The following is a 113,250-nucleotide window of genomic DNA, read 5'->3' on the forward strand; positions in this document are numbered from 1 at the left end:
CCCCCCTTGGAGGATCCACCCATCCCCCCGATACACCTTGTGCCAGACCTGATCGCGGCCATGGGCCGCTCCTACGGGATTCGATGCTCTTTCATCCAACGGTGCCTATTCCCGGGTGGAAAACGCTGCGCGGTTTTCCACGCTACGGTGTCCACCGGGGACGCCGTCCGTACCAACCGTTACCATGGCCAACCTCTCCACCATCCCTGGCGATCCATGGCCAAGAAGTCCAGCAAAACCCCCACTGCGATGGCAAACCCCACCGCCCCCACGCTCATCGACGTGGCCCGGGTCGCCGGGGTGTCGCCGATCACCGTGTCCCGGGCGCTGAACCGGCCGGAGATCGTCAGCGAGGCGGCGCGCGACAAGGTGCTGGCGGCGGTGCAGGCCACCGGCTACGTGCCCAACCTGCTGGCCGGAGGCCTGGCCTCCAATCGCAGTCGCCTGGTGGCGCTGTTCGTGCCGACCATCGTCCACTCCATCTTCGCCGAGACCGTCCAGGCATTGATGGCGCGCCTGTCCCAGGCCGGCTACCAGACCCTGCTCGGCCTGACCGGTTACAGCGCCGAACAGGAAGAGCAACTGCTGGCCGCGGTGCTGGGGCGCAAGCCCGATGGCATCGTGCTGACCGGTACCTTGCACACCGCCGCCAGTCGTCAGCGCCTGGCCCAGGCCGGCATCCCGGTGGTGGAATCCTGGGACCTGGGCGAAGACCCGCTGGACATGCAGGTGGGCTTCTCCCACGAAGCCGTGGGTCGGGCCCAGGCCGAGCATCTGTACGCCCGCGGCTATCGGCGCTTCGCCGTGGTCTCGGTGGACGATCCGCGCGCCCTGCGCCGCTGTCGCAGCCTGGTGGCGCGCCTGGCCGAGCTGGGCCTGCCGGCGCCATCGATGGAAATCCTGCCGGCGCCCGCCTTGGTCGAGTCCGGCCGGGCCGGGTTGCGCCAGCTGCTGGCTCGCAGCGAGGCCTTCGACGTGGTGGTCTGCAGCTCGGATACCGTCGCCCAGGGCGTGATGGCGGAAGCCGCCAGTCGCGGTCTGCGCCTGCCCGAGGACCTGGCGGTGCTGGGCTTCGGCAATCTTTCCAGCGCTGCCCAGATGCATCCGGCGCTGTCGTCGGTCAGTGTCGAGGGCGATCGCATGGGCACCTTGGCGGCTGAGGCGCTGCTACAGCGTTTCACCGAGCGCGGCGCTTCCCGTGAAGCCGTGCGCATCGATACAGGCTTCCACATCATCGACCGCGCCACGACCTGACCGTCGGTATTGATGTCGTTAGACGTCGTACTTGTATGGTTGCGCAATCATGGCTTAGTCTTGGGCAAACGCAAGGACTGAGGCCGATTGTCGCATCGAGATATGATTGCGCAATCATCCAGTGGTCCGCGCCTTCAATAAAAATAATCACGCAAGAGGGCTTCCCATGGATGCCACCAGACCCACCCGGGTGCGCTACCTGATCCTGTTGATGCTGTTCGTCGTGACCACCATCAACTACGCCGACCGCGCCACCATCGCCATCGCCGGCTCCAGCCTGCAGAAAGACCTGGGCATCAGCGCCGTCACCCTTGGCTATATCTTCTCCGCCTTCGGCTGGGCCTACGTGGCCGGGCAGATTCCCGGTGGCTGGCTGCTGGATCGCTTCGGTTCGAAGAAGGTCTATGCCGGCAGCATCTTCTTCTGGTCGTTCTTCACCCTGCTGCAGGGGCTGGTCGGCGGCCTGCCGGTGGCCTGGGCGGTCACCACCCTGTTCATGCTGAGATTCCTGGTCGGGCTGGCCGAGGCGCCGTCCTTCCCGGGCAATGCGCGCATCGTCGCCGCCTGGTTCCCAACCGCCGAACGCGGTACCGCCTCGGCGATCTTCAACTCGGCGCAGTATTTCGCCACCGCGCTGTTCGCGCCGATCATGGGCGGCATCGTCTTCCACTTCGGCTGGGAGCACGTCTTCGTCATCATGGGCGCCCTGGGCATCCTGTTCTCCGTGGTCTGGATGAAATACATCCACAACCCCAAGGAGCATCCGCGCATCAACGCCGCGGAGCTGGCGCACATCCGTGACAATGGTGGCCTGGTGGACATGGACAACGGCACTCGTCAGCAGGATGGCGGGCCCAAGTGGCACTACATCGCCCAGCTGCTGACCAATCGCATGATGCTCGGCGTCTACCTCGGCCAGTACTGCATCAACGCCATCACCTATTTCTTCCTGACCTGGTTCCCGGTGTACCTGGTGCAGGAGCGCGGCATGACCATCCTCAAGGCCGGTTTCATCGCCTCGCTGCCGGCGATCTGCGGCTTCATCGGCGGGGTGCTGGGCGGGGTGATCTCCGACTACCTGCTGCGTCGCGGCCATTCCCTGACCTTCGCCCGCAAGCTGCCCATCGTCTGCGGCCTGCTGCTCTCCACCAGCATGATCTTCTGCAACTACGTCGACGCCGACTGGATGGTAGTGGGCTTCATGACCCTGGCCTTCTTCGGCAAGGGCATCGGTGCCCTGGGCTGGGCGGTGGTGGCGGATACCTCGCCCAAGCAGATCGCCGGCCTCTCCGGCGGCCTGTTCAACACCTTCGGCAACCTGGCTTCCATCACCACCCCCATCGTCATCGGCTACCTCATCGCCGCTACCGGTTCCTTCAAGTGGGCGCTGGTCTATGTCGGGGCCAATGCCCTGGTGGCCGTGTGCAGCTACCTGTTCATCGTCGGTCGCATCCAGCGCGTCGAGCTGCGTACCGCCGACGGCGAGATCCTGGGCGCGACCCAGCCTGACCCGGCCCGGGCCTGAGCCCGGCAGAGGATAAGAACATGAACCTGATCGATCACCGTGATTCGCCGCGCTACATCAAGCTCCACCCCCAGGACAATGTCGGGGTGGTGGTCAACGAACCCGGCGTGGCCGCCGGCACCGCCTTTGCCGATGGCCTGACCACCGTCGAGGCCATTCCCCAGAGCCACAAGGTCTCCCTGGTGGATCTCGAGGAGGGCGCAGAGGTGGTGCGCTATGGCGAGGTCATCGGCTACGCCCTGCAGGACGTTCCCGCCGGCAGCTGGATCACCGAGGCCCTGCTGCGCATGCCGGAGCCACCGGCGCTGGACAACCTGCCCAAGGCCACCGCGCCCGGCCAGGTTGGCGAACCCCTGGAAGGCTATACCTTCGAGGGCTTTCGCAATCCGGACGGCAGCGTCGGCACCCGCAACATCCTGGCGGTGACCACCACCGTGCAGTGCGTGGTGGGGGTGCTGGACCACTGCGTCGAGCGGGTACGCAAGGAGATCCTGCCGCGCTACCCCAACGTCGACGACGTGGTGCCGCTGTCCCACAGCTACGGCTGCGGGGTGGCCATCAACGCGCCGGATGCGGTGATCCCGATCCGTACCCTGCACAACATCAGCCGCAACCCCAATTTCGGCGGCCAGGCCCTGGTCATCGGTCTGGGCTGCGAGAAGCTGCAAGCCAGCCAGCTGATGCCGGGCGATGAGCTCACCGCCGGGCAGAACGAAGAGGACTGGCTGTTCCGCCTGCAGGATTCGGCCAACGGCTTCGCCGGCATGGTCGAGCAGATCCTGGGGCTGATCGAGGCGCGTCTGGAAGTGCTCGATCAGCGCCGCCGCGAGACGGTGCCGGCTTCAGAGTTGGTGGTGGGCATGCAGTGCGGCGGCAGCGATGCCTTCTCCGGCATCACCGCCAACCCGGCCCTGGGCGTGGCCGCCGATCTGCTGGTGCGGGCCGGCGCCACCGTGATGTTCTCCGAGAACACCGAGGTGCGTGATGGCATCCACCTGCTGACCCCGCGCGCCGCCACCCCCGAGGTGGCCGATGCCCTGATCCGCGAGATGGACTGGTACGACCGCTACCTGGAGCGGGGCATGGCCGATCGCAGTGCCAATACCACCCCTGGCAACAAGAAGGGTGGGCTGAACAACATCGTCGAAAAAGCCATGGGGTCGATCGCCAAGTCGGGTACCAGCCCCATCGCCGGGGTCATCGCGCCCGGCGAGAAGATCCGCGGCAAGGGCCTCTATTTCGCCGCCACCCCGGCCAGCGATTTCATCTGCGGCACCCTGCAACTGGCCGCGGGCATGAACCTGCACATCTTCACCACCGGTCGCGGCACGCCCTATGGGCTGTCCATGGTGCCGGTGATCAAGGTCTCGACCCGTACCCAGCTGGCCGAGCGCTGGCCCGACCTGATCGACATCGATGCCGGCCGGGTGGTGAGTGGGCGGCTGTCGCTGGAAGAGATGGGCTGGGAGATCTTCCAGTGCTACCTGGACGTGGCCAGCGGCCGGCGGCAGACCTGGGCCGAGCGCCATCGGCTGCACAATGACCTGGCACTGTTCAATCCGGCCCCGGTGACCTGATCCACGCGGTAATGAAAAAGGGCCGATCCCTTGCGGGGTCGGCCCTTTTCCTTTTCCTTTTCCTTGCTGCGAGGTTCAATCGGTCAGGGCGCTGCCGCTGATCGGTCGCAGGCGCTGTTGTTCGTCGTCTTCCGGATCACGCATCAGCACATAGCCGAGGATGATACCGACGAAGAGGTTGCCGACGCCGATATCGAAGAGGTCGGTGGTCCAGCCAATCAGGCAGAGGCAGAAGGCGATGGCCAACAGGGTGTGGCTCAGGCGGTCGGGCGCACTGTGCAGGCGGATGAACACCGGCAGTTGCAAGGCATAGCCGAGGATGCCGACCACGCCGAACACGCACCAGAGGTAGACCAGGCTGCTGTCGCTGGTGACGAACAACTCGATGCCGGGCACGGGAAAGGCGGCCATGGCGCTGCCGAACAGACCGAAGCCGGCGCCTTCCAGCGTCCAGCCATGGCGGCTCATCTCCGCGACCACATTGGGCCAGGTGTTCACCAGGCGGTCGTAGAAGGAAGCCAGGCCGCTGTCGCTCATCACCACCAGGGGATCGAAGTCGCGGATCAGGCTCAGCGCCGGCAGCAGCATGCCGCCCACCACGGCGAGCAGGATCAGGGCATAGGTCGGCCACTGGAAGCGGCGGGTCATCATCAGCAGCAGGGTGAAGGCGAAGGCCGCGGCAGGCGCCTTGCTAGTGGTGAGCAGGATGCCAAAGAAGCCGACCAGGGCGACCACCAGCCAGAGTGCCTTGGAGCGGGCGAATTGCGCGAGGAACAGGCAGTAGACCGCGATCAGCGCCGCCAGCACGTTGGAGACCCGGGCGAAGCCGGCGATACGGTCCGCTTCGCCGGCGACCCACTGGGTGTTGCCAGCGATGTCGTTGCCGCCCAGGTTGTAGCTGTAGCCCTTCCAGGGCACCGAGGTGTACTTGTCCAGGGCGATACCGATCAGGCAGGCGATCAGCAGCGGGAACATGGCCCGCGCCAGCAGGCGACTCTGCTTGAGCAGCTCGCGGCCGCAGAGCAGGCCGAACAGCAGCGGGCTGTAGACGAACAGCGAGAACAATACGTTGTTGAAGGTACCGCCGTGGAGCAGGGCGAGGGCGGCGTAGGCCAGGCCGGCCAGCAGTCCGACCCAGATCACCTTGGGTACCCTGACCGTGGCCAGCTGCAGGGCGAACAGCGCCAAGCAGGCGATCTTGGGCAGGTAGATCAGGGCCGAGGCACCGACCATGTCCAGGGCGTAGCGCAGGAAGCCGGAGAAGGTTTCGACGAACAGCAGACCGATGGCCGTCCATACCATCAGGGTGGAATAGCGCCATTCGAGCGCGCGTGGGAAGGCGGAGGAGCTGGCGGTTGCAGCCGACATGATGATCATCCCTGTCTTGATGCCGGTGGCGGAGGCCACCAGTCCTGAAGTAAGCAACGGAGGACAGCCGACGGCGCGCCACCTTGGCGTGACCGTGGGACTGCAGGCGCGGGAGCGCGAAGGCGGGCACGCTACCGCCCACGGCCGTCGAGAACGGGCGCGGGCGCAGGTGCGAGAAGTAAGCCGAAGGGATGATAGCGGAGGCCTTCCGGCGCCTGTCAAACGGTGCCGGCGCCAGTGGACATCCTCAGCGCGGATATCGGAAGCAGGCCACAGAAAGCCCTATTTGACCATCCGCCAGCTCAGGGGATAGCGGTAGTCGTGGCCCTGGTTGGCCTTGATGCCGGCGATCACCGTCAGCACGAAGGCCACGCAGGCCACCAGCAGCATCAGCGGGAAGCCGATCAGCACCCACACCAGCAGCCAGCAGACCATGTGCACCAGGGTGACGGTGAGCTGGAAGTTCAGCGCCTCCTTGCCCTGGCGGTCGATGAAGGGGTCGTCCTCGCGCTTGAGCTGCCAGACCACCAGCGGCCCGATGACGTTACCGATGAAGGGCACCAGGAAGCCGAAGAAGGCCGCGTAGTGGCAGAGCATGGCCCAACGCCGGGCATCGGTGCTGGGAGCGGGAACGAGGTCGTACATGGCGTGGGCCTCTCGTCATTCGCCGCGCAAGGCGGCTTGCTGGAGCTCGAACAGGTCGCGCAGACCGCCCTGGGCCAGTTCGAGCATGGCGTTGAGTTCGGCCGGTTGGAAGGGCGTACCTTCGGCAGTGCCCTGAACTTCGATGAAACCACCGGCATCGGTCATGATCACGTTGAGATCGGTCTCGGCGGCGGAGTCTTCCAGGTAGTCCAGGTCCAGTACCGGGGTGCCCTGGTAGATGCCCACGGAGATGGCGGCCACCATCTGCTTGAGCGGATTGCCCTTGAGGTTGCCACGACGCTTGAGTGCACCCAGGGCGTCGACCAGGGCCACGCAGGCGCCGGTCACCGAGGCGGTACGGGTACCGCCGTCGGCCTGGATCACGTCGCAGTCGATGTAGATGGTGTTCTCGCCCAGCTTGGACAGGTCGACCGCGGCGCGCAGCGAACGACCGATCAGGCGCTGGATCTCCAGCGTCCGGCCGCCCTGCTTGCCCTTCGCGGCTTCACGCTGGTTCCGCTCGCCGGTGGCACGCGGCAGCATGCCGTATTCGGCGGTGAGCCAGCCCTGACCCTTGCCCTTGAGAAAGCGCGGTACGCCGGCTTCGACGCTGGCGGTGCAGATCACCTTGGTGTCACCGAACTCCACCAGGACCGAACCCTCGGCGTGCTTGGTGTACTGGCGGGTGATGCGGATGGGGCGCAGCTGATCGGCGGCGCGGCCACTGGGACGCTTCATTGCGGGCTTCCTGTAAGGCGTAGATATCGGGTCCATAGTATAGGAGCGCCCGCTTCGTGCACACGGATGCGTTGGGTGCCCCGATCAGGTGCGCTAGAATCGTGCGTTTTACGTGCGGGGAAGGCTGGCGCTTTTCGGCCTCCACGCACCGCCAGACGAGGATCCTGCCATGGTGCACAGCATGACGGCGTTCGCCCGGGTCGAGCGGCCGGGGCCCCAGGGCACCCTGAGTTGGGAGCTGCGCTCGGTCAACCATCGCTATCTGGAGCCGCACCTGCGCCTGCCCGAAACCCTTGGCGACGTCGAGGCCAGCGTGCGCGAGGCGCTGCGTCGGCGGCTGTCGCGCGGCAAGGTGGAGTGCGTGCTGCGCGAGGTCCGTGACGAAGGCGCCGGGCTGCGGGTCGATGCGCGCCGGGCGGCGCAACTGGTCGCCGCGGCCGAGGACGTGGCGGCGCTGATCGCTCGCCCGGCCAAGCTCGATCCGCTGGCCGTGCTGGCGTGGCCTGGGGTGCTGGTGGGTGACGAGATGGATGGCGCCGAACGCAAGGCCCAGACCCTGGCCCTGTTCGAGACGGCGCTGGACCAGTTGCTGGAAAGTCGCCAACGCGAGGGCCAGGAACTGGGGCGCCTGATCGAAGAGCGCCTGGCACTGGTGCTGGCGGAAGTGGCGACGCTCCGGGCGCTGCTGCCGGAGCTGCTGGCGCTGCAGCGGCGGCGTATCCTCGAGCGCTGCGCCGAGGCGGGCGTCGAATTCGAGTCGGCGCGGCTGGAGCAGGAACTGGTGCTGCTGGCGCAGAAGAGCGACGTGGCCGAGGAACTGGATCGCCTGGAAACCCACGTGGCCGAAGTGCGCCGGGTACTGGCGGCCCAGGGCGCCGCGGGTCGGCGCCTGGACTTCCTCATGCAGGAACTCAATCGCGAAGCCAACACCCTGGGTTCCAAGGCCATCGATGCGCGGGCCTCCCAGGCGGCCATCAATCTCAAGGTGCTCATCGAACAGATGCGCGAGCAAGTGCAGAACATCGAATAGGCGGATTTCCATGACAGCCCTTCCCGGCACCCTCTACATCGTTTCCGCGCCCTCCGGCGCCGGCAAGACCAGCCTGGTCAAGGCCCTGCTGGACGCCCTGCCCGAGGTGCGCGTATCGGTCTCCCACACCACCCGTGCCATGCGCCCGGGCGAGGTGGACGGGGTGAACTATCACTTCGTCGACTGCGCGACCTTCACCAGCCTGCTCGAACATGGTGACTTCCTCGAGCACGCCGAGGTCTTCGGCAACTACTACGGCACCTCCCAGGCAGCCCTGGAGCGGACGCTCGCCGAAGGCCACGACCTGATCCTGGAGATCGACTGGCAGGGTGCCCAGCAGGTGCGCCGCAAGCTGCCCCAGGCCCAGTCGATCTTCATCCTGCCGCCGAGCCAGGCCGCCCTGCGCCAGCGCCTGGACAACCGTGGCCAGGACAGCGCCGAGATCATCGAGCGGCGCATGCGCGAGGCGGTGAGCGAGATGAGCCACTACGTCGAGTACGACTACCTGATCATCAACGACGACTTCGCCAAGGCCCTGGAAGACCTCAAGTCGATCTTCCGCACCCGCCAGCTGCGCCTGGACCGGCAGCTGCGCCGGCACGACGACCTGCTGGTGGATCTACTCGGCTGAACGTCCTCGCCCGGTCCGGCTCGCGGACGAGTCCGGCCGGGCATCTGGGGACGCCAGGCTGTCGCGTCCGCGGAGGCATCCCTCGAGAAGTTCTTTGACATATTTTGTTACATTGTTTTTGGGATCTTGCCTCATCTTGAGCGTCGGTTTTCCGTCATGAATTGGGCAAAAGTCTAGCCGTTTCATTGACGGCTTTTTGACATGGCTCCATGGCGCCGATAGTTATCGGCAACTTTGGTCGGTAAGTTACGCCACTCTAATTTTTCTTTGATAATATCTTATTATTATTTGGGCGTTGCGCCCTGCCTAAGACTTTCCTTTAGTTTTTAACAAGAAATTATTAGCCTTGGGTTTGGTTTCTAAGTTGCAGTCCGTCAGGCACTTCGCTGGCGCCTTGCTGCTGTAGATGCCCACGCCAAGCGCCTTCCAGCACGGCCTTATCGAGACAAACTCCAAGAGTTGCGCAATTCTTGCCCGTTGCGCACGGCTTTGCGTTTGTTTCGATAAGGCCTCTTGCTCCGGCATTGGCCGCGATTCCGCTTGGCGTCGACTTCACTCGTAGAAACTCTACTTCTTATTGTTTTCGAGAACTTAGGGAGACCAACGACATGCCGTCGAAACTCATCGCCGTACTCTTGTTGTCGTCCTGGCTGGCCGCCACGGCCCAGGCCGCGGAAACGACCGATCAGGGCCCTTATCTGCGTCTCAAGGTCCTGGGCAACACCGGCTTCGTGCTCAATCGGCTGAAGGGCGCGGACACCAAGGTCGTGACCTCGGGCAACTACGACTATCTGGTCATAGGTCCCAACGTCATCGTCGACGACCAGGTGCGCAGCGCCGTCAACACGACCCTGAGCCAAGGCGGGAAGGTGCTCTTCGACAACCAGATCGGTCTGGGACTGGCCAGCGAGAACGCCCAGCACGCCCTTGGCATGAGCCTCGACGCCGATGCCCTGGTGGTCAGCAAGCCCAAGAATGGCTACGGCCTGCTGATGACCCCCGTTGATCGCCCTCGCGTGTTCGACACTCTCTCCGAGAGCAAGCTGCGCATCCCCGGCTCTAGCGCTGGCTCCGGGGCGAAACCGGGCACATTGGAAAACACCATCGAAAACGTCTTCGGTCTTTGAGGAGGGAAGCCATGACCGCTATTGCGAAATTCACTCTGGGCGGGGCGCTTGGCCTCATGCTGGCGACCGGCCTGGCCCAGGCGGGCGAGTGTTTCCAGAACCACACCGAGGAGACCCTGCTCGACGATGGTTCCAAGGCCTTCGCCCAGCAACAGGCCCGCGATACCTGGCAGGATTGGATCTGGCGGGGCACCATCTTCCGTTGCCCGAGCGGCGGCACCATCGACTGTACCTACCGCTGGGGCGAGTCCAAGACCACCAGCTACGGCTGGTCGGTAGGGGTCAACCTCAATCCGGAGAAGATTCCTTTCATCGGTAGGTACCTGAGCATCCTGGGCGTCGATGGCAACTACAGTCAGGACAAATCCATGACCACGTCCTACAACTGGGATATCCGCATCAAGCCGGGCTGGAATGCCCAGCCCATCCAGGTCGTCGAGCGGCGCTGGAAGAGCGGCCAGTTCCGGGGGGCCTGGGTGCGTCGCGGCAACTGTTCGGTCGGGATCGGCGATCCGGTCGGGCCGCACTGGTACGAGTGGGACGCCAACCGGGTGACCAGTAGCTGGACTGGCAACCTCGAGGTCAGCAGGTTCGCCAGCTACCACGTCTACCAGTGAGGGTTACCGGCCGGGTCGTAGCGGGCCCGGCCGGTCCTGGACGCGCTTCGATCGGATCGCCGCGCGCAAGATCCGGAGCACGGCCCTTGTTGCCGCCCGGCCCCGGGTACGCTGTTCACACGCCGTCCCGACAAGGTGGGTGGCGCTTTTTCAAGCGTAGCGGCGGGCCGTCTGGACTGCACTGTCACCCCTTGCCATTGCCTCGCTTTGATTCGTCGCGGCGCCTAACCGGCCAAGAGGTCGCTCGCCACTTCGCGCGTGAACGGCTGAAAACACGGGGTCGCGGCAGCCGGTAGGCTCCGCTCACAGGCTGCGCAGCAGGACGAACAGCCCCAGGCCGGCCAGGCCCAGCGCGGCCAGTAGGTCGATGTTGCGCCGCCAGCGGGGTTTCAGCGTTTGCCTCAGGCCGCCGCAGAACCCGGCCAGCGCCAGCCACCAGAGCAGGGAACCGAGGAACAGGCCAGCCGCCAGGGTCAGTTGACCGCTCAGCGAGGATGCGCTCGGTGGCAGACCCACGAACAGGGTGGCGAAGCTGACGATGGTCAGGGGATTGGCCAGGGTCAGCGAGAAACCCGTGGCGATCTCCCGGTAACCCCCAGGTGTCGCTGCCTGGGCCGGCGCCGTCGTTTGCGCGGCATGCCAGGTCCGCCAGGCCAGATAGCCCAGATAGACCGCGGCCAGGCGTTGCAGCCAGGGCTGCAGGGTGCCGAACAGCGTTGCCAGGGCGGTGGCGCCCAGGGCGCCGGCGATGGCGAAGAGGCCGTCGGCCAGGGCGATGCCCAGACCGAACCTCGCGCCGGCGCTGAAGCCTCCGGCGAGGCCGCGCTGCATGCACAGCAGGCTGATCGGACCCACCGGCGCGGCGATGGCGACACCCAACAACATTCCTTGCCAGACGATCATGGTGTTTCCTCCGGATGACTTGGGGAAAGTCTGGCGGCTCGGAGGTCGGCTGCTCCATGGCCTTTCGCAGGTATGCTGCTGGGCAAACCGAAGGAATGGAGGTTCGTCGATGACCAAGCCGCTGGATCGTCTCGATCGGCGCCTGCTCAGGGAATTGCAGACGGATGCCAGGCTCAGTCTCGCCGAGTTGAGTCGGCGGGTGGGGCTGTCCAGTCCGGCCCTGGCGGAGCGTCTCCGGCGGCTCGAGGAGCGCGGCGTGGTCCTCGGCTATCGGACGGAAATCGACAGCCATGCCGTGGGCTATCCGGTCACCGCCCTGATCCGCCTGTTCGTGCCGGCCGAGCGCTACCCGCGGATCGAAGCCCTCTTGGCCGACATGCCCGAAGTGCGCGAAGCCTTCCACGTCACCGGTGAGGCGGCCTTCGTGCTCAAGGTGGTAGCGCCCTCGTTGGCCGATCTGGAGCGTACCCTCGCGGTGTTCGACCCCTATGGACGGACCGAGACGGCGGTGGTGCTGTCGACCCGGCTGGCGCCGCGTCCGCTCCCCATCGACGAGCATGCCCCTTGAGCCTGGCTGGGCTGCCGATGCATTCGTAGGAAGAGCCAGGGTCGCCACCGGCAGTGGCGAGTAGCGGGACGAGCCGGCGCCGGCTCATCCCGTCGGAGGTTTACAGCTTGATCCAGGTCGCCTTGAGCTCGGTGTACTTGTCGAAGGCGTGCAGGGACTTGTCGCGGCCGTTGCCGGACTGCTTGAAGCCGCCGAAGGGTGCGGTCATGTCGCCACCGTCGTACTGGTTGACCCAGACGCTGCCGGCGCGCAGGGCGCGGGCGGTCTGGTGGGCCTTGGAGATGTCGCGGGTCCAGACCGCGGCGGCCAGGCCGTAGGGAGTGTCGTTGGCGATCCGGATGGCTTCCTCGGCGGTGTCGAAGGTGATCACCGAGAGCACCGGACCGAAGATCTCTTCCTGGGCGATCTTCATGGCGTTGTTCACGCCGTCGAAGATGGTCGGCTCGACGTAGACGCCGCCGGTCTCTTCCAGGGTGCGCTTGCCGCCGGCGACCAGGGTCGCGCCTTCGGCATGGCCGGCCTCGATGTAGCGCAGCACGGTCTCCAGCTGGGTGGTGTCCACCAGGGCGCCGACGTTGGTTTCCGGGTCCAGGGCGTGGCCGGGCTTCCAGCCCTTGAGGGCTTCGATCACCAGCGGCAGAAACTGGTCCTTGATGGAGCGCTCCACCAGCAGGCGCGAGCCGGCGGTGCAGACCTCGCCCTGGTTGAAGGCGATGCCGCTGGCGGCGGCCGCGGCGGCGTCCTCGAGGTCGGGGGCGTCGGCGAAGACGATGTTGGGGCTCTTGCCGCCGGCCTCCAGCCACACCCGCTTCATGTTGGATTCGCCGGAGTAGGCCAGCAATTGCTTGGCGACCCGGGTGGAGCCGGTGAAGACGATGGTGTCGACGTCCGGGTGCAGGCCCAGGGCCTTGCCGACCTGGTGGCCGTAGCCCGGCAGCACGTTGAACACCCCGGCCGGGATGCCGGCCTGCTGGGCCAGCTGGGCGACGCGGATGGCGGTCAGCGGCGATTTCTCCGAGGGCTTGAGGACCACGGAGTTGCCGGTGGCCAGGGCCGGGCCGAGTTTCCAGCAGGCCATCATCAGCGGGAAGTTCCAGGGCACCACGGCGGCGACCACGCCGACCGGTTCGCGGGTGACCAGGCCAAGTTGGTCGTGCGGGGTGGGCGCGACCTCGTCGTAGAGCTTGTCGATGGCCTCGGCGCTCCAGCGGATGGCGTTGGCCGAGCCGGGCACGTCGATGGTGAAGGAGTCGGCGATGGGCTTGCCCATGTCGAGGGTTTCCAGCAGCGCCAGCTCTTCGGCATTGGCCAGCAGCAGGTCGGCGAAGCGGATCAGCACGCGCTTGCGCTGGGCCGGTGCCAGGTGCGCCCAGGTACCCTGCTGGAAGGCCGCGCGGGCGGCGGCGACGGCACGGTCGGCGTCGGCAGCGTCACAGCTGGCGACCTTGGCAAGGAAGCGCCCATCCACCGGGCTCAGGCAATCGAAGGTGGCGCCGGAGGCGGCGTCGACATAGGCGCCGTCGATGAAGGCGCGACCTTCCAGGGTGAGACCTTGGAAGCGCTGCTCCCACTCGGTGCGGCTGGGCATGCTCATGGGTGACTCCTCGCTAGTGGCGGTGAGCAGCCACCCTAAACCGGCCCGGAAGGGTTATCAATATATTTGACACTCGGCGGCCAAAGGCGCCGAAACGTGCGTTTTATCGAACGCTACGTTGCCGCTGGCGGCTGCGGGTCAGAGCTGCGTGCGGAGCGGCCAGCGGGGTGCGGCTCAGGCGTGGCTGGCAGCACTGGCGCGTCAGCCGGGGTTCGACGCTGGCATCCAGATCGTCGAGCCAGCCATCCACGGCGTCTTCCAGGGCGGCGACGGTCAACTGACCGAGCAGTTGATGGGCAATGAGATTGCCCAGACTGGGCGCGGCCGGGGCGCAGGTGGCGCCCCACCAGGCAGCGAATCTGTCCTGCAGGCCTTCGAGCAGGCGATGGACCCGATAGGCGGCGGCCAGCAGCGCCAGGCTGGCGGAGGGCGCCTGGGCCAGGGCGGCCGGGGCGAAACCCGCCAGGGCACGTTCGAGCACCTGCGCCAGGGGCGCTTCGAAGGCCACCGCCCGCGCCTGCAGCAGCAGCGCTTCGAGGGCGTCGGGCACCTTGTCGACATAGGCGCTGGCGAAGCGCTCCAGGGCTGGGCCGCGGCTGGCGCCGTCCTGGGTATTGCGCGCCGCCTGGTCGGCGAAGGTGCGGCTGGCCTCGCCACTGTCCCGGGCCCGCACCTGGGTAGTCTGGATCACGAGGCGCAAGGCGGCGGTATTCATGGCAGGGTCCTGCAGGGGTGAGCTGTGTTGGACGCCCCCGCGGGTATCGGGTCACACCGTTCGTCCGGTGCCGCCGGCCGTCAGTGCCGGAGCATGAAGGTGTCGTACTCCAGGTCGTCCAGCACCTGGTCCAGCCGGTGCAGGCCGAGCAGCACGCAACAGGCCAGGGAGACGGTGAAGCCGTAGCCGAAGAAGCTCGGGCCCAGCTCGATGCTGAGCAGGGTGAGCGCCAGGTTGAGGCCGAGGAACAGGGTGCAGAGCATCAGCACGGTGTCGCGTCGGTCGAGATAGAAGAAGACGTTGAGCAGCGCCATGAACACCACCTGGATGCTCACCCCCACCACATCGATGTAGAACAGCGGCAGGTAGTAGTGGGACATGCCCAGCCATTCCAGCAACTGCGGCGCCAACAGGAACACCAGCACCAGGGTCAGGCCCTGGACCTTGCAGATCTCCAGCAGGCCCTGGCGGATGGCCAGGATCATCTGCTCCTTGAGCTGGCCGATGTGCTGCAGCGTCTCGCCACCGCGCACGGCGTTGAACACCCGCTCGTACCATTCGGCGAAGTCGGTCTCGATACGCACCAGGAACACCGCCATGCCGGGGATGATGGCCAGGTAGGCGAGGAAGATCGGCAGGTCGTAGAGGATGGAGGCGCGCAGGGGGCCGATGACGGCGTCGGAGGTCGGTGGATTGAACCAGAAGATGAATTTGTCGACCCAGATACCCAGGTTGTAGAACAGCCCGGTGACCAGCAGGCTGACGAAGATCTGCTTGCGGTCGAGGAAGTCGAATGCCACCAGGCGGTCGGCCGGGTACTCGCGAATGATGTCGTAGAGGAACATGAACAGCAGGGCGGCATGCCCCAGCAGCAGGGCCATCAGCAGGCCGTTCATGCCGAGGAAGCGCAGCACGAAGGCGGCGGCGATCATGATGGCGTAGCCCAGCGTCATTACCACCAGGATGCGGTTGTAGGCCTTCATCCCGGACAGGAAGATGATCACCAGCCAGAGGTCGCAGAGGGTGACGAAGTTGGCCAGCACCAGCAGCCGGTAGGCGAAGGTTTGGTCGAACAGGGTGGCCAGCAGCACGAAGCCCAGGCCGCCGGCCACCAGGGTCACCAGCAGCAGGATACCCACCAGGTTGGGCAGGATGCTGGTCTGCTTCTCCTCGAACAGCCGGTCCGAGACGAAGCGGGTGAAATACAGCTGCAGGCCGCCGGTGAGGATCAGCGAGCTGGCCATGAGATAGGTCACCGTGACCAGGAACTGGCGGATCAGCACGCTGGGGGTGACGATGCCGGTGGCCAGCACGCCGATCAGCATCACGCTGATGATCGACAGCACCCAGGGGCCCGAGCTGATCAGGCCGGCGTAGACGTAGGCGCGCAGGGTGGCGGTGTAGGAGTCGCGCGCGAGGATCTTGCGCAGTTCGAAGCCGATGCCGGCCATGTCAGACGACCCTCCCGATGGCGTCCTGGTAGAGCTCGCGATAGCGTTCCAGCATCAGCGGCTCGGTGTAGTAGCGATTGACCCGGGCCAGCCCGGTGCGCTGGGCGGACTGCCAGCGGCCGGGGTTGCGCAGCAGGGCGAGGATGGCGCGGGCGGTGGCCTGGGGATCGGCGATGGCGACCACGCTGCCGCCGGTGCCCAGGGCGCGGTCCTCCGGCGTCGAGCCTTCGATGAGTTCGCGGCAGGAGCCGACGTCGCTGCTCACCACCGGCACGCCGGCGGCCCAGCCTTCGAGGATCACCAGCGGCTGGGCCTCGCTGATGGAGGTCAGCACCATGAGGCCGAGTTTGGGCAGGATGTCGCCGATCTTCTGGAAGCCGAGGAATTTCACCTTGCCGTCCAGGCCCAGGCTGGTGACCAGGCTGTGGCATTCGGCGGCGTATTCCTCGTCTTCGTCCTCCGGGCCGACCACCCAGGCCTCGGCCTCGGGCATGGCGCTGATCACCCCGCGCATGGCGCGGATGAAGGTCTTGACGTCCTTGATCGGCACTACCCGGCCCAGCAGCCCGACCACCGGCGGCACGCCCTCGGGGCGGCGCTCCAGGGCGTCCTGCCACTGGGTGAGGCTGATGCCGTTGGGAATCACCCGACAGCGTGCCGGATCGGCGCCGTCCTGGATCTGCCGGCGGCGGTTGCCGTCGTAGAGCGAGATGATCGGATCGGCGGCCTTGTAGGTGAGCAGGCCGATGCGCTCGAAGAAGCGGATCCACAGCCGGCGGATGTAGCTGACGTCCACGTCCAGCCCGGTACGCAGGGCCTCGTCCGGGCCTTCGGCGATCCACTTGGCCTGGGCCAGGTCGATCTTGCGCTCCTTGGTGTAGATGCCGTGCTCGCTGAGCAGGAAATTGCAGCCCCAGCGGCGCTGGAGGATGGCACCGAGCATGCCGGCGTAGCCGGTGGAGATGGAATGGATCATCCGCGGCCGCGGTAGGCGGCGGGCCGCTTCGGCCAGCATCAGCAGCGGTGCCTGCATGGCGCGCAGGGTCCAGAGATAGTCGACGAAGGAGGGATCGGTGCAGTAGCGCTCGTAGCCGTCGGTGATGGCCTCCCAGCTGGCGCGGCTGTACATGAAGTCTTCGAGGGTCACGCTGCCCTGGGCGAAGGCGTCCACCAGGGCGTCGCCCTGGGCGGCGCTGGGCTCGTCGGGGTGGTGCAGGAAGGCGTGCAGGTCACGCAGCAACTGCACCGGCGCCTGCCGCCGCGGACTCAGGGGGGCCGCCTTGGGCACCCAGGAGCCGGCGAGGAAGTGTTCCTCGATGTGCACTACGTTGGGCGGAATGGCGTAGTGGCGCTTCTCGTAGTTCTCGCGCTGGCCGCCGATGAAGAATACCGAGAAAGTCAGCTCCGGCAGGCCGAGGATCAGCTGGTTGACCCAGCTCGACACCCCGCCGCGCACATAGGGCCAGGTGCCCTCCAGCAGCAGGCAGACATCGGGGGTGACGGCGGCGGCGGGGACGTCTTTCATAACCAGTACTTCACCAGGGCGGCGAACGGTGGCCGCTTCTTCAGATCCGCCGGCAGGCTGTCGAGCAGCGCCGGGATGAGCGCGTAATCGCAGCGCAGAAAGGCGATCTCGGCGCGGAAGGGCGCCAGCTGGGCCGGCGGCACCCCGGCCGCCTCGGCGGCCTGGAAGAACTCCAGGGCCCGTTCCGGCTCGCCCTGTTCCAGGGCGATACGACCGGCCAGGATGCGCAGTTCTTCGTTCTCTTCGCCGGCCAGGGCCAGTTCGACGTGCTCGCGGGCCTGGCCGAGCACGTGGCGCAGCACGCTGCCCTGGGCCAGGCCTAGGTAGGCCAGCTCCCAGTAGCCGCGGGCCAGGGTGCCGTGCAGCGCGGGCTGGCGTTCCGCCGGGGTACTCGCCAATTCGCCGAGCTGGGTCTCGATGCGCTGGTTGATCTGGCTTTCCTGCTGGTCGAGCATCGAATAAGCGAGCAGCCGCACGTCGTCGGCCGGATCGCGCAGGGCCAGCTTGAGAATGGGGATGGCATCACGCCCCGGCATGCGGCGGGTGGCGAAGAGGGCGGTGAGGCGCTTGTCCGGGCTCGGTGCGTGGCGCAGCACGTCCTGTAGCCCGCCGTCGCTGAACAGCATCTCCTCCCGCCGCTCCAGGGGGCGGAACGGCAGGTTGGGCACGCTACGCGCCTCCCAGGCGATCTCGCGCTTCTTGCGCGGCACGTAGAGCGCCGGAAAGACCGCGGCGATCACGCCGGCCGCACCCACCAGCGGGATGAAGAACGCCAGGGCGAAGAGGAACAGCGGACTCCAGGGCAGCGGCCGCTGGTAGCGCCGGGGCAGCAGCAGCCAGGCACCGCCGGCCAGCAGGGCACTGCCCGCGGCGTGGGCCGTGGCGAAGGCCAGGGCTGCCGCTGCCACCGGCAGATTGGCGAACAGCAGCGCCCAGCTGCTGGCCTCGAAGGCGAAGGCGCCGCTAAACAGCCACTTGCTGTTCATGCAGGCCACACTCGTTGAACAGGAAGACGCGCAGCTCCTGGGCGCGGGTCTTGGGCAGCAGCTCGTGTTCGTGGCTGCGTACGCCGAGGCTTTCCAGGGTGCTGTCCTGGCCGTAGCGCTCCGCCAGCAGCTGGCGCAGGCGCCGGCGATAGCCTTCCAGACCATCGGAGGAGGTCAGCGGCAGCAGGACCAGCAGGCAGGCGTGGCCGGCCTGGTTGGTCAGGCGCAGCTGCAGGTCGAGACCGCGGCGACTGCCCTCCAGCAGGGCCAGGGCGCGCTCGCCACCGTCGGCCTCGGTCATCTCGAAGCAGAACAGGCAGGCGGGCAGGGCGTGCTGCTGGGCATCGCGCAGCGAACGCTTGAGATGCTGGGAGAATTGCTGGGCGTCGTCGTCGGCCAGGGCCAGCGCCTGGTGATCGCTCCCCAGCAGGTCGGCGATGTGGCCGGCCAGGATGGTCAGCAGGTTGAGGGTCCGCTCGTTGAAGGAGAAGAAGGGCATCTGCTCGATGGCGAGGATCGCCAGTAGCCGCTCTTCGGTATCCAGCAGGGGCACGCAGGCTTGCAGCGCCGAGTGCTGGGTTTCACCGCGTTCGAGCAGCGCCTGGCGGATGCTGAGGGTCTCGCCACGCTCCAGGGTCAGGCGCACCAGCAGGTCGTCGGGGTCGAGGCCGGGCATCTCGCCCTGGCTGGCCAAGGCGCGGCGATCCACCTGGCCAGCGCCCCCGACCCGGTACAATCCCGCCACCCGCAGCGAGCCGTACTGGGTCAGCAGGCCGACGATGGGCTCGGCCAGAGCCTGCAGGGCATCCTGCTCGCGGGGCACCTCGCGCAGCTGGCGGCGCAGGTCCAGCAGGGAGCTGCGCAGGCTGAGGTCGTTGCCGGCGACGCGCTGTTCCAGGCGATCGTGGGAGATGCGCAGCAGGTGGTGGGCGCGGGTGAATTCGTCCAGGCGCAGCTGGCGATAGTCGTTGGCCAGGTCCAGGCGTTCCAGGCGCCGATCCCAGATGTCACGGAACTCACCCACCAGCATGGCCGACAGCAGCACGCCGACGATGAAGGATGGCGGGATCTCCGCATAGGCCGGATAACCCTGCCGATGCAGGTAGAGCAGCGCCGCCACCAGCAGCGCGGCGCTCACCAGGCCGCGCATGAAGCCATAGCGCACGCCCATGAGGATGGGCGCGAACACCACCCAGGGAAAGGCCAGCTCCACCATCAAGGGATCATTGGGCACCAGCCAGAAGCCCAGGCCCAGGGCGGCCGCCGTGACCAGCAGGGTCTCCAGCCAGGACAGGCGGCCACTGGCGCGGGGCGCCAGGGTGAAGTCCTTGTGGACGGATTGCAGGGCCATCAGCGCAGCTGCAGCTCTTGGGCGGTGCCACGCAAGACCTTCTGCGCGGTAGCGGCCAGGCTCTCCCGCGACCAGCCGGAGCGGGCGCCGCTGTTGCTCCAGAGCACCTTGCCGCTGCCGGGATCCAGTACCTGCAGGGTCACGCCCACCGCGGGTTCGCCGTCCAGACCGTTCTTGTACTGCCATTCGTCGACGCTACCGGTGAGCACGTATTGCAGATTCTGCTGGCGAGCCCAGTCCAGGGCCGCACGCTGGCGGGCCTTCTCGTCGTCGGTGGGGTTGCCGGCCTGGCTGTCGTCGTAGACCTGGGGGTGCAGGCCACGCTCGCCGAGCACGCTGACCAGGATCTGTGCCGCGCGATCACCGGCCATGGGCGCCTGGGCATAGTTGGCCAAGGGCACCAGGCCCCAGCGGGCATCCCTGGGCAGCGCCTCGCTGCTGGGGCGGGTGAAGCTCGAGCAACCGGCCAGGAGCACGGTGGCGACACTGGCGACGAGCAGACGCGTGATGTTCATGAAATCTCTCCCTTGAAGCGGCCTAGCGACCGATTCTGTTGCTGTATTGAATGCCCAGGGTGCTGCCGGCCTGACCGCCGCTGCCCTGGGGGGCGGACTGGTAGCCGGCGGTGAACGCCAGTTCGTCGTCGCCGAGCACTGCCATGCCCAGGCCGACATTCAAACCGTAGTTGAATTCGCGTTCGGTCCACTGCCAGCCGACCAGGGTATCCACCAGCCAGGTGTACTGGGGCCGGGTACGGTTGAGCGAGCCGGGAATGCCGCGGCGCCAGCTGCTGCCGACGTAGAGCTGGCCGTAGCGGTCCTGCAGCAGCTGGGTACCACCCAGGGCTTGCAGGTCCGCGGCGGTGATCTCGCCGTTCTCGCCACTGCCGACCAGTGGCTGCAGGTAGCGGGTGACGCTGTCGGGCAGGGTGCTGCGTGCCTGGTTCTGCTGGTAGGTCACGCCGCTGCGCACCTGCCAGGTCGGGCCTTCGAAGAAGATCAGGTGGCTCAGTTCCAGGTTGAAGGCGAAACCGCTGCCCAGGTCGTCGCCGTCGCGGCTGGAATAGCGGTTGTGGGCGACCCGCCAGCTCAGTTGGTCACGCGGTGTGAGGTTGTGGCGCCCGGCCAGGCTCGCACTGTCACGCCGCCCCAGGGCGCGCAGGTAGCCGCTCTCGTCCGGTTGCCGGTGCCAGTCCAGGGCCGCCTCGATCTCGGTGTTGCCATCGATCCGCCAGGTGCGGGCGACGCCCAGGCCCAGGCGATTGCTGTCGCTGCGCTGGCTGGCGTCCACGGTGGTTTCCAGACCGCCGTCGGCCAGGTTCTTCAGCACCTTGAGCAGCATCTGGTGCTCGTTGCCCAGGGCATCGGACTTGAGGCCGTTGCTCTCCACACGATTCTGCTTGAGCTGGACATCGGCGTAGACATCGTCGCTCAGGCGGCGCGCCGCGCGCACTTCCGTGCCCTGCTCGACCAGGCCGCCATAGTCGCGCCGCTCCCAACCGGCCTGGACGCCATTGGGGGTGCGCTCGGCCTGCTCGGTGGCCTGGCGCAGCAACTGCCGCTGGATGACCTCCGGTGGCTCGTCACCGGCCGCCGCCAGCGCCGCCGCCTGGGCATCGCCGGCATGGCCGAGACGTTGCAGCACCTCGACCCGCTGCGCCGGGTCCAGGTCACCCGCGGCCAGCAGTTTTTCCAGTTCGCCGCGATTCTGCCGGCGCAGGATCTCCTGCAACTGCTCGTACTGGCGAATCTTCAGGCCACGACTCTTGGCCCAGGCCAGCCATTCGCCCTTGAGGCCATCGTCGTTGTTCTGGCTGAGGGCATCGAGCCACTGATCGAACCACAGCTGCAGCATGCTCGGGGTACCGTCCTGCCAGGCACGGGCCTGGGCCAGTGCCGCCTGTGGGCCGCGCAGACTGCTCAGCAGGCGCAGGTAGGTGGCATAGCGCTCGGGCGTGGCGGGCATCTCATCGCTCGCGAGATGCGGAGTGACCACCTTGCGCAGGCGCAGCGCGGCGTCCTGGTGACCGGCGGCGTCCAGGGCATCGGCGTAGGCGGCCTGCACCAGCCAGTCCTGGGGATGGGCCTCCAGGTAGCGGCGATACCAGGCGAGTGCCTCCTCGGCTTGGCCCAGCAGCACCAGACCACTGCCGACGGGTAGCCAGAGCACGTCGCTGTCGCGGGCGCGACCCTTCCAGTCACGCAGCAGGGTGGCCAGCTCGACCTGGCGATTCTGATCGATGAGCAGCCACAGCAATCGCTCGCGGAATCTGTCGTCGTCCGGGAAGCGCTCCAGGGCCTGGCGATAGCCGGCTTCCGCCTGACTGACGCGGCCGCGTTGGAAGTCGAGCCCGGCGCGGGCCAGCCAGACCGCGGGATTGTCGGCCGAGGCCGGTTCGCGAGCGGCGCTGGCCAGCAGGCGCTCCAGGGCGGCACCGTCCTTGAGTTGCTCGGCCCACTGCAGGGCCTGGGTCAGGCGCTCTTGGTCCTTGCGTTTTTCCCAGCTCTTTTCCAGCAGTACCAGGGCCTTGCGGGGCGCCGTGCGCTGGTAGATTTCCAGCAGCCGGTCCTCGTCCGCATCATTGAGCCCCTTGCTGCCGCTCGCCAGGCGCTCGAAGGCCAGCTGGGCATCGCTGTCGCGCTCCAGCTCCCAGGCCAGTTCCGCGCGTAGGCGCCAGAAGTCGTCGCTCTGGCGCTGCTTGGCCGGTACCCGTTCGAGCACCGCCCAGGCTTCTTCCGGCTTGAACAGCGTCCACAGGGCGTTGGCCCAGGCCAGGTACTCTTCGAGGGTCAGCGGGAAGCGCTTGCCGAAGGCGGCCCAGCCCTCGGCAGTGGCCTCGCCCTGCTCGGTGCGGGCCAGCAATTGCTGCAGCCGCTCCCAGGCCAGGCGCTGCTTTGGCTGACGCTTGAGGTAGCCGCGCAGCCAGCGCTCCTCGGCGGCGGGATCACCCAGGGATTCGTAGGCGAAGATGAGCGAATCCAGTTCGATCTTGTCCAGCTGGCGCTGCTGGGAGGCACCGCCCAGCAGCTCCACCACGGCATCGAAACGGAACGCCCGGGCGGCCAGCTTCCAGGCATGGTCGCGGTGGGCGGGATCGTCGTGGCGGGCGAGCAGACGCAGCCAGAGGTCGAGGGCTTCGTCGACGTGCTCGGTCCATTCGCCGAGCTGCGCCACTTGGGCCAGCAACTCGTCGTCGTCCGGGCGCAGGGCCAGCAGTTGCTGGCCTTCGGTCCAGGCGGTCTGGGTATCACCCCGGGCCAGGGCCAGGCGATAGGCGGCTTCCAGGGCGGCCGGATCGTCTGGTTGCCAGGCCCGCCATTGCTCGATGAGCCGTTGCGCCAGGTCCAGGCGGCCACTGCCCTGGGCCGCGGCGACCCCGGCCTGTAGCCAGGCCAGGCCACCGGCGTCGGGTTGCAGGCGAGGCAGTTCCTGCTCCAGCAGGGCCGCGGCCTCGTCACCCTTGCCGGCGGCCAGCCAGGCGTCGAAGGCCTGGTGCCGGTAGCCCTGGTGCTGCTCGGCCGAACCGCTGAGGTCGGCCAGGCGCAGATAGAGACGCGCCGCCTCCTGTTGCCGACCCCCGGCCAGGCTCCAGCGCGCCGCCTCTTCCAGCCATTGCCGGCGGCGCGGCGGATCGCGCCGGGCCAGCTCGACGTAACGCTGTGCGGCGGTGGCCGGGTCGCCCAGCTGCAGGGCGCGCTCGGCCACCCGCTGCAACTGGGGTGTGCTCAGGCTCGCCACGTCCAGGGCACTCAGGCGCTGCGCCAGGCGTTCGCGATCGGCATCGGCCAGGCCCGCTGGGCGGGCCTCCGCCTGCAGGATGTCCAGTTCCAGGGCATAGAAGGGCGTCGACGCCAGGGCGCGCGGCAGCAGCTCCAGCTGGTGCCGTGCCTCCTCGACCCGGCCCAGGGCGATCAATTGGTCGATCAGCTTCATGCGCAGCGCCGTGTCCTCGGGCGTCGCCTTGAGCAGCACCTGGGCATAGCTGATGGAAACCTGATCCGCCGGCTCTTCGCCGGGCATGAAGACGTCCTTGCCGTGGAAGGTCAGCACCAGCACCAGGGCGGTGATGAGCGTGATCCACAGCAGGGTCCAGCCACTCAGCAGACGGGTTTTTTTAGCTGCAGACGATCTCACCGTCACTCACCCGTGTCAGCGGAAGTTTGAACGTCCAGAGTCCTGCCGCTCCCGGCTGGCCCCTGTAGCGTTCACGGCCGACCCGCACTTCGCAGGCCGAGGCTGCCCGGACGGTCATCTCCAGGGGAAACTGACCGGCGAAGGCGAAGCGGATGCGCGTCGGCGAGAGGTACTCCCACTGCAGCAGCGGGATATTGGCTTCTTCGAGGGCGGGCGTGGTGTCGCGGCTGTCGCGCAACACCAGCAGGGCCTGATCCCCGGCCAGGTGGACGTAGCGCCCCTGGGGCAGGTCGCGCACGCCAGCGATACCCTTCGAACGCTGCAGGTCCGGCCAGCCCAGGCGTGGGTCCAGGCGCAGGGTGCGCAGGCCGTCGAGGGCCTTGATCGTCCAGCTGCCGTCCGCCCGCTGCGCCAGGCTGGCGGTATAGAAACCGTGCAGGCGCGCCAGGTAGTCGCTCATCCACAGCGACAGCGGCCGTTCGGCGGCCATGCTCTGGTAGATCTCGTCCATGGTCTTGAGCGAGGCCTGCTTGGTGGCCGAATAGAAGTGATAGTAGAGGTGCAGGCCGCGCAGCCGGCGCGGGTGCTCGGTGCGCTCGAAGGTGTAGAGCAGGTCGCGGAAGCCGTAGTAGGGCCCACGCCAGAGATTGGTGTAGACGTTCTCGTTGATGATGGGTGCGTAGTACTGCAGGCCGCCCGGGGTCGGCCGGATGTACGGGTAGAGTCCGCTCACCGAGGGCTGCGAGCGGGTGATGTGGGAATTGCCGCCGTTCACGTTGAGCAGGCCGTTGTCGTAGGCGAGCTTGAGGGTAGCGGCATCGGGCTGGGCGTCACCGGACCAGAAGATCAGCTTCACCGGCTTCTGCGGGGTGGTCAGCCGCTCGTTGATGTAGCGTGTCGAGCCGACCACCTCCCGGGTGTAGTCCACCTTGTCGTAGCCGGGAATCTGCATCATGTAGCCGTACTGGGCTTCGAAGTTCTCGCTCTGCGCGGACACCGCCGGCTGCCAGAAGAACGGATGGCTGAAGGTGTGGGTGGCCACCTCCACCTTGGGATCGGCGAACAGGCGGCGGGCGATGGGTTCGAGCTGGGCGGTGAGTTCGGGATAGCGGCCCTTGGGACCGATCTCGCCTTCGATGATCGAGGCCGAGGTCAGGAAGGGATGCGGCTGGATGAAATGCTCCAGCACCATCTGGCCGGCATAGGGTGCGCCAGGCACCTCGGCCTTGGAGACGAAGGCGTCGCCATCGATGTGCACCGTGGCGATGCGCCGACCGTTCTCGGTGGTCGGATCGGGCACCGGCAGCGGCGGCAGGTGCAGCGCCCGGGCGGTGAAGGCGAAAGGATCGATGATCCAGCGACTGGCCTCGGGGCCGTCTTCCATCAGGTGCGGACTGAAGGCGAAGCCGCCCCAGTTGGCCATGCCTACGGGCACGTAGCGGGCACCCTGACCCTCCAGGGAAATCACCGGCGCCGGACCGTCCGGCAGGACCTGTACGCTGGGCATGCCACGGGTGCGCAGCTTGGCCGGTGCCTCGAAGCTGCCGGCAAGCGCCTGGTCGTGCACCTTGAGCGCCAGGCCTTCTGGCAGCGGCTGGCGGCTGACGCTCAACCCCAGGCGTTTGAGCAGGGCTTCGTTGTCCAGCGGCAGGCCGCCGAGCAACAGCAGGGGGGTCCGTTCGTCCAGGCGCTGGCCGATCCAGTCGTCGAAGGCGCGTGAATTGGGTGGTGCACCACTGGTCATCCACATCACCACGCCGGCGTAGAGCGCGCTGGGCCAGGCGTCGGGCAGGGGTTTGGACGCATCGAAGTAGTCCAGGCGATAGCCCTGGTACTCCAGTACGCTGCCCAGGAAACGATGCACCGCCGACTGGCGCAGGGCACCTTCGCGACCGTCGTAGAGCAGGGCCAGCCGTCGCGGCTGCAGGTGCACCGAACTGATGCCCAGGGTGTTGAGGTCCGGGGTGGTGATATAGGGCACATAGCCCTCGTCACGCAATCGCTTGGCCAGTCGCTCGGCCTCTTCCCGCCGCTCCGGCGGCAGGTATTCGATGGCGATCACCGGGATGCCGGCGCTACGGGCGGCGTCGATCCGCGGCTTCAGCCATTCGCGATCCTGCTCGCTGACCGGTCGGTAGCTCTTCTTGCCGGCGTCCCAGCCGGCATAGATGGATTCCACTGCCATGGCCGCGGCCACGCCCGGCAGCTCCGGCTGTACCTCGAAGCCGCGGTTGAAGAACAGCTTGAGCGACGGCTGACGGCGATGCAGCTCGGCGAGCAGGCTCTTGAGCGCCAGGCGCTGGCTTTCGCGCTGGTCCTGTGCCACCAGTTGGAAGCTGTCGAGGGTATCGAGGAAGAGGCCGGTGTAGCCGGCCTTGGCCAGCTCTGCGGCACGCTCGAGCAGATGCCGGCGCCACACCGGCGACGCCAGGTCCATCACCTGGCTGCCCCAGGCCTTGTTGGCCACCGGGCTGGCGCCGTCGCTCAGACCGGCCTTTGCCAAGGCGGTCGCATCACCGGCGAATTCGCCGATGGACAGGTAGGCGAAGGGTTCGGCGCCGGCCTGGCGCAGGCTGCGCACGGCGGCGGCATCGGCATGTCCGGGTTCGAGGACCACCCAGTCGAACTGGGCCAGTTCGGCGATGGGCGGCTTTTCGGCGTACCAGAAGGCGACGCTGGCCGGAGCGGCCAAGGCTGTCCCCATGAAGGACAGATAGCCAAATAGCCAGACCGTCAGCTTGTGCCACCAGCCGGGGCGGACGTTCGTTCTTGTTGCCTTGCCTGACGCCACACCCTGTCCTTACCCGTAAACCTAGTCTCGGTATCAGGTTAGCTACATTACGCAAAAACGTGACGAAAAACTGTCGGCACCAGGCCGAGCGGCAACAATGGGAGGATCAATAGGTATCGAAATAAGTATTGGGCGACCGGCGAAGTCGTCTGGCTGGGGAGTTTCAGGGCCTGGACGACAGGACGGAGACGCAAGAGCGGAGAGAGGGAGGTAAAGCGGTAAGTCGGAGGAATGGCCGTCATGCACGGTCGTGACCGGCATGACGGCGAGCGAGCGCTGTTACTTGAAGCTGCTGTTCAGGTTGGCGCTGGTGGAGAGGATGTTGGTGGAGCCCAGCAGTTGGCTGACGAAGCGGTTCCAGCGGGTGATACCGGCCGGGCCGACGAACACCACATCCTGCGGCTGCAGGTGGAAGTTCTGCGCCAGCACGTAGGCGGTGGGGTTCTTCGCCGCCAGGTGGAAGACCTGGGCGGTGGCACCCGGTGCCTTCAGGTCTTCCGGACCGCGGATGACGTAGACGGCATCGGCGTTGGCGGTTTCCTGCTGGATGCCACCGGCCTGGCTCAGGGCCTCCATCAGGTTCAGGTTGGTGATCTTGTAGCTGACCGCGGCGGGCGAGCGGACTTCACCGACCACATAGACCTTGCGCGCATCGTTGTAGGGCAGGTGGATGCTGTCGCCGTCCTTCAGGTAGATGCCGTACAGCTTGGAATCCTTGCGGTTCAGGCTGTCGGTGTCCAGACGGTATTCCTTGCCGTCGCGCACCAGGGTCACGCCGGTCAGGTCGGCGCCGCCGGTGTTGGCCACGCCGACCTGGCCCAGGGCTTCCACCAGGGTGATGGGCTTGGTGGTCAGCGGGATGGCGTCGCCCTTGTTCACGGCGCCGGAGATGGTGACCTTCTGGCTACCGAACTTCAGCACGCTGACGTCGACCTGGGGATTGTCGATGAAGGTGGCCAGGCGGCGGGAGATGTCGGTACGGATCTCTTCCAGGGTCTTGCCGGCGGCGCGCACGGTGCCGACGTAGGGATAGAACAGGGTGCCATCCGGACGCACCAGGCGGCCGTTGGCTTCCAGCTGCTGCTGGGCCCCGGACGGAGCGGTCAGTTCCGGGTGATCCCAGACGGTGATGTAGAGCAGGTCGCTGGCACCGACGCGGTAGGCCTGGGGCTTGTAGTCCAGCAGGGGCTTGAGGTCGGTAGCCTTGGACAGGGTCGCGGAATCCTGGCTCATCAGCAGCGAGCTGGTGATCGGGATCAACTGGACCTTGGTGCCCTGGATGCTGGGATCGCTCTTCAGATCATCCTGATCCAGGTATTGGCCCGGGGAATAGGCGCAACCCTGAAGGACGATGCCGGACAGCAAGGCCAGAGCGGTAAATTTGGTTTTCATGTCATTCGTCCTTGATTGCTGATTGAGTGTGAGCAAGAGGAATAAAACGGTAGGCAGATGCAACGAGCCGGTTGTTCATGGGGTTCCTTCGCAAGACGGGGCGGCCCTGATGACGGGCCGGGTTCCATGCGGCGAGCATGTCTTGGACGCGAAATGACTCGAGGCTTCTGGCGTAGTTGTACGAGCTCTTGAGTCTGCTGGTCTGAGACTGGCCCTTAGCCATCGAGTTCAGCGCGCCGCGCACCGAAAAAGGTGATGCCGTTCGAAAACTGTCATATCTCCTTAACGCGGGCCTATGGCGGTGCATTCGTGCTGCTGCAGGTGTTTTTCCAGCAGGGCCACCTGCGGCTTCTCCGCGCCGTTCTTCGGCTCGATGGCCAGCGGGTAGTCACCCCAGCCGGGGCCTGCAGCCCAATAGCTGCTGGGAATGCACTGCTCGCCCAGATAGGTCAGCAGATTGTCCATGGCTTCCAGCCACTGCGGGTGGGCAGGTATCCCATATTCGCCAAGGTAGCCGCGCAAATTGTGCGCTTTCAGCCATTCGACGAAGGGCCGCACGCGTTCCACGCCGATCATGGGGTGCGCGCCCCGCATGCCGGTGGCGTAGTTGCCGCTGGAGTCCTCGTCGAAGTAGATGTGGGCTTCGTAGATCAGGTTGTCCGCCGGATCCTTGATCAGCAGGTTGCCGTTCACCTGGGGCCAGCGATGGGCTGCGGCCCAGCCGTCACCCTCGACGAAGATCGGCGTCTGCCTGTCCACGGTGCGGATGCTGTCCACTGCCGTCTGCGCGGCTTGGGGCCAGAGACCCTGGGTATCGTGGGGCTCGTTCATGATGTCGTAGCCGTACAGCGCCGGATGCTTCTGGAAGGTAGTCGCCAGACGCTTCCAGACATCGGCGTAGCTGGCGTAGGGCACCTGCGGCGAGCCGATCAGCTGGCCGCGATAGCGGGCGTAGTTGTGCAGGTCCAGGATCACCTGCATCTTGTACTTCTGGGCGAAGTCCAGGGTGCGGGTGAGCAGGGCGATCTGCTCCTGGTCCAGCTCGCCACCGAGCTGCGGCTGTACCCGCTCCCAGAGGAAGGGGAAGCGGATGAAGCGGATGCCCTTGGCCGCGTAGCGCCGGAAGTAGTCCTCGGTGGGATAGAAGTAGTTGGTCCCTTCCACCCCTGGCAGCACCTGGCCGGCGAAGCCGGCCGCCGACATGTTGATACCGACGAGATCCACCCGGGTGGGCTTCTGCTCTGCCTGAGCCTTTCCATAAAGCGCCGCGGAAAGTAATGCGGTGGCCAGCAGGCCACAACCGATACGACGTTTCACTCGTGACACGGACAGCACCTCTACCATTCAAGGGCTCTGTTGATAAACCGGGGTCTGCGCCAGCGGCGCGGTACGGCGGGCGAAGTACTCCAGCGCCAGGTAGTCCACCGTGACGCGGATCGTCCAGGCGATGGCCGCGCCCATGATGGAGAAATGCTGGATGCAGATCACCAGCAGGCCGAGGTAGGGCAGCAGCTCGGCCAGGTGGATCATCGCCGTGGTCCGCGAATGCCCGCGGGCCTGGATCTTGGCGAAGGGAATCTGCGCCAGGGCGTTGAAGATGAAGCCCACCACCAGGATGCGCAGGATCTGCGCGGCATCGCCGCCGTATTCCGGACCCATCCACACCGTCATGATCCAGGGGGCCAGGATCAGGATCGGCAGCACCATCGCCAGGCTGATCAGCAACAGGCCCCAGAAGGCCTTGTTGGCCTGGCGCGCAGCGTCCGCCCCACTCTTGCTCAGCAGCGGGAACACCACCCGGGCGACGGCATTGGGGATGATCAACATCCGCGAGACCGCCTCGGCCGGCGCGGTATAGAAGGACACGCGCTGGGCACCGACCATGTGCGACAGCACGAAACGGTCGAAATAGACCATCAGCGGGCTGATGATGTTGCTCACCGTCATCCAGCTGCCGAAGCGGAGCAGCTCCTTGAACACCGCGACCTTGAAGGTACGAATGCCCTCGGGGAAGTCCTTGTACAGCGGCCAGTAGGCTAGCGCCATGGACAGGACCCGCGCCAGCACCAGGCCGATCACGGTGGCGGAAAAGCTCGGCTCGATCAGCACGGCGATCAGCGGCGCGATGGCCAGCAGGCTGTTGGAGACGGTACGCAGGATGTTGAATTCGCCGAAGCGCTCGTTGCCTTCCAGGTAGGCGAACCAGACCGTCGCCAGCAGGAAGGGCGGCACGCACAGGCTCAGCCAGCGGAAGCCGGCCACGGCGTTGTCGAAATGCTCGGGCGAGACGTGCAGCAGGCTCACCACCTTGCCCGCGCCGAACCAGAGCAGCAGGGTGGCCAGCAGGCTCAGGCCGATCACCGCACCGGTGGCGGTGCCCATCACCAGGCGATTGAGCGCCTTGTCGCCATGGTGCATGGCCACGGCGCGGATCACCGCGCGCGACAGGCCGGCATCGAAGAGCGTCGCATAGCCGACGACGGCGAAGGCCAGGGTGAAGAGGCCGAACTGCTCGACACCGAGCAGCCGCGACAGCACGCCCATGGTGGGCAGCGCGATGGCACTGGGAATGACGACACCCAGGATGTTCCAGGTGCTGTTTTTGATCATCGACATCGTTGCGGTGAAGACTCCAGAGGGCAACCCGGCGCGTGTCGGCTGACGCGAGCGCGGGTCGCGCGAGGGATCAGGCCGGGCGAGCCAAGGGGCTGCTCGGACGCGGGTAGGGGCTGCTGACGTACGTCTCCTGGACCGGGGCAGAGCTGTAGTGGTGCAGCGAGCGCATGGCCTGGATCACCAGCAGGTAGCAGATGGTGGCCTGGAGGTACTCGAAGAAACCGGCCAGTGGCCAGATCACCAGTTGCGCCAGGGTGGCGGTCACCACGAAACCGGTATCGCGGTGCAGCATCTTCGCCCAGCGATAGTAGAGGAACAGCGACACCGGGATGATGATGAAGGCCAGGAAGCCGAAGCGGAACAGGGTACCGAACACGCCGACGTCGGAGAGGAAGAAGTACTCGCCGAAGTAGGGGATGAAACCGTTGTTCCACATCAGCGACAGCGAGCCGCTGGGCAGCCAGTGGTTCTGGCTCAGGTGCGAGAAAATGTAGCCGATGGTCTGCTCGCGCACGCCGTCGGTAGGACCGTCCTGCACCGACTGGGCATAGAAGTCCAGGTTCAGCCCCAACACCTTCATCAGGTCCGGGAAGATGAAGAAGGGCGACAGCAGCAGCGCGGAGACGCAGATCCAGACGATCGACTTGCTCTTCAGGCAGAACACGGTGAACACCAGCGCCAGCACGATCAGCTGTCGGGTCTGGGTGGCGAATACCAGGGTCAGCAGGAACACCATGGCCAACACGATGTGGATGGTCTTGCTGCGCGCCGAGCCGTCGATGGGCGAGATGCCCTTGTTCCAGGTCTGGATGCAATAGAAATAGGCCAGGCACAGCGCCGGCGCACCGATGGAAGAACGGTCCGGGCGGTCGAAGGAGGACTGCTTGTCGCGCAGATCCGGCAGGACGCCGAACTTGAACATCCAGGCCAGGGTCGCCGCCACCAGGGCGGTGATCAGCAGGGCCTTCTCGAACTGGGACGCGCTCATGTTGCGCCCGAGGAACATCAGGGTGGCGAAGCCAAAGGCGAACAGGATGCGGCGCTCTTCGATCAGGCCGTAGAAGATCGGCTGCCCGTAGAACAGGAAGGAGAAGATCGCCGGCAGCCCGATGAACACCGCCGACGAATAGACGGCGTAGGTCATCAGGATCTTGAACTCGCGCTGCTGGGTACCGATGCTGGTCAGCAGGTAGAAGAAGGTGAAGGCCATGCAGATGGCCAGGTACAGCTCGTTCAGATAGAGGATGCCGACCGGGTTGTGCGGACTTTCGCCGAACACGTCCAGGTGCAGGATCAGCAACGGGATCAAGAGAACGAAGGAAACGGTACTTTTACTAAGAATGCTCATGGCTCTACCCATCCAGACGGGACCACCGGACAGGGCGTCCGGTGGTCATCTTCCTTGCTTGGAGTGCTGCGCGGCAGCACCTCAGGTACGTCGACTGCTGCGTTCCTTGAGATAGATAGGCAGGATGCTCAGGGCGTCGTGGACATAGCGCTTGGCCAGTCGCTTGGGCTCCGAGCACATCCGGTGCAGCCACTCCAGCTTCGCCTTCTGCATCCATTGGGGTGCCCGCTTCACGGTGCCCACGGCGAACAGGATGGACGCCCCGATGCACAGGCCCACGCCGGTGCGCTGGCTGCTGTCGATCTGCCGCGCCAGCTTCTCCTGCCGCGGTGCACCCACGGCGTAGAGGATGAACTCGGAAGGGTTCTGCATCACGAAGTCGACGCATTTCTGCGTCTCCACTGGATCGTTGATGAAACCCATCGGCGGGTTGTAGTGCGCCAGCTGCATGTGCGGGTACATCCGCCGCAGCTTGCCTACGTCGGTTTCGCTGGCGCCGATCAGCACCACCGACAGCCGTTGGTCGTTGGCCTTGCGCAGGATACTCAGGGTCAGGTCGCTACCGGTGATGACCTCGGGTACCGCGACGCCCAGCGACCTGAGGATGGGCAGCAGGATGCGGCTGTCGCAGATGCGCTTGCCGGCACGCCGGTAGGACTCGCGCATGTCCGCGTTGCTCTGCAGCTGTACGACGTGGTCGATGTTCGGCGTGACGATGTAGCTGTACGGCCGGTGGATGTCCTGGTCGATGGCGCTGAGCAGTTCTTCCTTGGTACCGGTGAAGAAATCGATACCGAAGGCTTGGGTGCGTAGGTCAGACATGCATCGTCGCTCCCTTGAAGGCGCCCTTGACACCGGACCAGGCCAGTTTCGGATTCTTGAATTCCTTGAGCACGGTGATGCCCGACAGCAGTACCGCGGATACCAGCGCGTAGGAGGTACCGTGGAACTTGCGGTTGAAGCGCGTCGCCGCACGATTGCGGAAGTAGTGATAGAAGGCGCTGCGCCCGCCGGAACTCATGGAACCGTAGTGGTAGAGGTGGCTCTCGCTGCAGACCTTGAGCACCACGCCCTTGCGCTTGGCCTGGTGCTGCCAGTCCACTTCCTCGGAGTACATGAAGTACGCCTCGTCCATGAAGCCGATCTCGGTGAGCAGACTCGCGCAGAACGCCATGCTGCAGCCCATGATGTAGTCGGGCTCGCGTTCCAGCTTGGCGATGTCGGTCACGGCGATGTCCTTGCCGAGCAGCTTGGACTTGCCCAGCAGCGGATAGAGGATGCCGCCGCCATAGCATTCCAGCCGCCCGGTCTGGGAGCTCAGGATCACCGAGCCGACGATGCTCCTGGGCGCACGCTGCAGTTCGTCCAGCAGCGGGGCGAAGGCATCGTCCTTGACGTAGGCGTCGTTGTTCACCACCCAGAAATACTTGACCGGGAGGTTGTCCAGCGCCCAGCGCATTCCGTAGTTGTTGCCACCGGCATAGCCATCGTTGCGCGGGCTGGCGAGAACGGTGACCTGGCTCAGGCCATTGTCGGCTTGCCAGCGCTGCAGGACATCGATGGAGCCATCCTGGGAGTCGTTGTCCACCACGACCGTGTGGTCGATGGAAGGACACTGCTTGAGGATGCTCTCCACGCAACTGATGGTTTCGTTGGGTGCCTTGTAGTTGAGCACCATGACTACGTTCATTGGCGTGTTCCTATTCTTCAGAATCATCAATCCGGTACAGCGTCGAGATGCAAGGCTGCCAAGCGTGGCCGGGTCCCAGGTAGAACCCTTCGAAGTCGCTGTGTGAGGTAGTTTCTTGTCGTTCGATGCGCGTGCACGAATACAGCCGCGATCCCTGAAGGGATGGGCTGGACGGCGCAGGCGCCATCCAGCCGGGGTGTTTCCTCAGCTCTTACCCTGCTCGTAGGAGTAGTGATAGTTGCCGTAGGAGCCATAGTTGCTGGCCTTGCGTTCCACGGCGTTGAAGATCACCCCCTTGAGCGGAATGCCGTTGAGGTCGAAGCGGCGCTTGGTCGCTTCCAGTTCCTTGACGCTGTTCACGCCGAAGCGGGCGACGATCAGGCTGGTACCGGCGTGGCTGCCGATGATGCCGGCCTCGGTCACCGCCAGGATTGGCGGGGTATCGATGATCACGATGTCGTACAGCTCGCTGAACTTCTTCAGCACCGTGGTGAATCTCAGGCTCATCAGCAGTTCCGACGGGTTCGGCGGGAACTGGCCGCAGGAGACGAAATCCAGGCTGCCGACTTCGGTCTTCTTGATGGCGTCGTTCAGCGCGATGCGACCGCTGAGCAGATCGGACAGGCCGTCCTGCTGCTTGGTGTTCATCAGCTTGTGCAGATAGCCCTTGCGCATGTCACCGTCGATCAGCAGCACGCGCTGGCCGGACTCGGCGATCACCGCGGCGAGGTTCGAGGACACGAAGGACTTGCCGACGCCCGGGCTCGGACCGGAGATCATCAGGATGTTGTTCTTCGCCTCGATCATCGCGAAGTGCAGGCTGGTACGCAGGCTGCGCAGCGCCTCGGTGCTCAGGTCGGTGGGGTGGGTGATGGCAGTCAGCGAGGATTCGCCCGGCTTCTTGGTACCCAGCACCTTGGTGGTGTCCGCCTGGTTCTTGCTGTAGGGGATCGAGGCGTAGACCGGCAGGCCGATCTGCTCGATGGCTTCCGGGGTCTCGACACCGCGACGCAGGGTATGGCGTGTGTAGACGATGGCCAGGCCGACGATGCCGCCCAGGATGATGGCGACGGCGATGATCAGCGGCTTGTTCGGGGCGGACGGATCGTCGACGTTGGCGTTGGCGTTGTCGATGATGCGGACGCTACCCACGGTACCGGCGCGAATGACTTCCAGTTCCTGGGCCTTGTTCAGCATCAGCGCATAGGTCTGGCCGGTCACTTCGATGTCGCGGTTCAGGCGCAGCAGTTCCTGTTGGGTTTCCGGCAGCACTTCGACGCGCTTCTGCAGCTTGGCGCGCTCGGCCTGCAGCTGGCCCAGCTGGCTCATCAGCGCCTGGTAGGCCGGATGCTGACGGGTGAACTTGCGGTCCATCTCGGTACGCTTGAGGTTCAGCTCGGAGATCTGGTTGTCCAGGGCCACGGTCTGTTCCAGGACGCCCTTGGTCTCGCTGTCGATGTCCACCGACTTCTTGTTGGTCTGGTAGTAGTTCAGCGCGGACTGGGCCTTCTCCAGGTCACTCTTGACCACAGGGATCTGGGCGCGCAGGAATTCCAGGCTCTGGGTGGACTCGGCGGCGTTGCGGTCGATGTTCTGCTGAACGTAGATGTCCGCCACTTCCTGCACGATGGCCTGGGCCTTCAGCGGATCGGGGTCCTGCAGACCGACACCGATGATGCCCGACATCTTGCCGCGCTCACCGGCGACGATGCGGCCCTGGTATTCCTGGATGGTCTTGGAGAAGCGCTTCTTCATGATGGTGAATTCGGTGCCCGGGCGAGCCTGCAGCGTGGTCACCTTGATCTGGTAACCGGCATTGCTCACCGGCTGGCCGAGGCCACCGTGCAGCACCACTTCGTCATCGGCATTGAAGACGGTGAAGTTCTGGTTGTCCTCGACCTTCAGCTTCATCGGCTTGTCGAGGTTGCTGTCAGGCACTTCCAACTGGTCGATGACCAGTTTCTCGCCACCCCAGGCGAAGCTGTTCAGGCCCAGCAAGGGGGAGGCGACGTCGGTGTCGTTCTGCGGATCGAAGCGACGAGCGACGAAGTTGCCGATGATGGGGAAATAGCGCGGCTTGACCTCGATATCCAGCTTGAGGTTCTCGATGGCCTTGCCGATCACCGAGCGCGACTTCAGCAGCTCGATCTCGGTCACGGCTTCGGGCATGGGCGGTGGCATGCCGGAGGTCTGGTCAGTCAGGCGGGTAACGCCCTTCTTTTCCATTTCGATCTGGATCATGGCATTCGACGAGTACATCGGCGTGGCCAGCACGGCATAGCCGATACCCAGGGCCGCGAAAATACCGATTACCGACAGTAGTTGCCATTTGTAATCGATGAGCATGCCGAAGAGTGCGGAGAAGTTGATGTCCGACTCGTTCTTAAGTTCGGGAGTAAAGCGAGGCATCGTGGTCATGAAATTCCTTCTTCCCTATTTGATGTATGGAAGCCAACTGTTTACACAGCGCGTCAAAAGTATGTGTACATTCTGGAACATCTCTTTAGAAAGGCGATAAGGGTCTGGTACTTCTTGATTGCTCAACCATTTCCCGATCAGAAAAACCTTACCCCTGACTTCAGGAGCAATACTTTCGACGGAGCGTGAGTGAAACTCTTCCATGGTCAAAATCAAATCCGCCTTGCGCAGCATCTCTGCGTCCGCCTGGCGGGCTTGGTGGGTCGTGAATTCGATACCGTTCTCTCGCAGTACCTCCTGTGCAGTCTTCTCGATGCCGTGGCCGACCAACGCTCTGATGCCGGCGGAGCCGACTTCCACGTCACGGCCTTCCAGGGCCTTGGCCAGTAGCGCTTCTGCGACCGGGCTGCGGCATATGTTCCCTTCGCATACAACCAATATCGACTTGATCATTCTTCGAAACCTTTCCTGTCGTCCGGACGACAGGTCGTGGCGGCAGATATTCAAGCAATGCCTGGTCCTCAGGATCGCTTCCTGCCGATGTCATTAAAGTCAGGAGTCCAGGCTCCAGATCGTCGTCCTGAGGGGCGGGTTGATTAAACCCGACCGATCTCAGTATGCGTTCTTATTGATGAAGCCTTTGAACAGCGTAAGGAAGATGATCTTGACGTCCCACCAGAAGGACCAGTGGTGGATATAGTCCAGATCGAACTCGACCCGCTTCTGCATCTTGTCCAGGGTGTCGGTTTCGCCGCGCCAGCCATTGACCTGAGCCCAACCGGTAATGCCGGGCTTCATCTTGTGGCGGAGCATGTAGCCCTGCACCAGCTTGCGGTACTGCTCGTTGTGAGCGACGGCGTGGGGACGGGGACCGACGATGGACATTTCACCGCGGAGTACATTAATGAATTGAGGCAATTCATCCAGAGAAGTACGTCGTAAAAATGCACCGAAGGGGGTGATGCGCGAGTCGTTCTTGGTCGCCTGCGTGACCTTGGCCCCGTTTTCCATCACCTTCATGCTGCGGAATTTCCATACCTCGATCGGCTTGCCGTCCATGCCGTAGCGCTTTTGCTTGAAGAACACCGGGCCGGGCGAGGTGATCTTGATGCCGATGGCGATGGCCAGCATGGGTAGGGAGATCATCGCCAGGATGATGGAGGACAGCACGATGTCCTCGATGCGCTTGACGATGTGGCTGGCGCCATCCATCGGGGTATCGAAGATGCTGATGCTGGGCAGGCCGTCGAGGCTTTCGCTGCGGGCGTGCAGCAGGTGGAACATGAAGATGTCCGGAATGATGTAGACCGACGCGGTGGTGTCGCTCAGCTCCTGCACCAGCCAGTTGATCTTGCTCTGGTCGGCCATGCCCAGGGTGATGTAGACCTTGTCCACCTGGCCGGAGCGCACGTCCTGCATCAGGCGCTCGAGGTCGCCGTTCAGGGTGGGACTGGGCACGCCTTCTTCGCCGGTATCCTGGCTATCGCTGTAGAAACCGGCGATGCGCAGGCCCATCCAGGGCGCCGTGCTGATGGTATGCGCCAGGCGCTGGGCGACCATGCCGTTGCCGGCGATGGCGACGTTGCGGGTATTGATGCCGGCCTTGCGCAGCGAATGCATGACCGAGCGCAGCAGGATGCGGTAGCCGCACAGCGTACCCAGGGTCAGACCGAGCCAGATCTGCATCACGCCGGGCGAGAGATAGGACTGGTCGAAGAAGAAGTAGTCGACCATGAACACGGTGGCAAACGTCAGTACCCAGTAGGTGGCGATCTTGAGCAGTTCGTCAGTGATCCGCTCGCCGCGCCAGGAACCGTAGACGTGGTTCAGCTCGGTGACGAAGTGGAAGATCAGCAAGGACAGGAAGATGACGACCCAATGCTCGGGACGCATGCCGGTCGCCGACGCCCAGGTGCCGGCCACGTAGGCACTGAAGGTGATCACAGCGAGGTCGAGCAGGCGGTGCGCGAGCGAGATTGCCGAGGAGTTCGTATGCAAAATGCCGCGTTCTTTCAAATTCATGGTTCCATCCTTGTGCGTGTACCGATGCACGAACTTTCAACTGGGCGAGCAGCTACCAGCGTCTGAATGTTCACTATGGCGCCCTGGGATCGGCGGCGGACTGCCGATCGCTAAGTGCCATGATGGCTGTAGCGACGTTAGGACTCGGCACTGATTAAGAGGTTCACACGGTAGAAAGACGCGCAGACGCTGTCGAGTTGACCCAAATCGGGGCAATTAGCACGCCATGCGGACGGCGGAGGGGAGGCTAGAGCTGAGAAGAGCGGAGTGCGTCACAGTCCGGATGTGCGGACGACACACTTCCATGGCATCCGCACCGGATGAGTGGCAGCGCCGGACGACTTGGGGCGCGCAAACGTTCCGTCGGCGCCGCAGACAGGATGCAGGATTTGTGGAGTGCGTCACCAAACAATGAGACAGCCCAGCGCGTCGAGGCGGGATGTAGGCCAGTCCCTGGCCTGGGCATCGACTCAGTGACGATGGTGGGACTGGAAGTTGAAACGGGGATCGACGTGGAGGGTAGACAGCTTGGAGTGCCAGGCCGAATTTCTCGAATTGTCCGGTGAGAACAGCAAGAAAGACCAGCTGACGAGGAGGGAAGCGACCGCAAGCCAGGGCAGCTGGGCTTGGGCGAAGGCGAGGCAACCGGCGACGCCGGTCCAAACGGGCAGGTAGTAGCGCATTTTTGTTATTCCTGCTGTTTTGCGAGATTGCAATCTAACTATTGTGCAGACTTTGTGAGAAGTCCATCACCAAAAGGTATTTTTTTCCTTTCGTCGTCCAAATTCCGACAAACGTGCAGGGTAGAGCGGCTGTGGCACTAATAAGGGGCACGCTTTTCCGCCGTCAGCAGCAGATTTCGCGGCGTCAGGCTGGACGGGCAGAAGGTGCCCAGTTGCACCCGGTAACCCCGCTCCTGCAGGAACAGCGCCTGGTCCAGTACCAGCCAGAGTTCCAGCGGACGGCGGAACAGGCCCCTTACCAGCTCGAGATTACGAACTTCCGCGAGGCGTTGGAAGCCCCGGTCCTCCCACTGCGGCCAGTCGATCCCCGCCGGGAGCGTCACGCCCTTGCGGCGGGCCAGTTCCGCACCGAAGGTGGCGAAGGGCTGGCGCAGCCAGTGGCTGGGTAACGGAGGGGTATTGAGGTAGGCATCGCGTCCGCTGAGTTCGCGCTGCAGCAGGTCGAAGCCCAACCGCCGGGCCATCGACAGATCGCGGTCGCGGCGCACGCGCAGGCCGCCGGTCACGGTCTCGCACAGGGCCAGGCGCAGGTCTTCCCGCGCCAGGCGCAGCGCGGTAGTCGCGGCGGCGTGCGACAGCGGACGGTAGACCGGCTCGGCGATGCGGTCGTAGCAGCAGGGCGCCAGGGCCAGTTGCTGGCAGCCGCTGGCCACCGTCACCTGCAGCAGGCGGGTGTGCAGGTCGCCACAGGCATGCAGAGCGACCGGGGTGTCCTGGGCGTCGAGGGTCGCGGCGGCCAGTGGCTGGAGCACGTCGACCTGGCGATGCTGCACCGGCAGCCCGGCGCGACGACTGAGCTGCTCGCCCACCTGCACCAGCGCCGCATCCCATTCCAGGCACAGGGCCGGCCGCTCCGGGCCGGCCAACTGCCGGGCCAGGTGGCCCTTGCCCGCGCACCAGTCGACCCAGCGCTGCACGGGGCGGGTGAAGGCCAGCTTGCGCCCGAAGGCGTCGATCTGCTGCCACTTGCGCCCTGGTACATCGACGTCCTGGCGCCGGGGCGGGTGGTCCTGGGCGACGTCCAGGCATTCGTCGACCTGGCTCAGCTCGCCGGAACGGCGCGCCAGGGTAGCGAAGGGCTCCGGTCCCTCGAGGGTATGGGGGGCGTTGTGGACGGCCTCGGCCTCCGCCAGGCTGCGGGCACGTAGCCAGGCGGCCAGCGCCGGGTGATCCGCTTCCCAGGGCAGTTGCAGCGCCACGAAGGGGCGCGGGCGCCAGAGGTGCTGGTGCTCGGTGAGAAAGGCATCCAGGGCGTGGAAGCGGCTGGCGAAGGCGGTGGTGTGCATGATGGGTCAGGCGGTGACGGCTAAGGCGGCGGTCCGCTATTGTCTCTGCCCTGGCGTACCACGGATATCGAATTTTCCGTCGGCGGCGGCGAGCTCCCGGTGCCGATCTTTTGCGTGACCGAGGGTCTGAAGGATGAATCGATTTATCTGAAAGCCGGACGGGTGATCGTGTGGCGACTACCTGTCGCGCTAACATTGCCTGTCCGGTCATCCCTGAAGGAAATTGTCATGAAGCCAACCTCACCGCATAAGCTGCGCTTAGCGTTCAGAGCCTTGCTTAAATCGGAAAGCTGCTACCACACGGCTTCGGTGTTCGACCCCATGTCGGCGCGGATCGCCAATGATCTCGGTTTCGAGATGGGCATCCTGGGCGGCTCGGTGGCTTCCCTGCAGGTGCTGGCGGCGCCGGATTTCGCGCTGATCACCCTGAGCGAGTTCGTCGAGCAGGCCACTCGCATCGGGCGGGTCGCGCGACTGCCGATCATCGCCGATGCCGACCATGGCTACGGCAACGCCCTCAATGTGATGCGTACCATCACCGAGCTGGAACGCTCCGGGGTCGCGGCCCTGACCATCGAGGACACCGTGCTGCCGGCCGGTTACGGGCGCAAGTCCACCGATCTGGTGAGCGTCGAGGAAGGCATCGGCAAGATCAAGGGTGCCCTGGAAGCCCGTATCGACGAGGCCATGAGCATCTTCGCCCGGACCAACGCCACCGAACTGAGCACCGAGGAGGTGATTGCCCGGACCAAGGCCTACGAAGCGGCCGGTGCGGACGGCATCTGCATGGTCGGCATCCGCGATTTCGACCATCTGGAAGAGATTACCCAGCACCTGAGCGTGCCGGTGATGCTGGTGACCTACGGCAATCCCCAGCTGCGTGACAACGCGCGCCTGGCCAAGGCCGGGGTGCGGGTGGTGGTGAATGGGCATGCCGCCTACTTCGCGGCGATCAAGGCGACCTACGACTGCCTGCGCGAGCAACGGCACATCACGGCGTCGGACCTGTCCGCCTCCGAGCTGTCCACCAAGTACTCGACCCTGCGGGAATATCGCGTCTGGGCGCAGGAATTCATGGACGTGAAGGAATAACGCTCAGGCGGTATTCAACGAACTCGGCTGCAGGCCCTTGCTCGGAAAGGGCGTGACGACAGTATCGAGATCGATATCAGTGGGCAGGTGCAGGGCCGCCACGCGGGCCTCGACGAAGGAGCGCATCTCCTGGCGGAAGCGCTTGACGGCGAAGCGTTCGGCGTTGTGTCGGCAAGCCTGCTGACTGATGGGCGTTTCCAATGCTTCGAACTGGTGCACTGCCGCGCAAAGCGAGTGCAGGGTCTGTTCGGCATAGAACACTCCGGTGGGGTGTTGCGCATCCAGTCCCCGTACGGTTTCCAGCACGCCGCCGCGGCCGAAGGCGATGACCGGCGTGCCGCAGGCCTGGGCTTCGATGGGGGTGATGCCGAAGTCTTCCTCGGCGGCGAAGACGAAGGCCCGCGCCCGGCGCATGTGGTCGAGCAGGACATCGAAATCCTGGTAGCCGAGCAGCGTGACGTTGGGGCCGGCGACTTCCCGGGCCTTCTCGAATTCCGGTCCGGCGCCGATCACCACCAGCTTCTTGTCGGGCATGGCGCTGAAGGCCTCGACGATCATCGGCATGCGCTTGTAGGGCACCATGCGCGAGGCGGTGAGATAGAAGTCTTCCTTGCTGCCGCTGGGGGTGAAGCGACCGATGTCGACCGGGGGATAGATGACCTTGGCGTCGCGGCGATAGGCCTTGCTGATACGCCGGGCGATGAAGTGGGAGTTGGCGACGAAGGCATCCACGCCGGCGGCGGTGCGCTGATCCCAGATGCGTACGTAGTGCAGGATGATGCGCGCCAGCTTGCCCTTGAGGCCGCGATCGAGATTGGCTTCCTTGAGGTACTGGTGCTGCAGGTCCCAGGCGTAGCGGATCGGCGAGTGGACATAGCTGATGTGCAGCTGGTCGGGGCCGGTGAGCACGCCCTTGGCCACGGCGTGGCTGCTGGAGATGATCAGGTCGTAACCCGACAGGTCGAGTTGCTCGATCGCGTGGGGCATGAGCGGCAGGTAGGTCTGGTAGCGCTTCTTGGCCTGGGGTAGCCGCTGGATGAAGGTGGTGGTCGCCTGCTTGCCCTTGAGCTGGGCGCGATCTTCATCCGAGAGGAAGTCGATGACGCTGAACAGGTCGGCCTCCGGCCAGATGTCCAGGAGTTCAGCGAGCACGCGCTCGGCGCCAGCGAAGGTTACCAACCAGTCGTGAACGATGGCGATTTTCATGTCGTCTTCCTTAAGCGAGAAATGAAATCAAATGCTGGAGCTGATTCAGGACGTGCGGGGTGTTCGGGTCACGGCATACCCCCAGGGCAACCGGGTGATCTCGATACCCTCCACGGGGCCGTCGAGTTCGGGCAACTTGATGGAAGTGCTGTGCGGGGGCACGGCTTGGGTGGCGGGTGCCACTGCGCGGGTGGCGGCCGGGGTGTCGCTGGGCACGCCAGGGACGGTCCGGCTGTCCTTGGCGAGGGTGGTCTCTTCCATGAGGGGCTGCTCCCTGGGTTCTGCTGATGCCGTTGATGCGCTCGAAGGGTTGCCGTCAGGCGGCCCTGGCCGCCGCATTAGGGGTCGCGGCCAAGGCCGCATCGAGGAGTTCAGAGACCTTGCCGGCGGAGGTCTTCCAGCTGAAGCGCTGGATGTTGGCCAGCCCCTTGGCCCTCAGGGCCGTCCGTAGCGCAGGGTCGAGCAGCACGGCCCACATCGCCGCGGTGATGCTGGAGACGTCGTGGGGGTCGAAGTAGTGGGCGCTGTCCCGCAGCACTTCCGGCATGGAGGCGGTGTCGGCCGAGATCACCGGGCAGCCGCAGGCCTGGGCTTCCAGGGGCGGGATGCCGAAACCTTCGTAGAGCGACGGGAAGACGAAGGCCGTGGCCTGCCGGTACTGGCGCGCCAGTTCGTCGTCGTCGATCCGGCCGAGCAGCTTCACCCGCGGGTCCTGGGTGGCCAGGGTGGCGAGGTCGGTCTGACCGAACACGGCGTGGCCGTCGCCGACGATGCGCAGTTCGACGGCCAGGTCCCGCGGCAGCGCCGCGAAGGCTTCCAGCAGTCGGGAGAAGTTCTTGTGATAGCTGGGCGAGGACACCGCCAGCAGATAGGGCGTGCCCGTGACCGGCGCCTGGTCGCCCAGGGTGAAGGCCGCGGCGACGGCGTTGGGCACGACGCTGATCGAGTCTTCCGGGTAGCGGTAGAAGCGGGAGATCTCCTGCTTGGAGAAGGCGCTGACGGTGATCAGCGAACTCGCCCGCTTGAGCAGCAGGGGAATCAGGCAGCGGTAGGAGGTGCGGAATTTCCAGGAATAGCTTTCCGGAAAGCGCACGTAGTTGATGTCGTGATGGGTGACGATCTGGTTGGCGTAGCGCAGGGGCGCGGTGCTGCACAGCGAGAGCAGCAGAGGGTTGCCCTGGGTGCGCAGCCAGTTGGGCAGGTCCCATTGCTCCCAGCGCTGGCCCTGGCGGGTGCCGATGATCTCGATGTTCAGCCGCCTGGCCACTTCGGGACGCACCACGCCGGGTGGCGAAACGAAGCGCAGGTCGGTCCTGAGCGCCGCCAGTTCCAGCGAGATGCATTCGGCGAAGCGCTGGACGCCGCGCAGGTCCTGGGTGATGAAGCGGGAGTTGACGATGATCATGATGCGGCCCGTGCCCTAAGCTGGGTGACTCAGTTGGAAAGCTGGGTGTGCGTGACGAGGGACTGCCTGGGCAGGTCCCGCGGCGCTTGGTCCAGTACCCGTTCGAACAGGTGCTGGTAGTCGTCGAGCATGGGTTCCAGGCTCAGCAGCGGCGCCACCGCGCTACGGCTGAGCAGGCTCAGGCGCTGGCGCAGCTCGGCGTCGTCGTGCAGGCGCTGCAGGGCGCGGCCCAACGAGTCGCGATCCGCGGGACTGCACAGCAGGCCGTTCACGCCATCGCGGACGATTTCCGGCAGACCGCCCATGCGCGTCGCGATGACCGGTTTCTGGAAGGCGCAGGCCTCGACGGCGACCATGCCGAAGGGCTCGGCCCACAGCGAGGGCGCGACGAAGACGTCGATGTCGCGGTAGAAGTCCGCAGGCTGCTGGTAGCCGACGAAGCGCACCTTCGCCGGGTCGGCCAGGGCCTTGAGCTGCGCCTCGTAGTCCAGCTGGCCCTTGCCGGCGATGGTCAGGGTGGCGTTGAGCGACAGGCGCTGGAACTGCTCGATCAGCCAGCCGACGCCCTTGTTTTCCGCCAGGGTGCCCATGTAGCCGAAGCGGACGGCCTCGCCCTGGCGGGGGGGCGGCAGGGCGGCGGTACTGCCGGCGATGAGGCTGCCGTTGTGGATGACCTCACGCGGTACGCCCTGGAAGTAGCCCTTGCCGACCAACGTGTCCAGCAGGTAGCGGCTGACCCCGACCACGGCGTCCACCTGGGCGGACAGCTCGGCATGGGGGCGGCGCAGGGCGGAGCAGCTGCTGCACAGCTGCTGGCAGCTCTTGCCCTGCTTGAACAGGGTGTTCTTCGGGCAGAGCAGGTACATGTCGTGCAGCACCTGGACGATGGGCGTGCCGCTGGCGCGGATCTCGTCCCAGGCGGACACCGACCAGCCGGACAGGTTATGGCTCACCACCAGGTCCGGTTTTTCCTGCGCCAGCACCTGGCGCAGGGGCGCGCGCATGGCCGCGTTGTAGCGGTCACGGAAGTGCCAGCCGAAGCGTGCCAGCGACCCAGGGCGCTGCTGGGTCAGGGGCCAGTAGAAGTTCTGCAGGCCGGCGCGATGGACCCGCACGCCATTGACCTGCTCCTGCCTGAGCCCTGGCTCCGGGCCGGTGACCAGCACCGCCACCTCGTGGCCGCGCTGCTGGAAGCCTTCCACGCTGCGCTGCAGGATGAGCTCCGCACCGCCCCCGACATGGGGCGGATAGAAGCTGTTGAGGAAGAGCAGTTTCATAGCGGGTAGCTGCGGTTGATACCCAGCGCGCCGGTCTCGCCGTCCGCGACCGCGCGACGGATCAGGGCCAGGCGCTGGCGGCTCTGCTCGTCGCGGGCGAACAGCTTGAGCAGGGTGTGGAAGACGTAGCGGTTGAGGCGGTACATCGGCCGCGAGCTGGCCCAGACGTTCTTGTCGAACCAGGCCTGGTTACGGGCAGCGTAGTAGGCACGGAAGTCCGACCCGGCCTTGAGGTAGTTCTGGTAGACGTTGCTGGTGTTTTCCTTGATGTTCCACGAGTGCTCGAGTTCTTCGAGCTCCGCCTCGGTGACCATGAACAGCTTCCCGCCGCCCTGGGTGATGCGGTAGGTGTACTCGGTGTCGTCGGAATAGAGCACCAGCTCGCGTAGCGGCAGGCCGATGCGCTCGTAGAGGCTGCGATGGGCGAGCATGCCGCCGTAGGGCGCGAAGGGCAGTTCCACCAGGGCCGCCGGTGCGCCGCCGCGAGGACGACCCCAAGGCGTGCGGCGCCAGATCTTGTAGGGAATACGCGCCACGTGGAAGCCGAAGTAGCTCGAGCGCGGCTGGGTGATCATCCGGGTGGGAATGCACTGGGCGATATCGGCCTGCTGGGTCGGCCGGTAGCCGAGCACGGCGACCTTGTCGTCGCCGTATTGCCGACCGAGCTGGTCGAGTTGCCGATGCAGTATCTCCAGGGCATCGCCCAGGGGCGCGTTGTCGTCGTCCATCATCCAGATGTGACTGGTGTCGCTGGCCAGGGCCGCGTCCAGGGCCTCGGCGTAGCCGTTGGCCGAGCCGGTGTTCTCGCTCAGGGCGATGACCTTGACCTGCCCGGGCCAACGGCTCTCCAGGCTGTCCAGTGGCACGGTTGCCGCGTTGCTGACGACGATGACCTGATGGACGAAGTGCTCGGCCAGGGTCCGGGTGACGAGCTGTTCCAGGTAGCGGAGACGATCACCGTAGGTGACGGTGACGACCGTGGTCTTGGGGTGCATGGGGGATTCCTCCAAAAGGCCTAAATGAACCTGGTCAGGCGTGCAGCCGCTGGTTGGCTGGGGCTGGCGGCGACAGTTGCTCGAGGGCCACGCTGACCCGTTGTTCGCGCTGCAGGATGCGCAGCAGGATGATCGCGCGCTCGTCGCCATCGGGACTGAGGAAGACCGCGTCCATTTCCAGCGCCGGGCTGTAGTGCAACCGCACCGTGGCACCTGGCTGGTGCGCCGGTGTGGGTTCTGCCGGGGCGGCGAGGCGCTGCTGGATGGCGTCGATGATGGCCTGGCTCACCGCGGTCGGCTGGCTGCCGAAGCTGACGATCCGGTTGACCCCGCGGGTCGAGCGGATCGGATACCAGTTGTCGTTGACTTCATCGAGCTGGATGAACAGGTAGCCCGGGAACAACGACTCGCTGGCGGCCGCCCGGCTCCTGGCCGGCACTGCGCGTTGCCGTTGTGGCCGGAAGCAGACGAAGCCCTGGCGTAGCAGATTCTCTTCGGCGCGGCTTTCCTGGTTGGGCTTGGTTTGCACCAGGTACCAGTGGCTGGCGGTCATGGCTGAGTTCCTTCTCTGGGAGTCGGGCGATCGCGGTGGGGCGAGCGATCAGGTACGGGGGCCGTATTCGTAGTAGCCGTAGGCGCCGTCGTCCTCGATGCCCATGGAGGCCTTGCGTTGCACGCCGTTGAGAATGGCGCCCTTGATGCTGATGCCGTTCTGGGCGAAGCGGCGACGGGAGTTCTCCACCGCCTTGAGGGTGCTCTGGCCGAAGCGGGTGACCAGCAGGGTGGTGCCCGCCAGACGACCCACCAGGGCGGCGTCGGTCACCGCCAGGATCGGCGGGGTATCGACGATGACCAGGTCGTAGAGGCCGCCCACCTCGTCCAGCAGGCGGGAGAAGTTGGCGTGCATCAGCAGCTCCGAGGGATTCGGCGCGGCCTGGCCGCAGCCGATGACGTCCAGCTGGGCGACGCCGCTCGGCACGATGGCCTCACGCAGCTTGCTGCGCCCGGTCAGCAGCTCGGACAGGCCCGCCTGGGGGTTCAGGCCGAAGATCCGGTGCAGATAGCCCTTGCGCATGTCGGCATCGATCAGCAGCACGCGCTGGCCCGACTGGGCGACCACCACGGCCAGGTTGCTGGAGACGAAGGACTTGCCCACGCCCGGGGTCGGGCTGGAGATCATGATCACCCGGTTCTTGGCCTCCAGCATGGCGAAGTGCAGGCTGGATCTGAGGCTGCGCAGGGACTCCACCGCCAGGTTGGCCGGCTGCACCACGCTCAGCAGGGTGGGCTCGCCGGTGCGGCCTTTCTTCTTCAGGCGCCGGTTCAGGCGCTCCTGGTCCTTGGTGAAGGGCAGGGTGGAGTAGACCGGCAGGCCGATCTGCTCGACGGCGTCGGGACTCTCGATGCCCTTCTGGAAGGCCTGGCGGACGAAGACCACGATCACCGAGGTGACCAGGCCGAGCAACAGCGCCAGGGCCAGCGCGATCTTGCGGTTGGTCGCCGGCTCGTCGAGGTTGACGTCGGCATTGTCGACCAGCCGCACGTTGCCGATGGTGCCGGCGCGGATGATGTCCTGTTCCTGGGCCTGGTTGAGCAGCAGCTGGTAGGTCTGGTTGGTGACCTTCATGTCCCGGTTCAGCCGCAGCAGTTCCTGCTGGGTGCTGGGCAGGGCTTCCACCTTGCGCTGCAGGCTGCGTTTCTCCACTTCCAGCTGGTCGAGCTGGTTCAGCAGCGTCTTGTAGGTCGGGTGATCGCGGGTGTAGAGGCGATCGTATTCGGCCTGCTTGAGCCTGAGCTGGGAGATGGAGGTGTCCAGGGCGACGATCTTGTCCAGGACGGCCTTGGTCTCCAGGCTGATGTCCACGGAACGGCTGTTGGTCTGGTAGTTGTTGAGGGCCGCCTCGGCGCTCTCCAGGTCCTTGCGTACCCCCGGCAGCTGGCTGCGCAGGAAATCCAGGCGCTGCGCCGCTTCCGCCGAGCTGCGCTCGACGTTCTGCAGCACGTACAGGCGGCTGATCTCGGACAGCACGCCCTTGGCCAGGTCCGGATTCTCGTCGGCCAGGGACAGGTAGATGATCCCCGACTCCTTGCCGGCCTCGCTGGTCTTGATGCGATTCTGGTAGAGCTGCGCGGTGGTGATGACGCGATTGCGGGTCACCTTGAATTCGGTACCGGGGCGGGCGGTCAGGGTCTTGACCTGCATGCGGTAGCCGTTGCCGGCCGCCATCTGGCCGACCTGGCCTTCCAGTACCGGCTGCTTGTCCTTGTCCAGCAGGCGATAGCGGCCATTGCTGCCGGCCACCAGGGTCAGGGGCTCGCCGTACATCTCGTCCGGGACGTCGAACTGGAAGACGTCGATCTTCTCGCCGCCCCAGGCGAAGCGGCGCAGTTGCGGCCAGCTATCGGCCAACTGGCCCGGATGGTCGGCGTCGTAGGTGCGCCACAGGTAGTGACCGATCAGCGGGAAGAAGCGCGGCTTGGCCTCGATGTCCAGGCGCAGGTTCTCCACGGTCTTGGCCAGCACCGCGCGCGACTTCAGCAGCTCGATCTCGGCTACCGCCGGCGAGGCCGAATTCGGCCGTACCACGGTTTCCGCCACCGCCGTGAGGGCATTCTTCTTCGGCTCGATCTGGATCATCGCCCCGGCGACGTACTGCGGGGTGGAGAGCACGGCATAGGCGATGCCCAGGGCCAGGAAGCCCCCGGTGATGCCCGCGATCAGCTTCTTGTGATCGAGAAGCGTGAGCGCCATCGTCTTGAGGTCCAGGTGTTGCTCGTCTTGTTGCTCGAACGAGGATCGCTGCATGGCGGTCATTGGGGGTCCTTCCTCTTGGCTGGATACATCGCAGCAGGAAAATTGCTGGGGTAGGTTCAGTAGGTGATGCGTTTGGGGACGAAGCGCCGGCCGACGTTGAGCAAGAGATTGCTCATCGCTTGCACCAGCGCCTTGAGCTTCTGCTTGGGCGGAATCGACGACAGCGACAGGCCGAGCACCTGGCGCAGGAAGAAGACGTGCAGGTCGCGCTCACCCAACCGGTAGTAGTAGTTGGCCAGGCAATACTGGGTGTGCAGGTCCATCTGCAGGCGCTTCTGGCTGGCGCGCATGGAGAAGATCCCGCCCTCGTGCACCCGGTAGGCGGCGGGACGGATCTCGGCCATGAACTTGCCCTTGCCGTGGGCGCCGAGCAGCGACCACCAGACGATATCCATGAGCGCGGCGGTCTCCAGCTCCGGCGGCAGGCCACGCAGCACGTTGCGGAAGCAGGCGGTCAGGGTGGACAACGGCAGCGCCTGTTTCAGCTCGGTCTGGCTACGGTCGTAGTGATCGCGACCAGCGAAGCGCAGCGGATTGACGATGCCCTGGCTGTTGAAGGCGTAGGAGGCATGGAAGGCCAGCACGTAGTCCCGGTTGTTCTCCAGGAAATCCACCTGCAGCTGCAGCTTGCGCGGATCGGTCCAGTAGTCGTCGCCTTCGCAATAGGCGATGTAGTCGCCCCGCGCCTGCTGGAACACCGGCATGCCATAGGGCTTGCCCTGGGCGTACTGGTTTTCCTGCTGCAGGATCAGGCGGATCAGCCGGGGATAGCGCTGCGCGTACGCCTGGAGAATGTCCCGGGTGCCATCGGTGGAGGCATCGTCGTTGATGACGATCTCGAAGGGGAAGTCGGTCTCCTGGCGGAGGAAGCCATCGATGGCCTCGCCGATGAAGTCGCGGTGATTGAAGGTCAGGCAGACGATGCTGACCAGCGGGCGGCTGTACTCCGCCGGCCAGAGGCTCATGATCGCTGCTTCGGTGCGAACGTCCATGTCAGATTCCTGCTTTGGAGAGGTGGGAGAACAGTCGCGTACGCGTCTGCTTCGGCGAACAGAGCACATAGGCCAGCGCCATCAGCATCAGGGTCAGGCCGCCGCCCAGGGCGAGGGTGGCCAGGATGGCGAAGCGCTCGTGCGGTTGAATTTCTTGGTACAGCAGCTTGCTCAGGCCCACGCCGATGGCGGTCACCACCACGGCCACCAGCAGGTCCTGGTTCCAGTAGCGCTGCAGCGTCGGCGCGAAGCGGCCATGGATGATCGCCGGCCAGATCACGAAGGGGATCAGGCGCATGCAGAACCAGGCCAGGGCGGCGCCGTGGGCGCCGTAGTGCAGCACCACCAGGATCACGATGGGTACCGAGATGGCCGCCGAGACCAGGCTGTACCAGACGTGCAGGCGCAACTTGCCGTAGGCGTACTGCAGGTAGAACTGGAATTGGCTCAGCGCCAGCAGCGCCGCACCCAGGGCGTACCAGAACAGGATCGGCTCGCTCCAGTGGGCGGAGGCCTGGTCGCCGGTCCAGGCGAAGACCAGTGCCTCGCCATGGAAGGCCACCAGGGCCGCCAGTGGCAGCAGGATGGCGAAGGCGAAGCGCGCGGCGTTGCGGTAGAGCCTTTCCAGCTCCAGCGCCTGGCCCTGGGAGACCAGTACCGTCATCCGCGGCAGCAGCGCCTGCACCAGCGGATTGGTGAGGGTAACGATGCCGGTGGAGATCAGCGCCACCAGGCTGAAATAGCCGTACTCGGCCAGCGGCAGCGCCTTGGACAGCACCAGCTTGTCGAGCTGGGTGAGGGCGATCCAGAGGATCGAGGTGAAGGACATGCTCAAGGCGAAGGGCACGATGGGCTTCACCCGTTGCCAGTCGAAGCCGCTCCACCAGGACGGGTTGGGCAGCAGCCGATAGGCCTTCAGCGCATAGACCAGCATCTCGAACACGGCGACGAAGGCCTGGAAGACGAAGAAGTCCAGCGGCTCCTGGGAGATCCACATCACCAGGATCAGCCCGCCGAAGTAGCGCACCGTGGCGATCAGCACGTTGACCAGGTTCAGCCAGCCATGCAGCTCGACGCCCTGCACGCCGCTCTTGTAGAGCGTCGACAGCAGGCGGAAGGCGATCATCAGCCCCATCAGGCCGATGCAGTGCGCCACCGTCTCTTCGGACAGGCCCTGGACGTTCAGCCAATGCCCGGCCATCCAGTTCGAATTCAGCTCGATGGCGACGAAGGCCAGGGTCGCCAGCGGGATGAAAATGAACTCCAGCGAGCGCAGCAACTGACCGCGGGTACGCCCGGCGCCGGTCTGGCCGCGGCCATGGGCGACGTCCCGCACCAGGGAGGCGGAGATGCCGACGTCGAGTAGTTGCAGCCAGGTCTGCAGCACGGCGAAGAAGCCGATCAGGCCATAGGTTTCCGCGCCCAGATGCCCGAGATACAGCGGCTGGATCAGGATGCCGATCAGCAGCGCATAGGCTTGGCCGGCATAGTTGATCAGGGTGTTGCGCAACACCGACGTTTTCGCGGGACTGGTCATGGGAGAGAGCGGACCGGGATCAAGTGAGAGCGGGAGCGGAATCGCCGGGAAAATCCCAGCTCGGCAGCAACTGTGCCGGGGTGATGAGCGCCCGCAGGGATTCCAGGCTGGTCTTGTTCTGCTGCACGGACAGCAGCGTCTCGAGCATCAGGTCCTGGGTGCTCTTGGGCAGGTCCGGATAGATGGGCACGCAGAGGATGCGCTGGCTCAACTTGCGCGAGATCGGCTTGATCACCTGCGGCTGCAGGTAGTCCAGGGTCTCCAGCGACGGATAGAAGTAGCGACGCGGATTGATGCCGACGGCGTTCAGCGCCTGCCGGGTATCCAGCAGCGCCGTTTCGTCGCGCAGGGCCACCGGGAAGTAGCTGTAGTTCAGCTGGCTGCTGTAGGTCGGCCGTTGCAGGTCGAAGGCGCCTTGCAGGCGCGTCTCGTAGTGGCGCCCGATGATGGCGCGGCGGGCCAGGATGTCCTCCAGCTCGTCGAGGATGCACAGCCCCATGGCCGCGGACACCTCGTTGAGCTTGGCATTGATGCCGACGCCCTCAATGCGTTCGGCGTCGACGATGCCGAAGTTGATCATCCGCCGCACGCGCTCGGCGAGCTCGTCGTCCTCGGTGATGATCGCGCCGCCTTCGATGGTGTGGAACAGCTTGGTGGCGTGGAAGCTGACCGTGGTGATGTCGCCCCATTGCAGCACGGAACGGCCTTCGTAGAGGGTGCCGAAGGCGTGGGCGCCGTCGTAGATCACCTTCAGGCCATGGCGCTGGGCGACCTGTTGCAGCCCCTGGACGTCGCAGGGATTGCCGAACACATGGGTGGCGACGATGGCCGAGGTATCGGGCTCGATGACCGCCTCGACATTGGCCGGGTCCAGGTTCCAGGTTTCCGGATGGATGTCGGCGAAGATCGGCCGGATGCGTTCCCAGTGCAGGGTGCTGGTGGTGGCGACGAAGCTGAACGGCGTGGTGATGGCGCTGCCGGTCAGGCCCAGGGCGCGATAGGCGACCTGCAGGGCCAGGGTACCGTTGTTGACCAGGATGATGTTTCTGACGCCCAGATAATCGCACAGGCGCTCTTCGAGCTGGGCGTGCAGAGGGCCTTGATTGGTTATCCAGTTGTTGGCGTAGATCTTGTCGATATACGCCTTGAAGCGTTCCTTGTCGCCCAGGTAGGGCTTGGTCACATTGATCATGATCCGGTACCTGCTTATCGAGTCCTTGATACGTGGCGGTTCGGTCAGGCGTGCTCGACGAGGGCATCGCCCGCCTGCCGGAAGGCACCCCGCGGCTTGTCCAAGCGGTCGAGCACCGATTCAAGGGCCTCGCGACTGGCATCGTTGTGGAATTGCCAGACCCCGTAGATACGGCCGGAAAAGGAGGCTTCGCTGCCCAGGCGCGGGTCCACCGCCAGGCCCGAGCCGAGCCCGAACAGATGCAGTCCCCTGAGGCGCTGGCCGTGCTGGTCCAGCGGGCTGCCGGCCGCGTCGGAATCCAGGCCACCGCGCAGGGTACGCAGGGTCAGGGGACGGCCGTCCTGGTCGCGCAGCTCGGGCACGATGGGCAGGTAGCCCAGGCCCTGGACCAACAGGGCGGCGTCGTCGAACAGCGCCTGGGCCCGGGCGCGCTGCACTTCGCTGCCATCCAGGCGCAGGGTGTTGACCCTGACCGGCGTCCCGCCGATGCACTGCCCGGCGAGGACCTGGCGACCGATCTCGTGGGCGCGGTAGCGCAGGCCGCCCGAGCGGTTGATCCGCTTGGAAATGGGGCAGATGTCCTGCAGCGGATCGAAGTCGTAGCCAGCGGCCAGGGCCTCGGCGGCGGTCTCGTAGAACAGCCGGATCGGCGAGCGATGGACCAGGGTCAGCTCGCGCAGGCCATCGTGGTGCAGCGCGGTGGCCAGGTTGTCCAGCGCGGAGAAGGCGCTGTGGGAACCGCCCACTACACAGATGGGACCACCCTCCTTGAGCCGGGCACGGTAGCGCTGGCGCAGCGCCTCGGGTTGCAGGCGCAGCAGGTTGTCGGAGCTGTCGATCGGCGCGCGCTCGGGCAGTTCGAGTCCCAGCGCCTCGGCGCTCTGGGCGAAGCTGCTGCGCGTTTGCTTGCCACCCAGGTTCAGCACCAGGCTGGAGGTGCGCACCCGGCGGATGGCGCCCGCCTGCTCCAGCCAGACGACGTAGCCCGAGCCTTCGCAGGTGACCTCGGTGATGCGGGTCTGGCGCCAGGTGGGAATGCCGTACTGGCGTTCGAGCCAGGGTAGTACCAGGCCAGCGGCCTGCTGGAAGAGCTGGCCGACGATGGGCAGCGCGGGGGCTTCCTGGGCGTTCAGCTTGAGATGGCGATAGGTGGGGGAGGCGTGCAGCGGGGCCAGGATGGGCGCCAGCAGCGGGTCGCGCAGACAGTCGAGAAAGACGTCGCTCACCGAATTGGCGATGATCTGGTAGTCACCCAGCTTGCCGGCGCCGAGTTCGCTACCGGCATCGACGATGATGGTGCCGGCGCGGGCGAGTTGCTCCACCGCGCCGCGCTTGATGGCATTGAACAGGAAGCCCAGGCCAGCCGGTCCTGCACCACCAATTAGACATCCTAATGTCGCTTCCGACAGATCATTCCTTGCCATCGGGCCATCCTCTGTATGCGCCGGAGAAGGCGCGGGTTGAAGTGTGTTGAAGCAGGTTGTTCAGGTGCCCGGCAGTGATCGAAAGGTGTACTACGAAGATTCGATTTATGAGTGGAGTGGCGCACCGACGGCCGCCGGTCAAAGCAACTTGTGCCGACCAGGCTTAATTCTTCCGCAGCAACTAATTAATTATTCTTGGTCATTGTTCCAGGAGGCGAGCAGCCGCCACTCGATTATTTCGCGGATGATCTTGTGCGGCCGCTTCCATCCTTTCCAAGGGGTACGGGGCAGAACTTCGCGGGCTGAACAGGGCGCGGTGAACGCAGCGGGCGACGGCGTGGCGAGCCCGGGAAAGAACCAGGCTGGCAGCGGTCACGACGGGCCCTTGGGCAGTGTGGGCTGGTGAATCCAGGTCAGGCGACATCCGTGTTCTCCCGCTGTTCGCTGGGGTGGGCAAGCTGGCCCCTTCCCTGTTCATCGTGCACGCATGGCTACCGCACAGGTCGCCGTGGTCAAGTTGGTAGCCCTTGTTTTTCTGGACATGGCTACCGCACGGGTTTGCACCTAGACTTTATGAATCGGGGGGGCTCTAGTTACCGACATCAAGACCTGAAAACCCAAGTTGTCAGGAACTTGAAACGCAATCGGCGAGACGCAAAGGAGGGAGTTTGAAAGCTGTCTTCCCTGACCTGTACGGCAGCAGACTCAGCGCGCAATCCCAGCGCTACCTCGAGTCAGGAGCAATGATTGTCAAAAGGTTTTGGACTGTCAACGCGAGGGCTTGCGGTGGAATTAGTCAGACTAGACGAGGGCGGTTGATTTGTTTCGACAGAATGACCGGGCAAGTGAGGCGTGCTTGGCAAATCCCTACCTGGCTCGGTGTCTTTTAGTGAAGGCCATCGCAAAGGCGCAGCTGTTGGTCGGAATAAGTGTGACGAATATTTTGGCGGTTGGTTAACGGAATTGACCGGGCTCGCGGACGACTGGAAAACCCTCGCCCGCGCGCAGAACGGCAGGACTCAAGCCGTCGTCGTCGCCGACCAGGTGGCGAGCAGGCCTGGCAACTCGCTCAGCGCACGGACTTCCGCATCGGGGTGACCCGCGCCGCGCCAGGGGTGTCCTAGGGGATTGAACCAGACCGCGCGGATACCCGCCGCCTGGGCGCCCTGGACGTCGTCCACCGGGTTGTCGCCCACGTGCACGGTGGCGGCAGCCGGGATACCGGTGAGGCGCAGGGCCTCGCGGAAGGGCGTGGGGTCGGGCTTGCCGACGCCCAGTTGTTCGGCGTTCAGGGCGAAGCGGAAGTAGTCGGCCAGGCCGATGGTGTGCACGTCCGCATTGCCATTGGTGAGCACGCCCAGGGTGTAGCGATCGGCGAGCTGCTCCAGGGTGGGGTGGACGTCTTCGAACAGGGTGACCTGCTGGCGGGCGGCGAGGTAGACCGCGAAGCCGGCCTCGGCCAGCTGTGCCGCCTCGGGCTCGGCGTAGCCGGCATCCAGCAGCGCCTGGTGGATGACCCTTCGGCGCAACTCGCTGACGCGGTGCTTGAGGCCGGCGTCTTGCTGGAGCAGCCGATCGCGGATCGCCCAGAGATGCTCCACGGGAACTCCGCCCAGCTGCGGGGCGTGCTCGGTGAACCAGTCGCGCAGCAAGGCTTCCGCGGAATGGATGACCGGGGCGATTTCCCAGAGGGTATCGTCGAGATCGAAGGTCACGAGGCGAATCGTCATCGGCTGGCCTTGCGCTTGGCGCGGGGATGGGCTTTGTCGTAGACCTCGGCGAGCTGGCCGAAGTCCAGATGGGTGTAGATCTGGGTGGTGGCGATGTCGGCGTGGCCGAGCAGTTCCTGCACGGCGCGCAGGTCGCCTGAGGCGCTGAGCATGTGGCTGGCGAAGCTGTGCCGGAGCATGTGCGGGTGCAGGTGCTGGCCCAGCTCGCGGACACCGGCCTCGCGCACCCTGAGCTGGACTGCGCGGGGTGTCAGCCGCAGGCCGCGCTGGCCGATGAACAGTGCATCGTCACGCGGAGCCGCCTGGTGCCGTACCTTCAGCCAGGTGGCGAGGGCCTCGCGGGCCTTGCTGCCCATGGGCAGTACCCGTTCCTTGTTGCCCTTGCCGCGCACCTGGACCAGCCCTTGGGCCAGGTCCAGGTCGCCCAGGTCCAGGCCGACCAGCTCCGACAGGCGCAGGCCGGAGCTGTAGAAGAGTTCCAGCAGGGCCTGGTCGCGCAGGGCGAGGAAGTCGTCTTCCACGGCGCCGTCGAGCAGCTGCATGGAGCGGTCGACGTCGAGCACCTTGGGCAGGGCCTTCTGCGCCTTGGGCGGCGATAGGCCATGGGCCGGGTCCTGGCTGCAGCAGCCCTCGCGGATCAGGTAGAGATAGAAGCCGCGGCAAGCGGAGAGCAATCGCGCCAGGCTACGACTGGAGGCGCCGGCGCGATGCAGCTGGGCGATCAGGGCGCGCAGCCGACGGCTGTCGAGCGTGCCCCAATCCGCCAGGCCTTCGGCTTCGGCGAAGGCCAGCAGCTTGCGCAGGTCGCGGCGATAGCCGTCGAGGGTATGGGGCGACACCTGCCGCTCCAGGCGCAGGTGATCGAGATAGGCGTCGAGCTGGACCTGCAGCATGCCTCGCTCCTCGGTTCAGCGCACCGTTCGCAGGGGGACGGGAAAGCGTGGCAGCACGCGGGCCAGGACTTCCGCCACGTGGCTCAGGAACAGCGTGCCCAGACTGCTGCGGTAGTGCTGGGGATCGGGGCTGCCGATCGCCAGGACGCCATGCAGGCCCTGGTGGGAGAGGGCGGCCACCGCTGCCGAACCGACCTCTTCCTTGGCCGAATCGCCGAACAGGAAGGCCAGCTCGTGGGCGCGCAGCACGCCGCTGGTGGTCTTCTCGCCGCCCAGCAGGCCACCGATGACCTTCTGTGCCTCGGCTGGCGTAACGCTGCGGCCGACCGGCAGGGGGTGCTCGTGGAACAGGATGAGGCCGACGTAGGGCACCTTGAATTCGTGGCGCAGGCTGTCCTCGACGGTCCCTATCACCTCTTCGAGACTGTTGGCGTCGAGCAGGCCGATGATCAGTCGGCGGGTCTTGTCGAACAGCCGGTCGTTGTCTCGCGCCACGTCCATGAGTTGGGTCAGGCGGTGACGCATCTCGCCGTTGCGCTCGCGCAGCAGGCCAAGCTGACGCTCGACCAGGGAGACCGCGGTGCCGCGCTGATGCGGCACGCGCATTTCCGCCAGCAGCTCTTCGCGGTCGGCGAAGAAGTGCGGGTGATCCAGCAGCCAGTTAGCGACGAGATCGGGAGTGAGTTGGGGCGTATCGCTCATACTCTCACCTGGCCTTCGTAGACGCGGGTGGCCGGACCGGTCATCAGCACCGGCTGGCCCACTCCTTCCCATTCGATGGTCAGCAGACCGCCCGGCAACTCGATGCTGACCGGCGACTTCAGCCAACCCTGGCGGATGCCGGCGACCGCGGCGGCGCAGGCGCCGGTACCGCAGGCACGCGTCTCGCCCACGCCGCGCTCCCACACCCGCAGGCGGGCGCGCTGGGCATCGATGATCTGCAGGAAGCCGATGTTGGCCTTCTGCGGAAAGCGCGGATGGCATTCCAGCTGGGGGCCGAGGGTCTGCACCGGCGCCTGGTCGACGTCGGCGACGCGCAGCACCCCATGGGGGTTGCCCATGGAGACCACCGCCAGTTCGACCGTCTCGCCTGCCACCTGCACGGCATGGCTCAGGGCCTCCGCCTCGGCGACGAAGGGGATCTCGGCGGCCTGCAGGCGCGGGGCGCCCATGTCGACGCGGACCTGGCCGTCACCCTTGAGGTGCAGTTCGATGATGCCGCTCTTGGTCTCGACGCGGATCTGCTTCTTGACCGTCAGGCGCTTGTCGAAGACGAAGCGGGCGAAGCAGCGGGCGCCGTTGCCGCACTGTTCTACCTCGGAGCCATCGGCATTGAAGATGCGATAGCGAAAGTCCACGTCCGGCGTGCTCGGGGTCTCGACGATCAGCAACTGGTCGAAACCGATGCCGGTGTTTCTATCCCCCCACTGGCGGACGTGCTTGGGCTGGATGTGCGCGTGCTGGCTGATCAGGTCGAGGACCATGAAATCGTTGCCCAGCCCGTGCATCTTGGTGAAGCGCAGTTGCATGGAGCGCTCCCCTCAGGCCGGCAGCCGGCTTTCGCCTGCGAAGAGTTCTTCCAGCGTCTCGCGCCGACGGACCAGGTGCGCCTGGTCGCCATCCACCATCACCTCGGCCGCGCGGCCACGGGTGTTGTAGTTGGAACTCATGGTGAAGCCATAGGCCCCGGCAGAGCGAACGGCCAGCAGATCCCCTTCGGCCAGTACCAGCTCGCGATCCTTGGCGAGGAAGTCGCCGGTCTCGCAGATGGGGCCGACCAGGTCGTAGTGGCGGGCTTCGCCCTGGCGCGCTACCACCGGCTCCACCGCCATCCAGGCCTGATACAGGGCCGGGCGGATGAGGTCGTTCATCGCCGCGTCGACGATGGCGAAATCCTTGTGCGTGGTGTGCTTGAGATACTCCACGCGGGTCAAGAGCACGCCGGCGTTGGCCACGATGAAACGGCCGGGTTCGAACACCAGGGTCAGGCTGCGCCCGGCGATCCGCTCGCGGATGGCCTGGATGTAATCGCTGGCCAGCGGCGGCTGCTCGTCGCGATAGCGCACGCCCAGGCCGCCGCCGAGGTCCAGGTGGCGGATGACGATGCCACGTTCGGCGAGGCGATCGATCAGCGCCAGCAGGCGGTCGAGGGCGTCGAGGAAGGGCGGCAGCTGGGTGAGCTGGGAGCCGATGTGGCAGTCCACCCCGAGGATTTCCAGGTTCGGTAGCGTGGCGGCGCGGGCGTAGATCGCCTCGGCGTCGGCGATGTCGATGCCGAACTTGTTCTCCTTGAGTCCGGTGGAGATGTAGGGATGGGTGCCGGCGTCCACGTCGGGGTTGACCCGCAGGGAGATCGGCGCGACCACGCCGCGCTCGGCGGCCACCTGTTGCAGCCGCTCCAGCTCGTCGGTGGATTCGACGTTGAAGCAATGCACGCCCACTTCCAGGGCCCGGTGCATGTCGTCGCGGGTCTTGCCGACGCCGGAGAACACCACCTTGCGCGGATCGCCACCGGCGGCCAGCACGCGTTCCAGCTCGCCACGGGAGACGATGTCGAAGCCGGCGCCGAGGCGGGCCAGGACGTTGAGCACGCCAAGGTTGGAGTTGGCCTTGACGGCGAAGCAGACCAGGTGCGGCAGACCCGCCAGGGCGTCGGTATAGGCGCGGTACTGGCTTTCGACGTGCGCCCGGGAATAGACGTAGGTAGGCGTGCCGAACTGGCGCGCGACGGCGCTCAGGGCTACCCCTTCCGCATGCAGTTCACCTGCACGGACAGCGAAGACTTCCATGGTGGCTCCTTAGAACACGTCGTGGCGGTGTTCTTTGGCGGCTTTCTGGTCGTCCGGCAGGTACAGCGGGCCTTTCTGACCGCAACCGGCCAGCAGGCAGGCGCAGGCGATGAAGAGGAGGGACAGGCGCTTCATGACGCTAAACCTATACGAAAAGATAATATTGCACCGAGTATAACGGGGTTGAGCGACTCTTTGACACGCCCGGATGGGCTGCGCCGCACGCCTTGGCAAAAGCTCCGACTGGACGTCATCTGGGTGGCCCGCTACCGTGCGGCGATTCTTTCCCTTCTTTCGAGGATCGTCATGAGCCGGCTCAGCGAAGCGCAATTCCACCACCTCGTCGACCAGACCCAGCGCCAGGTCGAGGACGCCTACGACGACAGCGGCCTGGACCTCGACCTGGAGAACGCCGGTGGCGTGCTGACGGTGAAATTCGACAACGGCAGCCAGGTCATCCTCAGTCGTCAACCGCCGCTGGTGCAGCTCTGGGTGGCGGCGCGCTCGGGTGGCTATCACTTCGACTGGGACGGCCAGCACTGGGTCTGCGATACCTCCCCGGAAACCCTCGGTGCCCTGCTGGTGCGGGTGACCCTGGAGCAGACCGGTGACAGCGTGAGCTTCCCCGGGCTGTAGCCGACCTGTGGTCGGCGCGGCTTGACCCGTGCCGAGCTCCCTGTGCTAGCGTGACCCGACGGCGCCTTTCGAGCGCCGTTTTCTTTTGCCGCTCCGCGCGGCGTCCCAAGGGGTTCCCGCAGCCCGTCATCCCAGGGTCCACCGCTGTCAGCGGCCGGGGCCGCATCGTCTTATTCCCAGGAGTTCGCCATGCGCCATGCATCGCCCATCACCGTATCCGCCGCCGATCTGTCCCGCCTCGAACGGCTGCTCGATGACTTGCCGGAGTTCGGCCCCGTGGCCGAGGCCCTGGACGAAGAGCTGGCCCGGGCCCGGGTGGTGGCGCCCGAGGAGATCGGCGCGGTGGTCACCATGAATTCCCGGGTGCGTTGCCGCGAGACCGATACCGGCAAGGAATACCAGGTGGTGCTGGTGTACCCGGAGGATGCGGGCGAAGCGGGGCGGGTGTCGGTGCTGGCCCCCGCGGGCAGCGCCCTGCTCGGCGCCACGCCCGGCGAGCACCTCAGTTGGCCAGTGCCCGGCGGCAAGGAGCAGCAGGTGGAGCTGCTGGCGCTGGAGCCGACCGAGGCCTAGTCCTCCTCCCGCTCCGGCAACTCGGGCAGGGCCCGCAGCAACTGCTCGTAGTGGGCGCCATCGAAGGGCCGATCGGCGGCCAGCATGGCCTCGATCTCGTAGGCCAGTGCCTGGGCCATCAGCAGCACCGCGTCTTCGCGCTCGTAGCCGACCAGGGTGAGCTTGTTGAGCACGGCCGGGACGTAATCCGGCTCCCCCGCGGCGAGTTGGTTCTCCACCGCTTCGATTAAATGGCTGGAGACGAAGGATTCTTCGTCATCGGTGTGGTCAGTCATGTCTGGATACCCCTTGTTACAGTATGACCCATGATCCCAGCCTGGAGTCCTTCGATGATCACCTGCCACCGCCTGTCCGCCAACGAGCTGGTCGCGCAGCCGCTGTCGCCGGGAGATCCTCTGCCGGAGGACCTGATCTGGGTGGACCTGCTCGACCCCAGCGAGGAGGAAGAGCGGTATCTGGAGCAGGCGCTGGCGATGGACATCCCCACCCGGGAAGAGATCGCCGAGATCGAGGAGTCGTCGCGACTCTATCAGACCGACCGGGCGCTGCACCTGACCACCACGGTGGTCAGCGGCTTCAGCGAGCACCAGCCGCGGGCCTCGGTGGTCAATTTCGTGCTGACCCCCGAATGGCTGGTGACGGTGCGCTATTCGGAACTGGCGGCTTTCCGCGCCTTTCTCGGCAAGGCCCAGCAGCAGGCACGCCAGCACTGCACCAGCGATGTCATCTTCGCCGCCCTGCTGGACAGCCTGGTGGATCGGGTGGCCGACATCCTCGAGTCGGTGCAGGCGCATCTCAATCGCCTGGCGCGGGCGGTGTTCCGCGAGCCTGCCGATTCCCCGCAGGAAAAGCAGCAACCCAAGACCGACCTGCAATCCATCGTCAAGCAACTGGGCCGCAGCAACCAGCTGCTGGCCCAGCTCAGCGAGAGCCTGCTGGGCATCAACCGCATCGTCTCCTACCTGCGCAGGGCCGGTGCGACCTGGATTTCCGGCACGGCCAAGACCTGGTTCAAGACGCTGGAGCGCGACGTGCGCTCGCTCAGCGACTACCAGGCGAAGATGAATGGCGAGATCGGCTTCCTGCTCGACGCCACCCTGGGGCTGATCAGCGTGGAGCAGAACAACATCGTCAAGGTCTTCACCATCGCCTCGGTGCTGTTCCTGCCGCCGACGCTGGTGGGCACCATCTACGGCATGAACTTCAAGATCATGCCGGAGCTGGACTGGCACTACGGCTATCCCATGGCGCTGGGTGCCATGGTGGTGTCGGCGCTGATTCCCTATGCCTGGTTCAAGTTTCGCCGCTGGCTTTGAGCGATGGCCTGAAGGGTCGCCGCGCAAGCGGATGACCTCAACACTGCACGAGAGGACAAACCAATGCGTATCGGATTCATCGGCCTGGGTGGCATGGGCCAGGGCATGGCGGCCAACCTGCTCAAGGCTGGACATGAGGTGGTGGTGTGGAATCGCTCCGCGGCGCCGGTCCAGGTCCTGGTCGGGCAGGGTGCCCAGGCGGTCGCGACGCCGGCGGAGGCCTTCGATGTGGAGGTGGTCTTCAGCATCCTGGCCAACGATGCCGCCACTCGCGAGGTGATCCTCGACAGCGGCGCCCTGCAAGCCGCGCGGAGTGGACTCGTGCACGTCAGCATGGCCACCCTGTCGGTGGCGCTGGTGGACGAACTGGTGGCGCGCCACGCCGAGGCTGGCGTGGGCTACGTGGCCGCGCCGGTGTTCGGGCGGACCGACGTGGCCGCCAGTGGCCAGCTCAACATCGTGGTGGCAGGCGATCCGCAGGCCATCGAGCGGGTCCAGCCACTGCTGGAGGTGCTGGGGCGCAAGACCTGGCCGGTGGGCGACGAGCCACGCCAGGCCAACGTGGTGAAGATCGCCGGCAACTTCATGATCGCCAGCGCCATCGAGACCATGGGCGAGAGCACCGCCCTGGCGCGCAGCTACGGGGTGGCGCCGGCGGCGCTGCTGGAGATCCTCACCAGCACCCTGTTCGCCGCCCCGGTGTACCAGAACTACGGCCGCCTGCTGACCGAGCGACAATTTTCGCCGGCCGCCTTCAAGCTCAGCCTGGGTCTCAAGGACGTCAACCTGGCCCTGGCAGCCGGTCAGGAGAAGGCGGTACCGCTACCCTTCGCCAGCGTCCTGCGCGACAACCTGCTGGAGGCCGTCGCCCAGGGCGAGGGCGAGCTGGACTGGGTGGCACTGGGGCAGAGGTCTCACAAGAAGGCGGGCCTCGACTGAGCACCTGTTTACGATCTCCTGGCCGTCGGCCATACGGCGTTAAAACAGCTTCGGAGTGCTCATTTACAAGTTGTAAACTGCGCTTCCTCAGCTGTTTTTGCCTTGTCTGGCTCTAGTCCAAAAGATCGTAAACAAGTTCTGAGCGCCTGCTCAAAGTCCGCTGCGCGTCGGCCGAGCCGCGTTGGACGTGGCTCCCGCTCGCGCGATCTGACCCAGATCCCGCGCCATGGCTACTTGCAGGCGGTGCCCAACGCCGCCAGCGACAGCGGGTAGAACTGCAGGTTGTAGCCGGACGTCTTGGCCTGGCTGCATCTCTTGGTGCTGTAGGGGCCGTAGTCGATGATCATCACCGGCTTCTTCTGGGTACGGAAGTAGCTGTAGGCGTTGCACTCGGCGTAGTCGTAGCAACTTTCGTTCAGGGCGAAGTCGAACTTGTCGTAGACGCTGGGGATCAGTTCGATGGCGTTCTTGAGCCCGACCAGCAGCTCGCGCTTGTGGGCTTCGGCGGCCAGCCAGTTGAGGAAGTCCAACTGCTGGGCCTTGGTCAGCTTGAGGCCGTTCGGGTTGGTGTAGCCATCGACATTGTCCGGGTCCACGCCCTGGCAGCCTTTCTGCACGGCGAGGTCCAGGCGCTTGGCCAGCAGGACACGGACGTCGGCGCGGCGGATGTCCAGCCAGCGCTCGCCCGGCCAGGCATCCAGCGCCTTGCCCAGGGCGGCTTTGGGATAGAGCGCGGCATCCGGCCGCCAGTCTTCCCAGGTGCCGGCGCTGAAGTAGCAGATCACCGTCTTGCCATTGCCCTTCAGGTTGGCGATCACCACCTTGCTGGTGTCGTAGAGGTCGATGTCGTAGAGGGTGCGATTGGGCTTCTGCAGCACGCCGTTCAACTGGACATGCCAGGTCAGCGTTTGCGGCAGGGGCGCGGGTAGGGCCGCGTGGCTGGAAGTGGCGGCGAACAGTCCGCACAGCAGGATGGAACAGGCTGGAAGGCGCATGAGGCTTGACTCGGAAGGCTGGTCAAGTCCTCAGTATCGGCTGTCTTTTCCGGGGCCTGAGTGCCGACGGTCGTATGCTCGACGGCTGGTCGGCAGCCGGTTGGCAGGCGGCCAGGATACTCGGCCAGAGAGCCGGGTCCTAGAGCTGTTGCGGTCGGCTACGACGCCCGTTGGGCGCTACGCTCGGCATTTTCGCCTGGTAGCCCCGCCGATGGACGGCAGGGCTACCAGGACGATTTTGCGCGCTCCCGAGCGAGCCGCCACGCCAAGGCGGCCGGCGCAGGGAGCGGAACACCGCTTAGCGCTGGGCCAGCAACTCGCGACCGCGCTGCACGGCGGCGCGAACCTGGGCCGGGGCGGTACCGCCGATGTGGTCGCGAGCGTTGACCGAGCCTTCCAGGGTCAGGACGGCGAAGACGTCCTGCTCGATCTGGTCGCTGAAGCGACGCAGCTCGTCCAGGCTCATCTCGGCCAGGTCCTTGCCGCTGTCCACGCCGTACTTCACCGCATGGCCGACGATCTCGTGGCAGTCACGGAAGGGCAGGCCCTTGCGCACCAGGTAGTCGGCGAGGTCGGTGGCGGTGGAGAAGCCGCGGCGGGCCGCCTCGCGCATGATCTCGCGCTTGGGCTTGATGGCCGGGACCATGTCGGCGAAGGCACGCAGGGAGTCGCGCAGGGTGTCGGCGGCGTCGAACAGCGGTTCCTTGTCTTCCTGGTTGTCCTTGTTGTAGGCCAGCGGCTGGCCCTTCATCAGGGTCAGCAGGCCGGTGAGGGCGCCGAACACCCGGCCGGTCTTGCCGCGCACCAGTTCGGGGACGTCGGGATTCTTCTTCTGCGGCATGATCGAGGAACCGGTGCAGAAGCGGTCGGGCAGATCGATGAACTGGAACTGGGCGCTGGTCCAGAGCACCAGCTCTTCGGAGAAGCGCGACAGGTGCATCATCGCCAGGGAGGCCGCGGCGCAGAATTCGATGGCGAAGTCGCGATCCGAGACGCCGTCCAGGGAATTGCCGCCGATGGCCTCGAAGCCCAGCAGTTCGCAGGTGACCTGGCGCTGGATGGGGTAGGTGGTGCCGGCCAGGGCGGCGCTGCCCAGGGGCATGCGGTTGACGCGCGTGCGGCAGTCGACCAGGCGCTCGTGGTCACGGGAGAGCATCTCGAACCAGGCCAGCAGGTGGTGGCCGAAGGTCACCGGCTGGGCGGTCTGCAGATGGGTGAAGCCGGGCATGATGGTGTCGGCTTCGGCCTCGGCCAGTTGCAGCAGGCCTGCCTGCAGGCGGTTCAGCTCGGCGAGGATGGCGTCGATCTCATCGCGCAGCCAGAGGCGGATGTCGGTGGCCACCTGGTCGTTGCGGCTGCGGCCGGTGTGCAGTTTCTTGCCAACCACGCCCAGGCGTTCGGTCAGGCGCGCCTCGATGTTCATGTGCACGTCTTCCAGGTCGACGCGCCACTCGAAGGTGCCGGCCTCGATCTCGCCGCGGATCTCGTCCAGTCCGGCGACGATGGCGTCGCGTTCGGCTTCGCTGAGTACCCCGGCCTGGGCCAGCATGCGCGCATGGGCCTGGCTGCCGAGGATGTCGTGGCGATAGAGGCGCTTGTCGAAGTCCACCGAGGCGGTGAAGCGGGCGACGAAGGCGTCGACGGGTTCGCTGAAGCGTCCGCCCCAGGACTGGTTGGTTTTTTCGCTGCTCATGAATCGGCCTGCTGCTGGGCTTGTCGGAGGAAAGGGAAGGGTGGCGATGATAGCAGTCCTGAAGGGGGGCGGCCGGAATCAGCGGAGCCGACTTGCCGACGAGCGGTATCTGAACCACACTGCCGCTCATGATACTCGAACGCCGCAAAACCCCACGGCCAGTCAAGGTCGATGACTTCTTCGTCCCGGCGCTCTGCGAACCGGAGGCCTTGCTCGTCCTGGTGGTTCTGGCGGAGTTGCTGGTGCTGGTCCTGGTGCTGGCCGAGCCCTTCACCCTGCAGTTCAACTGGATCCGGCTGGCGCTCGTCTCGCTCTTCGTACAGTGGATCGTACTGCTCTCGGCGGCGCTGCTCTGTCGCCTGCGGCCCTGGCTCGCCCGCCATCGCCCGGTGGTGGCGGGCGGTCTCTGTTGCGCCATCGTGGTAGCCCTGACCCTGCTCTGCACCCTGGTGGCCGATTGGCTGCAACTGGCCGGGCCGCTGCAACGGACCGGCGAGGTCCGGCTGTACATGCGCCATGCCCTGATCGCCTTCATCATGTCCATGCTGCTGCTGCGCTACTTCTGGCTGCAGAGCCAGTGGCGTCGCCAGCAGCAGGCCGAGCTGCAGGCGCGCATCGAATCCCTGCAGGCGCGTATCCGCCCGCACTTCCTGTTCAACAGCCTGAACAGCATTGCCAGTCTCGTCGTCCTGGATGCGGACAAGGCCGAGCGCGCGGTGCTGGACCTGTCGGCGCTGTTCCGCGCCAGCCTGGCCCAGCCCGGTACCAAGGTGCGCTGGTCGGAGGAACTGGAGCTGTCGCGGCGCTATCTGGACATCGAGCGGCTGCGCCTGGGTGACCGGTTGAAGCTGCAGTGGGACGTGGACGGGGTGCCGGCCGACCTGCCGATTCCCCAGCTGACCCTGCAGCCCTTGCTGGAGAACGCCCTCATCTACGGCGTCGCGCCGCGCATCGAAGGCGGCCTGGTGACCATCTACGCCAACTATCGCGACGGGGTGTTCGAACTGGTCATCAGCAACCCCTATGACCCGGAAGTGGAGCAGCAACCACGCCCACCCAAGGGCACTCGTCAAGCTTTAAGCAATATCGAGGCGCGGTTGACGGCACTTTTCGGACCAGCTGCGAGTCTCAAAATCGAACGCCGCGACCAGCGGCATACAACGTCTCTTCGCTATCCATGCGAGCGACTCATGCGGGAAGCCTGAGCTTATGAATGTCCTGATCGTCGATGACGAACCCTTGGCGCGCGAGCGTCTGGCCCGTCTGGTGGGGCAACTGGACGGTTACACCGCCCTGGAGCCGACAGCCACCAACGGTGAGGAAGCCCTCGCTTTGGTTGAAAATCTCAAGCCAGACATCGTCCTGCTGGACATCCGCATGCCGGGTCTGGACGGTCTGCAGGTGGCGGCGCGCCTGTGCGAGCGTGAGTCGCCACCCGCGGTGATCTTCGTCACTGCCCACGACGAGTACGCGCTCGATGCCTTCCAGGTCAGCGCCGTGGGCTACCTGGTCAAGCCGGTGCGCCAGGAAGACCTGGCCGCGGCCCTGAGCAAGGCCCAGCGTCCCAACCGGATGCAACTGGCCGCCCTGACCAAGCCGCCCGCCAGCGGCGGGCCCGGGCCACGCAGCCACATCAGTGCCCGGACCCGCAAGGGTATCGAGCTGATCCCGCTGGACGACGTGGTCTACTTCATCGCCGACCATAAATACGTGACCCTGAGGCACTCCGGTGGCGAGGTGCTGCTGGACGAGCCGCTCAAGGCCCTGGAAGACGAATTCGGTGAGCGCTTCGTGCGTATCCACCGCAACGCCCTGGTCTCGCGGGAACGCATCGAACGCCTGCAACGCACGCCCCTGGGCCACTTCCAGCTGTTCCTCAAGGGCATGAACGGCGACGCGCTGACCGTCAGCCGCCGCCACGTGGCGGGTGTGCGCCGGCTGATGCACAGCATCTGACGGCGCTGGCGGGTCGAGGCCGGGCGCTCGTCGCAGTGGGAGCGCCGGTCGACCTGCTATGATGGCCGGCAATCTGACGTGCCGGTAATGTCCATGCTCCGCGAAATCCGTATCGCTACGCGCCAGAGTGCCCTGGCGCTGTGGCAAGCCGACTATGTGAAAGCCCGCCTCGAAGCGGCGCACCCTGGCCTCAGGGTCAGCCTGCTGCCCATGACCAGCCGCGGCGACAAACTGCTCGACGCGCCCCTGGCGAAGATCGGCGGCAAGGGCCTGTTCGTCAAGGAACTGGAGAACGCCCTGCTCGACGGCAGCGCCGACCTCGCCGTGCACTCCATGAAGGACGTGCCCATGGCGTTTCCGGAAGGTCTGGGGCTGTACGCCATCTGCGAGCGGGAAGACCCGCGCGATGCCTTCGTTTCCAACCGGTTCGCCGGGCTCGCCGAGCTGCCCCAGGGTAGCGTGGTGGGTACCTCCAGCCTGAGACGCCAGGCCCAGTTGCTGGCCCTGCGGCCAGACCTGGAGATCCGCTTCCTGCGCGGCAACGTCCACACCCGCCTGGCCAAGCTCGATGCCGACGACTACGACGCCATCATCCTCGCCGCTGCCGGCCTGATCCGCCTCGGATTCGTCGACCGCATCCGCGAGCACCTGAGCGTGGAAAACAGCCTGCCTGCGGGAGGGCAGGGCGCGGTGGGCATCGAGTGTCGCACCGACGATGCCGAGGTGCATGCGCTGCTCGAACCCCTGCATCACCTCGACACCGAGCGCCGCGTCGCTGCCGAGCGCGCCCTGAATCGCCGCCTCAACGGTGGCTGCCAGGTGCCCATCGCCTGCTATGCCGTGCAGGAAGGCGAATCGCTCTGGTTGCGCGGTCTGGTCGGCCAGCCCGACGGTGGCCTGCTGTTGCGCGCCGAGGCCCGCGGTCCGCTCGACGATCCCGCCGGCCTGGGCGTGGCCGTGGCCGAAGACCTGCTGGCCCAGGGCGCCCAGGGCATCCTCGATGCCGTCTACGGGGCTTCCGGCGCATCATGAGCGCCTGGCGACTGCTGCTGACCCGGCCGGCGGACGAGAACGCACCGCTCGCCGCGGCCCTGGCGGCGACCGGTATCGCCAGCGTCAGCCTGCCGCTGCTGGAGATCCAGCCGCTGGCGGAAACGCCCGAGCAGCGCAGTCTCTGGCTCGACCTGGATCGCTACGCCGCCGTGCTGGTGGTGAGCAAGCCGGCCGCTCGCCTGGGACTCGCCGCCCTCGACCGCTACTGGCCGCAACCGCCGTTGCAGATCTGGTTCGCCGTGGGCGCGGCCACCGCCGCCATGCTCGACGACTACGGTCTGCCGGTGCACTACCCCGGGCGCGAGGACAGCGAAGGCCTGCTGGCCCTGCCGGCCCTGGCCGAGGCCCTGCAAGGCCCCACCCCCGAGGTGTTGCTGCTGCGTGGCGAGGGGGGGCGTGACCTGTTGGTCGATAGCCTCACGGCCCGCGGCGCCCGCGTCGAGGTACTCGAACTCTATCGCCGCCAGTGTCCGGACTACGCCCCAGGGCTGATCCTAGAGACCCTGGCAGCGGAACGCCTGAATGCCATCATGGTCAGCAGTGGGCAGGGTTTCGCGCATCTGCAGGCCTGTGCGGGTGCGGATTGGCCCACGGTGCGTCGCTATCCGCTGCTGGTACCCAGTGCCCGTGTGGCCGAGCTGGCCCGTGCCAGCGGCTGTCGTCGCGTGCTCGACTGCCAGGGTGCCAACGCGGGCGCCATCGCCGCCGTACTTGCCCAACATCATCCGGATTGACCCTACAAGGAATCCCCGTGAGCGAAACTCAAGCCCCCCGCGCCGACGACGCCTCCCCCGATCCTGTCGTGACCCCCACGTCGCCTCCGCCCGCGCCGCCTCCGGTGAGCGCGCGGCGCAAGGGCTCGGGCAAGGCCTCGGGCCTGGCGTTGCTGGCCTTGCTGGTGGCCGTCGGTGGCCTGGGCGTGGGCGGCTGGAGCGTCTGGCAACTGCAGCAGGTACGCCAGGCCGAGCAGGCCGGCGCCGCCCAGGCCGAGGATCTGCGCAGTCAACTGCGCCAGTTGGAGACCCGCAACCAGGCGCTGAGCGCCGATCTCGGCCGGTTGCCGTCGGCCAACGAACTGGAAGAGCGCCGTCGCCAACTGGTCGCCCTGCAGGGCGATCAGCAGCACCTCGCCGAACAGTTCAAGGAAGTGGTCGGCCAGAGCCGCCAGGCCTGGCGGCTGACCGAGGCCGAGCATCTGCTGCGCATGGCGACCCTGCGCATGACCGCGCTGCAGGACGTCCCCAGCGCCCAGAATCTGCTGCAGGGCGTCGACGATATCCTCAAGGCGCAGAACGATCCGGCCGCCTTCGCCGCGCGCCAGCAGTTGGCCAATGCCCAGCAGACCCTGCGCCAACTGCCCGATCTGGATCGCACCGGCCAGTTCGTCCAGCTTGCCTCCCTGCGCAACCAGGTGCAGAGCCTGGAACCCCTGCCGCCGCGTTTCTCCACCACGGTGGCCGACCAGCCAGGCGTAGAGAAGGCCGCGGTGCCGTCGAGCAATGCGCTGCAGCAGTGGTGGCAGGACTTCCGCCAGCGCATCTCCAGTTACTTCCGCATCGACTTCTCCGCCGACCAGCCGATCCGGCCACTGCTGGCCGAGGAATCCCTCGCCCAGGTGCGCCTGGCCATGAGCCTGGCGCTGGAGCAGGCGCAGTGGGCCGTGCTCAACGGCAACCAGGAGGTCTATCGCCTCTCCATCGAGCAGGCCGAAGACGTCCTCGCCGCCCATTTCAACAACCAGAATCCCGACAGCCGTGCCGTCAAGCTGCGCCTGCAGGAGCTGGCCGAGCGTCCGGTGACCTTCGAGGCGCCTGACCTGACGCCGGCCCTCACCGCGCTGCAGGCCTACATCGCGCAACGTCAGCAAATCCAGCCGACCAATGCCGCCGGCGCGGCTCAGGAGAATCGTCCATGAAGCGCCTGTACCTGCTGTTCCTGTTCGCCCTGCTCGTCGGCCTGGGGGTCGCCGTGGTGCTGGCCAAGGAGCCGGGCTACGTGCTGCTGTCCTACAGCAACTTCCGCTATGAATCGAGCCTCTGGGCGTTCCTGGCGTTGCTGGTGGCCGCCTGGCTCGGGCTGTACATCCTCAAGCTGGTGCTGGGTGCCCTGGGGCTGACCGGCAAGGTGCTCAATCCCTGGTCGCGGCACAATCGCCAGCGGCGCCTGGATCAGGCCCGCCACAAGGGCCAGCTGGAGCTGGCCGAAGGCAACTGGAGCAACGCCCTCAAGCATCTGAAGAGCGCTGCCGAGCATGCCGACCAGCCGTTGTTCGTGCTGCTCGGTGCCGCCCGCGCCGCCAACGAGCTGGGCGACCTGGAGGAGCGCGATCGCCTGCTGCGCCAGGCCCGTGAGCGCGAGCCCCAGGCCGATCTCGCCATCGGCTTGCAACAGGCCCGGTTGCAGATCGACCGCGGCCAGTACCTGGAGGCGCGCGACAGCCTGGCGCCGTTGCAGGCCAAGTATCCGAAGAACGGCGAGGTGTTGCTGCAGCTGCAGCGCCTGCAGGTGACCCTGCGCGACTGGCCGGCGCTGATCGCCCTGCTGCCGCAACTGCGCAAGCAGCAGGTACTGCGTCCGCACGAGCAGGACGATCTGGAGCGCAAGGTCTGGATCGCCACTCTGGACGAGGTCCCGCCCCAGGGCGCGGAATCCGCGCTGGACGCCCAGTGGCAGCAGGTACCCACAGCGCTCAAGGGCGATTCGTCGGTGGTGCTCGCCTATGCCCGCCAGCTGCGTGCCATCGGCCGCGACGACCTCGCCGAAGAGGTGCTGCACATTACCCTCAATCGCCAATGGGACGAGCGCCTGGTCGAACTCTATGGTCAACTACGGCCGCGCGATGCCAGTCGCCCGTTGCAGCATGCCGAGGGCTGGCTCAAGGATCGTCCCCAGGACCCGGTGCTGCTGCTGGCGCTGGGCCGCCTGTGCATGAGCAACCAGCTCTGGGGCAAGGCGCGCGAGTACCTGGAGACCAGCCTGGCCCAGCGTCCTTCCGCCATCACCGCCGGTGAGCTGGCCCGGGTCGCCATCCAGTTGGGCGACGTGAGCCGGAGCCAGGAGTTGCTGCAGAGCCAGTGGCGCGATCCTGCATCCGCTTCACTGCCGGCTACACGCAACTGAGTCGACTCATGGCTCTCGTGCGCGGCCACCCGGTGGGCGCGCACGAGACTCGGTAGCCTTCCGTGCCCCGGGTTTGCACCCACCATGTACCCCTCGTCCGGGCCACTTCGCAGGTCGCTACGACGTCGTATGGCTACAGAGGTGCTACCCCGGTCCTTGAAAGGTGCCCGGGCTTTCTCTACCGTAACGTCCCAATTCCCTGCTGGAGACGGCGCGTCCGTGACTAGTCCCCGCTTCATCTTCCTGTTCATGGCTGCCACTTGCGCGGTGCTCATGGGCGTTGGTCTCTATCTCGAGCACGTGGTCGGCCTCGAGCCCTGCCCCCTCTGCGTGGTGCAGCGGATCTTCTTCATCCTGGTCGGTGTGGTCGCCCTGATCGCCGGCATCCAGGCGCCGGGTCTGCGTGGACGGCGCATCTACGGTGTGATCCTGTTGCTGCTGGCGGCCGGTGGTGCCGCTACCGCCGGCCGCCAGGTCTATCTGCAGACGGTGCCGGCGGAAGAGCTGGCGGCCTGCCTGCCGAGCCTGGACTACATGATGCAGGCGCTGCCCTTCCAGGAGATCATCCGCCTGGTGCTGCACGGCACTGCGGACTGCGCCGAGGTCAACTGGACACTGTTCGGCCTGAGCATCCCGGAATGGAGCCTGCTGGCCTTCGTCCTGCTCATGGCCTTGAGCCTGGTCAAGATCTTCCGCCGCCGCTAATGTGGTGTGTCAGAAATTGCCTGCACAATGTTGACGGCGCTTTTTCGAGCGTGGCGGCGGACCTTCTGGGCGTTGTTGCCACTCCTCGCCATAGCCTGCTATGACGCGTCGCGGCGCCTAGTCCAATGGGAGCGCCTAACCGCCCGAAAAGCACTCGCCAACTCCTGTGCGAACTTCTGACACACCATGCAAGGCCTTTCTCCGAGCAACGGCACTCGCCTGGCGAGGCGATGTCGGTATAGTTCCTGATAACACCCGGGCGCGTGCGTCCGGATCGACTCGCCCGTATAGAGAGCTGCCGTCATGCTAGAAACCTGCCGCAATGCCCAGGAACGCTGGGGTGGGGTCCACCAGCTGATCGACCGCTGGCTGATCGCCCGTCGCGAGCTGGTGACCGCTTACGAAACCCTGGATCTGGAGCCGCTGCTGGCGCCGGTACGCGAGGTGAGCGAGCTGGAGCGCCTGTGCGACATGCTGGTCGACTACATGTCCACCGCGCATTTCGAGATCTACGAGCAATTGGTGGCCGAAGCCCGCGAATTCCAGGACGAGCGCGCCATCGAGTTCGCCGACAGCCTTTATCCTCGGCTACAGGCGCTCACCGACGCCGCGCTCAACTTCAACGACAGATTCGAACGCGGCGCCTACCGGGACCCGGGCCTGCTGACCATCGAGCTCAAGCTGCTGGGCGAGACCCTGCGCGAGCGCTTCGAGCTGGAAGACTGCCTGATCGAGGTGCTGCATACCGCGCACCAGCAGCCGCGTCTGGCGTCGGTCTAGGAGCCTGTTCAAAGTCTGCTGCGCGTCGGCCAAACGGCGTTGAAAATGGCTTGTCGCTAGCTCGCGAGACGTTGAACCGGCTCTAGGGCCGTACCGCCCGCGCCGCCTCGGTCAACAGACCCAGGTCGGTCGCGGTCGCCGCCTGCGGGGCCACGGCCTCGAGCCAGGTGCGTCGGTCGTTCGTGGTCCGACAGGGCCAGTGGGCGGCCAGATGAGCCAGACGGGCGAGCTGCTCACGTTCGGCCGCCAGTTCCAGGGTCTTGAGCCGTTCGCGTAGCGCCGCCAGATCCTCGTCTTCATCGGCGGGTGCCTTCCAGGCCTGGCGCAGTTGACGCAAGGGACGCACCACCGTCTCCTGCCAGAGGTTCGCCGCGGCCCGCAGCCGTTCCAGTCCCTTCGCGTCCAGCGCGCAGGCGCGGCAATCGAGCCAGAGCGCCGCCAGCACCAGACAGACGTCGGCACCCGCCTCCTGCAGGCGCAAACAGGCGCCCTCCACCCCGGGGCGGGCGTATACTGCCAGCGCGAATTCCCACAGGTCCTCTTGCATGTCCGCCTCCCCGTTCGTGGGTGGTGGAGCTGCTACACTCCGCCGCCATGATCCGACTACAGAACCTTACTCTACAGCGCGGTCCCCAGCGTCTGCTCGAAAACGCTGACCTGACCCTGCATCCCGGCCAGAAGGCCGGACTGATCGGTGCCAATGGCGCCGGCAAATCCAGCCTTTTCGCCCTGTTGCGCGGCCAGCTCGGCGCCGACGCCGGTGACTGCCACATTCCAGCAGCCTGGCGCATCGCCCACATGCGCCAGGAGGTGGATACCCTGGAGCGCCTGGCGGTGGACTACGTACTCGACGGCGACGTCGACCTGCGCCGCATCCAGCGCGAGCTGGCAGTCGCCGAAGCGGCCCAGGACGGCAACGCCCTGGGTCGGCTGCATGCCGACTTCGAAGCCGCCGACGGCTATACCGCCGATGCCCGGGCGCGCAAGTTGCTGGCCGGCCTGGGCTTCACCGCCGCGCAGATGGAGCGCCAGGTCGGTGACTTCTCCGGTGGCTGGCGGATGCGCCTGAACCTGGCCCAGGCGCTGATGTGTCCCTCGGACCTGCTGCTGCTGGACGAACCCACCAACCACCTGGACCTGGACGCCATCCTCTGGCTGGAAGACTGGCTCAAGGGCTATCCCGGCACCCTGATCCTCATCTCCCACGACCGCGACTTCCTCGATGCGGTGGTCGACCACGTGGTGCACCTGGACCAGCAGACGCTCACCCTCTATCGCGGCGGCTATTCCAGCTTCGAGCGTACCCGCGCCGAGCGGTTGGCGCAGCAGCAACAGGCCTACGACAAGCAGCAGGCCCAGCGCGCCCACATGGAGAAGTACATCGCTCGCTTCAAGGCCCAGGCCACCAAGGCGCGCCAGGCGCAGAGCCGGATCAAGGCCCTGGAACGCCTGGAAGAACTGGCGCCGGCCCATGTCGACTCGCCCTTCGAATTCGTCTTCCGCGAGGCGGACAAGCTGTCCAGCCCGCTGCTCGACCTGGCCGAAGGCCGGCTCGGCTACGGCGAGACCACCATTCTGCACCCGGTGAAGCTGCAATTGGCGCCAGGGGCACGCATCGGCCTGCTCGGTCCCAATGGCGCCGGCAAGTCGACCCTGATCAAGACCCTGGCCGCCGAGCTGGAGCCCCTCGGTGGGCGTCTGCAGCGCGGCGAGAACCTGGCCATCGGCTACTTCGCCCAGCACCAGCTCGATTCGCTGGACGCCAAGGCCAGCCCCCTGCTGCACCTGCAACGCATCGCCCCCGGTGAGCGCGAGCAGAGCCTGCGCGATTTCCTCGGCGGCTTCGACTTCCGCGGCCCCCGCTGCGACGAGGTGGTGCTGAACTTCTCCGGTGGCGAGAAGGCGCGCCTGGCCCTGGCCTTGATCGCCTGGCAGAAGCCCAATCTGCTGCTGCTGGACGAACCCACCAACCACCTGGACCTGGACATGCGCCTGGCCCTGACCCTGGCCCTGCAGGAATTCGCCGGGGCAGTGCTGGTGGTCTCCCACGACCGGCACCTGCTCAAGAGCACCACCGATGAATTCCTGCTGGTGGCCGACGGCAAGGTCCAGGCCTTCGACGGCGACCTGGACGACTACAGCCGCTGGCTGGTGGACTTCCGCGCCCGCCAGGAGCCGATGCTTGCCGGTGATGGCGCGGTGGTTGACAAGACCGATCGCAAGGCCCAGCGCCAGGCGGCCGCTGCCTTGCGCCAGCAGCTGGCGCCCTTGAAAAAGGCGGCCGACAAGCTGGAGGCGGAGCTCGGCAAGCTGCAGGAAAGACTCGCCGCCCTGGAGACCCGGCTGGGCGACAGCGGCCTCTACGACGCCGCTCGCAAGGACGAGCTGCGCCAGGCCCTGGCCGACCAGGCCGCTGCCAAGACCCGCGAAGCCGAGCTGGAAGAGCAGTGGCTGGAGGCCCTGGAACGGCTGGAAAGCCTGCAAGCCGAACTCGAGGGGGCCTGATGACGCAGTGGCTGCACACCTGGCTGCCCGGTTGGGGCGACTACCTGCTGGTGGCCGGCCAGGTCGCCCTGGTGCTGCTCATCGGCTACGTGCTGCAACGCATCGTGGCGCGCGCCGTCACCGGCCTGGGCGACCGCTATCCGCTGCCGCCGCAGATCGTCCTCGGGCTGCGCGGCACCCTGCGCTGGCTGATCATGGGCAGCGCCATCCTCATGGCCCTGGAACGCTTCGGGGTGTCCGCCGCGGTGCTCTGGACGGCCATCTCCGGCTTCGTCGCGGTGGCCGCGGTGGCCTTCTTTGCCATCTGGAGCGTGCTCTCCAACCTGTTCTGCGCGGTGCTGATCTTTACCGTCGGCCCCTTCCGCCTGGGCGATCGCATCGAGGTGCTGGATGCGTCCGACAAGCCAGGCATCAAGGGGCGGGTGGTGGCCATCAACATGCTCTTCGTGACCCTGCAGGAGCTGGACGAGAATCAGGACGGCGCTCTGGTGCAGATCCCCAATACCCAGTTCTTCCAGAAGTCGGTGCGGCGCTGGCGCGACGCCGACGGGTCCTTCGATTTCCATCTCGACAGGTGAATCCATGAGTCTGCAGGTCTGGACCGGTTTCTTCATCGCCTGCTGGTTGATCAGCCTCTCGCCCGGGGCAGGAGCCATCGCCTCCATGAGCGCCGGCGTCAACCATGGCTTTCGCCACGGCTACTGGACGGCGCTCGGCCTGCAACTGGGGTTGGCCTTGCAGATCGCTGTGGTCGCCGTGGGCGTCGGCGCGCTGCTCGCCACCTCCCAGCTGGCCTTCACGCTCATCAAGTGGTTCGGCGTGGCCTATCTCGCCTACCTGGCCATTCGCCAATGGCGCGCGGCGCCGCTGGACCTGGGCGAGCAGGTGGTGGGTGAGCGCCTGCCACCGCGCATCGTTGTCCTGGTGCTGCGTGGCTTCCTGGTCAACGTGAGCAACCCCAAGGCGCTGATCTTCCTGCTCGCGGTGCTGCCGCAATTCGTCGATCCCCACGCCCCCCTGACCACGCAGTACCTGATCATCGGCCTGACCATGATCAGCGTCGACCTGATCGTGATGGCCGGCTACACCGGCCTGGCCGCGCGGGTGCTGACCCTGCTGCGCACCCCACGGCAGCAGCGCATCACCAACCGGGTATTCGCCAGTCTCTTCGTCGCCGCCGCGGCGCTGTTATCCACGGTGCGCCGCGCCGCGGTCTGAGAGCCTGTTCAAGGCCTGCTGCGCGTCGGCCAAACTGCGTCGGAAAGACCCAGGACCGCTAGCCCGGCCTGGGCGGCCCCGTCGCAATGCTCATTTGCCATTTGTAAACCTGAGCGTGGGTCCGATCCGCTTCCTCAGCTCTTTTCGCGGGGCTGCCTGGGCCTGGTTTGGCTCTAGCTCGCGAGCCTTTGAATAGGCTCTACAGCGGGCGCTACCAGACCACCGGCTGGCCCTGCCAGTCCCAGAAGCTGCCGGTATCGGCCGGGGTGCGCGCGGCCAGCACCTCCAGCAGTCGCTCTGCCGCATAGGCTGGCGTGAACAGCTGGTCGGCCGGTACCCGTGCCTGGAAGGGGCGTGACAGGGCCGTGTCGGTGGTGCCGGGATGCAGGGCCAGCACGCAACTCTGGGGATTGAGCCGGGTGAGTTCGATGCTGGCGCAACGCAGCCCCTGGTTGAGCGCGGCCTTGGCCATCCGGTAGCCATACCAGCCACCCAGATGATTGTCACCGATGGAACCGACCCGCGCCGACAGCGCCGCGATCTGGCAGGGGTGCTGACCCTTGAGCAGCGGCGTCAGCTGACGGATCAGCAGCAGCGGCAACACGGCATTGGCCAGATAGCTTTCCAGCAGGCCGGCCTGATCCACCTGCGCCAGACTTTTCTCGGCGCGGGCATGCTCGCCTTGCAACAGGCCCGAGGCGCACAGCAGCAGATCCAGGCGTGGCGTCTCGTCCGCCAACCGGGACGCCAGATCGGTTGCGGTTAGCGGATCGAGGTCGAGCCGGCGCAGCCGTGCGCCATGCCGCTGTTCCAGTGCCGCCAAGGCCTCATGCGTCTCGGCATGGCGCGCGCAGGCCCAGACCCGCATGACGTCGTCGCGGGCCAGTAGCCGTTCGCACAGGGCCCGGCCGAGGCCGCCGGTGGCGCCATACACCAGGGCCTGGGCGGGTTGCTCCAGGCGTTGCCAGAAGGTCATTGGGGATCTCCAGTCCGGTCGCTATCCCTTCCGACCACGGCCCTGTACTGGGGTGCGCCGCGCAAGCGCGGTATCCTGGGCTTTTGCCGGAGATCTTCCCGTGATCCTGTGGATCGATGCCGATGCCTGTCCGCGCGCCGCCAAGGAGCTGGTCTGCAAGTTCGCCCTCAAGCGCAAGCTGGAGGTGGTGCTGGTGGCCGGCCAGCCGCAGATCAAGCCACCCTTCGCCTGCGTGCGCCTGGTGGTGGTACCCAGCGGCCCTGACGCTGCCGACGACCATCTGGTCGAGCAGGCGCAGCCGGGCGACCTGGTGATCTGCAGCGATATTCCCCTGGCCGATCGACTGCTGAAGAAGGGGGTGGCCGCCCTCGACCCCCGTGGCCAGGAGTTCGACGAACGCAACATGGGCCAGCGCCTGGCCATGCGCAACCTGATGACCGATCTGCGCGACCAGGGCCAGATGGGCGGAGGCCAGGCCGGTTATGGCGACCGGGACCGCCAGGCCTTCGCCAATGCGCTGGATCGCCTGATCACCCGGTTGCAGCGTGAAGCGACCAGCTAGGCCGGCAGCGCGGTGACGCTGGCCTGTTGCTGCAGCCAACCTCTGAGTTGCGGCAACGGGACCGGGCGGCTGAACAGATAGCCCTGCATGAAATCGCAGTCGTTGGCGTGCAGGAAGTCGCGCTGTTCGGCGGTCTCCACCCCTTCTGCCACCACCTTGAGCCCGAGCTTGTGTGCCATGGCGATGATCGCCGCGGCGATGGCCATGTCGTTGTCCTGATGGGGAATGGTACGCACGAAGGCGCGATCCACCTTGAGCGAATCCACCGGCAAGCGGCTGAGGTAAGCCAGTGACGAGTAGCCGCTGCCGAAATCATCGATGGAGACCCGTACGCCAAGGGTGCGGATCTCGCCGATCACCTCGATGGCCACGTTGAGGCTGTGCATCAGGGCGTTTTCGGTGACCTCGAGGATCAGTGCCGAAGCGGGCAGGTCTTCGGCCTGCAGGGCCCTGGCGATGGACTGGGGGAGCAGGCGATCGCCGAGGTTCAATGCCGAGCAGTTCACCGAGACCCGCAGATCGCGATAGCCCTCGCGGTGCAGCTGGGCGATGTCGGCGCAGGCCTGGCGCATGACCCAGCCATCGAGATCGCCGATCAGGCCGGTCTCCTCGGCGACGCGGACGAAGCGTTCCGGGCTCAGGGCGCCCAGGGTCGGATGCTGCCAGCGTACCAGGGCTTCCAGTGCCACCGGTCGGCCGTCGGGGACGACGATGGGCTGGTAGGCCAGGTGCAGACCGCCCTGGGCCAGGGCGTGACGCAGATCCATCTCCAGGCTGAGCAGGTCGTCGGCCTCGCGCTGGAGTTCGTTGGCGAATCTCTGGCTGCGGTTGCGTCCGCTGCGTTTGCAATGGCCGACCGCCAGGCCCGCGCTGCGCAACAGCTGACCGGCATCGGTGCCGTCCTGGGGATAGTGGGCGATGCCCAGACTGAAGGTCATGGCGATGCGTTGCCCGGCGAGTTCGAAGGGCGGGCGCAGCTGCTCCAGCAGGCGCAGGGCCAGCGGCTGGCTGTCGCCACGGGTACCCAGCGGCAGCAGCAGGCTGAATTCATCGCCGGCATAGCGCGCCAGCGGCAGATCATTGTCCAGCACCGCCCGAATCCGCTGCGCCACCTGCACCAGCAATTCATCGCCCAGGGCATGGCCGAGGCTGTCGTTGATGCGCTTGAAGTGATCGACGTCCAGCATCAGCAGGGCGAATTGCTCGTCGTTACGCGCCTGGCTCACCGCGCGGTCGACGGTCTGGATGAAGCTCGAGCCGTTGAGCAGATGGGTGAGGGGATCGTGCAGGCTGATCTGGTCGAGGGTGGTGGAGACGCGCTCCAGGCGCAGGCGCTGGGCGTGGAAGCGCTCGCCGGCCCAGGCGGCGAGTAGGCCAGCCATGATGATGAAGAGGGTGCCGATGGCGATGCCGGTACCCAGCTCCAGGTGCTGGATCATGCCTGGCGAGTCCTCCGGCACGAAGCCGACGGGGACGGCCAGCGTCAGGGCGGCCATGCCGGTGAAGTGCATCGAGACGATGGCGAACCCGAGGCCCAGGCTACCCAGCAGGCGCAGCCAGACGGTCCGCAGGCCGGTCCGGCCGCGCAGCCGGAAGGCCAGCAGCAGGGCCGCCAGCGACGCCAGGCTGGCGATCACCACGGAGACCGCGACCAGCAGCGGATCGTAGATCTGCTGGGCCACCGAATGCATGGCCAGCATGCCGGTGTAGTGCATGGCGGCGATGCCCAGGCCGGCGGCCAGGGACGCGAGCAGGTACTGCGGCGCGCTGAGGGACTCGCGCCCGATGAGGTGCATCACCGTATAGGACACCGCGATGGCGATCAGCAGCGAGGTCAGGGTCTGCAGCGGGTCGTAATGCACATGGATGCTGATCTTGAACGACAGCATGGCGAGGAAGTGCATGGACCAGATGCCACCGCCCAGGGCGATGGCGCCGATCAGCTTGGCCAGCTCGCTGCCGCGGCGGGAACGGCTGGTGGTCACCCAGTCGGCCATGGCCAGGGCGGTATAACCGGCAGCACTGGCGATGAGGTACGACAGAAAGACCAGCAGGCCTTCGTATTCGTAGGCCCCCAGGACCTGGTGGCCCGCAGGAAGCAAGGTGGAGAAATTCAGCATGCTCAATCGCCAGCTTGCCGCAGGAGGCACGAGAAAAGGGGACGATATTCAGGACATCGGCCGCAAGGACCGCGTCTTTAATTGTACCGACGAGCGTAGGGGTGCGGGAGATGGCAGGCGCTAGGCCTTGGGCGCGCGGCTGCGCCGCCACAGCCAGAGCAGCAGGCCGATCACCACGAAGCCGCCCAGCACCATCAGCTCGTAGCGTTTGAGATTGCCCAGCACCCCCTCCAGCACGGCGCCGAAATGATAGGCGGCGTAGCCCAGCACGGTCGCCCAGACGATGGCGCCGATGCCGTTGAGGACCAGGTAGCGTACGGGCGGATAGCCGGACAGGCCGATGGCCACCGGCATCACGGTGCGCAGGCCGTAGACGAAGCGAAAGCTCAGGACCCAGAGGTCCGGGTGGCGGCGGATGTGGGCCAGGGCCTTCTCGCCGGCCGCTTCCCACTTGGGTTTGCGCGCCAGCAGCTTGCGTCCGTGGCGCCGGCCGAGGAAGTACCACAGCTGGTCGCCGGCGTAGCTGCCGCAGAAGGCCACCAGGATCACGGTCTGGATGTTCATGTACTCGCGAAAGGCGAGGAAGCCGGCCAGCACCAGAATGGTTTCGCCCTCGAAGAAGGTTCCTAGAAAAAGGGCGAAATAGCCGAAATCATGGAGGAATTGCTGGAGCATTCGGCACTACACGAGGCGGAAAGAGATGGCGCAGCCTACCCCGGTTGCCGTCTGGAAAGAAAGTGTGACGGGCTTCCGTCCGCCGGACGCCGAGCGGTCGCCCGGTGTTTTCACTGCGACCCTGTGTCACGCCGGGTCCGGCTGGCGTCTGCCTTGGATAGGACCTATAGGCACACCATATTGTCATCTGCTGTTACCAATCGGTCATGATTGTGGCCTATAACCCATCACACTGACCCGTGATCCGGGTCCGGGAGTCGATCGTGAGTTTTACCCCCATCAGCCGCAGCTACCCCGCCACTCGCATGCGCCGTCAGCGTCGCGACGATTTCTCGCGTCGCCTGATGCGCGAGCACGTGCTAACGGTGGATGACCTGATCCTGCCGGTCTTCGTGCTGGACGGCGAAGGCCGCCGCGAGGCCATCCCCTCGATGCCCGGCGTGGAGCGGCTGTCCATCGACCTCTTGCTGGAAGAGGCCGCCGAACTGGTAGCGCTGGGCATTCCCGCCGTGGCCCTGTTTCCGGTCACCCCCGCCGAGCGCAAATCCCTGGATGGCGCCGAGGCCTACAACCCGGACGGTATCGCCCAGCGCGCCACCCGCGCCCTGCGCGAGCACTTCCCCGAGCTCGGCGTGATCACCGACGTCGCCCTGGATCCCTTCACCACCCATGGCCAGGATGGCATCCTCGACGAGCGCGGCTACGTGCTCAACGACGTCTCGGTGGAGGTACTGGTCAAGCAGGCGCTGTCCCACGCGGCGGCGGGTGCCCAGGTGGTCGCCCCCTCGGACATGATGGACGGTCGCATCGGCGCCATCCGCGCCGCCCTGGAAGACGCCGGCTATCACAACGTGCAGATCATGGCCTACTCGGCCAAGTACGCCAGTGCCTACTATGGGCCTTTCCGCGACGCCGTGGGCTCGGCCGCCAACCTGGGCAAGGGCAACAAGGCCACCTACCAGATGGACCCGGGCAACAGCGACGAGGCGCTGCACGAGATCGCTGGTGACCTGGCCGAGGGCGCCGACTCGGTGATGGTCAAGCCCGGCATGCCCTACCTGGACATCGTCCGCCGGGTGCGCGAGGAATTCCGCGTGCCGACCTTCGTGTACCAGGTGAGCGGCGAGTACGCCATGCACATGGCCGCGATCCAGAACGGCTGGCTGTCCGACGCCGTGATCCTCGAGTCGCTCTTGGCCTTCAAGCGCGCCGGGGCCAACGGCATCCTCACCTATTTCGCCAAACGCGCCGCCCAACAACTTCGCCAGGGGCCTTCGCGTTCCTAAGGAGCTTCAATGAGTAGCCAGGGTTTCGTCGAAACCGATCTGCAACAGCCCGTCACCGCCGAGTCCCTGGAGACGCCGGAGGAGGCGCTGGGACTGGACGCCGAAGTACCGGCGCCGGTGGCCGAGGTGCCTGCTACCCCCGCCGTGCCAGCGGCCAACGTGGATGACAGCAGCCTGTACATCCATCGCGAGCTGTCGCAGTTGCAGTTCAACATCCGGGTGCTGGAGCAGGCCCTCGACGAGTCCTATCCGCTGCTCGAGCGGCTCAAGTTCCTGCTGATCTTTTCCAGCAACCTGGACGAATTCTTCGAGATCCGCGTCGCCGGTCTCAAGAAGCAGATCGCCTTCGCCCGCGAGCAGGCCGGCGCCGACGGCCTGTTGCCGCACCAAGCGCTGGCGCGGATCAGCGACATCGTCCACGGCCAGGTGGAGCGCCAGTACGCCATCCTCAACGACGTCCTGCTGCCGGCCCTGGCCGAGCAGCAGGTCCGCTTCATCCGGCGGCGTTACTGGGATACCAAGATCAAGGCCTGGGTGCGCAAGTTCTTCCGCGACGAGATCGCGCCCATCATCACCCCCATCGGCCTGGATCCGACCCACCCCTTCCCGCTGCTGGTGAACAAGAGCCTCAACTTCATCGTCGAGCTGGAGGGCATGGACGCCTTCGGCCGCGATTCGGGCCTCGCCATCATCCCGGCGCCGCGCCTGTTGCCGCGGATCATCCGGGTGCCGGAGGAGGTCGCCGGGCCCGGCGACAACTACGTCTTCCTGTCTTCGATGATCCATGCCCACGCCGACGATCTCTTCCCCGGCATGAAGGTCAAGGGCTGCTTCCAGTTCCGCCTGACGCGTAACGCCGACCTGTCGGTGGACACCGAGGACGTCGATGACCTGGCCCGTGCCCTGCGCGGCGAGCTGTTCTCCCGGCGCTATGGCGATGCGGTGCGCGTCGAGGTGGTGGACATCTGCCCGAAACACCTCACCGACTACCTGCTCAAGCAGTTCAATCTGGGCGAAAGCGAGCTGTACAAGGTCAACGGGCCGGTCAACCTGACCCGGCTGTTCTCCATCACCGGGCTGGACAGCCACCCGGAGCTGCAGAACGCTCCTTTCACCCCGACCATTCCCAAGCTGTTGCAGAAGAAGGACAACCTCTTCAACGTGCTGGGCAAGCTCGACGTGCTGCTGCTGCACCCCTTCGAGTCCTTCACCCCGGTGATCGACCTGATGCGCCAGGCGGCCAAGGACCCCAATGTCCTCGCCATCAAGCAGACGCTCTACCGCAGCGGCGCCAACTCCGAGATCGTCGACGCCCTGGTGGACGCGGCGCGCAGCGGCAAGGAGGTGACCGCGGTCATCGAATTGCGCGCGCGTTTCGACGAGGAATCCAACCTGCAGCTGGCCAGCCGCCTGCAGCAGGCCGGCGCCGTGGTCATCTATGGCGTGGTGGGCTTCAAGACCCACGCCAAGATGATGCTCATCCTGCGCCGCGAGAACGGCGAGCTGCGCCGCTACGCCCACCTGGGCACCGGCAACTACCACGCCGGCAATGCCAAACTGTACACCGACTACAGCCTGCTGACCGCCGACGTGGCCCTTACCGAGGACGTGCACAAGCTGTTCAACCAGTTGATCGGCATGGGCAAGACCCTGCGCATGAAGAAGCTGCTGCACGCCCCCTTCACCCTGAAGAAGAACCTGCTGGAGATGATCAACCGCGAAGCGGTGGCGGCCAGCGAGGGGCGTCCGGCGCAGATCATGGCCAAGGTCAATGGTCTGACCGATCCCAAGGTCATCCGCGCCCTCTACAAGGCCAGCCAGGCCGGGGTGAAGATCGACCTGGTGGTGCGCGGCATGTGCTGCCTGCGTCCGGGTGTACCGGGCGTGTCCCACAATATCCAGGTGCGCTCCATCATCGGTCGCTTCCTGGAGCACAGCCGCATCTACTACTTCCTCAACGGCGGCGACGAGAAGCTCTATCTCTCCAGCGCCGACTGGATGGAGCGCAACCTCGACATGCGCGTCGAGACCTGTTTCCCGGTGGAAGGCAAGAAGCTCATCAGCCGGGTCAAGAAGGAGCTGGAAGGCTATCTCACCGACAACACCCAGGCCTGGGTGCTGCAGGAGGACGGCAGCTACGTGCGGCAGTCGCCCACCGGCAACCAGAATGCCCGTAGCGTGCAGGCGACGCTGCTGGAGCGGTTGGCCAGTCCGGTGGTGAATACGCGCTGAGGGAGTTTCGGGCCCATGCTGCTGTGGCCATGGTCGGTTTCGTAGGTTGGGCTGAGCGGGAGCGAAGCCCAACGATGCGGGGCGCTTAATTCTGCGCCTTGAGTGTTGTGGGTGCCTTAGCTACTTATCGAGCTTTGCCGATACTTCTTGTTTCGCCGACCCGGGCGACTCACTTTTCTTTGTTTGCGCAAAGAAAAGTAAGCAAAAGAAAGCGCACCCCAACGTTTCGGCCCTCCGCTACGCTCCGGCTGATTCGCTTCGCTCACCCTTCGGGCCAGCCTGCGGCTCTTACTCCGCTTCGCTACGTTTCCCTCGCTCCGGTGCCGCTCCGGGGGCATGGTACGAAGGGGCCTCCTGCCCCTCGCGCCTTGCTCGGCGTCCTGCCTCGCAACCCCCCTGCGCGACACCTACACTCGGCCTCACTGACGGGGACGGGGCGCAAGCCTGAGGCTGTAGTATTTACAGGAAAAGCCAGAGCGATTCGTAGCGTGGAAAACCGCGCAGCGTTTTCCACTGGCAGCTCCTCAATTCCTCAATCGCCGAAGCCCAGCCCTTGTAGGAGCAACGTCTTTATCGCGGCCATGGGCCGCTCCTACGGATCTGGGAACACCCGTAGGAGCGGCCCATGGCCGCGATTCAGCGGTGTCAGGTCGTGGTGGCGTTTTCCATAAATGAGCTTAGTCTTGAACAGTGGACAAGGCTTCGCCGTTGTCCACGCTACGGGCTCTTCAATCAACACGTTCAGGCTAGCGAATCGCCCCTTTCAGCGGGGCGAGCGCCAGTGTCGTGGAGTGGACCGACCCCGGAGCGGCGCTGGCGTGAGCGGAGCCGTAGCGCAGCGGAGGGCCGGATGGTGGGGCAAGCGTTTTTGCTTACTTTTTCGCGACTGAAAAAAGTGAGTCGCCCGGGTGGGCGAAACAGAAGACCCCCGAACGCTCGATAAACAGCCTGGGCACCCATAAGTCCGAGTGTTCAGAGTTGGCTTCAATGCACAGAGCTGAGGCCTGCACCGTTGGGCTTCGCTCCGCTCAATCCAATCTACGAAAAACTCCCTCAGCGCACACTCAACCGATACCCCACCCGCTCCAACCACTGGGCTTCCTGTTCGAAATCGGCCTGGGTCAGCGGATTCTCCTCCAGCCAGCCATCGGGGAATTGCACGTCCAGGCTGCGCTCGCCGGCGCTGAGCTGCACGTCCGGGATGCTCTTGTGGCGGATGTGGTGAAAGAGGATGGCGAAGCGCAGCAGCAGCGTCAGGCGCAGCAGCGGCTCGCCTTCCGGGCCGAGTTCCTGCAGGCGCTCGACGGGGATGTTGCGGCGATGGCCGCGGACCAGCAAGGCCAGGGCCTGCTGGTCGCGGCGGGAGAAACCGGGCAGGTCCGAATGTTCGATCAGATAGGCGCCGTGCTTATGGTACTGGTAGTGGGCGATGTCCAGGCCCACCCCATGCAAGCGCGCGGCCCAGCGCAGCAGTTCCGCGTGGTTCTCGTCGGTCAGGCCCCAGGCCTCGGCCACCTGTGCCAGGGACTTCAGGGCACGCTTTTCCACCCGCTCGGCATGGCGCTGGTCCACGTGGTAGCGCTCGGCCAGGGCCTTGAGGGTACGTTCGCGGACGTCCTCGTGGCTATGCCGGCCGATCATGTCGTAGAGCACCCCTTCGCGCAGGGCGCCTTCGGACAGGTGGATGTCCTGGAGCTCGAGGGCCTTGAACAGGGCTTCGAGGATGGCCAGGCCGCCCGGCAGGATGGCGCGGCGATCCGGCTTCACGCCGTCGATGTTGAGCAGGTTGATGTCGCCCTGCTTGAGCAGCTTGCGCTTGAGCCACTCGATACCGTCCGGGGTGATCTCGCCGTTCCCGCGACCGGCGGCCTGGATCGCCAGGGCCACCGCGCGAATGGTGCCGGAGGCGCCCAGGGCCTGGTGCCAGCCCATCTCGCGCAGGCCCTGATCGATGTTCATCAATTCCAGGCGCGCGGCGGTGTAAGCGCGGGCGTACTGGGCCGCGGTGATCTTGCCGTCGGCGAAGAACCTCTTGGTGTAGCTGACGCAACCCATCTGCAGGCTCTCGCGCTGCAGGGTCTCGAAGCGCTGGCCGATGATGAATTCGGTGCTGCCGCCGCCGATGTCGGTCACCAGGCGGCGGCCGGGCACGTCGGGCATCGAGTGGGACACGCCCAGGTAGATGAGGCGAGCCTCTTCACGACCGGAGATGACCTCGACCGCATGGCCGAGTACGGCTTCGGCGCGCTGGATGAATTCGGCACGGTTGCGCGCCTCGCGCAGGGCGTTGGTGCCCACCACACGCACGGCGCCGCGCGGCATGCCGGCGATCAGCTGGGCGAAGCGGCGCAGGCAGTCCAGGCCACGCTGCATGGCTTCTTCGCTGAGCAGTCGGGACTCGTCCAGGCCGGCGGCCAGCTGGATCTTCTCGCCCAACCGCTCAAGGATGCGGATTTCCCCGTGGGAATTGCGCGCCCGGACGATATGGAAGCTGTTCGAGCCCAGATCGATGGCGGCGATCAGTTCATGGGGGTCGGCTGGCGAAGGCTGCATCTGTGAGGCTCTCGGCGATAAACCGCGCCATCGTGCCAGCTAGCCGGTGACGGCTTCAAGCGCACAGCGGTTACGGTTGCGCAAACCGGCAGAAAAAATAGGGTTTTTCGCCTCAGGAAGCCACCTGGCCAATGAATTGGGCCAGTTCCGGCGTCTGCGGCCGCGCGAACAACTCCTGGGGATGACCGCTTTCGTGCACCTTGCCCTGGTGCATGAACACCAACTTGTCGCCCACTTCGCGAGCGAATCTCATCTCGTGGGTGACCATGATCAGCGTCATGCCCTCGCTGGCCAGCTGCTTGACCACCGCCAGCACCTCGTTGACCAGTTCCGGGTCGAGTGCCGAGGTGATCTCGTCGCACAGCAGCACCTTGGGCGACATGGCCAGGGCGCGGGCGATGGCCACCCGTTGCTGCTGGCCACCGGAGAGGCGGTCCGGATAGCTGTCGAACTTCTCGCCGAGGCCGACCCGCTCGAGCATCTGCCGGGCCAGGGCACGGGCCTCGTCCTTGCTGGTCTTCTTGACCACCTGGGGCGCCAGCATCACGTTCTCGCCCACGGTGAGGTGCGGGAAGAGATTGAACTGCTGGAAGACCATGCCGACCTTCTGCCGCAGCGAACGCAGATTGACCCGCGCTGCGTCCAGGTACTCGCCATCCACCTCGATGACGCCGTCGTTGATCGACTCCAGGCCGTTCAGGGTGCGCAGCAGGGTGCTCTTGCCCGAGCCGCTCTTGCCGATGATGGCCACCACCTGGCCTTCTTCGACGGTCAGGTCGATACCCTTGAGCACATGGTGATTGCCATAGTGTTTGTGCAGGGCGGTCACTCTAAGCAGCGGCATGCAGTCTCCTTTCCAGCCAGCGAGCGGCCAGTGACAGCGGATAGCAGAGGATGAAATAGCCCAGGGCGGCTAGACCGTAGACGGTGAAGGGCTGGTAGGTGGCGTTGGCCAGCATGCCGCCGATCTTGGTCAGCTCGGTGAAGCCGATGATCGAGGTCACCGCGGTGCCCTTGACCACCTGCACCGAGAAGCCCACGGTGGGCGCCACGGCGATGCGCAGCGCCTGGGGCAGGATGACGTGGCGCAGCTGCTCGAAGCGCGTCATGGCCAGGCTTTCCGAGGCTTCCCACTGGCCGTGGGGGATGGCCTCGACGCAGCCGCGCCAGATTTCGGCCAGATAGGCGCTGGTGAACAGCGTCAGGGCGATCCCGGCGGCCAGCCAGGCGGGAATCTCCAGGCCCAGCAGCGAGACGCCGAAGAACACCAGGAACAGCTGCATCAGCAGTGGCGTGCCCTGGAACAGCTCGATGTGCAGCTTGGCCAGCAGTCGGGGCGCCTGCAACGGCGAGAGCCGCGCCCAGAGCACCAGCAGCCCGGCCAGCCCGCCGCCGGCGAAGGCCGCCAGCGACAGGATGAAGGTCCAGTACAGCCCGGTACCCAGGTTGCGGACGATATCCCAGAGGGTGAAGTCCATCAGCGGCCTCCCTGGATGAAGCGCCGACCGATCCAGTGCAGCAGTTGGCGCACCCCGATGGCCATGACCAGATAGAGCAGGGTGGTCAGCAGGTAGGTCTCGAAGGCGCGGAAGTTGCGCGACTGGATGAAGTTGGCGGCGAAGGTCAATTCCTCGGTGGAGATCTGCGAGCAGACCGCCGAGCCCAGCATCACGATCACCACCTGGCTCGACAGCGCCGGCCAGACCTTGGCCAGGGCGGGCCTGAGGATCACGTGGCGAAAGGTTTCGGCGCGAGTCATGGCCAGCGCCGCAGCGGCCTCCAGTTGGCCCTTGGGCACGGCCTGGATGCCGGCGCGGATGATCTCCGTGGAGTAGGCGCCCAGGTTGATCACCATGGCCAGTACCGCGGCCTGCCATTCGCTGATGTGCACGCCCAGCGACGGCAGGCCGAAGAAGATGAAGAACAGCTGGATCAGGAAGGGCGTGTTGCGGATCAGCTCGACGTAGATGCCGAACAGCCGGTCGAAGGGCTTGAGCCGCCAGGCGCGGCAGACTGCGCCAAGGGTGCCCAGGGCGATGCCCAGCACCGCACCGATGGCGGTCAGCTCCAGCGTGAACAGGGCGCCCTTGAGCAGCAGGTCACCCTGCTGCAGTACCGGCTGGAAGTCGAACTGATAGGCCATGCCTTACATGTCCTTCGGCAGGGGTTGGCCCAGCCACTTCTCGGCCTGGCGATCCAGGGTGCCGTCGGCGCGGGCGGCGTCGAGGATGCCGTCCAGCTTGGCCTTGAGCGCCGGCTCGTTCTTGGCGAGACCGATGTAGTTGGGCGAATTCTTCAGGGTGATCTTCATTTCCGGTGCGCGCTCGGGCTTCTTCTCGGCGATGGAGGCCATCACCGAGCTGCCGCTGGCGATGAACTCGGTCTGGCCGGCGAGATAGGCGGCGATGGTGGCGTTGTTGTCCTCGAATCTCTTGATCACCGCGTCCTTGGGCGCCACCTTGCTCAGTTCCATGTCCTCGATGCCGCCACGGGTCACGGCGATGGTCTTGCCGGCCAGCTCTTCGGGCTTGCTCAGGGCGCTGCCCTTGGCGCCGAACACGCCGAGGAAGAAGGGCGCATAGGGCTTGGTGAAATCGATGACCTGCTCGCGCTCGGGATTCTTGCCCAGGCTGGAGATGACCATGTCCACCTTGCCGGTGGTCAGGAAGGGAATGCGGTTGGTGCTGGTGACGGGCGTCAGCGCCAGCTTCACGCCGAGTTTGTCGGCGACCAGTTGGGCGGTGTCGATGTCCAGGCCGCGGGGCTTGAGGTCGGGGCCGACGGTGCCGAAGGGCGGGAAGTCCTGGGGTACGGCGATGCGCACCGTGCCGCGTTGCTGGATGTCGGCCAACTGGTCGGCCTGGACGGGGGCGTGCAGGGCGGTCAGGCCCAGGGCGAGCAGGGAGAGGGCGGTCCAGCGCTTGAGCATGACGAGACTCCGGAAATGGGATGGATGGCCCTGCTCAGTGCATTTCATGTGCCAGCCACCCCTTGGGTGGGCACAAAGGCCGCCGATACGGGCGATTGGTCTTACTGGTCTGAACAGTTGCTGGGCTCCTGCGCCGGCGTTGCCTGCCTGTGTGAGCCGCTTTGGTGCGCGGCTGCCGCGGCGTGCTCCGCCATGGGGCCGCACTTGAAGTCGGCGGAAATTGGGCATAAAAGGCGAGCTTCCGGACTGACTGGCCTGACCACGCCATGCCCCTCGCTGCGACCCGTGCCGTACCCCAATATGCCGTCGAGGCCATTCGCCGGCTGATCGAGACCGAAGGCTATGCCCCCGGCGCCGCACTACCGGCGCAGCGCGAGCTGGCCGAGCGGCTGGGCGTCAGTCGCGCCTCCCTACGCGAGGCGCTGTCCACCCTGAGCGCCCTGGGACTGGTCAGCGTGCAGCCCGGGCGCGGGGTCTATGTGCAGGAGACGACGCAGGCCGCGGATGGGCTCTGGCCCTTCGCCGGCGAGGTGACGGCGGCCCATGTCTTCCAGCTGCGCTTCGCCCTGGAAGGCTTCGCCGCCGGCCTGGCCGCCGTGACCCTGAGTCCCGCCGACCTGGATCGGCTGGAGGACAATCTCGACGCCCTGCACCGTGCCTTGAAGGCCAATGAGCTGGAGCAGGCTGCCGCCCTGGACTTCGACTTCCACCGCCAGTTGCTGCTGGCGGCGGACAACCCGGCCATGCTGGCGGTGATCACCACCAGTCCCGAGCGCTTCCACGAAAGCCAGAAACTGCCCTTCGTCCGTCCGGAGCGAGCGCTGGAAACCTGGCAGGAACACCGCCGTATCGTACGCGCCCTGGCGCGACGATCCCCGGCGGCGGCACAGAAGGCCATGCGTGAACATATCCGCAACGCGGCCCTGCGCAGCGGAACCCCGTTCCCGGTGCCCGCTGTCTAATATCAATACTGGTCATAGCCACCATCAATGTTCGAACGCTTTCGAAGTGGCCACGGCAGGGCTATCATGGCCGCACTTCATGAAGTCGCACCCGAATTCGGAGAGAGTCAATGAGCGAATACATCACCAACGTCAGCGACGCCAGCTTCGAGCAGGACGTGCTGAAGTCCGAGAGCCCCGTGCTGGTCGACTACTGGGCCGAATGGTGCGGTCCGTGCAAGATGATCGCCCCGGTCCTGGACGAAATCGCCAAGGACTACCAAGGCAAACTCAAGGTCTGCAAACTGAACATCGACGAAAACCAGGACACCCCGCCCAAGTACGGCGTGCGTGGCATCCCGACCCTGATGCTGTTCAAGAACGGCGCGGTCGAAGCCACCAAGGTCGGTGCCTTGTCCAAGTCGCAACTGGCCGCCTTCCTCGACGCCAACGTCTAGGAATCAGCCGAAAGCCCCGCCATGCGGGGCTTTTTTCTGTCCGAACGGCTGGACGCGCACCCATGCAGGTGCTAGATTCCAGCCCACGCCCCCATCAGCGGGTCGTCTTCTCATCTGCTGTAGCCGTCAGTTCTCCTCTTCAGAACGCATCCCGCGAAGCTACTCTCGCATCCGGCCGCTCAGCTCGAATCCCTCCTTCGCCTCTTCTCACGTCAACATACGTCTATGAATCTGACCGAACTCAAGCAAAAGCCCATCACGGAACTGTTGGAAATGGCGGATGCCGCGGGCTTGGAAAACATGGCCCGGTCCCGCAAGCAGGACATCATCTTCGCGCTGTTGAAGAAACACTCGAAAGGCGGCGACGAGATTTCCGGGGATGGCGTGCTGGAGATCCTGCAGGACGGCTTCGGCTTCCTGCGTAGCGCCGACTCCTCCTACCTGGCCGGCCCCGACGACATCTATGTCTCTCCCAGCCAGATCCGCCGCTTCAACCTGCGTACCGGCGACACCATCATCGGCAAGATTCGTCCGCCGAAAGAGGGCGAGCGCTACTTCGCGCTGCTCAAGGTCGACACCATCAACTTCGACCGTCCGGAAAACGCCAAGAACAAGGTACTGTTCGAGAACCTCACGCCCCTGTTCCCCAACAAGCGCCTGACCATGGAAGCCGGCAACGGCTCCACCGAAGACCTCACCGGTCGGGTCATCGACCTCTGTGCCCCCATCGGCAAGGGTCAGCGCGGTCTGATCGTCGCGCCGCCCAAGGCGGGCAAGACCATCATGCTGCAGAACATCGCGGCCAACATCACCCGCAACAATCCCGAGTGCTACCTCATCGTGCTGCTCATCGACGAGCGCCCCGAGGAAGTGACCGAGATGCAGCGTACCGTGCGCGGTGAAGTGGTGGCCTCCACCTTCGACGAGCCGCCGACCCGCCACGTGCAGGTCGCCGACATGGTGATCGAGAAGGCCAAGCGCCTGGTCGAGCACAAGAAGGACGTGGTCATCCTGCTGGACTCCATCACCCGTCTGGCGCGTGCCTACAACACCGTGATCCCCAGCTCCGGCAAGGTGCTCACCGGTGGTGTCGACGCCCATGCCCTGGAGAAGCCCAAGCGCTTCTTCGGTGCCGCGCGGAACATCGAGGAGGGCGGCAGCCTGACCATCATCGCCACCGCGCTGGTGGAAACCGGCTCGAAGATGGACGAGGTGATCTACGAGGAGTTCAAGGGCACCGGCAACATGGAGCTGCCCCTGGAGCGCCGGATCGCCGAGAAGCGCGTCTTCCCGGCGATCAACATCAACAAGTCCGGCACCCGCCGCGAAGAGCTGCTCACCGACGAGGAAGAGCTGTCGCGCATGTGGATCCTGCGCAAGATCCTGCATCCGATGGATGAGATCGCTGCCATCGAATTCCTGCTCGACAAGTTGCGCCAGACCAAGACCAACAACGAGTTCTTCGACTCGATGAGGCGCGCCAAATAAGGCGAAGTCGCTGACGAAAGGCCGGGATTTCCCGGCCTTTCGCGTTTCTGGCGCCAAGCGCGGCCAACAAAACGTAGCGAGCGGTTGTCAGGCGGGTGCGCGCGGCGCGCAGGAACCGCACCGGGCTCGCGCACGAGTGTACGAGTGGTACATGAGGATTCCGAGCACTGCACGCGCCCGTCTGGCGGACGCGCAGTAGTTCTGTTTGCCGCTCTTAGCTTTCTCGATCCGCGAGGGAGGCGATAGACTGCCAGACTTTCCCCAGCGCCAAGAGGCCGCATGCAATACCGAGATCTGCGTGACTTCATCCGCAGCCTGGAGCAGCGTGGTGAATTGAAGCGCGTGACCGCCCCGGTCTCGCCGATCCTCGAGATGACCGAAATCTGCGACCGGACCCTGCGCAAGCAAGGCCCGGCGCTGCTGTTCGAGAATCCCGTGGGCTTCTCCATGCCCGTGCTGGGCAACCTCTTCGGTACGCCCCAGCGCGTGGCCCTGGGCATGGGTGCCGAGGACGTCGGCGCCCTGCGCGAGATCGGCAAGCTCTTGGCCTTCCTCAAGGAGCCCGAGCCGCCCAAGGGCCTGAAGGACGCCTGGTCGAAGCTGCCGATCTACAAGAAGGTCATCAGCATGGCGCCCAAGGTGCTCAAGGATGCGCCCTGCCAGGAGGTGATCGAGGAGGGCGAGGCGGTCGATCTGGGCAAGTTGCCGATCCAGCATTGCTGGCCGGGCGACGTGGCGCCGCTGATCACCTGGGGCCTGACGGTCACCCGCGGCCCCAACAAGGAACGCCAGAACCTCGGCATCTATCGCCAGCAGGTGATCGGTCGCAACAAGCTGATCATGCGCTGGCTGAGCCATAGAGGCGGCGCGCTGGATTTCCGCGAGTGGTGCCAGAAGCATCCCGGCCAGCCCTATCCGGTGGCCGTGGCCCTGGGCGCCGATCCGGCCACCATTCTCGGCGCGGTCACCCCGGTACCCGACACCCTGTCCGAATACGCCTTCGCCGGCCTCTTGCGCGGCAGTCGCAGTGAACTGATCAAGTGCGTGGGCAACGACCTGCAGGTACCGGCCAGTGCCGAGATCGTGCTGGAAGGCGTCATCCATCCGGGCGAAACGGCGCCGGAAGGTCCCTATGGCGACCATACCGGCTACTACAACGAGGTCGATACCTTCCCGGTCTTTACCGTGGAGCGCATCACCCGCCGCCGCGATCCCATCTACCACAGCACCTACACCGGCCGGCCGCCGGACGAGCCGGCCATCCTCGGCGTGGCGCTCAATGAAGTCTTCGTGCCCATCCTGCAAAAGCAGTTTCCGGAGATCGTCGACTTCTACCTGCCGCCGGAAGGCTGCTCCTACCGCATGGCGGTGGTGACCATCAAGAAACAGTATCCCGGCCACGCCAAGCGGGTGATGCTGGGCGTCTGGTCGTTCCTGCGCCAGTTCATGTACACCAAGTTCGTCATCGTCACCGACGACGATATCAATGCCCGCGACTGGAATGACGTCATCTGGGCGGTTACCACGCGCATGGACCCCAAGCGCGATACCGTGATGATCGACAACACCCCCATCGACTACCTCGACTTCGCTTCGCCGATCTCCGGCCTGGGCTCGAAGATGGGCCTGGACGCCACCCACAAGTGGCCAGGCGAAACCACGCGGGAATGGGGACGGGCGATCGTCAAGGACGAAGCCGTGGTCAAACGGGTGGACGAGATGTGGTCCAGTCTCGGGATCGATTAACGGAGACGACGATGAAGGTCACCCTGCAGCCCTCGGGTGCGGTACTGGAAACCCAGCCCGGAGAGGCAATCCTGGCCGCCGCGCAGCGCCTTGGCTATAGCGGTCCGCACAGCTGCCGCAATGGCAACTGCCAACTCTGCGCGGCGCTGTTGGTGGAAGGCCAGGTCGACCAGCGCGGGCAGACCGCGGATCACGGCGAGATCTATGTCTGTATCGCCGTGCCGCTCAGCAACTGCCTGCTGCAATGGGACGGGGTGCTGGCGCCCGGTGAACTGCCGGTACGCAAGCTGGCCTGCCAGGTGGTGGCGCTGGATGACGTGGGGGGCGACGTACGCCGCGTGCGCCTGCGGGCCCCGGCGGGTCGGCCGCCGCGCTACCACGCCGGCCAGTACCTGCTGATCAATCGCGACGAGGGCAAGCAGTCGGCCTTCTCCTTGGCCTCGGCGCCTCACCAGGGGCGCGAGCTGGAACTCCATGTGTTGGCCCGGGAAGCCAGCAGCCAGGCGTTGCTGGCCCAGCTGGAGCGCGAGCGTATGGCCCAGGTGGAGCTGCCCTATGGCGATGCCCACCTGGCCGAATTGCCCGACGGTCCGCTGGTGCTCATCGCCGCCGGCACCGGCATGGCGCAGATGCACAGCCTGATCGAAGACGCCCGCACCCGTGGCTTCGCTCATCCGGTACACCTCTACTGGGGCGTGCGCACACCGGACGACTTCTATGCCATCGAGGCCTGGGACGAATGGGCGATGCTGCCCCATCTCACCCTGAATCGGGTGGTGAGCGATGCCTGTGGCTGGGCAGGGCGCTGTGGGCTGCTGCACGAGGTGGTGCGGGCGGATTTTGCCGACCTGAGCGGCCTGCATGTCTATGCCAGCGGTTCGCCGGCGATGGTCTATGCCACCCTGGACGCCCTGGTGGACGCGGGCATGGACGCCCACCAGATGCGCGCTGACGTCTTCGCCTACGCGCCACGGGGCTGAGTCGGATCGCGGCGCGGCCGATCATCCCGTCGAGGCAAGGGTCCTATCGCGGCCATGGGCCGCTCCTACAGAAATAGCCGCCGCTGTAGGAGCGGCCCATGGCCGCGATTGGTTGGAAAGTAGTAGGGTGGAAAACCGCGCAGCGTTTTCCACGATGTCCATGGTGGATGAGGCTACGCCGTCATCCACGCTACGAGATCGCCGTCAACGCGCCGTCTTGGCCACCATCCCGGTATGTCTCAGGGTCAGCGCCAGGAAGACGATGGCCAGCACGCAGGAGCCCACCAGCAGCATGAAGCCGCCGTCCCAGCCGAAGAGATCCACGGTGTAGCCCACCAGGGCGTTGGCCGCTACCGAGCCGCCGAGGTAGCCGAACAGGCCGGTGAAGCCCGCGGCGGTGCCGGCGGCTTTCTTCGGCACCAGCTCCAGGGCCTGCAGGCCGATCAGCATCACCGGGCCGTAGATCAGGAAGCCGATGGACACCAGGGCCGCCAGGTCGATACCGGGATTGCCCTCCGGATTAAGCCAGTAGACCAGGGTGGCGACCAGTACGCCGAGCATGAACACCACGCCGGTGGCGCCGCGGTTGCCACGGAACAGCTTGTCCGAGAGCCAGCCGCAGAGCAGGGTGCCGGGGATGCCGGCCCATTCGTAGAAGAAGTAGGCCCAGGAGGTCTTGTCCACCGAGAAGTGCTTGGCTTCCTTCAGGTAGGTGGGCGCCCAGTCCAGCACGCCGTAGCGCAGCAGATAGACGAAGACGTTGGCGAAGGCGATGTACCAGAGCAGGCGATTCTTCAGCACGTACTCGACGAAGATCTCCTTGGCGGAGAATTCACGCTCGTGGCCTTCGCTGTAGCCCTCGGGGAAATCCTGCTTCCAGTGTTCCACCGACGGCAGGCCGCAGGACTGCGGGGTATCCCTCATGGTGACGAAGGCGAAGACCGCCACCACCAGGGCGACCACCGCCGGCACGTAGAAGGCCGAATGCCAGTCCTTGTCGAACAGGAACAGGCCAAGCAGGAACAGCGGGCCGATGAGGCCGCCGCCGACATTGTGGGCGACGTTCCACAGCGAGACCACGCCACCCCGCTCCTTCTGCGACCACCAGTGGACCATGGTCCGACCACTGGGCGGCCAGCCCATGCCCTGGAACCAGCCGTTGAGGAACAGCAGGACGAACATGATGCTGACGCTGGAGGTGGCCCAGGGCGCGAATCCGAACAGCAGCATCACCAGCGCCGACAGCACCAGGCCGGCGGGCAGGAAGTAGCGCGGGTTGGAGCGGTCCGAGACCAGACCCATGAGGAACTTGGACAGGCCGTAGGCGATGGCCACCGCGGAGAGGGCGACGCCCAGCTCGCCACGGCTGTAGCCCTGCTCCACCAGATAGGGCATGGCCAGGGAGAAGTTCTTGCGCAACAGATAGTAGCCGGCGTAGCCGATGAAGATCCCGGCGAAGATCTGCCAGCGCAGGCGGCGGTAGAGGGGGTCGATGCGATCGGCGGGCAGCGGCGGGCGATGAGCTGCCGGGGCGAAGATTCCAAGCATGGGAGCCTCGGTATTGTTATAGGTATTAATCGAAATCGAACATTCCAGGTTCGTTTTCGAATATTACAATGGTGTGACAGCGAGGAAAGACTTTTCCGCCCTGTGGTGCCCGGAGCGAGGGCTTCGCCTCTTGATCTGCGCGGGTTGCGCGCCTAGGGTGGCGCCTGTTGCCGCCGTCGTTTTTCGCGAGTCCCCATGCCTGCCTGGAAAGTCCTGTCCTCCCGTGCCGTGACCCTGGTCATCGCCCTCTTCGAGCGCTATCCGCGGCTGATCGCCCTGGCCGGTTTCATCTCGGGGATCTGCAGCTTCCTGCTGGTGGATCGGCAGAAGGGCTTCGCCCCGGTGATGGCGGTGGTGATGCTGGCCAGCTGGGTCTGGTTGATGCTGGAGAACGTGCTGCGCGGCTGGGTGAGCCGGCGTTTCGGCTGGGAGTTGCCGCCACCGTTGCTGCGCTACGCCACCCAGCTGATCCACCAGGAAAGCCTGTTCTTCTGCCTGCCGTTCTTCGCCATCACCACCGCCTGGAACAGCGGCCAGGCCTTGTTCACCGGGCTGCTCGGCGCGGCGGCGCTGGTGTCCATCATCGATCCGCTGTACTACAAGGCGCTGGCGCCACGGCGCTGGGTGTTCTTCAGCTATCACACCCTGACGCTGTTCGCGGTGCTGCTCACCGCGCTGCCGATCATCCTGCACCTGACCACCACCCAGAGCTACGAGCTGGCCCTGGGCGTCGCGGTGCTGCTGTCCTTTCCCAGTCTGGCGGTGGCCTTCCGGGTGCGCCTGGGCTGGCGCTGGCTGGGCCTGCTGGCGCTGTGCCTGGCCATCGGCGGCGTCGGCTGGATCGGTCGCGCCTGGGTGCCGCCGGCGACCCTTTGGCTGACCGACATGGGCATGAGCACCGACTTCGACAGCCTCAAGCGTGAGCCGGGCGAGGCGGTGAAGAGTCTCAGCGCCGCCCAGCTGCGCAGCCAGGGGCTCTATGCCTTCACCTCGATCAACGCCCCGCGCGGCCTCAATGAGCGCATCTACCACGTCTGGCGCCACGCCGGCCAGGAAGTGGACCGCATTCCCCTGGACATCAGTGGCGGACGCGAGGCCGGTTATCGCGCCTGGACCCACAAGCAGAACTTCCCCGGCGACGTGACCGGCCGTTGGCAGGTGCAAGTGGTGACGGACGTCGGCCAGGTGATCGGAACCCTCAGGTTCGAGGTGACCCCTTGAGTCCCGCTGGCTATGCTGCAGCCATTCACCTCCAGAGGATTCGCCGTGAAAGCCGTCGCTGCCGTTTTGCTGTCCTTCTGCCTGGCCTTCAGTGCCTGGGCGAACGAAGAGAAGAAGGAAGGGGAGGCCCCCAAGACCGAATTCTACAACCTGACCCCGGCGCTGGTCGGCAACTATGGCAGCGGTCCCAAGCTCAAGTACTACAAGGCCGACATCGCCCTGATGATGACCGGCAAGGAAGCCAAGGATAGGGTGGAGTTCCACGAGCCGCTGATCCGTAATCAGCTGGTGATGCTCTTCGCCCAGCAGACCGACGAGACCCTGGCCGGCGTGGAAGCCCGCGAGAAACTGCGCCAGGAGGCGCTCAAGCAGGTGCAGAGCGTGCTCACCCAGGAAGAGGGCAAGCCGCTGGTGGAGGACCTGCTGTTCAACAACCTGATCATCCAGCCCTGAGAGCCCGCTCACGATCTGCTGCGCGTCGGCCAAACGGCGTTGAAAATGGCCTGGAAGGCCAGCCCCGTCGGAATGCTCATTTACCACTCGTAAACTCCGCTTCCTCAGCCATTTTCGCCTTGTTTGGCTCTAGCTCGCGAGATCGTGAACAGGCTCTGAGCCGCTCCCTCAGCCGCGGGACGCGGCGACGATCGCCGTCCACTCGGTCGGGCTGACCGGCATCACTGAGAGTCGGTTGCCCTTGCGCAGCAGGGCGAAGTCGGCGAGCGCCGGCAGCTCCCGCAGGTGCGACAGGGTCAGCACCTGCGGAAAGGCTTCGACGAAGGCGACCTGGCGCGCCGTCCAGGGATTGTTGTCGGCACTGGCCTTGGGCGCGTGATAGGGGCTCTGGGGGTCCAGCGCGGTGGGATCGGCGAAGGCGTCGCCGACGATGCGACCAATGCCGGCGATCCCCGGTTCGGCGCAACTCGAGTGATGGAAGAGGAACAGGTCGTCGGGCGCCATGGCGCGCAGGAAGTTGCGGGCTTGGTAGTTGCGCACGCCGTCCCAGCGCCCTTCGCCCAGGCGCTGCAGGTCTTGCAGTGAAAACTCATCGGGCTCGGATTTCAACAGCCAGAAGGCCACAGTTCGTCTCCTGACGAATGGAAGCCCGGGAGCTTCCTGGAAGGGGGGTGGTCGATTGCAAGGGGCGACCGCTTGTCGCAGAATGCCGCCCATTCTGGATGAAGTCTGACCGTACGCGCTGAGCATAACAGGGCGACGTCCTGTCCTGCCCAAGGTGCCAGCAAGGGGGTGGCCCAGCTCGATGAAACGCAAACCTGATCTGTTGTGGGTACTGGTCCTGATCTTCACGCTTGGCGTCGTCACCACGGGCTATACCCAGAGTTTCTGGGAACAGCGCCAGAGCCAGCAGCAGTACGTCCGTTACGCCAGCGAAACGCCGCCGGCGCGCTAGACCTCTCCGCGCTGGCCATACCAGCCGCCATCGCTGACCACCGCTGCCATGGGCACGTCCCAGGCCGCCAGTGCCAGCCGCTCGACCTTCTGGCAGTCGTGGGCGCAGCCGATCAGGCACGGACTGCGCCACCGTTGCCGACGCGCCAGATAGGCCAGGTTGCGATCGTAGAAGCCCTTGCCCATGCCCAGGCGTCCGCCCTGGGGGTCGAAGCCCACCAGCGGCATCAGAATGAGATCCAGGGCCCAGCTCGGTCGACCCAGGCGGCGGTCCGGGCGCGGCTCGGCGATGCCGAATCTATTGCGCACCCAGGATTCGCCGTGACCGACACGCTGGAAGATCATCGCCGTGCGCGGCCAGCGGGAGAGCACCGGCAGATAGGTGGCCTTGCCGCGGCGCTGGGCTTCTTCGAGCAGCGGACGCGGATCGATCTCGCCATCGCTGGGCAGGTAGAACGCGATATGCCGGGCGCGTCGAAACAGCGGGTGCTGGGCGAGCTGTCGATAGAGGTGGCGGGCGGCTTGGCGTTGCTGGACGGGCGTAAGGGCACGACGGCGCTGGCGTAGTAGCTTGCGCAACGCGGGCCGAGTGAGATCGGGGGAGGGGGTGATCATGGAAGAAATGAGCTCTCCGGAATGCCGCTGCCGGTGTAGCCCTTGAACCCTTGGTTCAAGGTGGGAGAAGTCGTAGGCCTTTAGGCTTTCCGCCGTAGCGGACATGCACACCAGCCTTACGAGCAACCCCCGGGGTGTTGCTTATCGGCTCGGGGACATGACCGACTGGCGCACACACCAGAGAGTGACCTTCAGTATACGCCCCTGAGTCGGGATGCAAACCCCCCGTCTATCTCCGGTCGGTCGTCAGGCAGTGGTGTCGTGTTCGGTGATCAGGGCGCGGTCGACGCGATCCAGCAGGTCACGCACGCGCTCGCGGGTGCTGCTCACCTCGAGGCTGACGTCGTCGTGGCGGTGCAGCAGTTCGTGGGTGATGTTCAGGGCGGCCATCACGGCCACGCGGTCGGCGCCGATGACCTTGCCGCTGGCGCGGATCTCGCGCATCTTGCCGTCCAGGTAACGGGCGGTGCTTTCCAGGTTGGCACGCTCGTCGGCGGGGCAACTGATGCGATATTCCTTTTCCAGAATCTGGACGGTCACGGTCTCGCTGCTCATGAGTCCTGCTCCAAGGCTTTCAGGCGTAAAATCATCGCTTCGACCTTCGATCTGGCCAATTCGTTCTTCTCGATCAGCTCGGCGCGCTCCTGGCGCCAATGGCGCTCGTTGTAGCGCAGCTGTCGGTTCTGCTGCTGGAGCTCTTCCAGGCGCCGGAGCAGACGCTCCACACGGTCACCGAGGGCGTCCAGGTCGGCGTCGAGGGGCGTGTCGCGAGGCTCGCGCATGGGGGTTACAGCTCCAGAAGGGTGCAACGAGATTGGCCGCCGGCGGGGTCAGCGCGTAGGATAAGGCTTCATTCTAGCCAGCGCCTTCTCTCGACGCCATGTCCAGCTCAGCATCCGCCTACGCCGCCTTCGCCACCCTGCTCGCCGAGGCCGCCCTGCCGGTCTCGCCCGCGGAACTCCACGGTCATCTGCTCGGGCGGGTGTGTGGCGGCGCGGGCTTCGACGAGAACGACTGGCTGGCCGCGGCCAGCGAGCTGCTCGGCGGTGCCCCGGGCGAACGCCTGCAGGCCGCGCTGTCGGGGCTGCTGGGCATGGTGCAGCAGGAGTTCGCCGGCCAGCAGGTGGCCCTGGTGCTGCTGCTGCCGCCGGACGAGGCGCCCCTGGCCGAGCGCACTGCCGCCTTGGGCCAGTGGTGCCAGGGCTTCCTGGCCGGTTTCGGCCTGTCCGGGCGCACCGGCGAGGTCTCCGGCGAAGCCCGCGAGGTACTCGAGGATCTCGCCGCCATCGCCCAGATCCAAGACCCTGCTGAAGAAGGCGAAGAGGGCGAGAACGACTTCATGGAAGTCACCGAATACCTGCGCGTGGCGCCGCTGCTGCTCTATGGGGAATACGGTCGCGGCCCCATCCCCGAGCCCGCGCCCGTGGTGCACTGAGCGGCCATGCCGCGGATTCCCAAGGCTGAATTCGCCCGCCGCCGGCGTGCCTTGATGGCCGAGATCGGCAGCGGCGGCATTGCCCTGCTACCCTCCGCACCGGTGTGCCTGCGCAATCGCGACATCGAACAGCCCTATCGCCAGGACAGCGATTTCCAGTACCTCACCGGCTTTCCCGAGCCCGAGGCCCTGGCCGTGCTGATTCCCGGCCGTGCCCACGGCGAATATCTGCTGTTCTGCCGCGAGCGGGATGCCGAGCTGGAGCGCTGGGAGGGTCCGCGCGCTGGTCAGGACGGGGCGCTGGCCCTCTATGGCGCGGACGATGCCTTTCCCATCGGCGATCTGGACGACATCCTGCCCGGTCTCCTGGAAGGCCGGGAGCGGGTCTATTACGCCATGGGCGCCCATCCGGAATTCGAGCGGCAACTGCTCAACTGGATCGAACTGATCCGCGCCAAGGCCGACCAGGGCGCCTCGCCGCCACGGGAACTCCTGGCGCTGGATACCCTGCTGCACGACAGCCGGCTGTACAAGTCGGCCGCCGAGGTGCGCCTGCTCAAGGCCGCCGCCGAGCTGACCTGTGCCGCCCACGTGCGCGCCATGCAGGCCTGCCGACCAGGGCTGCGCGAGTACCACCTGGAGGCGGAGCTGGACTACTGCTTCCGCCAGGGCGGGGCGCGGATGGCGGCCTACGGTTCCATCGTCGCGGCGGGCGCCAATGCCTGCGTCATGCACTACCAGGCCAACGATGCGCCCCTGCGCGACGGCGACCTAGTGCTGATCGATGCCGGCTGCGAACTGGAGTGCTACGCCAGCGACGTGACCCGCACCTTTCCGGTCAATGGCCGCTTCTCGCCCGAGCAGCGCCAGCTGTACGACATCGTGCTGGCGGCCAACCAGGCCGCCATCGCCTGCGTGGCGCCCGGCCGGCACTGGAACGAACCCCACGAGGCCACGGTCAGGGTGATCACCGAGGGGCTATTGCGCCTGGGCCTGCTCAAGGGCGAGCTGGACGCGCTGATCGAGGCGGGTGCCTGTCGCGATTTCTACATGCACCGCGCCGGTCATTGGCTGGGGCTGGATGTCCATGACGTGGGCGAGTACCGCATCGGCGAGCAGTGGCGGATGCTGGAGCCGGGCATGGTGCTGACCGTGGAGCCCGGTCTCTATATCCCGCCGGACGCCCGGGTGCCGCGCAAATGGCGAGGCCTGGGCATCCGCATCGAGGACGAGGTGCTGGTGACGCGCAGCGGTTGCGAGGTGCTGACCGTCGGCCTGCCCAAGGCGGCCGCGGAGATCGAGGATTTGATGGCGGCCGCCCGTGGCCGTCGGGAGAAGGCTGATGCAACGTCCTGATATCGCCATCATCGGCGGCGGCCTGGTGGGCGCCAGCCTGGCTCTGGCCCTGCAGGCCGGCGCCAAGTCGCGTGGCTGGCGCATCCTGTTGGTGGAGCCCTTCGCGCCCGGCGACACCTACCAGCCGAGCTACGATGCCCGCTCTTCGGCGCTGTCCTACGGCTCGCGGCTGATCTACCAGCGCCTGGGCGTCTGGGCCGCCCTGACCGAACATGCCGAGGCGATCGGCGAGATCCAGGTCTCCGATCAGGGCCGCTTCGGCGTGACCCAACTGCTCGCCCGCGACGAGAACCTGCCGGCCCTGGGCTATGTGGTGGAAAACGCCTGGATCGGCCAGGTGCTCTGGCAGGCGCTGGATCGCGAGGTAGTGGACTGGCGCTGCCCGGCCGAGGTGCGCAGCCTCACCCCCATTGCCGACGGCTATCGCCTGGAGCTGGACGACGGCGCGATCCTGGAGTGCGGTCTGGCGGTACTGGCCGATGGTGGACGTTCGGCGCTGCGCGAGTCCTTGGGTATCGAGGTGCGGCGGACGGTCTATGAGCAGACCGCGCTGATCGCCAACGTCTCCACCAATCTCGGCCATGGCGGTCGCGCCTTCGAGCGCTTCACCCCCCATGGCCCCCTGGCGCTGCTGCCCCTGCCGGGCCAGCGCAGTGCCCTGGTCTGGACCCAGCCGGATGCCGCGGCGTTGCGGCTGCAACAGGCGCCCGACGCAGTCTTTCTCGCCGAATTGCAACAGGCGGTGGGCTATCGCCTGGGCAGCTTCACCCAGGTCGGCACCCGCCATGCCTATCCGCTGACCCTGCTGGAAGCCAACGAACAGGTCCGCCCGCACCTGGTGGTGCTGGGCAATGCCGCCCACAGCCTGCACCCCATCGCCGGCCAGGGCTTCAACCTGTCCTTGCGCGATGTCGACAGCCTGGCCGAGTGCCTGTTGGAAAGCACTGCGGCGCCTGGCGATTTCGCCACCCTGCAGGATTACCTGCAGCGACAGCGCCTGGACCAGCAGCTGACCATCGGCTTTTCCGATCGCATCACCCGGCTGTTTTCCAACAGCCGGCCCTGGCTCAGTGCCGGACGCAACCTGGGCCTGGTGGGCCTGGAGCTGTGCCCGCCGGCCAAGAGTGCCTTCGCCCGCCAGGCCATGGGCCTGGGTACCCGTCCCTGACCTGCGAGGAGAAACGAGCATGCTGACCCATGCGGATCTGGTGATCGTCGGTGCCGGCATGGTCGGCAGCGCCCTGGCCCTGGCCCTGGCCGACAGCGGCCTGTCGGTGGTGCTGCTCGACCGCGGCCCGCTCAAGCCCGGCGCGGTCGAGGGCGACCTGCCGTTCGAACCCCGGGTCAGCGCCCTGTCGCTGGCCAGCCAGCGCATCCTGCAGCGCCTCGGCGCCTGGGACGGCATCCAGGCGCGCCGCGTCAGCCCTTACCAGGCCATGCACGTCTGGGACGGCTCCGGCACGGGCGCCGTACATTTCGACGCCGCCAGCGTGCATGCCGAGGTGCTCGGTCACATCGTCGAGAATCGCGTGGTGCAGGATGCCCTGCTCGAACGCCTCGCTGAAGCCAACGTCCTGCTCCTGCCCGAGGCGCGGCTGGAATTGCTGCGCCGCTCCGGCGACCAGTGGCTGGTGCAATTGGCTGGCGACCGGCAGATCCGCGCGCCCCTGGTGGTGGCCGCCGATGGTGCGACCTCCGCCGTGCGCCGCCTGGCCGGACTGGAAACCCGCGAGTGGGATTATTTGCACCACGCCATCGTCACCAGCGTGCGCTGTGCCGAGTCGCACCAGCGCACTGCCTGGCAGAGGTTCACCGACGACGGTCCCCTGGCCTTCCTGCCGCTGGATCGCGGCGGCGATACCCATTGGTGTTCCATCGTCTGGTCCTGCACGCCCAAGCAGGGCGAGCGGCTGATGGCGCTGGACGATGCGGCCTTCTGCCAGGCCCTGGGCGAGGCCTTCGAGCAGCGCCTGGGCAAGGTGGAATGCAGCGATACGCGGCTGTGCATCCCGCTGCGCCAGCGCCATGCCAAGCGCTACGTGGAACCGGGCCTGGCGCTGATCGGCGATGCCGCCCACGTCATCCATCCGCTGGCTGGTCAGGGTGTCAACCTGGGCTTTCTCGACGCCGCGGTGCTGGCCGAGGAGTTGCGCCATGCCCAGGCCCGCGGTGAGTCCATCGCCGAACAGCGGGTGCTGGAGCGCTACGAGCGCCGCCGCATGCCGCACAACCTGGCGATGATGGCGGCGATGGAAGGCTTCCAGCGCCTGTTCCAGGATGATCGGCTGCCGCTACGCTGGCTGCGCAATGCCGCACTCAAGCAGGTCGATCGCCATTTCGAAGCCAAGGCGCTGTTCGTTCGCCGCGCCCTGGGGTTGTCCGGCGATGTGCCGGAACTGGCCAAAGTAGTGGCTTAGCGGCCTCAGGCGTCCCCCAGCGAGTCGGCCAGCTCCAGTACCTGCTGCCGCCAGGCGGCCTCACGGGGCAGGGCGAGGAAGTGCGGATTGAGGAAGGATTCGCGCATCTCGTAGCCGAGCGGCTCGCCGTCCAGGGTCACGACTTCGCCGCCGGCACCTTCCAGCACGCCCTGGGCGGCGGCGGTGTCCCATTGGGAGGTGGGGGCGAGGCGCGGATAAAAGTCGGCCAGGCCTTCCGCCAGCAGGCAGAACTTGAGCGAGCTGCCGACGCTGACCAGCTTGGGCTCGCCCAGGGTGTCGCTCAGTTCGTCCAGCAGCCGCTGCTGCGCCGGACTGCCGTGGCGGCGACTGGCGACCACGGTGAAGGCCTCTTCGGGCTGATTGCGCACGCCGATCTCGACGCCGTCTTCGCCCTGGATGCGAAAGGCGCCCAGTTCGCGGCCGCCACTGAAGCAGACGTCACGGGTGGGAATGCCTACCACGCCAAAGATCACCTGGCCGCGTTCGACCAGGGCGACGTTGACGGTGAATTCCTCGCTGCCGTCGATGAATTCCTTGGTGCCATCCAGCGGGTCGACTACCCACCAGACGTCCCAGGCGCTACGCACGGCGAAGGGGATGTCGCAGGCTTCTTCCGACAGCACCGGCACGTCGGGCGTCAGTCGCGCCAGGCCTTCGGCCAGCACCCGGTGGGCGGCGAGGTCGGCGGCGGTCACCGGCGAGTCGTCGCTCTTCTGCCGCACCGCCACGCCCTGGCGCCAGTGGGGCAGGATGGCCGCGCCGGCCTGGCGCACCAGGTCGATGACGTTGAGCACCAGGGGCGCGGTGATGGAAACGGGAGCCATCATGCCGAAAGGTCTCCGCGTTGGGTGAGCAGGTCGCGCACCAGGTAGAGGGCGGCCAGGGCGCGGCCTTCGGAAAAGCGCGGATTCTGCACCAGTTGCGACAGCTCGCGCAGGTCGACGCTACTGACCTCGATGGGCTCGGGTTCGTCGCCCGGCAGGCGCTCGGGGTAGAGGTCGCGGGCCAGCACCACGTGGATGCGCTGGCTCATGTAGCCGGGGCTCAGCGACAGGGCGGTGAGGTATTCCAACCGGTGGGCACCGAAGCCGGCTTCTTCCTTGAGTTCGCGGTTGGCGGCGTCGAGGATCTCTTCGCCCGGCTCCACCAAGCCCTTGGGCAGGGACAGCTCGTAGTCTTCCACGCCGCCGCAGTATTCCTCGATGAGCAGGGCACGGTTGGCGTCCTGCATGGCCACCACCATCACCGCGCCATGGCCGGTGCCCTTGTTGGCCAGGCGCTCGTAGGTGCGCTCCTCGCCGTTGGCGAAGCGCAACTGCATCTCCTCGACGGTGAACAGGCGGCTCTTGGCCACGATCTGCCGGGCGAGGACAGTGGGTTTCTGGCGCATGGACGGCTCCTGGGCTGGGCGGACGGGTATGATAACCCGCCTGTTACATGATCCGGAGTCACCATGACCCCTCTCGACTGGAGCCGTATCGATACCGTGTTGCTGGACATGGACGGCACCCTGCTCGATCTGCACTTCGACAACCATTTCTGGCTGGAGTACCTGCCGCAGCGCTACGCCGAGCGTCACGGCCAGTCCCTGGCGCTGGCCAAGGCCGAGCTGGAGCCGCTGTTTCGCAGCCACCAGGGCAAGCTGACCTGGTACTGCCTGGACTTCTGGAGCGCTGAGCTGGGCATCTCCATGCGCGAACTCAAGCAGGAGATCGCCCACCTGATCGCTCTGCGGCCGGACGCCGACACCTTCCTGGCTGCCCTGCAGCGCGCCGGCAAGCGTGTGGCGCTGATCACCAATGCCCATCGCGATTCCTTGTCGCTGAAGCTGGAGCGCATCGAGCTGGCGCCCTATTTCGACCGGCTGATCAGCTCCCACGACTACGGGTTCCCCAAGGAAGAACAGCAATTCTGGCACGCCCTGCAGGCCGACTTCGCCTTCGATCCGGCGCGCACCCTGTTCATCGACGACAACCTGCCGATCCTGCGCAGCGCCCGCGACTACGGTGTCGCCCACCTGCTGGCGATCCACGAGCCGGACAGCCGTCGCGGGCCCAAGGACAGCGAGGAGTTCGCGGCGGTGCGGGACTATCGGGAGATACTGCCGCAGTGACAGCCACCCTCACCCCGGCCCTCTCCCAGGGGGAGAGGGGACAGAGCGCCTGGAGGTAATCGGTGGACATCAAGCAACTGCGCTTTCTCATCGCCCTGGACGAGACGCGCCACTTTGGCCAGGCGGCAGCGCGGTGCCATGTGACCCAGCCGACCCTGTCCATGCGCCTGCGCGGCCTGGAAGACGAGCTGGGGGTGGAACTGGTGCGTCGGGGGCAGCGCTTCGAGGGTTTCACCGAGGCCGGCCAGCGCATCCTGGCCTGGGCCCGGACGCTGATGGCTGCCCACGATGGCCTCTACGCCGAGGCCCAGGCCTTCCAGGGGCAACTGGTGGGTACGCTGCGGGTCGGCCTGGTGCCCCTGGCCAGCTTCGATCCCATGCCCTTGCTGCAGCACCTGCGCCTGCTGCATCCCAAACTGCATTTCCAGCTGCAGGTGCTCAGTACCGAGCGCATCCTCGAAGCCGTGGCCAGCAATCGCCTGGAGCTGGGCATCTCCTATCTGGAGCACCTCGACCCGGCACGCTTCGATAGCCTCACCCTCACCGAGACGCGCATGGGGCTGCTCTATGACGAGCGGCATTTCATCTTCGACCAGACCGCCCTGGACTGGCAGGCGGTGGCCGGGCTGCCGCTCGGGTTGCTGACGGGCGCCATGCATTTTCGCCAGTCGGTGGACCACGGCTTTCGCAGCCTGGGCCTGACCCCGCAGCCGGTATTGGAGACCGATGCCGTCTATCTGCTCCTGCAAGCGGTCAATGCTGGGCTGTGCTGCGCCGTGGTGCCCCTCGCCGGCGGTTTCGACCGCCTGACGCCCCACGCGCGGCTGATCCCCATCGACACGGCCCGTACCCTGACGCCCCTGGGCCTGCTCATTCGTCGGACCGAACCCCGACTGGCGGTCGCCGATGCCTGCTTCCAGGCGGTCAAGGCGCTCTATAGTCGCGAGTGATAGATGGCGTTTATCAAGGCATCGGTCATAGCGATTAGACGCCCTGGGATATGCTGGTTAATCTTTGATCTGTGTCAAACCGCCGCAGGTCGTGTTCGCCCATGTCCCAGGAATCGCCAGGTCCTGTCGTCCCGCTGCCCGCCGGCTATGCCTTCGCCGAGCTGGAGCAGCCCGCCGTGCATGGCGAACAACCGCTGGCCGAGGAAGTGGCGCTGGCCATCGCCTACAACGGCATCAGCCATGCGGTGATGATGGCGACGCCGGCCGACGTGGAAGACTACGTGGTCGGTTTCAGCCTCAGTGCCGGCATCGTCGAGGCCATCGACGACATCTATGGCATCCAGGTGCGCCGGGTTGGTGAAGCCCTCAATGTCGACGTCGAGATCAGCAGCCGCACCTTCTGGGCGCTCAAGCAGCAGCGCCGCCAGTTGGCCGGGACCAGTGGCTGCGGTCTGTGCGGGGTCGAGGCCCTGGAGCAGGCGCTGCCGCAGCTGGATCGGCTGCGCAAGGTGCCACTGCCTCCGGCTGACCATCTGCACGACCTGCGCCAGCGTATCGACGCGGCCCAGGATCTCGGTCAGCGCAGCGGGGCGGTGCATGCCGCGCTGTTCATCGATGGCCAGGGCGAACTGACCCTCTGTCGCGAGGACATCGGCCGCCACAACGCCCTGGACAAGTTGATCGGCGCCCTGCTGCGCCAGCGCCAGCCGGTGCGCGAAGGCTGCGTGGTGGTGACCAGTCGCTGCAGCCTCGAACTCATCCACAAGGCGGTACGTGCCGGACTCGCCACCCTCATCACCCTGTCGGCCCCCACCGGGCTGGCGGTGGAATGGGCGCGTCGCCATCGCCTCAATCTGATCCACCTGCCACACCGGTCGCCGCCGCGGGTCTATGCCCCGGCGCCCGTTGCCTCCTGAACCGAACCCACGGGTATCGTCATGAACAAACCTCAGCAGTCCTTCAAACCCTATCAAGGCCCCGCCGCCGGCTGGGGCGCCCTGAAGAGCGTGGTGCACTTCTGGCTCGACAGCGGCAACGCCTTCAAGAATCTGCGTACCCTGCTCAAGACCAATCAGGACCACGGTTTCGACTGCCCCGGCTGCGCCTGGGGCGAGGCGCCGGAGAACGGCCTGGTGAAGTTCTGCGAGAACGGCGCCAAGGCGGTCAACTGGGAGGCCACCAAGCGCCGCGTCGATGCGACCTTCTTCGCCCGCCACAGCGTGACCTCGCTGCTGGAGCAGAGCGACTACTGGCTCGAATACCAGGGCCGGCTCACCGAGCCGCTGCGCTATGACGCCGCCACCGATCGCTACGTGCCCATCGCCTGGGACGAGGCCTTCGCGCTGATCGCCAAGGAGCTTAAGGCCCTGGCCAGTCCCGACGAGGCCGAGTTCTACACCTCCGGTCGTGCCAGCAACGAGGCGGCCTTCCTCTATCAGCTGTTCGTGCGCGCCTACGGCACCAACAACTTCCCCGACTGCTCGAACATGTGCCACGAGGCCAGTGGCGTCGGCCTGGGCCGCAGCATCGGCGTCGGCAAGGGCACCGTGACCTATCACGACCTGGACGAGGCGGATGCCATCTTCGTCATCGGCCAGAATCCCGGCACCAACCATCCGCGCATGATCGAGACCCTGCGCAACGCGGTGAAGCGCGGTGCCCAGGTGGTCTGCTTCAACCCGCTCAAGGAACGTGGCCTGGAGCGCTTCCAGCATCCGCAGAGTCCGCTGGAGATGCTCACCAACGACTCGCGGCCGACCAACACCGCCTACTTCCGCCCGGCCCTGGGTGGCGACATGGCGGCACTGCGCGGCATCGCCAAGTACCTCCTGCAGTGGGAGCGCGAAGCCGCCGCCAAGGGTGGCAAGCGCGTCTTCGACCATGACTTCATCGCCGCCCATACCCTCGGCATGGACGACTACCTGGCCCAGGTCGATGCCACCTCCTGGGAACTGATCGAGCGCCAGTCGGGGCTGTCGCTGCACGAGATCGAGCAGGCCGCGCGCATGTATGCCCGCGCCGAGAAGGTCATCATCTGCTGGGCCATGGGCATCACCCAGCACCGCCACTCGGTGGCCACGGTGCAGGAGATCGCCAATCTGCAGCTGCTCTGCGGCCACATCGGCCGACCCGGCGCCGGTCTCTGCCCGGTGCGCGGCCACAGCAACGTCCAGGGCGACCGCACCATGGGCATCGACGAGAAGGCCCCGGCCTGGCTCAGCGACGCCCTGGCCAAGCGCTTCGCCTTCGAGCCGCCGCGCCAGCGCGGGCACAACACCGTGGAGGCCATCGCCGCCATGGAGCAGGGCCAGGCCAAGGTCTTCATCGCCCTGGGCGGCAATTTCGCCCAGGCCACCCCGGATACCCCGCGCACCCACAAGGCGCTGCGCAAGTGCCGGCTGACCGTGCACATCGCCACCAAGCTCAACCGCAGTCATCTGGTGACCGGCCAGCAGGCGCTGATCCTGCCGTGCCTGGGTCGCACCGAGACGGACGTGCAGAAGGGCGGCAAGCAGGCCATCACCGTGGAAGACAGCTTCAGCATGGTGCACGCCTCGGCCGGCATCCTGCGGCCGCTGTCGGCGCAGATGAAGTCCGAGCCGGCCATCGTCGCCGGGCTGGCCAAGGCCACCCTGGGCAACCACCCGGTGGACTGGGACTGGCTGATCGAGGACTACGACCGCATCCGCGACCTGATCGCCGACGTCATCCCCGGCTTCCAGGACTTCAATGCCCGGCTGGCCGCGCCCGGTGGCTTCTACCTGGGCAACAAGGCCGGGCGCCGGGAGTGGAACACCCCCACCGGCAAGGCCAACTTCGCCGCCAATGCCCTGCTGCATGACCTGCTGCCGGACGCGGTCCGTCGCCAGGGCATCAAGCCGGACCTGATCCTGCAAACGATGAGATCCCACGACCAGTACAACACCACCATCTACAGCCTCGACGACCGCTATCGCGGCGTGAAGGGCCAGCGCGACGTGGTCTTCGTCAACCAGGCCGATCTGGATCGCCTGGGCGTGGCCGCCGGCGAGAAGGTGGACTTGGTCGCCCTGTGGGACGACGGCATCGAACGTCGGGTCCGCGGCTTCACCGCGCTGCCGTTCGACATCCCGGTCGGCCAGGCCGCCGGCTACTACCCGGAGACCAATCCGCTGGTGCCCCTGGAGAGCTACGGCGAAGGCAGTTTCACGCCAACCTCCAAGTTCGTCGCCATAAAGGTCGAGAAGGCCAGCGCCGGCAATCGCATCGCCTCGGTCGCCTGAACGGGGTAGGCGGTCTGCTTGAAGAGCCTTTTCAAAGGTTCGCGAGCTAGAGCCAAACAAGGCGAAAATGCTCGAGGAAGCGGAGTTTACGAGTAGTAAATGAGCATTCCGAAAGCATTTTCAACGCTGTTTGGCCGACGCGCAGCAGTCTTTGGACAGACTCTGAGGGGAGGGCAGCCATGCAGCGCATCGCCACCTGGCTCGGCGAGGATCCGGTTCGTTGCCGGTTGCTGCTCGTGCTGGCAGGCCTGCAACTGCCCGATGCCTGGCTGGCGGCTGGTTTCGTGCGCAATCTGGTGTGGGATCGCCTGCATGGCTATCCCGAGCCGACTCCGCTGGCAGATCTGGACGTCATCCATTTCGGCCGGTCGACTGCCGACCCGAGCGGGACAGGGGCATCGAAGCCGCATTGGCGGCGCGGGCGCCAGGCTGGCCCTGGTCGGTGAAGAGTCAGGTGCGCATGCACCTCCGCAATGCCGACCCGTCCTATGGCGACAGCCTGGATGCCATGCAGCATTGGCCCGAGGCGGAAACCGCGCTGGCGGCCCGCCTGACCTCGGCAGGCTGCAGCGAGGTGGTCAGCCCCTTCGCCCAGCGCGGCCTGGTCTTCCTGCCTCTCACGCCCAATCCGCTGCGTCCCCGGCTCGCCGCCTTTCGCCAGCGCCTGGCGCCCACGGGTTGGTGCGAGCGCTGGCCGCGCCTGCAGGTGCAGACGCCCTGGGCGAAGTCGAGGACTAGGCGACCTTGAAGCGTGCCGACAGCTCCTGCAATTGCAGGCTCAGGCGCGCCAGTTCGCTACTGGAGCGAGCGGTTTCCGCACTGGCCGCGGCAGTCTGGTCGGTCACCTCGTGGACCTTGACCACGCTGCGACTGATGTCTTCCCCGGCCGAACTCTGCTGCTCGACCGCGGCGGCGATCTGCTCGCTCATGGACTCGATCTCATCCACCGCGCTGCTGACGCTACCGAGCATGACCCCGGCCTGGCGGGTCAGGTCGACACTGCTGGCGGTCAGCTGGATGTTGCGGTCGAGCGCGGCGCTCATCTGGTCGGTGCTGCCATGCAGGCTGGTGATCAGG

Annotated in this window: 104 protein-coding genes, 2 other RNA genes and 1 pseudogene (1 of these 107 only partly in view); 44 read left to right on the forward strand and 63 right to left on the reverse strand. The window is 66.0% G+C overall.

Annotation, left to right across the window (positions count from 1 at the left end; translation table 11 throughout):
* Positions 1–216: 216 nt before the first annotated feature.
* The 3 genes from RND78_RS16180 (at position 217) to garD (ending at position 4,356) form a co-directional block, all read left to right on the forward strand.
* Entirely contained in the window at positions 217–1,254 is a 1,038-nt protein-coding gene (locus RND78_RS16180; RefSeq protein ID WP_312730229.1) for a LacI family DNA-binding transcriptional regulator, read from the forward strand.
* 166 nt (positions 1,255–1,420) lie between these two features.
* Positions 1,421–2,779, forward strand: a complete 1,359-nt coding sequence (locus tag RND78_RS16185; protein WP_312730230.1) for an MFS transporter — start codon at positions 1,421–1,423, stop codon at positions 2,777–2,779.
* 20 nt (positions 2,780–2,799) lie between these two features.
* On the forward strand, positions 2,800–4,356 hold the full coding sequence (gene garD, locus RND78_RS16190; protein ID WP_312730232.1) for a galactarate dehydratase: 1,557 nt from the start codon (positions 2,800–2,802) through the stop codon (positions 4,354–4,356).
* 75 nt (positions 4,357–4,431) lie between these two features.
* On the opposite strand, the gene RND78_RS16195 is transcribed toward garD, so the two are convergent.
* From RND78_RS16195 to rph, 3 genes are all read right to left on the reverse strand, one after another.
* Complete coding sequence (locus RND78_RS16195) at positions 4,432–5,724, reverse strand: hypothetical protein (RefSeq protein WP_312730235.1); 1,293 nt, start codon at positions 5,722–5,724, stop codon at positions 4,432–4,434.
* Between the two features lie 282 nt (positions 5,725–6,006).
* On the reverse strand, positions 6,007–6,369 hold the full coding sequence (locus RND78_RS16200; RefSeq protein WP_312730237.1) for a DUF4870 domain-containing protein: 363 nt from the start codon (positions 6,367–6,369) through the stop codon (positions 6,007–6,009).
* 15 nt (positions 6,370–6,384) lie between these two features.
* Positions 6,385–7,107 carry a ribonuclease PH gene (gene rph, locus RND78_RS16205; RefSeq protein WP_312730240.1) on the reverse strand — a complete coding sequence of 241 codons (723 nt, stop codon included), beginning with the start codon at positions 7,105–7,107 and terminating at the stop codon, positions 6,385–6,387.
* 169 nt (positions 7,108–7,276) lie between these two features.
* On the opposite strand from rph, the gene RND78_RS16210 reads away from it, so the two are divergent.
* The 4 genes from RND78_RS16210 to RND78_RS16225 all read left to right on the forward strand — a co-directional run bounded on the left by RND78_RS16210 (position 7,277) and on the right by RND78_RS16225 (position 10,512).
* Positions 7,277–8,137 carry a YicC/YloC family endoribonuclease gene (locus tag RND78_RS16210; protein WP_312730242.1) on the forward strand — a complete coding sequence of 287 codons (861 nt, stop codon included), beginning with the start codon at positions 7,277–7,279 and terminating at the stop codon, positions 8,135–8,137.
* 10 nt (positions 8,138–8,147) lie between these two features.
* Positions 8,148–8,768 (forward strand): guanylate kinase, encoded by a 621-nt coding sequence (gene gmk / locus RND78_RS16215; protein ID WP_059230445.1) that lies wholly within the window; start codon positions 8,148–8,150, stop codon positions 8,766–8,768.
* A gap of 608 nt (positions 8,769–9,376) precedes the next feature.
* Positions 9,377–9,895 carry a hypothetical protein gene (locus tag RND78_RS16220; RefSeq protein WP_059230446.1) on the forward strand — a complete coding sequence of 173 codons (519 nt, stop codon included), beginning with the start codon at positions 9,377–9,379 and terminating at the stop codon, positions 9,893–9,895.
* Positions 9,896–9,906: 11 nt separating this feature from the next.
* Entirely contained in the window at positions 9,907–10,512 is a 606-nt protein-coding gene (locus tag RND78_RS16225; protein ID WP_312730245.1) for a hypothetical protein, read from the forward strand.
* Between the two features lie 303 nt (positions 10,513–10,815).
* Here RND78_RS16225 and RND78_RS16230 read toward each other — a convergent pair whose 3' ends face one another.
* Positions 10,816–11,415: a LysE family translocator gene (locus RND78_RS16230; protein ID WP_312730247.1), complete on the reverse strand. Its 600-nt coding sequence runs from the start codon at positions 11,413–11,415 to the stop codon at positions 10,816–10,818.
* A 109-nt stretch (positions 11,416–11,524) separates the two neighbouring features.
* Between RND78_RS16230 and RND78_RS16235 the strand changes: the two genes are divergently transcribed.
* A complete protein-coding gene (locus RND78_RS16235) occupies positions 11,525–11,983 on the forward strand; it encodes an Lrp/AsnC family transcriptional regulator (RefSeq protein WP_312730248.1) in 459 nt (152 codons plus the stop codon).
* 100 nt (positions 11,984–12,083) lie between these two features.
* Here RND78_RS16235 and RND78_RS16240 read toward each other — a convergent pair whose 3' ends face one another.
* The 20 genes from RND78_RS16240 to RND78_RS16335 all read right to left on the reverse strand — a co-directional run bounded on the left by RND78_RS16240 (position 12,084) and on the right by RND78_RS16335 (position 40,045).
* The gene (locus RND78_RS16240) at positions 12,084–13,577 is read right to left on the reverse strand and encodes an aldehyde dehydrogenase (RefSeq protein WP_312730251.1); all 1,494 of its coding nucleotides are present in this window, start codon (positions 13,575–13,577) and stop codon (positions 12,084–12,086) included.
* A 103-nt stretch (positions 13,578–13,680) separates the two neighbouring features.
* Positions 13,681–14,292, reverse strand: a complete 612-nt coding sequence (locus RND78_RS16245; protein WP_312730253.1) for a hypothetical protein — start codon at positions 14,290–14,292, stop codon at positions 13,681–13,683.
* Positions 14,293–14,372: 80 nt separating this feature from the next.
* The gene (pelG, locus tag RND78_RS16250; RefSeq protein WP_312730254.1) at positions 14,373–15,743 is read right to left on the reverse strand and encodes an exopolysaccharide Pel transporter PelG; all 1,371 of its coding nucleotides are present in this window, start codon (positions 15,741–15,743) and stop codon (positions 14,373–14,375) included.
* A gap of 1 nt (position 15,744) precedes the next feature.
* Positions 15,745–17,268 carry a GT4 family glycosyltransferase PelF gene (pelF, locus tag RND78_RS16255; protein WP_312730256.1) on the reverse strand — a complete coding sequence of 508 codons (1,524 nt, stop codon included), beginning with the start codon at positions 17,266–17,268 and terminating at the stop codon, positions 15,745–15,747.
* Positions 17,265–18,254 carry a HEAT repeat domain-containing protein gene (locus RND78_RS16260; protein ID WP_312730258.1) on the reverse strand — a complete coding sequence of 330 codons (990 nt, stop codon included), beginning with the start codon at positions 18,252–18,254 and terminating at the stop codon, positions 17,265–17,267. The genes pelF and RND78_RS16260 overlap by 4 nt, the downstream gene beginning before the upstream one ends.
* Positions 18,232–19,605, reverse strand: a complete 1,374-nt coding sequence (locus RND78_RS16265; RefSeq protein WP_312730259.1) for a PelD GGDEF domain-containing protein — start codon at positions 19,603–19,605, stop codon at positions 18,232–18,234. Before RND78_RS16265 ends, RND78_RS16260 begins: the two co-directional genes overlap by 23 nt.
* Positions 19,605–20,120, reverse strand: a complete 516-nt coding sequence (locus RND78_RS16270) for a penicillin-binding protein activator LpoB (protein WP_312730260.1) — start codon at positions 20,118–20,120, stop codon at positions 19,605–19,607. Before RND78_RS16270 ends, RND78_RS16265 begins: the two co-directional genes overlap by 1 nt.
* Before the next feature lie 22 nt (positions 20,121–20,142).
* Positions 20,143–23,739, reverse strand: a complete 3,597-nt coding sequence (locus tag RND78_RS16275) for a tetratricopeptide repeat protein (protein ID WP_312730262.1) — start codon at positions 23,737–23,739, stop codon at positions 20,143–20,145.
* Positions 23,720–26,443, reverse strand: coding sequence for a bifunctional glycoside hydrolase 114/ polysaccharide deacetylase family protein (locus RND78_RS16280; RefSeq protein WP_312730512.1), 2,724 nt, complete (start codon positions 26,441–26,443; stop codon positions 23,720–23,722). The genes RND78_RS16275 and RND78_RS16280 overlap by 20 nt, the downstream gene beginning before the upstream one ends.
* Before the next feature lie 366 nt (positions 26,444–26,809).
* Positions 26,810–27,922 (reverse strand): polysaccharide biosynthesis/export family protein, encoded by a 1,113-nt coding sequence (locus tag RND78_RS16285; protein ID WP_059230458.1) that lies wholly within the window; start codon positions 27,920–27,922, stop codon positions 26,810–26,812.
* Positions 27,923–28,204: 282 nt separating this feature from the next.
* Complete coding sequence (locus RND78_RS16290) at positions 28,205–29,239, reverse strand: glycoside hydrolase family 5 protein (RefSeq protein WP_312730513.1); 1,035 nt, start codon at positions 29,237–29,239, stop codon at positions 28,205–28,207.
* A 27-nt stretch (positions 29,240–29,266) separates the two neighbouring features.
* A complete protein-coding gene (locus RND78_RS16295; RefSeq protein ID WP_312730269.1) occupies positions 29,267–30,538 on the reverse strand; it encodes a flippase in 1,272 nt (423 codons plus the stop codon).
* A gap of 70 nt (positions 30,539–30,608) precedes the next feature.
* A complete protein-coding gene (locus RND78_RS16300; protein ID WP_312730271.1) occupies positions 30,609–31,886 on the reverse strand; it encodes a hypothetical protein in 1,278 nt (425 codons plus the stop codon).
* A gap of 81 nt (positions 31,887–31,967) precedes the next feature.
* Positions 31,968–32,708, reverse strand: coding sequence for a WecB/TagA/CpsF family glycosyltransferase (locus RND78_RS16305; protein WP_312730272.1), 741 nt, complete (start codon positions 32,706–32,708; stop codon positions 31,968–31,970).
* Positions 32,701–33,576, reverse strand: coding sequence for a glycosyltransferase family 2 protein (locus tag RND78_RS16310; protein WP_059230462.1), 876 nt, complete (start codon positions 33,574–33,576; stop codon positions 32,701–32,703). Before RND78_RS16310 ends, RND78_RS16305 begins: the two co-directional genes overlap by 8 nt.
* A 204-nt stretch (positions 33,577–33,780) precedes the next feature.
* On the reverse strand, positions 33,781–35,994 hold the full coding sequence (locus tag RND78_RS16315; RefSeq protein WP_059230463.1) for a polysaccharide biosynthesis tyrosine autokinase: 2,214 nt from the start codon (positions 35,992–35,994) through the stop codon (positions 33,781–33,783).
* Between the two features lie 15 nt (positions 35,995–36,009).
* Complete coding sequence (locus tag RND78_RS16320; protein ID WP_059230464.1) at positions 36,010–36,447, reverse strand: low molecular weight protein-tyrosine-phosphatase; 438 nt, start codon at positions 36,445–36,447, stop codon at positions 36,010–36,012.
* A 159-nt stretch (positions 36,448–36,606) separates the two neighbouring features.
* Complete coding sequence (locus tag RND78_RS16325) at positions 36,607–38,016, reverse strand: undecaprenyl-phosphate glucose phosphotransferase (RefSeq protein WP_312730276.1); 1,410 nt, start codon at positions 38,014–38,016, stop codon at positions 36,607–36,609.
* Between the two features lie 470 nt (positions 38,017–38,486).
* Complete coding sequence (locus tag RND78_RS16330) at positions 38,487–38,699, reverse strand: hypothetical protein (RefSeq protein ID WP_059230466.1); 213 nt, start codon at positions 38,697–38,699, stop codon at positions 38,487–38,489.
* Positions 38,700–38,836: 137 nt separating this feature from the next.
* The gene (locus RND78_RS16335) at positions 38,837–40,045 is read right to left on the reverse strand and encodes a methyltransferase (RefSeq protein ID WP_312730280.1); all 1,209 of its coding nucleotides are present in this window, start codon (positions 40,043–40,045) and stop codon (positions 38,837–38,839) included.
* A 228-nt stretch (positions 40,046–40,273) separates the two neighbouring features.
* On the opposite strand from RND78_RS16335, the gene RND78_RS16340 reads away from it, so the two are divergent.
* Positions 40,274–41,137, forward strand: coding sequence for an oxaloacetate decarboxylase (locus RND78_RS16340; RefSeq protein WP_295464929.1), 864 nt, complete (start codon positions 40,274–40,276; stop codon positions 41,135–41,137).
* 3 nt (positions 41,138–41,140) lie between these two features.
* Here RND78_RS16340 and RND78_RS16345 read toward each other — a convergent pair whose 3' ends face one another.
* From RND78_RS16345 to lptM, 17 genes are all read right to left on the reverse strand, one after another.
* Complete coding sequence (locus tag RND78_RS16345) at positions 41,141–42,343, reverse strand: glycosyltransferase family 4 protein (protein ID WP_312730286.1); 1,203 nt, start codon at positions 42,341–42,343, stop codon at positions 41,141–41,143.
* A 45-nt stretch (positions 42,344–42,388) separates the two neighbouring features.
* Positions 42,389–42,604, reverse strand: coding sequence for a hypothetical protein (locus RND78_RS16350; RefSeq protein WP_312730287.1), 216 nt, complete (start codon positions 42,602–42,604; stop codon positions 42,389–42,391).
* A gap of 55 nt (positions 42,605–42,659) precedes the next feature.
* Positions 42,660–43,748: a glycosyltransferase family 1 protein gene (locus tag RND78_RS16355; RefSeq protein WP_312730289.1), complete on the reverse strand. Its 1,089-nt coding sequence runs from the start codon at positions 43,746–43,748 to the stop codon at positions 42,660–42,662.
* 29 nt (positions 43,749–43,777) lie between these two features.
* Complete coding sequence (locus RND78_RS16360) at positions 43,778–45,025, reverse strand: glycosyltransferase family 4 protein (RefSeq protein WP_312730291.1); 1,248 nt, start codon at positions 45,023–45,025, stop codon at positions 43,778–43,780.
* Positions 45,022–46,020: a glycosyltransferase gene (locus tag RND78_RS16365; protein ID WP_312730294.1), complete on the reverse strand. Its 999-nt coding sequence runs from the start codon at positions 46,018–46,020 to the stop codon at positions 45,022–45,024. Before RND78_RS16365 ends, RND78_RS16360 begins: the two co-directional genes overlap by 4 nt.
* Positions 46,021–46,054: 34 nt before the next feature.
* The gene (rfaH, locus tag RND78_RS16370; protein ID WP_312730295.1) at positions 46,055–46,573 is read right to left on the reverse strand and encodes a transcription/translation regulatory transformer protein RfaH; all 519 of its coding nucleotides are present in this window, start codon (positions 46,571–46,573) and stop codon (positions 46,055–46,057) included.
* A gap of 48 nt (positions 46,574–46,621) precedes the next feature.
* A complete protein-coding gene (locus RND78_RS16375; RefSeq protein ID WP_312730298.1) occupies positions 46,622–48,835 on the reverse strand; it encodes a polysaccharide biosynthesis tyrosine autokinase in 2,214 nt (737 codons plus the stop codon).
* Positions 48,836–48,891: 56 nt separating this feature from the next.
* A complete protein-coding gene (locus tag RND78_RS16380; protein ID WP_312730300.1) occupies positions 48,892–49,827 on the reverse strand; it encodes a glycosyltransferase in 936 nt (311 codons plus the stop codon).
* 1 nt (position 49,828) lies between these two features.
* Positions 49,829–51,364 (reverse strand): oligosaccharide flippase family protein, encoded by a 1,536-nt coding sequence (locus tag RND78_RS16385; protein ID WP_312730303.1) that lies wholly within the window; start codon positions 51,362–51,364, stop codon positions 49,829–49,831.
* 19 nt (positions 51,365–51,383) lie between these two features.
* Positions 51,384–52,556 carry a DegT/DnrJ/EryC1/StrS family aminotransferase gene (locus tag RND78_RS16390; protein ID WP_312730305.1) on the reverse strand — a complete coding sequence of 391 codons (1,173 nt, stop codon included), beginning with the start codon at positions 52,554–52,556 and terminating at the stop codon, positions 51,384–51,386.
* Positions 52,557–52,600: 44 nt separating this feature from the next.
* Complete coding sequence (locus RND78_RS16395) at positions 52,601–53,980, reverse strand: pyridine nucleotide-disulfide oxidoreductase (protein WP_312730307.1); 1,380 nt, start codon at positions 53,978–53,980, stop codon at positions 52,601–52,603.
* Positions 53,981–54,999: 1,019 nt separating this feature from the next.
* Positions 55,000–55,710: an HAD-IA family hydrolase gene (locus RND78_RS16400; protein ID WP_312730308.1), complete on the reverse strand. Its 711-nt coding sequence runs from the start codon at positions 55,708–55,710 to the stop codon at positions 55,000–55,002.
* A complete protein-coding gene (gene xerC, locus RND78_RS16405) occupies positions 55,707–56,600 on the reverse strand; it encodes a tyrosine recombinase XerC (protein WP_312730515.1) in 894 nt (297 codons plus the stop codon). Before xerC ends, RND78_RS16400 begins: the two co-directional genes overlap by 4 nt.
* Before the next feature lie 18 nt (positions 56,601–56,618).
* Positions 56,619–57,305: a DUF484 family protein gene (locus RND78_RS16410; RefSeq protein ID WP_312730311.1), complete on the reverse strand. Its 687-nt coding sequence runs from the start codon at positions 57,303–57,305 to the stop codon at positions 56,619–56,621.
* Positions 57,302–58,132 (reverse strand): diaminopimelate epimerase, encoded by an 831-nt coding sequence (dapF, locus tag RND78_RS16415; protein ID WP_312730314.1) that lies wholly within the window; start codon positions 58,130–58,132, stop codon positions 57,302–57,304. Before dapF ends, RND78_RS16410 begins: the two co-directional genes overlap by 4 nt.
* A 12-nt stretch (positions 58,133–58,144) precedes the next feature.
* On the reverse strand, positions 58,145–59,392 hold the full coding sequence (lysA, locus tag RND78_RS16420; protein WP_312730316.1) for a diaminopimelate decarboxylase: 1,248 nt from the start codon (positions 59,390–59,392) through the stop codon (positions 58,145–58,147).
* Positions 59,393–59,401: 9 nt separating this feature from the next.
* Positions 59,402–59,527 carry an LPS translocon maturation chaperone LptM gene (gene lptM, locus RND78_RS16425; protein WP_007161378.1) on the reverse strand — a complete coding sequence of 42 codons (126 nt, stop codon included), beginning with the start codon at positions 59,525–59,527 and terminating at the stop codon, positions 59,402–59,404.
* A 171-nt stretch (positions 59,528–59,698) separates the two neighbouring features.
* On the opposite strand from lptM, the gene cyaY reads away from it, so the two are divergent.
* Together cyaY and rnk are read left to right on the forward strand one after the other, a co-directional pair.
* Entirely contained in the window at positions 59,699–60,028 is a 330-nt protein-coding gene (gene cyaY, locus RND78_RS16430) for an iron donor protein CyaY (RefSeq protein WP_312730317.1), read from the forward strand.
* 189 nt (positions 60,029–60,217) lie between these two features.
* On the forward strand, positions 60,218–60,601 hold the full coding sequence (rnk, locus tag RND78_RS16435) for a nucleoside diphosphate kinase regulator (RefSeq protein WP_312730318.1): 384 nt from the start codon (positions 60,218–60,220) through the stop codon (positions 60,599–60,601).
* Here rnk and RND78_RS16440 read toward each other — a convergent pair.
* Complete coding sequence (locus RND78_RS16440; protein ID WP_312730321.1) at positions 60,598–60,876, reverse strand: hypothetical protein; 279 nt, start codon at positions 60,874–60,876, stop codon at positions 60,598–60,600. The genes rnk and RND78_RS16440 overlap by 4 nt on opposite strands.
* Positions 60,877–60,930: 54 nt before the next feature.
* Between RND78_RS16440 and RND78_RS16445 the strand changes: the two genes are divergently transcribed.
* Together RND78_RS16445 and RND78_RS16450 are read left to right on the forward strand one after the other, a co-directional pair.
* Positions 60,931–61,917: a magnesium transporter CorA family protein gene (locus RND78_RS16445; RefSeq protein WP_312730323.1), complete on the forward strand. Its 987-nt coding sequence runs from the start codon at positions 60,931–60,933 to the stop codon at positions 61,915–61,917.
* A gap of 63 nt (positions 61,918–61,980) precedes the next feature.
* On the forward strand, positions 61,981–62,856 hold the full coding sequence (locus tag RND78_RS16450; RefSeq protein ID WP_312730325.1) for an NAD(P)-dependent oxidoreductase: 876 nt from the start codon (positions 61,981–61,983) through the stop codon (positions 62,854–62,856).
* A gap of 230 nt (positions 62,857–63,086) precedes the next feature.
* Here the strand turns inward: RND78_RS16450 and RND78_RS16455 are convergent, their stop codons facing one another.
* Positions 63,087–63,851, reverse strand: a complete 765-nt coding sequence (locus RND78_RS16455) for an endo alpha-1,4 polygalactosaminidase (protein WP_312730326.1) — start codon at positions 63,849–63,851, stop codon at positions 63,087–63,089.
* A 298-nt stretch (positions 63,852–64,149) separates the two neighbouring features.
* On the reverse strand, positions 64,150–65,544 hold the full coding sequence (argH, locus tag RND78_RS16460) for an argininosuccinate lyase (RefSeq protein ID WP_312730327.1): 1,395 nt from the start codon (positions 65,542–65,544) through the stop codon (positions 64,150–64,152).
* A gap of 128 nt (positions 65,545–65,672) precedes the next feature.
* Between argH and RND78_RS16465 the strand changes: the two genes are divergently transcribed.
* The 8 genes from RND78_RS16465 to rsd all read left to right on the forward strand — a co-directional run bounded on the left by RND78_RS16465 (position 65,673) and on the right by rsd (position 73,158).
* The gene (locus tag RND78_RS16465; protein ID WP_312730328.1) at positions 65,673–66,749 is read left to right on the forward strand and encodes a sensor histidine kinase; all 1,077 of its coding nucleotides are present in this window, start codon (positions 65,673–65,675) and stop codon (positions 66,747–66,749) included.
* Positions 66,750–66,753: 4 nt separating this feature from the next.
* Positions 66,754–67,500: a LytR/AlgR family response regulator transcription factor gene (locus RND78_RS16470; protein WP_007161369.1), complete on the forward strand. Its 747-nt coding sequence runs from the start codon at positions 66,754–66,756 to the stop codon at positions 67,498–67,500.
* A 93-nt stretch (positions 67,501–67,593) separates the two neighbouring features.
* Entirely contained in the window at positions 67,594–68,532 is a 939-nt protein-coding gene (gene hemC / locus RND78_RS16475; RefSeq protein ID WP_409457062.1) for a hydroxymethylbilane synthase, read from the forward strand.
* Entirely contained in the window at positions 68,529–69,287 is a 759-nt protein-coding gene (locus RND78_RS16480; RefSeq protein WP_312730331.1) for a uroporphyrinogen-III synthase, read from the forward strand. Before hemC ends, RND78_RS16480 begins: the two co-directional genes overlap by 4 nt.
* A 17-nt stretch (positions 69,288–69,304) precedes the next feature.
* Positions 69,305–70,468 (forward strand): uroporphyrinogen-III C-methyltransferase, encoded by a 1,164-nt coding sequence (locus RND78_RS16485; RefSeq protein WP_409457063.1) that lies wholly within the window; start codon positions 69,305–69,307, stop codon positions 70,466–70,468.
* Positions 70,465–71,673: a heme biosynthesis HemY N-terminal domain-containing protein gene (locus RND78_RS16490; protein ID WP_312730332.1), complete on the forward strand. Its 1,209-nt coding sequence runs from the start codon at positions 70,465–70,467 to the stop codon at positions 71,671–71,673. Before RND78_RS16485 ends, RND78_RS16490 begins: the two co-directional genes overlap by 4 nt.
* Positions 71,674–71,892: 219 nt before the next feature.
* Positions 71,893–72,378: a disulfide bond formation protein B gene (locus RND78_RS16495; RefSeq protein WP_082707038.1), complete on the forward strand. Its 486-nt coding sequence runs from the start codon at positions 71,893–71,895 to the stop codon at positions 72,376–72,378.
* 303 nt (positions 72,379–72,681) lie between these two features.
* On the forward strand, positions 72,682–73,158 hold the full coding sequence (gene rsd, locus RND78_RS16500; protein WP_312730337.1) for a sigma D regulator: 477 nt from the start codon (positions 72,682–72,684) through the stop codon (positions 73,156–73,158).
* An 82-nt stretch (positions 73,159–73,240) separates the two neighbouring features.
* Here rsd and RND78_RS16505 read toward each other — a convergent pair whose 3' ends face one another.
* Positions 73,241–73,705, reverse strand: coding sequence for a TIGR02444 family protein (locus tag RND78_RS16505; protein ID WP_312730338.1), 465 nt, complete (start codon positions 73,703–73,705; stop codon positions 73,241–73,243).
* A gap of 47 nt (positions 73,706–73,752) precedes the next feature.
* Between RND78_RS16505 and RND78_RS16510 the strand changes: the two genes are divergently transcribed.
* Genes RND78_RS16510 through RND78_RS16520 form a run of 3 tightly spaced genes read left to right on the forward strand, consistent with a single transcriptional unit; the run spans position 73,753 to position 76,881 of the window.
* Positions 73,753–75,663, forward strand: coding sequence for an ATP-binding cassette domain-containing protein (locus RND78_RS16510; RefSeq protein ID WP_312730339.1), 1,911 nt, complete (start codon positions 73,753–73,755; stop codon positions 75,661–75,663).
* Positions 75,663–76,241: a mechanosensitive ion channel family protein gene (locus tag RND78_RS16515; RefSeq protein ID WP_312730340.1), complete on the forward strand. Its 579-nt coding sequence runs from the start codon at positions 75,663–75,665 to the stop codon at positions 76,239–76,241. The genes RND78_RS16510 and RND78_RS16515 overlap by 1 nt, the downstream gene beginning before the upstream one ends.
* A 4-nt stretch (positions 76,242–76,245) precedes the next feature.
* A complete protein-coding gene (locus RND78_RS16520) occupies positions 76,246–76,881 on the forward strand; it encodes a LysE family transporter (RefSeq protein ID WP_312730341.1) in 636 nt (211 codons plus the stop codon).
* 211 nt (positions 76,882–77,092) lie between these two features.
* On the opposite strand, the gene RND78_RS16525 is transcribed toward RND78_RS16520, so the two are convergent.
* A complete protein-coding gene (locus tag RND78_RS16525) occupies positions 77,093–77,857 on the reverse strand; it encodes an SDR family NAD(P)-dependent oxidoreductase (protein ID WP_312730343.1) in 765 nt (254 codons plus the stop codon).
* Positions 77,858–77,957: 100 nt separating this feature from the next.
* Between RND78_RS16525 and RND78_RS16530 the strand changes: the two genes are divergently transcribed.
* Positions 77,958–78,419, forward strand: a complete 462-nt coding sequence (locus tag RND78_RS16530; RefSeq protein ID WP_312730345.1) for a YaiI/YqxD family protein — start codon at positions 77,958–77,960, stop codon at positions 78,417–78,419.
* On the opposite strand, the gene RND78_RS16535 is transcribed toward RND78_RS16530, so the two are convergent.
* Together RND78_RS16535 and RND78_RS16540 are read right to left on the reverse strand one after the other, a co-directional pair.
* On the reverse strand, positions 78,416–80,539 hold the full coding sequence (locus RND78_RS16535; RefSeq protein ID WP_312730346.1) for an EAL domain-containing protein: 2,124 nt from the start codon (positions 80,537–80,539) through the stop codon (positions 78,416–78,418). The genes RND78_RS16530 and RND78_RS16535 overlap by 4 nt on opposite strands.
* A gap of 120 nt (positions 80,540–80,659) precedes the next feature.
* Positions 80,660–81,214: a DedA family protein gene (locus tag RND78_RS16540; RefSeq protein WP_312730347.1), complete on the reverse strand. Its 555-nt coding sequence runs from the start codon at positions 81,212–81,214 to the stop codon at positions 80,660–80,662.
* Positions 81,215–81,477: 263 nt separating this feature from the next.
* On the opposite strand from RND78_RS16540, the gene hemB reads away from it, so the two are divergent.
* Together hemB and ppk1 are read left to right on the forward strand one after the other, a co-directional pair.
* Complete coding sequence (gene hemB, locus RND78_RS16545) at positions 81,478–82,500, forward strand: porphobilinogen synthase (protein WP_058760323.1); 1,023 nt, start codon at positions 81,478–81,480, stop codon at positions 82,498–82,500.
* 9 nt (positions 82,501–82,509) lie between these two features.
* Positions 82,510–84,732, forward strand: coding sequence for a polyphosphate kinase 1 (ppk1, locus tag RND78_RS16550; RefSeq protein WP_312730351.1), 2,223 nt, complete (start codon positions 82,510–82,512; stop codon positions 84,730–84,732).
* Between the two features lie 1,053 nt (positions 84,733–85,785).
* On the opposite strand, the gene ppx is transcribed toward ppk1, so the two are convergent.
* The 5 genes from ppx to RND78_RS16575 form a co-directional block, all read right to left on the reverse strand.
* Positions 85,786–87,285: an exopolyphosphatase gene (gene ppx / locus RND78_RS16555; protein ID WP_312730354.1), complete on the reverse strand. Its 1,500-nt coding sequence runs from the start codon at positions 87,283–87,285 to the stop codon at positions 85,786–85,788.
* Positions 87,286–87,397: 112 nt separating this feature from the next.
* Positions 87,398–88,129 (reverse strand): amino acid ABC transporter ATP-binding protein, encoded by a 732-nt coding sequence (locus tag RND78_RS16560; RefSeq protein ID WP_059230506.1) that lies wholly within the window; start codon positions 88,127–88,129, stop codon positions 87,398–87,400.
* Complete coding sequence (locus tag RND78_RS16565) at positions 88,116–88,766, reverse strand: amino acid ABC transporter permease (protein ID WP_312730517.1); 651 nt, start codon at positions 88,764–88,766, stop codon at positions 88,116–88,118. The genes RND78_RS16560 and RND78_RS16565 overlap by 14 nt, the downstream gene beginning before the upstream one ends.
* On the reverse strand, positions 88,763–89,428 hold the full coding sequence (locus tag RND78_RS16570; protein WP_059230508.1) for an amino acid ABC transporter permease: 666 nt from the start codon (positions 89,426–89,428) through the stop codon (positions 88,763–88,765). Before RND78_RS16570 ends, RND78_RS16565 begins: the two co-directional genes overlap by 4 nt.
* Positions 89,429–89,431: 3 nt before the next feature.
* On the reverse strand, positions 89,432–90,214 hold the full coding sequence (locus RND78_RS16575; RefSeq protein WP_312730360.1) for a transporter substrate-binding domain-containing protein: 783 nt from the start codon (positions 90,212–90,214) through the stop codon (positions 89,432–89,434).
* Positions 90,215–90,480: 266 nt separating this feature from the next.
* Here RND78_RS16575 and RND78_RS16580 point away from each other — a divergent pair, with 266 nt between their 5' ends.
* The 3 genes from RND78_RS16580 to rho all read left to right on the forward strand — a co-directional run bounded on the left by RND78_RS16580 (position 90,481) and on the right by rho (position 93,101).
* On the forward strand, positions 90,481–91,176 hold the full coding sequence (locus RND78_RS16580) for a FadR/GntR family transcriptional regulator (protein WP_312730361.1): 696 nt from the start codon (positions 90,481–90,483) through the stop codon (positions 91,174–91,176).
* 110 nt (positions 91,177–91,286) lie between these two features.
* Positions 91,287–91,613: a thioredoxin TrxA gene (trxA, locus tag RND78_RS16585; RefSeq protein ID WP_058760317.1), complete on the forward strand. Its 327-nt coding sequence runs from the start codon at positions 91,287–91,289 to the stop codon at positions 91,611–91,613.
* Positions 91,614–91,838: 225 nt separating this feature from the next.
* Positions 91,839–93,101: a transcription termination factor Rho gene (gene rho / locus RND78_RS16590; protein WP_312730362.1), complete on the forward strand. Its 1,263-nt coding sequence runs from the start codon at positions 91,839–91,841 to the stop codon at positions 93,099–93,101.
* A 61-nt stretch (positions 93,102–93,162) separates the two neighbouring features.
* On the opposite strand, the gene RND78_RS16595 is transcribed toward rho, so the two are convergent.
* Positions 93,163–93,254: non-coding RNA, sX9 sRNA (locus tag RND78_RS16595), on the reverse strand.
* Between the two features lie 126 nt (positions 93,255–93,380).
* Between RND78_RS16595 and ubiD the strand changes: the two genes are divergently transcribed.
* Entirely contained in the window at positions 93,381–94,847 is a 1,467-nt protein-coding gene (ubiD, locus tag RND78_RS16600) for a 4-hydroxy-3-polyprenylbenzoate decarboxylase (RefSeq protein WP_017639419.1), read from the forward strand.
* A gap of 11 nt (positions 94,848–94,858) precedes the next feature.
* Entirely contained in the window at positions 94,859–95,827 is a 969-nt protein-coding gene (locus RND78_RS16605) for a CDP-6-deoxy-delta-3,4-glucoseen reductase (RefSeq protein ID WP_312730367.1), read from the forward strand.
* 204 nt (positions 95,828–96,031) lie between these two features.
* Here RND78_RS16605 and glpT read toward each other — a convergent pair whose 3' ends face one another.
* Complete coding sequence (gene glpT / locus RND78_RS16610; RefSeq protein WP_312730368.1) at positions 96,032–97,375, reverse strand: glycerol-3-phosphate transporter; 1,344 nt, start codon at positions 97,373–97,375, stop codon at positions 96,032–96,034.
* Between the two features lie 195 nt (positions 97,376–97,570).
* Here glpT and RND78_RS16615 point away from each other — a divergent pair, with 195 nt between their 5' ends.
* Together RND78_RS16615 and RND78_RS16620 are read left to right on the forward strand one after the other, a co-directional pair.
* Entirely contained in the window at positions 97,571–98,596 is a 1,026-nt protein-coding gene (locus RND78_RS16615) for a DUF5924 family protein (RefSeq protein ID WP_312730369.1), read from the forward strand.
* A 45-nt stretch (positions 98,597–98,641) separates the two neighbouring features.
* Entirely contained in the window at positions 98,642–99,049 is a 408-nt protein-coding gene (locus RND78_RS16620; RefSeq protein WP_312730370.1) for a flagellar basal body-associated protein FliL, read from the forward strand.
* A gap of 168 nt (positions 99,050–99,217) precedes the next feature.
* Here the strand turns inward: RND78_RS16620 and RND78_RS16625 are convergent, their stop codons facing one another.
* On the reverse strand, positions 99,218–99,673 hold the full coding sequence (locus RND78_RS16625; protein ID WP_312730371.1) for an EVE domain-containing protein: 456 nt from the start codon (positions 99,671–99,673) through the stop codon (positions 99,218–99,220).
* Positions 99,674–99,854: 181 nt separating this feature from the next.
* Between RND78_RS16625 and RND78_RS16630 the strand changes: the two genes are divergently transcribed.
* Positions 99,855–100,004: a hypothetical protein gene (locus RND78_RS16630; RefSeq protein WP_312730373.1), complete on the forward strand. Its 150-nt coding sequence runs from the start codon at positions 99,855–99,857 to the stop codon at positions 100,002–100,004.
* Here the strand turns inward: RND78_RS16630 and RND78_RS16635 are convergent.
* The 4 genes from RND78_RS16635 to RND78_RS16650 form a co-directional block, all read right to left on the reverse strand.
* A complete protein-coding gene (locus RND78_RS16635) occupies positions 100,001–100,618 on the reverse strand; it encodes a 5-formyltetrahydrofolate cyclo-ligase (protein ID WP_409457064.1) in 618 nt (205 codons plus the stop codon). The two genes, RND78_RS16630 and RND78_RS16635, sit on opposite strands and share 4 nt — an antisense overlap.
* A gap of 9 nt (positions 100,619–100,627) precedes the next feature.
* Positions 100,628–100,805, reverse strand: a non-coding RNA gene (gene ssrS, locus RND78_RS16640) — 6S RNA.
* 59 nt (positions 100,806–100,864) lie between these two features.
* Positions 100,865–101,173 carry a cell division protein ZapA gene (locus RND78_RS16645; RefSeq protein ID WP_059230529.1) on the reverse strand — a complete coding sequence of 103 codons (309 nt, stop codon included), beginning with the start codon at positions 101,171–101,173 and terminating at the stop codon, positions 100,865–100,867.
* Entirely contained in the window at positions 101,170–101,400 is a 231-nt protein-coding gene (locus RND78_RS16650) for a TIGR02449 family protein (RefSeq protein WP_312730376.1), read from the reverse strand. Before RND78_RS16650 ends, RND78_RS16645 begins: the two co-directional genes overlap by 4 nt.
* A gap of 98 nt (positions 101,401–101,498) precedes the next feature.
* Here RND78_RS16650 and RND78_RS16655 point away from each other — a divergent pair, with 98 nt between their 5' ends.
* From RND78_RS16655 to RND78_RS16670, 4 genes are read left to right on the forward strand one after another with little or no spacing between them, the layout of a single operon-like run.
* Positions 101,499–102,053 carry a UPF0149 family protein gene (locus RND78_RS16655; protein WP_312730378.1) on the forward strand — a complete coding sequence of 185 codons (555 nt, stop codon included), beginning with the start codon at positions 101,499–101,501 and terminating at the stop codon, positions 102,051–102,053.
* A gap of 6 nt (positions 102,054–102,059) precedes the next feature.
* Positions 102,060–103,409 carry a Xaa-Pro aminopeptidase gene (gene pepP / locus RND78_RS16660; RefSeq protein WP_312730379.1) on the forward strand — a complete coding sequence of 450 codons (1,350 nt, stop codon included), beginning with the start codon at positions 102,060–102,062 and terminating at the stop codon, positions 103,407–103,409.
* Positions 103,396–104,577, forward strand: coding sequence for a 2-octaprenyl-6-methoxyphenyl hydroxylase (gene ubiH, locus RND78_RS16665; RefSeq protein ID WP_312730380.1), 1,182 nt, complete (start codon positions 103,396–103,398; stop codon positions 104,575–104,577). Before pepP ends, ubiH begins: the two co-directional genes overlap by 14 nt.
* A gap of 19 nt (positions 104,578–104,596) precedes the next feature.
* The gene (locus RND78_RS16670) at positions 104,597–105,826 is read left to right on the forward strand and encodes a 2-octaprenyl-3-methyl-6-methoxy-1,4-benzoquinol hydroxylase (RefSeq protein WP_312730383.1); all 1,230 of its coding nucleotides are present in this window, start codon (positions 104,597–104,599) and stop codon (positions 105,824–105,826) included.
* Between the two features lie 5 nt (positions 105,827–105,831).
* Here RND78_RS16670 and cysQ read toward each other — a convergent pair whose 3' ends face one another.
* Positions 105,832–106,674, reverse strand: coding sequence for a 3'(2'),5'-bisphosphate nucleotidase CysQ (gene cysQ, locus RND78_RS16675; RefSeq protein ID WP_312730385.1), 843 nt, complete (start codon positions 106,672–106,674; stop codon positions 105,832–105,834).
* Positions 106,671–107,237 carry an ADP compounds hydrolase NudE gene (nudE, locus tag RND78_RS16680; RefSeq protein ID WP_312730386.1) on the reverse strand — a complete coding sequence of 189 codons (567 nt, stop codon included), beginning with the start codon at positions 107,235–107,237 and terminating at the stop codon, positions 106,671–106,673. Before nudE ends, cysQ begins: the two co-directional genes overlap by 4 nt.
* Positions 107,238–107,300: 63 nt before the next feature.
* Here nudE and yrfG point away from each other — a divergent pair, with 63 nt between their 5' ends.
* The 5 genes and pseudogenes from yrfG (at position 107,301) to RND78_RS16705 (ending at position 112,921) form a co-directional block, all read left to right on the forward strand.
* The gene (gene yrfG, locus RND78_RS16685; protein ID WP_312730387.1) at positions 107,301–107,960 is read left to right on the forward strand and encodes a GMP/IMP nucleotidase; all 660 of its coding nucleotides are present in this window, start codon (positions 107,301–107,303) and stop codon (positions 107,958–107,960) included.
* Positions 107,961–108,022: 62 nt separating this feature from the next.
* Complete coding sequence (locus RND78_RS16690) at positions 108,023–108,910, forward strand: LysR family transcriptional regulator (RefSeq protein ID WP_312730390.1); 888 nt, start codon at positions 108,023–108,025, stop codon at positions 108,908–108,910.
* Positions 108,911–109,011: 101 nt separating this feature from the next.
* On the forward strand, positions 109,012–109,827 hold the full coding sequence (gene fdhD / locus RND78_RS16695) for a formate dehydrogenase accessory sulfurtransferase FdhD (protein ID WP_312730391.1): 816 nt from the start codon (positions 109,012–109,014) through the stop codon (positions 109,825–109,827).
* Between the two features lie 21 nt (positions 109,828–109,848).
* Entirely contained in the window at positions 109,849–112,173 is a 2,325-nt protein-coding gene (locus tag RND78_RS16700; RefSeq protein ID WP_312730392.1) for an FdhF/YdeP family oxidoreductase, read from the forward strand.
* 179 nt (positions 112,174–112,352) lie between these two features.
* Positions 112,353–112,921: pseudogene (locus RND78_RS16705) on the forward strand (nucleotidyltransferase family protein).
* Here the strand turns inward: RND78_RS16705 and RND78_RS28310 are convergent.
* Positions 112,908–113,250 carry the 3' end of a methyl-accepting chemotaxis protein gene (locus RND78_RS28310; protein WP_409457068.1) on the reverse strand. It continues 524 nt past the right edge of the window, so 343 of the gene's 867 nt are visible here — the last part of the coding sequence; its start codon lies beyond the right edge, outside the window; it ends in the stop codon at positions 112,908–112,910. The pseudogene RND78_RS16705 and the gene RND78_RS28310 sit on opposite strands and share 14 nt — an antisense overlap.

Source organism: Pseudomonas oryzihabitans, assembly GCF_032027545.1.
GTDB lineage: Bacteria > Pseudomonadota > Gammaproteobacteria > Pseudomonadales > Pseudomonadaceae > Chryseomonas > Chryseomonas oryzihabitans_F.

Coding starts and splice junctions, on each gene's coding strand:
- RND78_RS16180 (WP_312730229.1), top strand. CDS start 217: ATGGCCAAGAAGTCCAGCAAAACCCCCACTGCGATGGCAAACCCCACC.
- RND78_RS16185 (WP_312730230.1), top strand. CDS start 1,421: ATGGATGCCACCAGACCCACCCGGGTGCGCTACCTGATCCTGTTGATG.
- garD (WP_312730232.1), top strand. CDS start 2,800: ATGAACCTGATCGATCACCGTGATTCGCCGCGCTACATCAAGCTCCAC.
- RND78_RS16195 (WP_312730235.1), bottom strand. CDS start 5,724: ATGTCGGCTGCAACCGCCAGCTCCTCCGCCTTCCCACGCGCGCTCGAA.
- RND78_RS16200 (WP_312730237.1), bottom strand. CDS start 6,369: ATGTACGACCTCGTTCCCGCTCCCAGCACCGATGCCCGGCGTTGGGCC.
- rph (WP_312730240.1), bottom strand. CDS start 7,107: ATGAAGCGTCCCAGTGGCCGCGCCGCCGATCAGCTGCGCCCCATCCGC.
- RND78_RS16210 (WP_312730242.1), top strand. CDS start 7,277: ATGGTGCACAGCATGACGGCGTTCGCCCGGGTCGAGCGGCCGGGGCCC.
- gmk (WP_059230445.1), top strand. CDS start 8,148: ATGACAGCCCTTCCCGGCACCCTCTACATCGTTTCCGCGCCCTCCGGC.
- RND78_RS16220 (WP_059230446.1), top strand. CDS start 9,377: ATGCCGTCGAAACTCATCGCCGTACTCTTGTTGTCGTCCTGGCTGGCC.
- RND78_RS16225 (WP_312730245.1), top strand. CDS start 9,907: ATGACCGCTATTGCGAAATTCACTCTGGGCGGGGCGCTTGGCCTCATG.
- RND78_RS16230 (WP_312730247.1), bottom strand. CDS start 11,415: ATGATCGTCTGGCAAGGAATGTTGTTGGGTGTCGCCATCGCCGCGCCG.
- RND78_RS16235 (WP_312730248.1), top strand. CDS start 11,525: ATGACCAAGCCGCTGGATCGTCTCGATCGGCGCCTGCTCAGGGAATTG.
- RND78_RS16240 (WP_312730251.1), bottom strand. CDS start 13,577: ATGAGCATGCCCAGCCGCACCGAGTGGGAGCAGCGCTTCCAAGGTCTC.
- RND78_RS16245 (WP_312730253.1), bottom strand. CDS start 14,292: ATGAATACCGCCGCCTTGCGCCTCGTGATCCAGACTACCCAGGTGCGG.
- pelG (WP_312730254.1), bottom strand. CDS start 15,743: ATGGCCGGCATCGGCTTCGAACTGCGCAAGATCCTCGCGCGCGACTCC.
- pelF (WP_312730256.1), bottom strand. CDS start 17,268: ATGAAAGACGTCCCCGCCGCCGCCGTCACCCCCGATGTCTGCCTGCTG.
- RND78_RS16260 (WP_312730258.1), bottom strand. CDS start 18,254: ATGAACAGCAAGTGGCTGTTTAGCGGCGCCTTCGCCTTCGAGGCCAGC.
- RND78_RS16265 (WP_312730259.1), bottom strand. CDS start 19,605: ATGGCCCTGCAATCCGTCCACAAGGACTTCACCCTGGCGCCCCGCGCC.
- RND78_RS16270 (WP_312730260.1), bottom strand. CDS start 20,120: ATGAACATCACGCGTCTGCTCGTCGCCAGTGTCGCCACCGTGCTCCTG.
- RND78_RS16280 (WP_312730512.1), bottom strand. CDS start 26,443: ATGGGGACAGCCTTGGCCGCTCCGGCCAGCGTCGCCTTCTGGTACGCC.
- RND78_RS16285 (WP_059230458.1), bottom strand. CDS start 27,922: ATGAAAACCAAATTTACCGCTCTGGCCTTGCTGTCCGGCATCGTCCTT.
- RND78_RS16295 (WP_312730269.1), bottom strand. CDS start 30,538: ATGTCGATGATCAAAAACAGCACCTGGAACATCCTGGGTGTCGTCATT.
- RND78_RS16300 (WP_312730271.1), bottom strand. CDS start 31,886: ATGAGCATTCTTAGTAAAAGTACCGTTTCCTTCGTTCTCTTGATCCCG.
- RND78_RS16305 (WP_312730272.1), bottom strand. CDS start 32,708: ATGTCTGACCTACGCACCCAAGCCTTCGGTATCGATTTCTTCACCGGT.
- RND78_RS16310 (WP_059230462.1), bottom strand. CDS start 33,576: ATGAACGTAGTCATGGTGCTCAACTACAAGGCACCCAACGAAACCATC.
- RND78_RS16315 (WP_059230463.1), bottom strand. CDS start 35,994: ATGACCACGATGCCTCGCTTTACTCCCGAACTTAAGAACGAGTCGGAC.
- RND78_RS16320 (WP_059230464.1), bottom strand. CDS start 36,447: ATGATCAAGTCGATATTGGTTGTATGCGAAGGGAACATATGCCGCAGC.
- RND78_RS16325 (WP_312730276.1), bottom strand. CDS start 38,016: ATGAATTTGAAAGAACGCGGCATTTTGCATACGAACTCCTCGGCAATC.
- RND78_RS16330 (WP_059230466.1), bottom strand. CDS start 38,699: ATGCGCTACTACCTGCCCGTTTGGACCGGCGTCGCCGGTTGCCTCGCC.
- RND78_RS16335 (WP_312730280.1), bottom strand. CDS start 40,045: ATGCACACCACCGCCTTCGCCAGCCGCTTCCACGCCCTGGATGCCTTT.
- RND78_RS16340 (WP_295464929.1), top strand. CDS start 40,274: ATGAAGCCAACCTCACCGCATAAGCTGCGCTTAGCGTTCAGAGCCTTG.
- RND78_RS16345 (WP_312730286.1), bottom strand. CDS start 42,343: ATGAAAATCGCCATCGTTCACGACTGGTTGGTAACCTTCGCTGGCGCC.
- RND78_RS16350 (WP_312730287.1), bottom strand. CDS start 42,604: ATGGAAGAGACCACCCTCGCCAAGGACAGCCGGACCGTCCCTGGCGTG.
- RND78_RS16355 (WP_312730289.1), bottom strand. CDS start 43,748: ATGATCATCGTCAACTCCCGCTTCATCACCCAGGACCTGCGCGGCGTC.
- RND78_RS16360 (WP_312730291.1), bottom strand. CDS start 45,025: ATGAAACTGCTCTTCCTCAACAGCTTCTATCCGCCCCATGTCGGGGGC.
- RND78_RS16365 (WP_312730294.1), bottom strand. CDS start 46,020: ATGCACCCCAAGACCACGGTCGTCACCGTCACCTACGGTGATCGTCTC.
- rfaH (WP_312730295.1), bottom strand. CDS start 46,573: ATGACCGCCAGCCACTGGTACCTGGTGCAAACCAAGCCCAACCAGGAA.
- RND78_RS16375 (WP_312730298.1), bottom strand. CDS start 48,835: ATGACCGCCATGCAGCGATCCTCGTTCGAGCAACAAGACGAGCAACAC.
- RND78_RS16380 (WP_312730300.1), bottom strand. CDS start 49,827: ATGGACGTTCGCACCGAAGCAGCGATCATGAGCCTCTGGCCGGCGGAG.
- RND78_RS16385 (WP_312730303.1), bottom strand. CDS start 51,364: ATGACCAGTCCCGCGAAAACGTCGGTGTTGCGCAACACCCTGATCAAC.
- RND78_RS16390 (WP_312730305.1), bottom strand. CDS start 52,556: ATGATCAATGTGACCAAGCCCTACCTGGGCGACAAGGAACGCTTCAAG.
- RND78_RS16395 (WP_312730307.1), bottom strand. CDS start 53,980: ATGGCAAGGAATGATCTGTCGGAAGCGACATTAGGATGTCTAATTGGT.
- RND78_RS16400 (WP_312730308.1), bottom strand. CDS start 55,710: ATGACGATTCGCCTCGTGACCTTCGATCTCGACGATACCCTCTGGGAA.
- RND78_RS16410 (WP_312730311.1), bottom strand. CDS start 57,305: ATGAGCGATACGCCCCAACTCACTCCCGATCTCGTCGCTAACTGGCTG.
- dapF (WP_312730314.1), bottom strand. CDS start 58,132: ATGCAACTGCGCTTCACCAAGATGCACGGGCTGGGCAACGATTTCATG.
- lysA (WP_312730316.1), bottom strand. CDS start 59,392: ATGGAAGTCTTCGCTGTCCGTGCAGGTGAACTGCATGCGGAAGGGGTA.
- lptM (WP_007161378.1), bottom strand. CDS start 59,527: ATGAAGCGCCTGTCCCTCCTCTTCATCGCCTGCGCCTGCCTGCTGGCC.
- cyaY (WP_312730317.1), top strand. CDS start 59,699: ATGAGCCGGCTCAGCGAAGCGCAATTCCACCACCTCGTCGACCAGACC.
- rnk (WP_312730318.1), top strand. CDS start 60,218: ATGCGCCATGCATCGCCCATCACCGTATCCGCCGCCGATCTGTCCCGC.
- RND78_RS16440 (WP_312730321.1), bottom strand. CDS start 60,876: ATGACTGACCACACCGATGACGAAGAATCCTTCGTCTCCAGCCATTTA.
- RND78_RS16445 (WP_312730323.1), top strand. CDS start 60,931: ATGATCACCTGCCACCGCCTGTCCGCCAACGAGCTGGTCGCGCAGCCG.
- RND78_RS16450 (WP_312730325.1), top strand. CDS start 61,981: ATGCGTATCGGATTCATCGGCCTGGGTGGCATGGGCCAGGGCATGGCG.
- RND78_RS16455 (WP_312730326.1), bottom strand. CDS start 63,851: ATGCGCCTTCCAGCCTGTTCCATCCTGCTGTGCGGACTGTTCGCCGCC.
- argH (WP_312730327.1), bottom strand. CDS start 65,544: ATGAGCAGCGAAAAAACCAACCAGTCCTGGGGCGGACGCTTCAGCGAA.
- RND78_RS16465 (WP_312730328.1), top strand. CDS start 65,673: ATGATACTCGAACGCCGCAAAACCCCACGGCCAGTCAAGGTCGATGAC.
- RND78_RS16470 (WP_007161369.1), top strand. CDS start 66,754: ATGAATGTCCTGATCGTCGATGACGAACCCTTGGCGCGCGAGCGTCTG.
- hemC (WP_409457062.1), top strand. CDS start 67,594: ATGCTCCGCGAAATCCGTATCGCTACGCGCCAGAGTGCCCTGGCGCTG.
- RND78_RS16480 (WP_312730331.1), top strand. CDS start 68,529: ATGAGCGCCTGGCGACTGCTGCTGACCCGGCCGGCGGACGAGAACGCA.
- RND78_RS16490 (WP_312730332.1), top strand. CDS start 70,465: ATGAAGCGCCTGTACCTGCTGTTCCTGTTCGCCCTGCTCGTCGGCCTG.
- rsd (WP_312730337.1), top strand. CDS start 72,682: ATGCTAGAAACCTGCCGCAATGCCCAGGAACGCTGGGGTGGGGTCCAC.
- RND78_RS16505 (WP_312730338.1), bottom strand. CDS start 73,705: ATGCAAGAGGACCTGTGGGAATTCGCGCTGGCAGTATACGCCCGCCCC.
- RND78_RS16510 (WP_312730339.1), top strand. CDS start 73,753: ATGATCCGACTACAGAACCTTACTCTACAGCGCGGTCCCCAGCGTCTG.
- RND78_RS16515 (WP_312730340.1), top strand. CDS start 75,663: ATGACGCAGTGGCTGCACACCTGGCTGCCCGGTTGGGGCGACTACCTG.
- RND78_RS16520 (WP_312730341.1), top strand. CDS start 76,246: ATGAGTCTGCAGGTCTGGACCGGTTTCTTCATCGCCTGCTGGTTGATC.
- RND78_RS16525 (WP_312730343.1), bottom strand. CDS start 77,857: ATGACCTTCTGGCAACGCCTGGAGCAACCCGCCCAGGCCCTGGTGTAT.
- RND78_RS16535 (WP_312730346.1), bottom strand. CDS start 80,539: ATGCTGAATTTCTCCACCTTGCTTCCTGCGGGCCACCAGGTCCTGGGG.
- RND78_RS16540 (WP_312730347.1), bottom strand. CDS start 81,214: ATGCTCCAGCAATTCCTCCATGATTTCGGCTATTTCGCCCTTTTTCTA.
- ppk1 (WP_312730351.1), top strand. CDS start 82,510: ATGAGTAGCCAGGGTTTCGTCGAAACCGATCTGCAACAGCCCGTCACC.
- ppx (WP_312730354.1), bottom strand. CDS start 87,285: ATGCAGCCTTCGCCAGCCGACCCCCATGAACTGATCGCCGCCATCGAT.
- RND78_RS16560 (WP_059230506.1), bottom strand. CDS start 88,129: ATGCCGCTGCTTAGAGTGACCGCCCTGCACAAACACTATGGCAATCAC.
- RND78_RS16570 (WP_059230508.1), bottom strand. CDS start 89,428: ATGGCCTATCAGTTCGACTTCCAGCCGGTACTGCAGCAGGGTGACCTG.
- RND78_RS16575 (WP_312730360.1), bottom strand. CDS start 90,214: ATGCTCAAGCGCTGGACCGCCCTCTCCCTGCTCGCCCTGGGCCTGACC.
- RND78_RS16580 (WP_312730361.1), top strand. CDS start 90,481: ATGCCCCTCGCTGCGACCCGTGCCGTACCCCAATATGCCGTCGAGGCC.
- trxA (WP_058760317.1), top strand. CDS start 91,287: ATGAGCGAATACATCACCAACGTCAGCGACGCCAGCTTCGAGCAGGAC.
- rho (WP_312730362.1), top strand. CDS start 91,839: ATGAATCTGACCGAACTCAAGCAAAAGCCCATCACGGAACTGTTGGAA.
- ubiD (WP_017639419.1), top strand. CDS start 93,381: ATGCAATACCGAGATCTGCGTGACTTCATCCGCAGCCTGGAGCAGCGT.
- RND78_RS16605 (WP_312730367.1), top strand. CDS start 94,859: ATGAAGGTCACCCTGCAGCCCTCGGGTGCGGTACTGGAAACCCAGCCC.
- glpT (WP_312730368.1), bottom strand. CDS start 97,375: ATGCTTGGAATCTTCGCCCCGGCAGCTCATCGCCCGCCGCTGCCCGCC.
- RND78_RS16615 (WP_312730369.1), top strand. CDS start 97,571: ATGCCTGCCTGGAAAGTCCTGTCCTCCCGTGCCGTGACCCTGGTCATC.
- RND78_RS16630 (WP_312730373.1), top strand. CDS start 99,855: ATGAAACGCAAACCTGATCTGTTGTGGGTACTGGTCCTGATCTTCACG.
- RND78_RS16635 (WP_409457064.1), bottom strand. CDS start 100,618: ATGATCACCCCCTCCCCCGATCTCACTCGGCCCGCGTTGCGCAAGCTA.
- RND78_RS16645 (WP_059230529.1), bottom strand. CDS start 101,173: ATGAGCAGCGAGACCGTGACCGTCCAGATTCTGGAAAAGGAATATCGC.
- RND78_RS16650 (WP_312730376.1), bottom strand. CDS start 101,400: ATGCGCGAGCCTCGCGACACGCCCCTCGACGCCGACCTGGACGCCCTC.
- RND78_RS16655 (WP_312730378.1), top strand. CDS start 101,499: ATGTCCAGCTCAGCATCCGCCTACGCCGCCTTCGCCACCCTGCTCGCC.
- pepP (WP_312730379.1), top strand. CDS start 102,060: ATGCCGCGGATTCCCAAGGCTGAATTCGCCCGCCGCCGGCGTGCCTTG.
- ubiH (WP_312730380.1), top strand. CDS start 103,396: ATGCAACGTCCTGATATCGCCATCATCGGCGGCGGCCTGGTGGGCGCC.
- RND78_RS16670 (WP_312730383.1), top strand. CDS start 104,597: ATGCTGACCCATGCGGATCTGGTGATCGTCGGTGCCGGCATGGTCGGC.
- cysQ (WP_312730385.1), bottom strand. CDS start 106,674: ATGATGGCTCCCGTTTCCATCACCGCGCCCCTGGTGCTCAACGTCATC.
- nudE (WP_312730386.1), bottom strand. CDS start 107,237: ATGCGCCAGAAACCCACTGTCCTCGCCCGGCAGATCGTGGCCAAGAGC.
- yrfG (WP_312730387.1), top strand. CDS start 107,301: ATGACCCCTCTCGACTGGAGCCGTATCGATACCGTGTTGCTGGACATG.
- fdhD (WP_312730391.1), top strand. CDS start 109,012: ATGTCCCAGGAATCGCCAGGTCCTGTCGTCCCGCTGCCCGCCGGCTAT.
- RND78_RS16700 (WP_312730392.1), top strand. CDS start 109,849: ATGAACAAACCTCAGCAGTCCTTCAAACCCTATCAAGGCCCCGCCGCC.